The following is a 115,343-nucleotide window of genomic DNA, read 5'->3' as shown; positions in this document are numbered from 1 at the left end:
CGTCGCTGGTGCTCGACTCCTCCCTCTACTCGGGCGAGACCTGGCAGCCGAGCTGGAACCGCAAGGAGCAGGTCGACGGCTACATGCCCGAGATCACGGCGCTCCAGGTGGACGGCGATCGCGAGGACCCCACGGCCTCGACCTCCGAGCGCGGCACGGATCCGGTCGGCCGGGCCGGAGGGGCGTTCGCCGATGAGCTGGACGGCTCGCCCGTGGTCTCCACCGGGACGGCTCCCGCGGGCGCGGCGGTTCTCGGCACGGTGGAGTCGGCCCCGGTCGGCACGCTCGTGCAGCAGATGCTGCTCGTCTCCGACAATGCGATCGCCGAGATGCTCGCGCGACTCGTCGCGATCCGCACCGGCGCGGGCAGCGACTTCGCTGCCGAGCAGGCCGGTGTGCTGCAGGGGCTCGCCGGTTACGGCGTCGACACGTCCGGGATCGCGATTGTCGACGGCTCCGGCCTGAGCGACGACAACGCGGTCGCGCCGGCGTACTTCACCGAGCTGCTCCGGAAGGTGCAGGCCCGCGAGGGGCAGCTGGGGATCCTCCTGGACGGCCTGCCGGTGTCGGGCCGGACGGGCTCGCTCTCCTACTCCGACCGCTTCGCCGGCGACAACGCCGCGGCCGACGGCGCGGTGCGGGCGAAGACGGGCTGGATCGACACCGGCTACACCCTGGCCGGCGTGGTCACCGCGGCGGACGGCACCGAGCTGACCTTCGCGGTCTACGCTCTCGGCGACGTCTCCGACTCGGCGAAGACCGCGATCGACACTCTCGTGACGGGCGTCTACCGCTGCGGATCCTCGCTCTCCGACTCCTGACCCGGGCGGGTCGACCTCCCGCTCCTCCTCGCCACCTCCTCCCGGAAGGCCCACGATGACCACCGCACTCCTGATCGTCGACGTGCAGAACGACTTCACCGAGGGCGGCGCGCTCGCCGTCACAGGCGGCGCGGCCGTCGCCCGGGGAATCACCGAGCATCTGGCGGCGCACGCCGACCGCTACTCCGCGGTGCTGGCCTCCCGCGACTGGCACGAGGGCGATTCCGACAACGGCGGCCACTTCGCGGTGGAGCCGGACTTCGTCGACAGTTGGCCCGTCCACTGCGTCGCCGGCACGGACGGCGCGCGGTTCCACCCGGCCCTGGACACCGCTCTGATCGACGTGCAGATCCTCAAGGGGCAGGGCCGCCCCTCCTACTCGGCCTTCGAGGGCACGACGGAGGCGGGCGAGGAGCTCGGCGCCGTGCTCGCGGAGCGGGGCGTCACTGCGCTCGACGTCGTGGGACTCGCGACCGACCACTGCGTGCGCGCCTCGGCGCTCGACGCGCGACGGGCGGGGCTCGAGGTCCGCGTGCTCCAGGACCTTGTCGCAGGCGTCTCCGAGGAGGCGAGTGCCGCGGCGCTGCGCGAGCTGACGGAGGCGGGAGTCCGCGTCGAGCGGTCCGTCTGAGGGCTCGTCCCTCCACAGGGCTCACGGAGGCGCAGGTCCTCGCGGCTCCCGGCGACCCCGCCCCCGGAGCGATCGCCCGTCCTACACTGGGAGGACGAGAAGCTCCTCCCGGCGCGGTCTGCGCGCTCCGATCCGAAGAAGTGGTTCCCTCCTGTGACTGATTCCGTCGCGTCCCGCGCCGCCGAGACCGCTCTGCTCGCCCGCATCCCCACGCAGCTGCTGATCGGCGGTGAGTGGGTGGACGCCTCCGGCGGCGGCTCGATCGACGTCGAGGACCCGGCCACCGGAGCGGTCCTGGTCTCGATCGCCGACGCGACTCCGGAGGACGGGGTCCGGGCGCTCGACGCCGCCGTCGCCGCCGGTCCGTCGTGGGCCGCGACGGCGCCGCGGAAGCGGGGCGAGATCCTCCGGCGGGCGTTCGACCTCCTGCAGGAGCGCACCGAGGAGTTCGCGCTCCTGATGGCGCTCGAGATGGGCAAGCCGGTCGCGGAGGCGAGGGGCGAGGTCGTGTACGGCGGCGAATTCCTCCGCTGGTTCAGCGAGGAGGCGGTGCGCATCAGCGGACGCTACGGTGTCTCGCCCGAGGGCAGCGGCCGGATGATCGTCTCGCAGCACCCGGTGGGCCCCTGCTACCTGATCACCCCCTGGAACTTCCCGCTCGCGATGGCGACGCGGAAGATCGCTCCGGCGCTGGCGGCGGGCTGCACCGTCGTCGTGAAGCCGGCCGAGCTCACTCCGCTCACCACGCTCGCCTTCGCGGCACTGCTCGCCGAGGCGGGGCTCCCCGACGGCGTACTCAACGTGGTCACCACGTCCTCGGCGGGAGCCGTGTCGGCTCCGATCCTGTCGGATCCCCGCCTGCGGAAGGTGTCCTTCACCGGCTCCACTCCCGTCGGGCGCACGCTGCTGCAGCAGGCGTCCGAGAACGTGCTGCGGACCTCGATGGAGCTGGGCGGCAACGCGCCCTTCGTCGTGTTCGAGGACGCCGACCTCGACCGGGCGGTCGAGGGCGCGATGCTCGCGAAGTTCCGCAACATCGGCCAGGCCTGCACGGCCGCCAACCGCTTCTTCGTGCACGAGTCGATCGCCGAGGAGTTCGCCGCGCGGATCGTGGAGCGCGTGCGCGCTCTGCGCGTCGGCCGCGGCACCGAGGACGGGGTGACCATCGGCCCGCTGATCGACGAGCGCGCGGTCGAGAAGGCGTCCGCGCTGGTGGAGGACGCCGTCTCCCGCGGCGCGCGCCTGCTCACCGGCGGCGATCGGATCGAGGGGGCCGGCCACTTCTACCGGCCGACCGTGCTCGCGGGGGTCGACCGGGAGAGCGAGATCCTGCGCACGGAGATCTTCGGCCCGGTGCTCGCGATCGTGCCGTTCACCGACGAGGACGACGCCGTCGAGCTCGCCAACGACACCGAGTACGGACTGGTGTCCTACGTCTTCGTGCGCGACCTCGCCCGCGGTCAGCGGATGATCGAGCGGCTCGCCACCGGGATGATGGGCCTCAACGTCGGCGTGGTGTCGAACGCGGCGGCGCCCTTCGGCGGGGTGAAGCAGTCGGGCCTCGGCCGCGAGGGCGGACTCGAGGGGATCCACGAGTACCTCAGCACCAAGTACACGCTCACCCCCGACCCCTTCGCCTGATCCGGTGGAGCGGATCGAGGTCACCGCGCTCGACGACCCGAGGCTGCGCGACTACGCCCACGCCACGGACGTCGCGCTGAAGAACGCCCGCGGCCCGCACGGCCTGTACATCGCGGAGTCGGCGCTCGTGCTCGAGCGTGCGCTCGCCGCCGGGCACCGGCCGCGCTCGGTGCTCGCCCTCGGCGGATCGGCAGGCGAGGCCGAGCGCCTGGTCGGCTGCTTCGACGTCCCCGTCTTCACGGGCCCGGGTGAGCTCCTGGCCGAGCTCACCGGGTACACCCTGCACCGCGGCCTGATCGCGGCGATGGACCGGCCCGTGCTGCCCGACCCGGCCGGCCTGCTCGCGGGAGCGCGCCGCGTCGTCGTGCTCGAGGACGTAGTCGACCCGACGAACGTCGGCGCGATCTTCCGCTCCGTCGGGGCCATCGGAGCCGATGCGGTGCTGGTGACGCCGCGCTGCTCCGATCCGTACTACCGCCGCGCCATCCGCGTGAGCATGGGAACGGTCCTCCAGGTGCCCTGGACGCGCGTCGGCGACTGGCCGTCGACGCAGCGGCTCCTGCACGGAGCGGGCTTCACGATCGCGGCGATGGCTCTGACCCCGGAGGCGGTGCCCCTGCGGGACTTCGCCGCCCGCGCTCCGGAGCGCGTCGCCCTCGTGCTCGGCACCGAGGGGCAGGGTCTCACCGCCGAAGCGCTCGCCGCCGCCGATGTCGCCGTCCAGATCCCGATGCGGCACGGGATCGACTCGCTCAACGTCGCTGCGGCGTCGGCGGTCGCGATGTGGGCGCTCGCCGAGCCCTCCTGAGAGGCGCGCCTGTGCCCCGTTGGGGGTGCCACTGAGACGTGAGAGCGCGCCCAGCGCTCGCCGGAAGCATCGACTGCGCTACCGTGGCCGCACTCCTGCCCGCAGCCGTCACGAACGAGGTCGTCCATGCTCCTGCGCACGACGCTCCGCCCGCCCGTCGCGCTGCTCGTCGGAGTCGCACTCGCACTGAGCCTCACCGCCTGCTCCGGTCCCGCCGCGGAGGTGCCGGACGGGTCCGTGCGCGACTCGGGCTCCGTCGCGACCGCCGCCCCGGCGTCCACCGGCACAGCCGATGCCGAGAGCGGAGCGCGCATGACCCGCCTGATCAGCGACTGCCTCGCCCGCTACGGCCTGAGCGACCGGCCGCCGCTCGCGAGCCCGCTCGCGGAGGAGGAGGTCCGCCTGGCGGCGCAGCGCGCCCGTGACGCCTACGACGCCACCCTGACCGACTGCTCGGCGCAGGCGCTCGCGTCCGGAGAGCCGAGCAGTGATCCGACGGGCGAGCCCGGCAGCGAGCCGACCGACGATCCCGACGCCGACTCCACCCCCGCTCCAGCGGGCTGACCGTGCGACCCGAGGGGACGTCCGCGCTGATCGCGGGAGGAGCATCCGGACTGGGAGCCGCGACGGCGACGGCGCTCGACGCCGCAGGAGCGCACGTGGTCGTGCTCGATCTGCCGCACGCGGTGGAGGCCGCGCGTCTGCCCGCCTCCGTGCAGCTGATCGCCGGGGACGTCCTCGATCCGGACGCCGTCTCGCGCGCCGTGGCGGCGGCGGGGGAGCTGCGCGTCGCCGTGAGCTGTGCGGGCGTGGCCACACCCGGGCGGCTGCTCGGACGCGACGGGCCGCTGCCGCTCGAGCAGTTCGACCGGGTGCTGCGGATCAACACGACCGGGACGCTCAACGTGCTGCGCCTCGCCGCGGCGTCGATCGCCGAGCGGGAGCCGATCGATGGGGAGCGGGGAGTCCTGGTCACGACCGCCTCCGTCGCCGCCTTCGAGGGGCAGATCGGACAGGCGGCCTACGCCGCGTCGAAGGGAGCCGTGGCGGCGATGACCCTGCCGCTCGCGCGCGAGCTCGCGGCCCGGCTCGTGCGCGTGGTGTCGATCGCACCGGGCACGTTCGACACGCCCCTGCTCGCCGGGCTGCCGGACAAGGCCCGCGAGGCGCTCGGCTCGGCGACGCCGCATCCGGCCCGCCTCGGACGCCCCGAGGAGTTCGCGGCCCTGGTGCGGCACATCGTCGAGAACCCCATGATCAACGGCGAGACCATCCGGCTCGACGGGGCCCTGCGGCTGCCGCCGCGCTGAGGGACGAGCGGGCGCAGGCTGCTGGTCGAGACGTGCGGGCGTCTCGAGACGCCGCTGCGCGGCTGGTCGACCGGCATGAGGCGGCGGCGGTCGCGAGACGCCGCTGCGGCGCCCGTCAGACGAGCAGCTGGTGCTTGGCGAGGTCCCGGTAGAGCGGCGTCGACTCGACGAGCTCGGAGTGGGTGCCGACTCCCACGACCTCGCCCTTCTGCAGCACGACGATGCGGTCGGAGTCGACCACCGTCGACAGGCGGTGCGCGATCACCAGCAGGGTCCGGTTCTCGGCGACCGCGTCGATCGCCAGGCGCAGGCGCTGCTCGTTGAGGCCGTCGAGGCTCGACGTGGACTCGTCCAGCAGCAGGATCGGCGGGGCCGCCAGGAGCGCGCGGCCGATCGCGAGGCGCTGACGCTCGCCGCCCGAGAGCATCACTCCGCTCTCGCCCACCGGCGCGTGCAGGCCGAGCGGGTTGCGCTCGAGCACGTCGGTCAGGTTCACCGCCTCGAGCACCCGGAGGCAGTCGGCGTCGTCGGCGTCGGGGCGGCCGAGGACGAGGTTCTCGCGGATGGTGCCGGCCAGGACGGGGGCGTCCTGCTCGACGTAGCCGATCTGCGCGCGGAGCGCGTCGCGGTCGATGGCCGTGATGTCGACACCGCCGAGTCGGACGACGCCGGCCTCCGGGTCGTAGAACCGCTCGATGAGGGCGAGGATCGTGCTCTTGCCCGCTCCCGACGGCCCGACCAGGGCGGTGCGCTTGCCGCGCGGCACGGTGAAGGAGACGCCGCGCAGGACGGTGCGGTCGCGCTCGTCCGCCACGGCCGCCGCGTCGGGCACGGCGCCCTCCTCGTAGGAGAACACCACGTCCTCGAAGGAGATGGCCTCCTCCGCCACGCCGGCGCCGAGGCCGCCCGCGGAGGCGTCGCCGTCGCCCTCGATCGGTAGGTCGATGATCTCCTGGATGCGGCCGAGGGCGCCCAGCGCCGAGTTCACCGAGGTGATGGCGCCGATGAAGTTGCCGAGCGGCATCACCATCATGAAGAGGAAGAGGATGAACGAGACCAGCTGGGCGATGTCGATCGCGCCGGACGCGACGCGGTAGCCGCCGACGCCGAGGACGGCGAGGAAGGCGACCTGCATGGCGATCCCCGCCACCGGCACCACGAGGGCCGAGACGTGCGCGACGCGGATCCCGAGGCGGTACGCCTCCGTCGCGTGCTGGTCGACGACCGCGATCTCACGGTCGGTGGCTCCGGCGGCACGGATCGTCCGGACGGCGCTGATGGCGCGCTCGACGGCCGCGGCCAGATCGCCGACCTTCTCCTGCGCCTTGCGGCTGGCGGTGCGGATGCCGCGGCCGAGGGTCAGCGCGAGCCCGAGGGCCACCGCCACCACCGCCACGATGATCAGCAGCAGCACCCAGTCGATGACGGCCATCGCGATGATCGCGCCGACGAAGACGAGGGAGCCCGCGATCGAGTCGACGAGCCCCTGGGTCAGCACCGCGCGCAGGAGCGTGGAGTCGGAGCCGACGCGCGAGACGAGGTCGCCGGTGCGGCGCGCGTCGAACTCTCGGATGGGGAGGCGCAGCAGCCGTGCGACGAGGCGGCGGCGGCTCGAGAGCACGATTCCCTCGCCGGTGCGCTGGAGCAGGTAGTGCGCGAAGCCCGAGATGAGCCCGGAGGCCACGACCAGGCCGACGAGGGCCCACACCAGCGGGCCGAGATCGAGACCGGACTGGACCCGGGTGATGACCTGGCCGACGAGCAGGGGCTGGCCGAGGCTCGCCGCCGCTCCGAACAGGCTGAGGACCACGACGACCGAGAGGATGCCGCGGTGCTCGAGCAGGTAGGGCACGAGCTGCGAGAAGGAGGCGCGGGGTCCGTCGTCGCGGGAGGGTCGTCGTCCGCCGCGCCGGGAGGTGGTGGTGCTCATCGCGGTCCATTCTGCCCCGTCGTCGCTGCGAGCAGGCCGCCAGAGGGCGGGCCCGGTGCTCAGGGAGGCAGCGGAGACGCGGACGGCCCGCCGGGGGATCCCGTCGGGCCGTCCTCTGCAGGGAGTCCTACGAGACGTTGTCGTGGTACGACGCGTTCTTCGTCTCCTTGGAGAGCAGGAGCGCGATCAGCGTCAGCACGGCCGCGGCGCTGAGGTAGAGGCCGACCAGCACGGTGCTGCCGCCCGCCGCCCTCCAGAGCGCGACCGCGATGATCGGCGCGAGGGCCGCTCCGAGGATCGATGCGAGGTTGTACGCCATCGCCGAGCCGGTGTAGCGGACGTTGGTCGGGAACAGCTCGGGGAGGACGGCGCCCATCGGGCCGAAGGTCAGGCCCATCAGCGTGAAGCCGAGGATCAGGACGGCCATGACGCCCGCGAAGCCGGCGCTGAACAGGGGCACGAAGAGCAGGCCGAACACGAGGATCGCCGCGGTCACCACGAGCAGCGTCCGCCGGCGGCCGAAGCGCTCTGCGAGCGGGCCGGAGACGAGCGTGAAGATCCCGAAGAACACCACGCCGACGATCAGCATGACGAGGAAGTCGTTGCGCGTGTAGCCGAGGCCCGGAACCGCGCCGTCGACGGGTGAGGTGCCGTAGGTCAGCGTGAACGTGGTCATCAGGTAGAAGAGCACGTAGGTCGCCAGCATGATGAAGGTGCCCAGGATGAGCGGGCGCCAGCTGGTGACGAAGACGCGGGCGAGGGGCAGCTTGGCGACCTCGCCCTTCTCGACGACCTTCTGGAACGCGGGCGTCTCGACGAGCTTGAACCGCACGTAGAGCCCGATGATCACGAGCACGGCGCTCGCCAGGAACGGCACGCGCCAGCCCCAGGCCGCGAACGTCTCGTCGCTCATCGTGCTCGCGAGCACCAGGAACAGGACGTTGGCGACGATGAAGCCGATCGGTGCGCCCAGCTGCGGGAAGGTGCCGTAGATGGCGCGCTTGCCGGCCGGTGCGTTCTCGGTCGCGAGCAGCGCGGCTCCGGACCACTCGCCGCCGAGGCCGAGGCCCTGGCAGAAGCGCATCACCACGAGCAGGAACGGAGCGAGGAACTCCCAGCCGGGCGTGAGCGCGGTGGGCAGGCAGCCGATCAGGAAGGTCGCGACGCCCATGGTGAGCAGTGAGGCGACGAGGGTGCCCTTGCGGCCGACGCGGTCGCCGAAGTGGCCGAAGATGATCGACCCGATCGGGCGCGCGATGAACGCGACGCCGAAGACGGCGAAGGAGGCGAGGAGGGCCGTGGCCGGGTCCTCGTTGACGAAGAAGAGCGACGGGAAGACCAGGACGGCGGCGGTCGCGTAGGCGTAGAAGTCGTAGAACTCGATCGAGGTGCCGATGAGGCTGGCGAGGATGACGCGGCCGCGGGAGTTCTGCGGGGCGGCTGCTGGCGCGTCGGAGACGGCGGGAGAGGACATGAGGGAGGGGCTCCGTGTGGACGGCGACTCCCCCTGAGCCGGCGGGGCGGGGCGTCGATCGGGCGTCGCGGACCGCTGGGGCGAGGGGGAGGAGAGAGGGGTCGCTCGTGACGACCCGACCACTTTACTCCGTGTTCTCCCAGGTTCGTGTGCGGGCGGCCCCAGGACGGGGGCCGCCCGCAGTGGTTCAGCTGCGCAGCGAGCGGAGGAGCAGAGCGGTCGAGACCGCCGCCTCGGCCGCCTCGCGCCCCTTGTCCTCCTTCGAGCCGGGAAGGCCCGCGCGATCGATGCCCTGCTGCTCGGTGTCGAGGGTGAGCACGCCGAAGCCGACCGGCTTGCCCGTCAGGATCGAGACGGTGGTGAGCCCGGAGGTGGCGGCGTCCGAGACGTACTCGAAGTGCGGGGTGCCGCCGCGGATGATCACGCCGAGGGCGACGACCGCATCGGCCCCCGCCTCCAGGGCCGCCTTCGAGGCGACGGGCAGCTCGAACGAGCCGGGCACGCGCACGAGCGACCAGGATGCTCCGGCCTCGTCGAGGGCTCGGCCCGCTCCGGCGATCAGGCCGTCGCTGATCTGCTCGTGCCAGGTGCCCGCGATGACGACGACGCGCAGTCCCGCGCCGTCGAGAGGGGAGGTGGTGGGGGCGCCGCTACCGGCCATTGCTACTCCTTCGTGGTGGCGCCGGCGATCCCGGCGTCGAGGGCGAGGCCGGAGATCCCGGCGTCGAGGGGGTCGTGGTCGAGGACGCTGTCGAGGGTGTGGCCCATGCGGTCGCGCTTGGTCTCGAGGTAGCCCTCGTTGAAGGCGCCGACTCCGACGACGAGCGGCACGCGCTCGGCGACGACGATGCCGCGGTCGGTGAGCTGGCGGACCTTCTCGGGGTTGTTGGTGAGCAGGCGCACCTCGGTGAGGCCGAGGTCCTCGAGGATCCCGACCGCCGCTCCGTAGTCCCGCGCGTCGGCGGGGAGCCCGAGGGCGAGGTTCGCGTCGAGGGTGTCGAGGCCGTCCTCCTGCAGGCGGTAGGCGCGCAGCTTGTTGATCAGGCCGATGCCCCGGCCCTCGTGCCCGCGGAGGTAGACGACGACGCCGCCGTCCCGCTGGATCGTGTCGAGGGCGGCGTCGAGCTGGGGTCCGCACTCGCACTTCAGCGAGCCGAACGCCTCGCCGGTCAGGCACTCGGAGTGCACGCGCACCAGTGCGGGCCGCCCCGCGGCGACCTCTCCCGCGAGGATCGCGACGTGATCCGCTCCGGTCTGCCGGTCGCGGTAGGCGCGGATGCGGAACGGGCCGTGGGTGGTCGGCACCGTGGTCTCGACCTCGAAGCTCACCCGCGCGCTCTCCGGGACCGCGACCGTGACGGGCACCTCCGCGTCGCAGTGGAACTCCTGCAGGTACGCGATGAGGGCCGCGACCGTGGTCACCGGCACGCCCTCGCGCTCGCCGAGAGCGATCAGCCCGGGCAGCCGCATCATCTCGCCGTCCTCGGCGACGATCTCGGAGATCGCGCCCACGGGGTACAGGCCGGCGAGCTTCATCAGGTCGACCGCCGCCTCCGTGTGCCCGTCGCGCTCGCGCACGCCGCCGTCGACGGCGCGCAGCGGCAGGATGTGGCCGGGGCGGTTCAGGCGGGACGGGGTCGCCTCGGGGTCGGCCAGCACGCGGAGGGTGTGCGCGCGGTCGGAGGCGCTGATGCCGGTGGAGAGCCGGTCGGCCGCGTCGACGGACAGCGTGTAGGCGGTGCCGCGCGGGTCCTCGTTCTCGACCACCATCAGCGGCAGGGCGAGGCGGTCGGCGATCTCGTTGGTCATCGGCGCGCAGATGAACCCGGAGGAGTGGCGGACCATCCAGGCGATCGTCTCCTGGCTGGCGAGCTGGGCCGAGACGATGACGTCGCCCTCGTTCTCGCGGCCCTCGTCGTCCGCGACGATGATCGGGCGCCCGGCGCGCAGCGCCTCGACGGCCTCGGGGATGGTGGCGAGGCTCATGAGCGGGCCTCCGCGATCGAGCGCAGCGCGAGCATCCGCTCCACGTGGCGGGCCAGGACGTCGGTCTCGATGTTGACCCGATCGCCGTTCGCGCGCGCGCCCAGCGTGGTGACGGCGAGCGTCTCGGGGATCAGCGAGACCTCGAACCACTGCTCCGGCTCGGCGGCGGGGCTGATCGCCGAGACGGTCAGCGAGACGCCGTCCACCGCGATCGAGCCCTTGTCGACGACGAGCGGAGCGATGCCGGTCGGCAGCGAGAACCGCAGCACCCGCCAGGCCTCGCCCGGTGCGATCGCGAGCAGCGTCGCCGTGCCGTCGATGTGGCCCTGGACGATGTGGCCGCCGAGCCGGTCGCCCACCAGCGCGGCGCGCTCGAGGTTCACGGGGTCGCCGACGCCCACGGTGTCGAGGGTCGACATCCGCAGGGTCTGCGCCATGACGTCGGCGGTGAAGCCCTGGTCGGTGTGCTCGACCACGGTGAGGCAGACGCCCGAGACCGCGATCGAGTCGCCGTGCCGCACGCCCTCGACGGCGAGGGGCCCGCGGATGCTGAGGCGGATCGCGTCGGCGCCCGCCTCGACAGCGGTCACGACGCCCTTCTCCTCGATGATTCCGGTGAACATCAGTGGGTCTCCATCTGCAGGGCGTGGGGGAGGCGGGCCGGGGTGCCGGCACCGCCCGCGGGGAGGACGTCGGGGCGCGCGGTCACGAAGAGGTCGTCGCCGAGGATCTCGACCGAGCGGAGGGAGAGGCGCCGGGCCCCGCCGATGCTCTCCACGCCGAGGTCGCCGAGCGCGAGGCGGGGGCCGCCGAGGAGCGCGGGCGCGAGGAACACGAGGTACTCGTCGACCAGTCCGTCGGCGACGAGCGCGGAGGCGAGTGTCGGTCCGGCCTCGACGTAGACGCTGCGGATCTCGGCGGAGTAGAGGTGCGCGAGGACCGCGGCGAGGTCGCGGGTGCGCTCGACCACGACGGCGCGGGGGTGCTCGTGCAGGCGGGCGCCCGGCGGCACGGGGCGCGTGCCGACGACGACGGGCACCGGCTGGTGGGGGAGGAGATCGCCTCCGTCGCCGCGGGCGGTGAGCGCGGGATCGTCGGCGAGGACGGTCCCGGTGCCGACGAGGATCGCGTCGTGCGCGGCACGCTGCTCGTGCACGCGCTGCCGGGCCGCCGCTCCCGTGATCCAGCGGCTGCTGCCGTCCGCCGCCGCGGTGCGGCCGTCGAGGGTCGAGGCCCACTTGAGCGTGACGAAGGGGCGGTGCAGGCGGGTCGCGGTGAGCCACGGGTGGAGGAACTGCTCTCCCTCCTCGGCGAGCACGCCCTCGATCACCTCGACGCCGGCCTCGCGGAGGGTGCGACCGCCGCCGGCCGAGCGCTCGCCCGGGTCCGGCACGGCGTAGACGACGCGGGAGACGCCCGCCTCGATCAGGGCGCGGCTGCAGGGACCCGTGCGCCCTGTGTGGTCGCACGGCTCGAGCGAGACGACGGCCGTCGCGCCCTCGGCGGCGCCCGGCGCGACGTGCGACAGGGCGTCGACCTCGGCGTGCGCGGTGCCGGCTCCGTGGTGCCAGCCCTCGCCGAGGACGATGCCGTCGGGCGCGAGGATCACGCAGCCCACGCGCGGGTTGGGTCCGCGGGCGGGCCCGCGCTCGGCGAGCGCCAGCGCCCGGCGCATCGCGTGCTCGTAGTCGATCGTCATTCCCGGTTCTTCCGTTCGTCGCCGAACTCCGGGGTCTCGATCGACGGTGCGCGGGCACCGTCGCTCAGCATCGCGCGGTGATGCGCGACGCTCGTGCTGCCTCTCCTCCGGACTTTCACCGTCGGTCCTGGAGTTCCACCAGGTCAACCGCCGCCCCTCTCGAGGGGCTGCGGCTCGCGGACTGTGACCGCCGGTTCGGAATTCCCACCGACCCCGGAGCACGTGCTGTCCGGTCAGCCTACCCACCCGCCGCCCGGCGGGAGCCCCCGCGCGTCACACTCCCGGCGCACGGTCGGCTGGCGTGGGCGGGCGGCGCTCGGACGCAGGGGCCGGGTCGCTCTCGTCGAGTCCCGCGCGACGGAGGGCGCTCGGTTCAGTTCCGGTGCTCGTCCACCCAGCGCGGGAAGGGGTCCGCGTACTCCGCCCAGGCGGCGGGGCCGGCCAGCAGCTCCTCGGGGGTGAGCAGGCAGCTCTGCAGGACGGCGGTCAGCCTCCCGGTGTCCAGGCCCGTCCCGAAGAAGGCGAGCTCCTGGCCGAGAGGCGCGTCCTCGTCCCAGCTGAGCAGGCTGGTCGGGTCCAGCGTCAGCACGTCGCCGGCGACCGACCACGAGCCGACCCGGTCGGCGCGCGTCGCCAGGCGCACCAGGCCGCGGGAGCGGAGGATGCGGCCCACCTTCTCCGCCACCAGCTCCCCGTGGACCGCCGTGCTCAGGCGGCCGGGGTGGAAGGGCAGCGGATCGCGGAACACGAACTCCTCGACGGTCGTGCCCGAGGCGCGGCGCCGCGAGGTCCCGTTGAGGGCGCACTGCCAGCCCATCGAGGAGGCGATCGCGTGCGCGCGCCGGGGGTGGAGCCTCCGTGGCGCCGCCGGGAGCTCACCGGCGGGGAGGAGATCGGCGGTGGGGGCGAGTGCTCGCAGGAGGTCGCGGACGAGTGCGGTCCGCTCGGGGTCGCTCTCGGAGAGGGGCTCGGCGAGGGCGACGAGGCTCGAGAACTCCAGGCGGGCGGCGAGGCGCTCCGCCGAGTCGAAGGAGGGGCCCGCGCCGCCGCAGAGCTCGCGCAGGATCTCCTCCGTCGACGTCACGGCGACCACGTCGAGGATCGCGATGCGGGTGTCGGCGGGATGCCGCTGCGCGCAGAGGTGCTCGAGCACGAGTCCGATCTCGAGCGGGTCGGCCTGGCCATCGAGGGCGACGACCGTGTGACCGCGGTGGCCGTCGTCGGCGTCGGCCGCGAGGCGCCGGTGGAGCTCCTCGGCGAGAGCGGGACCGTCGGCGCCGGGCGGATCGACCTCGAAGGCGATCCGGGACTCGGGCCTGCCGGCGAGGAGCGCGGCGGTCCGCCCGGCGTCCTGGGGGTCGGTCGCGCTGACGAGGGTGACGGCGAGGACGGGGGCAGCGGGGTGGTGGGGCTCCATGGACCGCTACTCTATCGATAACAGTTCTCATTAACGACAGGAGCATCCGTGAAGGTCCGCAACTCCCTCAGGTCGATGAAGGCGCAGCCCGGCTCGCAGGTGGTCCGCCGCCGGGGCCGCGTCTTCGTGATCAACAAGCTGAACCCGCGCTTCAAGGCCCGTCAGGGCTGAGCGCCGACGGGAGGGTGCGAGCCCTCCCGTCGCGCACGGCCTCAGTGCTCGTCGTAGTGGCCGGCGTGAGCGGCGTGCTTGTGGCCGTCGTGGACGAAGTCCACGTGGTCGTCGTGCTGCACGGTCTCGTGGCCGCAGGCGTCGCCGTGCTCGTGGTCGGCGGTCGAGTGCTCGGCCTCCGACTCGTGCTCGTCGTAGTGGTCGCCGTGCAGGGCGTGGTGGTGCGTGCCGTGGACGTAGTCGACGTGGTCCTCGTGCTGCACGGCCGGGTGGCCGCAGCCCTCGCCGTGCCCGTGCTCGGTGACGGGGTGCTCGGCGTGGAGATCGGTGGTGCTCATGGTGCTGCCTTTCCGGATGCGGGGGCCGCGGACGCGACGGGCTCCAGTCGACCAGATCCATAAACGCATTGCAATGGATGCGCCTAATCGAGAGCGATCATCGGAGGTCACCCCTCCAGGGCGTGCCGGACAGCGTCGTCGACGATGTGCGTGACGTGGGTGTCGGCGACGGAGTAGTGCGCCTCGCGGCCCACGCGCTCGACCGCGACCAGCCCGGCGGTGCGGAGCATCCGCAGGTGCTGCGAGACCAGCGGCTGCGAGAGCCCGGTCACCTCGGCCAGCCGCCCGACCGTCGACGTCTCCTCGGCGAGGGCCCGGAGCAGGCGCAGCCGGGAGGAGGAGGACAGCACCTTGAAGAGCTCGGCGGCGGGTTCGAGGTCCTCGGTCATCTGCTCATGTAAGCAGAGGTGCATGCGCCGTGTCCGCGCGGCGCCCCGCGCGCCTCCGGCTACCCTCGGTGCGATGGACGAGGACAGGTACGGGCAGGACGTGCTCGCCGGCGACTGGCGCGCCCGCGGCAGGGTCGAGGTGGCGGTGGTCGAGGCCGAGCGCGATCTGGTGGTCGAGGAGGTCGCCTCCGGCTTCGTGGGTGCCGTGCTCGGCGTGGAGCTGCGGATGGTGCGGCTGGAGGACCGGTTCGGCAAGGTCCGCGTGTTCCCGCTGGGGCCCGGGTTCCTCCTCGAGGGGAAGCCCGTGTCGCTGAAGGCGCCCGGGCTGAAGCGCGACGCCGGCCTCGGTCGCGCGCGCTCCGCCTCCGGCTCCTTCCACGTCGCCGACGCGAAGGCGCGGGTCGCCCTGCCCAGCCGCATCTACGTCGAGGGACGGCACGACGCCGAGCTGGTCGAGAAGGTCTGGGGCCACGACCTGCGGGTCGAGGGCGTCGTCGTCGAGTACATCGAGGGCGTCGACAACCTCGACGAGCTGGTGCGCGAGTTCCGGCCCGGTCCGGGGCGCCGCATCGGCGTGCTCGTCGACCACCTGGTGCGCGGCTCGAAGGAGTCGCGGATCGCCGAGCAGGTCGCCGCCGGTCCGCACGGCGCCCACGTCCTCGTCGTCGGCCACCCCTACATCGACGTCTGGCAGGCCGTGAAGCCCGGCCGGATCGGCCTGGAGCGCTGGCCCGAGATCCCTCGCGGAACCGAGTGGAAGCACGGGATCTGCGAGGCGCTCGGCTGGCCGCACGAGGAGCAGGCCGACATCGCGCGCGCCTGGCAGCGCATCCTCGGCCGGGTGCGCACCTTCCAGGACCTGGAGCCGGCGCTGCTGGGCCGGGTCGAGCAGCTCATCGACTTCGTGACGGAGCCCGCATGACCCGGCACGCGGGCCTCGGCCTCGCCCTCGACGCCGTGCTCGTCCTGGTCTTCGTGCTGATCGGCCGCGGGAGCCACGACGAGGGGTCGGCGCTGATCGGCCTGCTCACCACGCTCTGGCCGTTCCTGGCGGCGCTCCTGCTCGGCTGGGTCGTCACGCGCTCGTGGCGCTCCCCGGACCGGATCGTGCCCGCCGGGCTCGTCGTCTGGGCGGTGACCGTCGCGGGCGGGATGCTCCTGCGGATCGCCTCCGGGCAGGGCGTGCAGTGGAGCTTCGTGATCGTGACGGCCGTCGTGCTGGCCGTGTTCCTCCTCGGCCGCCGCGCTCTGACGCGGCTGATCGCCCGCCGGCGCTAGGCGGACCGGCGGCTCAGCCCACCCGCACCCCGAAGTGCTCCGCGAACAGCGGCAGCAGCAGGCTGAGCTGCAGCTCGGAGAGGGTGGCGCCGCGGAGGCCGTCCAGCCCGGTGAGCACGTGCAGCTCGGCGCCGCGCAGATCGAGGTGCTCGATCCGGGCCCGGGAGAGATCGAGGGAGCGGACGTCGCAGTCGACCAGGCGCAGCCGCGTGCCGGTCGCACCCGCCAGGTCGAGCTCGTCGATCGTGCAGCGCTCGAGCAGCACGTCGCGCACCGCGGCTCCGCGGAGGTTCAGGTAGCCGAGCTTGCAGTCGGCCACGCGCACCTGCTCCCAGGTGCTCTCGTAGAGCTCGGCCGAGCCCAGCCGCGAGGCGAGCAGCTCGACGGATCGGAGCCGGCTCCGCGGCGCCGAGAGTCCGGGGACGTCCAGCCGCTCGAGCCGCGACTCCGCGATCGACGCGGCCCGCAGCTGGGCGCCGTCCAGGACCACTCCCTCCAGCACGCACTCGCTGAAGGAGGCCGCGGTGAGATCGGCGCCGGTGAGGTCGGTGCCGGCGAAGCGCAGTCCTTCGGCGTGCTCCCGGGCGCCCGTGTCCCCGGCGTACCCCTCGGCGAGGCCGTCGAGGAGGAGGGGGTCGAGCCGGGGAGGAGCGGTCGCGTCGCGCACGCGGCGAGCCTAGTGCTGGCACCATGGCGGCATGCCCCGCCTGCTCGCCGTGTGCCGCGTCGCCCGCCTCCTGCCCGACTCCGGCACGGTCGGCGTGACCGCGATCGACAAGCGGCCGGTCGAGGGTCCCGTCGGAGTGCGCGACTTAGGCCTCTACGGCGACGTGCAGGCCGATCGCGCGCACCACGGCGGCCTCGACAAGGCGCTCTACGCCTACTCCGACGAGGACGCGGTCTGGTGGGCGGAGCGCCTGGGGCGGCCGGTGGCCGCGGGGATGTTCGGCGAGAACCTGCGGATCGCGGGCCTCGACGTGAGCGGAGCCGTGATCGGCGAGCGCTGGCGGATCGGCGAGGCGGTCGAGGTCGAGGTGACGATGCCGCGGACGCCGTGCGCGACGTTCCAACGGGCCCTCGGAGAGCCCCAGTGGGTGAAGCGCTTCGCCGACGAGGGGCGCACCGGCGCGTACCTGCGGGTGCTGCACCGCGGATCGGTGGAGGCGGGCGACGCCGTCGAGGTGCTGAGCCGGCCCGGGCACGGCGTCCCGGTCGACCGCTGGTACCGCGAGCACAGCCCGGCGGACGCGCAGGCGCTCCTCGAAGCGGAGGAGGCGGGCGCGCTCCGGCCGGCTCCGGCGCTGCGGGCGTCGATCGAGCGGGCGCTCGCCTGACCCGGTCTACTCCCCGCGCGCCTCGCGCTTGAGGCGGCGCTTGACCGCTCGCTCCGTGAGCACCGTCAGGTAGTCCTGCACGGGCCGGTCCTGCAGGTCCGCGAGCTCCTCGCGCACGAGCGGCGCGACCTGCTCCTCGGAGTGGTCGGGGAACTTCTTGCGCACGTTCGCGGTCACGTCGCGCACCACCTGGTCGAGATCGAAGTCGGTCGTCATGCGGAGATCCTGGCCCCTCGAGGTGAACAGGAGGGGCGCGGAGCCCGCGGCCCCGCGCCCCTCCTCCGTGCCGATGGTCAGCTCGCGGCGACGGCGATCTCGTTCGGCGTGACGTCGAGCTCGCCCGTGGCGACGACCTCTCCCGTGGTGAGGTCGACGGCGTGGATGCTGTCGGCGGCCGGGTCGGTCACGTAGGCGATGTCCCCGGCGACCGTGATCGCGGGGTGCGGGTCCTGCCACTCGACCGGGCTCTCCCAGGCGTCGACGACGGGGTAGGAGGCGGTCAGCTCGCCGGTCTCGGGGTCGAGGACGTGGATCGCGCCGTCCGAGGCGATCATGTACGCCAGGTCGTCGGGGCCGCGGGCGACGCCGCGGAAGGTGTACTCGACGCCCTCGGGCAGGTCGACGACGTCGAGGGTCTTCGCCTCGGTGTCGATCAGCGCCACGCGGTGCAGGAGGTAGCCCTCGGCGTCGCGGTCGTCCTTGTAGTCGCCGACGATGATCGGGCTGGTCTCGCTGACCCAGGCGTTGCCCATGCGGCCGTACGGCTGGTCCGGAGCCTCGAGCTTCGTGATCTCGCCGCCGTCGTAGACCAGGGCGCCGTTCTCGCAGCCGAAGACGACGACCTCGTTCTCGGCCGTGCCCTCTCCGTGGACTCCGGGGCACTGGTCGTTCGTGGCCGTCACGGCGCCGGAGGCGTCGCGCACCTCGATGCCGTTGCGCCCGTCGGCATCACCGACCGTGGTGAGGAAGGTGCCGTCCTCGAGGACGATCGAGACGCCGTGGTGCGCCTCGACTCCCGGGATGGTCTCGGTCTCGGGCATCCCGTCCGAGGACGCCAGGTCGGCGGTCTCGAGGACGGTCGTGTCGCTCGTGCCGTCGGCGTAGAGGACGGTCTTCCCGGCGTGCCGGACGACGTGGCCCGGGGTGTCCGCGGGGAAGACGATGTCCGTCAGCTCCGGCTCGCCGCCGGTGCCGGCGGCGGTGTCGAGGAGCTGGAACCCCTCGCTCATGGTGACCATGACGTGGCGGTCGTCGCCGGCGGGGTTGAGGCGGGTGAACTCCTCGGAGTCCATGTCCGCGACGGTCTCGAGGGTCTCGCCGTCGAGGACGAGGATGCCGCCCTCGTAGGCGACGGCGACGCGGGCGCCGGCGGCCGCCGCGGCCTCGGTGGCCGGTGCGGTGGACGCCGAGGACTCGGCGGCCGGGGTCGAGCTCGACGAGCAGGCCGCGAGGACCGTGATCGAGCAGGCGGCGATCAGGCCGAGGCCCGCCCGCCGGACGTGCGGATTCTGCATGGGTGCTTCTTCTTCCTGGTGGTGGATCGGAGGGCTCACGGGGAGAGCCCGGTGGCGATGCGCTGCGTGTTGACGCGCATCATGGCGAGGTAGTCGGGAGCGCCGCCCTCGGGCCCCGTCAGGGACTCCGTGAACAGCTCGACCACCTCCACGCGGATGTCGGCCTCGCTCGCGAGCGCCTGGACCAGGCGGTCGGGAGACGAGGACTCCGCGAAGATCGTGGGGACGCCGGTCTGCTCGACCGCGTCGACGAGATCGGCGAGGTCGGAGGCGGACGGCGCCGCGAGGGTCGTGCCTCCCGGGATGACGGCGCCGACGACGTCGAAGTCGAAGCGGTCGGCGAGGTACCCGAAGACGTGGTGGTTGGTGACGAGGGCGCGGCGCTCGGCGGGGATCGCGGCGAACGCCGCGGCCATCTCGGAGTCGAGCCGCTCGAGCTCGGCGCGGTAGCCGGCCGTCCGGTCCCGGACGGCGGCCGGATCGACGCCGTCGAGCGCGGCGAGCACGGGCCCGAGGGAGTCGACGACGTCGATCATCCGGCCGGGGTCCGTCCAGAAGTGCGAGTCCGGGCTCCCCTCCGCGTCGCCCTCGCTGTAGTCGAGGACGTCGACGGCGTCGCCGGCGACGAACGCGGGGACGTCCTCACCGGAGGCCTCGTCGAGGTGCTGCTGCAGGCCCTCTTCGAGTCCGAGCCCGTTCGAGACGACGAGGTCGGCGGAGCGCAGGCGCGCCGCCTCCTGCGCCGAGATCTCGAAGGAGTGCGGGTCGGCGTCGGGCTTCATCAGCGTGACGACCTGCGCCTCGTCGCCGACGAGCTCGCCCACGACGTCGCCGAGGATGTTGGTGGAGACGATGACGAGGGGCCTCTCGTCCTCCTCCGCGGACGTGCAGCCCGACAGGAGCAGGACCGCCGCGGCGGACGCGAGGGCCCAGCGGCGCCTCATCGGCCCGTCTCCGCCGTGAAGGCCGGCTCGGTGGCGGTCTCGAAGGTGCGGGCGAGGCGCGCGCCGTCCGCGTAGTCGATCTCGTGCAGCTTCCGCTCGGCGGGCGCGCTGAGGTAGGCCCGCTGCTGGTCGGCGATCAGGACGGGCCGCGAGCCGTCCGCGGTCGTGTCCGCGACGAGGGGCGCGGTCTCGGAGAGGACCGCACCGTCGGAGCCGTCGAGAACCAGCACGCGGCCGTCGGCGGCGAGGGCGAGGACGGTCTCGTCCGCGTCGTCCACCGCGGTGACCTGCGCCAGCGGGGCGGGAGAGGGGAGGAGGCTCCAGGAGCGCTCCCGGGTGTCGAGGAGCCAGATGCCCGCGTCCCCGGCGAGGCCGGCGACCGTGGGGCGGCCCTCGCGGTTGTCGAAGGAGGCGGCGGGTGGCGCGGTGGTGCCGGCGGGGTAGGGGATCCGCTCGACGACGAGCTCCTCGTCCTCGATCGACGCCAGGAGTGCGCCGTCGGAGCAGCCGATGACGGCGCCGACGCGGGTGGTGATCGTCCCGGCGGGGTCGGGGCAGGCCTCGCGGAGGCCCGTCGGCTCGCCGTCCGAGTCGTAGCCGGCGACGGCCGCTCCGGATCCGGACCCCTCGGTCACCAGTGCGGACGAGCCGACGGGCACGACCATCCCGGGTCCGGGCTCGACGTCCTTCCGGAACCGCTCGACGATCGCCCCCTTCGACAGCGCCTCGGTGTCGAGGAGGACCGCCTCGCCGGAGTCGGGGAAGAAGAGTCCGGTTCCGCCGGTGGTCGAGAGGTTCGTCGTGGCGACGACGGCCGTCCCGGAGCCCTCGACCGTGCCGATCAGGCGGGGGTCCGCGCGGTAGTAGTGGAAGTGGTCCACGTGGTCCCAGGTCCACACGCCGCTGTCGACCATCTCGACGCCCGCATCGGTCTGGGCGAAGAGGTAGCGGCCGTCGGTCGTCATCGCGCTCGGTGCGCCGATGGTGCCGAGGCCGGTGACCGTCTCGTCGAGGAGGTCGAGGTGCGACACGGCGCCCGACGGGTCGATCGACGTCAGCCCCAGGCGCGGCTCGGCGAGCTCGGCGGCGTTCGCGACGGCGCCGTGGCCGGAGCCCGTGTCGTCCGCGGCCGGCGCGGAGGCATCGGTCGAGCAGGCGGCCAGGCCCAGCGCGAGAGCGCCCAGGAGGACGGTGGAGGCGGTGGTTCGGGAGTGCACGGAGTCCTTTCGAGGGTGAGCGGGGGGAGGAGCGGTGCCGGCAGGGCCTCATGCGGCGACCGGCTGAGGGCCCGACCGGGACGCGAGGGCCGACGCGGCCGAGCGGACCGCCCAGGACACCGCGGCGACCGCGATGGCCGTGCCGGCGACCGAGGCGCCCGCGGCCGTGGCCGCGTGCCAGGAGACGAGCAGGCCGACGAGCACGGAGGCCGCGCCGAGGATCGACGCGAGCAGCATCCGGGTCGGGATGCGGGTGGTCCAGTGCCCGGCGGCCACCGCGGGAGCCACAAGGAGCCCGACGACGAGGAGCGAGCCGACCGCCTGGTAGGAGGCGACGACGGCGAGGGTCACCAGGCCGACCAGCGCGGCCTGAGCCGAGCGCGGACCGAGCCCGAGCACCGCGGCGATGCGCGGATCCAGCGCCAGGGCGACGAGCGGGCGGTGGAAGGCCGCTGCGACGAGGAGGCCGGTTCCGGCGGCGGCGGCGAGCAGCCCGATGTCGACAAGGGTGATCGCGAGGATGTCGCCGAAGAGGATCGAGGTCGCGTCCGTGGCGAAGCTGCCCGAGTGCGAGATCACGATGACCCCCAGCGCCAGCATGGCGACGAAGAGCAGGCCGATGCTGGTGTCGTAGGACAGTCGTCCGCGCCGCTGCAGGGCCGCGATGCCGAGGCTCATCAGCACCGCGCTGGCTGCGCCGCCCACGAGGACGGGCGCGCCGAGCACCGTCGCGAGGGCGACGCCGGGGAGCATCCCGTGGGCGAGCGCCTCACCGAGGAAGGCCATCCCGCGGAGGACCACCCAGGTGCCGACGACGCCGCAGAGGACCGCGACGAGGACGCCGCCGAGGAGGGCGCGCTGGAGGAAGTCGAGAGCGAACGGCTCGAGGATTCCGGCGAGGAGGCTGGGCATGGTGCCCGACCGTACACGATAATGAGAACAGTTATCACTCCTGTACGCTCGTCGGGATGGACGTCTCACCCCTGCCCGAGCCCCCGGTCCGCCTCCGAGGCGCTCACGTCGACTTCGGCTCCCGCCGCGCTCTCGCGGGGGTCGATCTCGACGTCGCCGCGCGCTCGCTGACCGTGATCGCCGGGCCGAACGGCGCCGGCAAGTCGACGCTTCTGGAGGTGATCGCGGGAGTGCGTCCACTGACGTCCGGCACGCGGGACGTCACCGGAGCGATCGCCTTCGTGCCGCAGCGGGCGTCGATCCCGGACCGCCTCCCGGTGACGGTGCGCGACGTGGTCGCGGTGGGCACCTGGGGTCGGCTCGGCCGCCTCCGCCGCAGCGACGCGCGCGCGGCGGACGCGATCGCCACCGCGCTCGAGCGGATGGAGATCGCCGCGCTCGCCCGGGAGCCCTTCGCGGTGCTCTCCGGTGGTCAGCGGCAGCGGGCGCTCCTCGCCCAGGGGCTCGCCCGCGGGGCCGGCCTGCTGCTCCTGGACGAGCCCACCACCGGCCTCGACTCGGCGAGTGCGGAGCGGATCCGGTCGGTCCTGCGCGCGGAGGCGGACCGCGGCGCGACGGTGGTCTGCGTCTCGCACGACCCCGCCGTGCTGGCCGACGCCGACCGCGTCGTCGGACTCGTCGACGGGGCCCTCGCTCCGGCGGACCGATCCGTCACCCGGGGCCCGTGAGGCGGGGGCACACGGGCCGTCCGTGACGGATCGCACCCGAGCGACGGGCCGCGGGCTGGGAGGATGGGGGGATGACCTCGACGCTGCTCGACCGGATGCCGACGCCCGACGCGGACGGGCGCGTCGACGACGACGCGGTCTACCTGGCCTTCACCGAGTGGGCGGAGTCGCGCGGCCTCCCGCTCTACCCGGCGCAGGACGAGTCCATGCTCGAGATCGCCTCCGGCTCCAACCTGATCCTCTCGACGCCCACCGGCACCGGCAAGTCGCTCGTCGCGATCGGCGCGCACGCCGCGGCGCTCGCCTCCGGGCGCCGCAGCTTCTACACGGCGCCGATCAAGGCGCTCGTCTCCGAGAAGTTCTTCGCGCTGGTCGACGTCTTCGGCGCCTCCAACGTCGGGATGGTCACCGGCGACTCCTCGGTGAACGCCGACGCGCCGATCATCTGCTGCACGGCCGAGATCCTCGCGAACCTCGCGCTCCGGCACGGCGAGGACACCCCGGTCGACCAGGTCGTGATGGACGAGTTCCACTTCTACGCGGACCCGGCGCGCGGCTGGGCCTGGCAGGTGCCGCTGCTCACCCTCCCTCACGTGCAGTTCGTGCTGATGTCGGCCACCCTCGGCGACGTGACGGCGCTCGCCGCCGACCTCAGCCGCCGCACGGGCCGGGAGACCGCCCGGGTCACCGGCGTGGAGCGCCCGGTGCCGCTGCACTACTTCTACGAGATCGCTCCGATCCACGACTCCATCGAGGAGCTGCTCTCGACGAACCAGTCGCCGGTCTACGTCGTGCACTTCTCGCAGGCGGCCGCTCTCGAGCGCGCGCAGGCGCTCACCAGCGCGAACATCGCCACCCGCGAGCACCGCGACCGCATCGCCGAGGTGATCGGCGGCTTCCGCTTCACCACCGCGTTCGGCAAGACCCTCTCCCGGCTGCTCCGGCTGGGGATCGGCGTCCACCACGCGGGCATGCTGCCGAAGTACCGCCGCCTGGTCGAGCAGCTCGCCCAGCAGGGCATGCTGCGCGTGATCTGCGGCACGGACACCCTCGGCGTCGGCATCAACGTCCCGATCCGCACCGTGCTGCTCACCGCGCTGACCAAGTACGACGGCACCCGGACCCGCCAGCTCTCGGCCCGCGAGTTTCACCAGATCGCCGGCCGCGCCGGTCGCGCCGGGTACGACACCGCCGGGACCGTGGTCGTGCAGGCCCCCGAGCACGAGTCCGAGAACCGGAAGGCTCTCGACAAGATGGGCGACGACCCGAAGAAGCGGAGGAAGTGGGTCGCCAAGCGCGCGCCGCAGGGCTTCGTCAGCTGGGGGGAGCCGAGCTTCCGCAAGCTCGTCGACGCGGAGCCCGAGACGCTGACCTCGCACATGACGATCACCTCGGCGATGCTGCTGAACGTGATCGCCCGCGGCGGCGACGCCTACGCGAACGTGCACGCCCTGATCTTCGACAACCACGAGCCGTGGAAGCGGCAGCTGCAGCTGGCCCGCCGGGCGCTCGGCATCTACCGGACGCTGCGGGAGGCGGGAGTGGTCGAGCAGAGCGTCGGCGCCGACGGCGTGACCCGCATCCGCCTGACCGTCGACCTGCAGCCGAACTTCGCGCTCAACCAGCCGCTCTCGCCGTTCGCGCTGGCCGTGTTCGACGTTCTCGACCCGGAGTCGCCGAGCTTCGCGCTCGACGTGATCTCGGTGCTCGAGGCGACCCTCGACGACCCGCGCCCGATCCTGGGGGCCCAGCAGTTCCAGGCCCGCGGCGAGGCCGTCGCCGCGATGAAGGCCGAGGGGATCGAGTACGAGGAGCGGATGGAGCTGCTCGAGTCCGTCACGCACCCCAAGCCGCTCGAGGAGCTCCTCGAGGCGACCTTCGAGACCTACACCGCCGCGCAGCCGTGGGTGAAGGACTTCGAGCTCTCGCCGAAGTCGGTCGTGCGCGACATGTACGAGCGGGCGATGTCCTTCGGCGAGTACACCGCGTTCTACAAGCTCTCCCGCTCGGAGGGACTGGTGCTGCGCTACCTGTCCGACGCGTTCCGCGCGGCCCGGCAGACCATCCCCGACGAGCTGAAGAACGAGGAGCTGCACGACCTGATCGAGTGGCTGGGCGAGCTCGTGCGCCAGGTCGACTCCTCGCTGGTCGACGAGTGGGAGGAGCTGGTCAATCCGGCGCTCCACGCGGCCGACCAGGCGATCGTGCCGCCCGCTCCGCGCCGCCTCACCGCGAACCACCGCGCCTTCCGCGTGCTGGTGCGCAACGAGATGTTCCGCCGGGTGACCCTCGCCGCCCTCGACGACCACGAGGCGCTCGGCGAGCTCGACGCCGCCGCCGGCTTCGACGCCGACGCGTGGGGTGCCGCGCTGGACGACTACTACGACGAGCACGACAGCATCGGCATCGGGCCCGACGCCCGGGGGCCGAAGATGCTGCTCGTCACGGAGGAGCCGACGCAGTGGCTCGTGCGGCAGATCCTCGACGATCCGGCCGGCGACCACGACTGGGGGATCTCGGCGACCGTCGACCTCGCCGAGTCGGACGAGCAGGGTGCGGCCGTCGTCCGCGTCACCTCGGTCGGCCGCCTGGACTGATCAGCGGCCGCGCTTCTCCCGGCGCTGCATCTCGGCGGCGATGTCCGCCTCGGTGATCTCCTTGCGGGCGGGACCCCAGATCGACGCGGCCTGGCCGACGACGCCGATCCCGATCCCGATCATCGGCCAGATCGGCCAGAAGTAGCCGTCGGCCCCTGTGCCGACCCAGACGGCGGTCGTGATCGCCGAGACGCTCGCCCATCCGCCGACCGACCCCAGGAAGTCGCGGCGCCGCTTGACCTCGCGCACGGCGAGCGCGCGCTCGGCGTCCTCGACGCGGGCGGTCTCCACCTCCTCGCCGGAGGCGGCCGCCGGGACGACCTCCGCGGACCGGTCTCGCCGGGCGGACGGATCCGGAGTTCCCCACTCGTTCGTCATGCGGCCAGCCTACGCACGGGCCGTCGGCAGCGGTACGCGGGCTTCAGGCGGCGGTACGCGGGCTCAGGGGGCGGCCGCCTGCTCCGGCTGGCAGTGCGGGCACCACCAGGTGCGGCGCTGCTCGGGGTCGTCGCGGACCTCGTCGCGGACGAGCACCGTCGTGCCGCAGCGCAGGCACGGGCGCCCGGCGCGCCCCGCGACCCAGTGCCGCTCGCCGCGGCGGGTGTCACCGGTGGTGGTCTGGAACATCCCCGGGATCGTGACGGAGGCGCGGAGGCCTCTCGCCGCGGTCGCCACGAGGGCGCGGACGTCGAGGGAGCCGATCGGCCGCCAGGGCCAGACCCCGCGGAGGAAGCAGACCTCGTTGGCCCAGAGGTTGCCGAGACCCGCGAGGCAGCGCTGGTCGAGGAGTGCGGCGACGACGGGCCGGTCCGGGAGGCGGGAGAGGCGCCGGACGGCCTCGTCGGCGTCCCAGTCCGCGCGGAGCGGGTCGGGCCCGAGGTGCCCGACGGCGCGCGGCTCGTCGCGGGTGGCGAGGAGCTCGACGACCGGGAGGTCGATGCCCCACACGGTCGAGTCGTCGTCGAGGCGGAGGTGGACGCGGACGTCCTTCTGCACCGAGCGGGGGACCGCTCGGCCGGGAGCGGTCACGGTCCAGGAGCCCTGCATCCGCAGGTGGGTGTGCAGGGTCGTTCCGCCGGAGAAGCGGGTGAGGAGGTGCTTGCCGTGGGTGTCGTGCTCGAGGATCCTCAGCCCGGCGAGGGAGGTGCCGGCCGCGTCCCCGGAGCGCAGATGGCCCTCGAGGACGGTGCGACCGTCCGCCGCCCGCCTGAGGCGGGCGGCGAGACGGTGCACACTGTCTCCCTCGGGCATCCCCGAACTCTAGGAGCCGGAGCTCGTCGAGGTCAGGGGTCGCGCGGGATCAGGCGCCGCGGTACGCCTGCTTGTAGACGCGCTCGGTGCCGTCGGGCGCGGTGACCTCGATGGTCGCCGTGCCGGCCTTGATGGGCTTGAAGACGGTCACGGTCTTGACCGTGAACGACTGGCCGGGCTTGACCGTCTTCTTCGTCTTGCTGCCGTACGCCGTCGTGATCTCGATCGAGACCGTCTCGTCGCCGTTGTTCACCGCCGACACCGTCAGCGTCCGCACGACGGCGAGGCGCCTGGTGGAGGCGGTGGTCGCGACGTCGATGACCGTGACGGGCTCGGGCTCCGGGTCCGTCCGGGTCTCGGGCAGGTCGAGGCCGACGACGACCGGGTCGTGGTCGCTGGAGCGGTACGCCGAGGTGTCGTAGAAGATCGTCGCGTTGTAGTCGTAGCGGCTGTACTCCAGTGCCACGGACTCGCCGCTGTTGATGTTCCAGGTGTCGACACCGGTGACCGTCCTGTCGGCCGCGGGCGAGGCGAAGACGTGGTCCAGCGAGCCGACCGCGCCGTCGAACGAGTACGAGTACTTGCCGTCCTTCGCACCCTGGTCGATGTAGCCGGCGTCGGTGATCACCTTCACCGGGTCCTCCTTCGAGTAGGCGTTGAAGTCGCCCAGCAGGTAGACGAGCTCGGTGGCCTTCTCGGTGCGGAGGCGGTCGGCGAACGCGACGAGCGCGGTGGCCTGGTTGACGCGGGAGGCGTTCGAGGCGCCCTGGCCGTCGCCCTGATCCGCGTCGACTCCGGAGCCGGAGCCCTTCGACTTGAAGTGGTTCACGATCGCGACGAACTCGCTGGCGCTGTCGCCGATCAGGCGGAACTCCTGGGCGAGGGGCTTGCGGGCGTTGGAGAAGGCGACGCCGTCGTTCAGGATGACGGACTCGCCGACCGGCTCGATGACGGCCTTCTTGTAGATGAACGCGGTGCGGATGACGTCCTCGTTCGCGAGCGCGGGGAGGGCGGCGGGTGAGGGCACGTACGCCCACAGCTCCGAGCCGGCGGCGGTGTTCAGCGCGGCGGTCAGCGTGGCGAGGGCCTCGTCGCGCGGCTTGCCGAACTTGGCCGAGTTCTCGATCTCCTCGAGCGAGACGACGCCGGCGCCGAGGCTGTTGATCGCGGTGACGATCTTGGCCTGCTGGCGCTCGAGGTCGTCCGCGTTCGCGGCGCCGCGGGCGTCGCAGCCGCTGTTGACCGTGACGGGGTCGCCGTCGCGGTCGGTGTAGAAGGTGCAGCCGGTGATCGAGTCGCCCGTGGTGGAGAAGTAGTTCAGCACGTTGAAGGACGCGATCGAGAGGTCGCCGCCGACGGCCTCGGGGGCCGCCTCGCGGGTGTTCGCGAAGGTCGCGGGCTGGACGGTCGCGGCGTTCTCGACGGTCAGCTGCGTCGTCGGCTGGAAGGACCAGCCGCCGTTGCGGTAGTCGAGGACGACCGGGGTCGTGAAGGTCGCCGGGGCGCCCACGCGGATCGGCTCGGCCGGGGTGAGGTAGGGCAGCGGGATCGCCTTGTTCGCCGCGGCGCCGAGGAAGTTGATCGAGGCGCCGTCGTCGAGCACGATCGCGCGCGCGGCGTTGTCGGCGACGACCGCGGCCAGCTCCGGCGTTCCGGGGCGGGCGACCTCGGTCGGGGTCAGCAGCGGCGAGTCGCCGGCGGTGAGGCCGACGGAGCCGAAGCTGTTGAGGTCGAAGGTGTCGGTCACGGTGAACGCGCCCTGCGGGGCGATCAGCATGCTCTCGAGCGTCTCGCGCTCCTCGACGGTGCGGGGGAGGCCGACGGCGGCCGCGATCGGCGCGACGGCCGGGGTGCCGAGCTTCTCGACGGTCGCGGCCGAGGTCGGGGTGAGCTCGGTGAGGCCGTTGAACTCGCTGACGGCGCCGGTGATGCGCAGGTTGTCGCCGATCGCGACCGCGCCGACCGAGGCGGAGGAGTAGACGAAGACGGCGTCGGAGGCGGTGCGGCCGGTGGTCTGCGCGCCGGTGCCGGCGGTCTGGATCACGTAGCCGTTGTAGCCGCCGGTGGCGTAGCGCGCGGTGACGACGCCGGTGGTGGTGACGGTCTGCCCGACGAGCGGGGACGCGGCTCCGGTGCCCTGGATCTCGGCGATCGAGACGGTCGGCGCGGTGGTCGGCGGCGTCGTCGGCGGGGCGGTCGGGGTCGCCGTGGGGGTCGCCGTCCCGGTCGGCGCCGGCGTCGGCTCCGGGGTGCTGCCGCCGGCGGACTCGGGGGTCATCGCGCCGACGGTGAAGTCGGCGGCGTTGGAGTCGGTATCGCCGGTCGCGGAGTCGGCGCGCGCGATCGACTCGGTCAGCGTCGGCGCGGTGGCGGCCGCCGACTCGAAGGTGTTGGAGGTGCCGTAGCCGAGCAGGTCGAGGACCGCGTCGGGCTGCTCGGCGGTGCCGGTCGGCGGGGCGACGAGGGTCGCGGTGCCCTCGACCAGGAAGAGCGTGCCGCCGGCGGCCGCGATGTTGAGGCCGTTCGCGGTCTGGTCGGCGGCGGGGAGCGGCGCGCCGTTGCTGTCGTTGCTCGCACCGGCGATCAGGAAGTGGCCCTCGGCGGGGACGGTGCCGGTGAGCGCGACGGTCGTCGTCGGGTTCGCCGTGCCGGTGGCCGAGCGGTACTGCAGCGAGAGGCCCGAGAGCGCGACGTCGGCGCCGGTCGGGTTGTAGAGCTCGACGAAGCGGTTGCTGTAGGTCGCGCCGGCCGAGCCGCCGCGGGCGAAGATCTCGCTGATGACCAGCTCGTCACCGCTCGGAGCCGCGGTGGCGGGGGTCGCGACCAGCGGCGTGGCGACCAGGGCGAGACCGGCGAGGGCCGCGAGGGCGAGGCGCCTCCTCGGTGTGCGGGCGCGAGGCCTGTCCGCGAGGGGTGCGGGGGAGTCGGGCATGGTGGTCCTCTCGATCGCCGCTCCGGAGAGCGGTGGTGCGTCACCGCACGGCGACGGCGACCCTTCGCCCCTGAAAGGGGCACAGTGAGCCACGCTATGCAGTGCGGGTGCCCGGCCTGTGAACCGGACGTTTCATGAACGTAAACTCACCCACCGACATCGGGGCCGCGGTCCCGTCTTCGCGGCCTCCGTCCGGGAACGCGGGCCATGATCGGGAGATGATCTCCTTCGAATTGGCCAGGGCGCTGCGGACCGCGGGTCTGCGCTGGGCACCGGTCACCGGCGACCGCTTCCGCATCGAGCGCGAGGGGTTCGACGGCGACGTCTTCACCGTGAGCGACATGACGATCGAAGCGCACGAGTACGAGACCGGCACGGTGCTCGGCTTCAACGGCACGACCGAGTGGGCGCTCGACTCCGTGGCGCTCGACGACTCGCTCTGGCTGCCGCGCGAGGACCAGCTGCGCGAGCTGCTCCGCGGTACGTTCCGCTCGCTGCGCCGCGTCGCGGCCGGCGGGCCGGTGCGCTTCGCCGTGACCGTCGAGCTCGCCGGCGAGCAGCGCGACTTCGAGGACGAGATCGCCGAGAACGCCTACGCGGAGGCGCTGCTCGCGCTGGTCAGCTCGGTCGCGGTCGACCTCGACGACGTGGACGAGCTCGCCTGAGCCGACGGGCACCTCTGCCCGTGGGGAGACGTCCCCATTCTTCGCGGCCCGCCCGCTCTCCACGATCGGTCTCGTCGGAACAGACGCTTCCGAGTCGAGGAGAACCCCATGCGAGACCTGCAGCAGCGACCGTCGTCCGGCACCACCGGGCGGACCACCGGACTGATCGCCTCGGGCGGCGTCCCCGTCCCAGGGGCCGAGGAGGCCTACCGCCGCTTCCTCGAGCTGCGGCGCGAGATCTACGTCGACGAGGCCGGCTTCCTCTCCGCCGAGCACGGGAGCGACGGCCGGGAGACCGACGAGGACGATGCTCGCTCGCTCGCCTTCGCGGTCGTCGAGGAGTGTGCGGGCGAGCTGCGGATCCGCGCCGCTCTCCGCCTGATCGTCAAGGGTCGCGCGACCCGCGCGGTGACCGACGACCGCCTCCCCGTCGAGCGGTACTGGCCGGAGGTCTTCGGCTCGAGCCCCGCACCGGAGCCCTCCGTCGAGGTCTCGCGCCTCGTCGCGCGGCACGAGAACCGGGCCGCGCAGCACGCGTGCGTGCTGGAGCTGTACGCCGCAGTCCTCGCCTTCCTCGACGAGGCCGGGATGCGCTCCGCCTACGGGCTGATCGATCCGGTGCTCGAGCGGTTGCTGCGCCTCTCGCTCACCGCCACGAGGATCGGCGAGCGGCGGTGGATCGGCGCGTACCGGAGTCACAACGTCGCGATCGCGATCGAGGTGCCGCCGATCAGGCGGCTCAGCCGCTGGCTGCCCGGCCGCCTCCTCACGGCGCGCGACATCCTCGTCGGGATCGACGACGAGCAGGAGCTGGCGGCGTGAGCACGGACGTGACGGCCCCCCGGTTCGCCAGGAACCTCGGCTTCTGGAGCGAGGCGGAGCAGGAGGCGCTGTGCTCGGCGCGGATCGCGCTCGCGGGCGTCGGCGGGGACGGGTTCCAGCTCGGGCTTAAGCTCGCGCAGATGGGCGTGCGCTCGTTCGCGGTCGCCGACCCGGAGGTCTTCGAGCCGGAGAACGCGAACCGGGTGCCCGGGGCGACGCTGGCGGCGGTGGGCCGGAACAAGGCCGAGGTGTTCCGCGAGTCGGTGCTCGCGCTCGACGCCGACGCGACGGTCGACGTCTTCCCCGCGGGCGTGCTCCCGGAGACGGCGCTCGGCTTCGCGCGCGGCGCGGACCTGGTCGTCGACGAGACGGAGGTGACGACCCCGGAGGTGGGCGTGCTGCTGGCGCGGACCGCCCGCGCGCTCGATCTGCCGGTGCTGTGGGTGATGAACGTCGGCTGGGCCGCGCAGGCGACGTCGTTCCACCCGAGGTCGCGGCACACCGTGGAGCGCATGCTCGGCTTCACGGAGGATCTGCCGCTCGAGGAGATCGCGCGGCGCCCGGCGGTGCTGGGAAGGACGCTGCCCGTGATCCCGCCCTACACCGACCTCCGGGTGCTGCGGGCCGTCACGTCGGCCGCTCCGGCGCCGCTGCCCTCGATCGCCCCGGGGGTCGACGCGGCCTCGGCGCTCGGCTCCGCACAGGCGTTCCTGCATCTCACGGCCGCCGTCGGCAACCGCCGGCCCCGCCCGACCTGGGCGCCGGCGTTCGCGCACGTCGACGTCTACGGGCGCACCGCCGGCACGGTCCGCAGGCCCCGGTTCTCGGCGGCCCTCACCCTCGCGCGCGCGGCGGCCCGGGACGCGCTCGCGCTCAACCCGCGGGTGCAGTACTCGGACGAGGACCGCGAGCGGCGTGCCGCCTAGCGGACCTCGAGGTGCAGGCCCGGCTCGGTATCGGCGACGACGGTCGCGACCGCGCCCCGGCCGGGCGGCAGCAGCCTCACGGTGACGCGCCCGAAGCCGATCTGCTCGAAGGCGCGCGCGGCGGTCGCGGCCACGCGGTCGAGGGTGGACTCGTCGAGGTCGCCGTCGGAGTCGTCGAGGAGCACCACCTGGACCCCGCGCAGCCGCGCGGCGCGGACGCTCGCGACCAGCGGGTCGCGCACGAGGCCGAAGGCGCGGAGCCCGTCGCGGATGCCGGCCTCGACGTTGGCCGCGTCTCGTGCGAGGGCGGGGGAGTAGGGCTCGCCGGCGGCCGCTCGCGCGAGGAGCGGCTCCGCGAGGTCCGCGACCAGCCGCACGCGCTTCTCCCGCTCGGCGAAGCGGCCGTCGGCCTCCGCCGTCTCGGTGGCGAGGCGCTCGAGCTCGGCCCGCACCTCGCCCATCCGGCCGATGGCGTAGCGCAGGCCGAGGCGGAACAGGACGCCGCAGACGAGCAGGATCGCGTAGCGCGACATCGCCTCGAGGGCGAAGAGCGCGCTGTGGCCGCTGCCGAGGACGCAGGCGAGCGTCACGGCTCCGACCGCGAAGTGGCCCGCGACCGCCGCGAGGATCCGACCGCGGAGGCAGAGGGCGAAGAGCGGGAACGCGGTGCCGCCGAGGAACCAGGTGGCGAAGCTCCCCTCCCAGCCGGTGGGCTCGAGGGCCCACCAGCCCAGGGCCGCGGCGACCGGTGCGCCGGCCGCGACCAGGAGGGTGCCGGGGAGCGGGAGCGGATCGCGGGGGCGCCGGACGACCAGCGCGACGAGGAGGGCGACGATCAGCACCGCCGCCGCCGTGAGCGCGGGGCGGCGGGACCAGTCGAGGTTCAGCGTCGCGAGGAGGACGTTGGCGCCGACGAAGAGGAGCCCGATCACCCGGACGTGGCCGCCGCCGAAGCCGAGCAGGTCGGAGACGTCGGCGCTCTGCTCGAGACGGCGCGGGCGGGTCACCGGCGCCACTCCAACCGCACCACGGTGCCCGCCTCGGAGGCGATCTGCGCGGTCGCCCCGGCGATCTGGGTCACCCGGCCGAGGATGCTCGTGGTCAGTCCCATCCGGTTCTGCGGCACGGCGGCGGCGACGAACCCGCCGCCGTCGTCGCCGACCTCGATCGAGAGCCCGCGCTCGTCGACGGCGAGGGACGCGCGGACGGCGGCGGGGGCGCCGTCTGTCGAGCGGGCGTGCTGCACGGCGTTCCGCGCGGCCTGCACGGTCGCGTCGATGAGCGCGTCGGCGACGGGGGAGGGGACGGCCACGGCGCCCGCCGCGATCCGGGTGCTGAGGACGGCGAGCGGCGCGGCCTCGGTGATCCGGACGGAGGCGGCGCGCACGAACTCGCCCGCGGTCAGCATCGCCCGGCTCGGGGTCGGGCCCGTCGGATCCGTCCGCCGGAGCTCCGCGAGGTGCGCGAGGGCGATCCGCGCCGCGGCTCGGGAGCGCTCGGCGGAGTGGCTGATCTGCTCCACGTTGAGCAGGAAGGAGAGGATCTCGTCGTGCACGAGCGCGCCGACCCGGATGCGCTCGCTCCGCCGCCCCGCTCGGCCGGCGGCACGGGCGGCCGCGAGCACCGACTCGCGCGTCGCGCGCTCGAGCGACCGGCCGGCGCCGAGGACCGCCTGGGCGAGCCCCGCGAAGACCGTGCCGATCATCGCCATGTCGACCGCCTCCTCGATCGCCACGACGGGCGATCCCGAGGTGGCGGCGCGGACGGCGAAGAGCAGGAGGCAGACGCCGGCCACGGCGAGCGGCACGAGGCGCGCGGGGAAGGCGACGGCCGCGGCGGTCATCGCCACGGGCACGGCGTCGATCAGCCAGGAGGTGGCGGCGGGGCCGCTCCCGGGCGGCACGGCCGGGATCAGCGCGAGAGCGAGGACGGCGAACAGGACGACGTGCGCGCGGAGCACGGTCCGCACCGCGTCGAGGCTGCCGCGCATCGCGACGAGCAGGGTGACCAGCGGGGCGGGCAGCACCAGAACGGATGCGGCGACGGCCCAGAGCGGGGAGATCCCGAGAGCGGTGGCCGCGTAGCCGAGCGCCGCGACGGCGTGGAACGCGATGCCGCCGATGCTGAATGCGACGACGAAGATCCGCTCGAACCGGTCGCCGATGCCGAAGCTCGGCTCCTCCGCCGCCGCGGCTCCGGATCTCACATCGGGCCTTCGAGCAGGCCGTCCTCGATCGCGCGGATGTAGAGCTCGACCTTGGTCCCCGCATGGCGGCCGACCCGCGCGTACTTGGCGCGGATCCGCCCGACGTAGTGGGTGACGGTGTCGCGGGACAGACCGGTGAGGGAGGCGACGCGCTGCGCCTTCTCGCCCGCGGCGTAGAGTGCCAGCACCTCGCGCTCGCGGGCGCTGAGTCCGGCGTCGGCGAGCTCGACGTCCGCGTCGAGGGCCGCGGCCCAGTCGGTCGAGGCGACCGCGACGCCGTGCGCCGCCGAGCGGATCGTCTCGAGGAGCACGGAGTCCTCCTCGGACTTGCGCACCATGCCGAGCGCGCCGGCCCTGGCCGCAGCGCGGACGGAGTCGGGGTCGTCGCCGGCCGAGAAGATCAGGACGCGGGTGCCGCGGCGCATCAGCCGGGAGACGTTCTCGCCGGCGTCGCTGCCGTCGCCGAGTCGCAGATCGAGGATGACGAGGTCGAAGTCCGCGGCGTCCTCCTCGATCTCGGCGACGGTGGCGGCGACGGCGTCGGCACGCAGGTCGTCGGTCCCGCGCAGCAGCTCGGCGATGCCGGACCGGACGATGGCGTGGTCGTCGATCACGCAGATCGAGCGCACGGGGTCGACGGCGAGGGGAGCGGCCGGCTCGAGGGGAGCGAGGGGCTCGGGAGAAGCGAGGGGCTCGAGGGGAGGTGCTGACTCGAGGGGTCGGGAAAGGGTGCTCACGGCGGCGGGCATCGGCGTCCTGGATCGTCAGGGGAGAGGCGAGCCGTCGGGTGGTCGGCATCGATGGCTGAAGTGTGCGATGCGCGCCGGGACGTCGCAAGGCGAAGCGACACCGCGTCCCAATCCGTGGTCTCGCGGTCCTGGAGTGCTAAGGATCGGCGCGATTCCGCGGGACCCGGCCCGGCGGTGCCGTCGGCGGACGCTCGCCACCGGTCCTCGGCGGGCACCCGCCGTGACCCCCGGACGGGTGCCGCGACAACTGACGGCTGGTGGCCGGAGTGGCCGGCGGACACGATGAGCACGTTCCGCCGGACGGCCCGCCGCCGACCGGACGACCCCGCCCCCCACTCCCGAGAGGAACGGTCCGAGCGTGTTCTCACGGCTGTCCCGCCGCACCCGTTCCGCCGCCTCCGTCGCGTCGGTGACCGCCGCCGCGCTCGTCGTCTCGACGATGGCCGTGCTCTACCAGGGGGTGACCACCCAGGACGTGGATCTCAACGACGCCGGGGTCTGGGTGACCAAGCCGACCGCGCTGCTCGCGGGCCGGCTCAACTACCCCTCCGAGGTCCTCGACGCGGCCCTGCGCACCCAGGGGACGAGCTTCGACGTCGCGCAGGAGGCGGGCACCGTCGTCGTCCACGACCAGAGCAACGCGACCGTCTCGCTCGTGGACACCTCGTCGGTCGCACTCGGCGAGGCGGTCGCCGTGCCCGCCGACTCCTCGGTCGTGCTCGGCGGCGGCGTGCTGGCGATCCTCGACGCCGCCACCGGCGCGCTCTGGGTGCGGGCCGTCGACGCGCTCGCCTCGTTCAGCGTCGAGGCCGACGAGCCCACGGCCGAGCTCGGCGCGGATGCGGCGGCCACAGTCGCGGCCGACGGCACGGTCTTCGCCTACTCGCCCAGCGAGCAGGAGCTCGTCACGGTCCGCACCGGCGGCGCCCCCTCGACCTCCGCCGTCTCCGGCTTCGCCGAGGGAGCGACGCCGGCGATCACCGCCGTCGGCTCCACCCCGGTCCTCCTCGACGCGGGGAGCGGCGCGGTGTCGATCGACGGGGACGACCCGGTGCAGCTCGGAGTCGCGGACGAGCTGACGCTGCAGCAGCCGAGCACGGGCGGCGAGGACGTCGCGATCTCGACCGGTGCCGCCCTGCTCCTGCAGCCGCTGGACGGCTCGGCCGCACGGACGGTGGACTCCGGCGGGACCGGAACCGCCGTCGCGCCGGTCCGGGTCAACGGCTGCACCTACGCCGCCTGGTCCGGCTCGGGGCGGTACCTGCGCGACTGCGGCGGAACCGCGGACGACGTCGCGAAGGAGGTGCCGGACCTCGGCGCCGACCGGCAGGCGGTCTTCCGCGTCAATCGCAGCGCGGTCGTGCTGAACGAGCTGACCGTGGGCTCCGTCTGGCTGGTGAACCAGGACATGAAGGAGGTCTCCGACTGGGAGGACGTCACGCCGCCGGAGGACGACGCCACCAAGGACGACGACAACACCAGCACCCAGCAGCAGGTGCAGGACACGATCCCGGAGCGGTCGGAGGAGAACACTCCGCCGGTCGCCGTGGACGACGAGTTCGGCGTGCGCGCCGGGCGCAGCGTCATCCTGCCGGTGCTCGACAACGACAGCGACCCGGACGGGGACGTGCTCACCGCGTCCGTGACCGGGGCGCAGCCCGCACTGGGCGCGGTGTCGCCGATCTACGGCGGCAGCGCCCTGCAGATCACCCTGCCCCCGGAGGCGAGCGGGTCTGCGACGTTCGCGTACACCGCCGACGACGGACGCGGGCAGACCGCGGACGCCGTCGTCACGCTGACCGTGACGCCGGCGGGCAGCAACGCGCCTCCTGAGCAGAAGCGCGAGGGGCGGATCCTCCTGGAGCAGGGCGCCTCGGTCTCCTACAACGTGCTGCCGGACTGGATCGATCCGGACGGCGACGAGCTCTTCCTCCGCGCTGCGACATCGACCAGCGACGACCAGGTGCGCTCGACCGCCGACGGACTCGTCACCTTCGACGCGATCGGCGCCGAGCTCGGCCGGAAGGACGTCGACCTGCTCGTCTCGGACGGCACCGACGAGATCGCGGGGGTGCTGCACGTGGACGTCCGCGCGCCCGGCTCGACCGTCCCCGTGACCAATCCGGACCACGTGACGACCCTTGCGGATCAGACCGCGACGGTCGCGCCGCTCGGCAACGACCTCAGCCCGTCCGGCGCGCCCCTGCTGCTCGCCGAGGTCGAGCAGCCCGCCGGCGCGACCGTCACCCCCGACTACACGGCGGGGACCTTCACCTTCACGTCGCCGACACCCGGCAGCTACTACCTGCAGTACCGCGCGAGCGACGGACCGGACTCGACCCCGGGACTCGTCCGCGTCGACGTCCTCCCGGCGACCAGTGAGGCGAAGGACCCGGTCGCCGTGCGCGACGTCGCGCTCCTGCCCTCGGGCGGCACCGCGCTCGTCGACGTGCTGCAGAACGATTCCGACCCCAACGGCGGGCTGCTCGTCGTCTCCTCGGTGAAGGTGGACGCCGGCGCCGGTGTCGCGGTGGCGATCCTCGAGCACGAGGTGCTCCGCGTCACGGATCAGCCGGGGATCACCGAGCCGGTGACCTTCCGCTACGTCGTCTCGAACGGCACCGGGACCACGACCGGCGAGGTGCTGGTGGTGCCGACACCCGCTCCGGCGACCCTCGAGCCGCCGATCGCGACCGACGACTCGGCAGCCGTGCGCGTCGGCGACACCGTCACGATCGACGTGCTCGCCAACGACGTCTCGCCCGGCGGCCGGCTGCTGACGGTGGTGCCCGACCTCGTGGCACCGCTGCCCGACGCCGCCGACGGCGTCGCGTTCGTCTCGGAGGACCGGCTGCGGTTCCGGGCGGGCGACACCGCGAAGACGGTCTACGTCACCTACGAGGCGATCGACGCCTCGGGCCAGAAGGACGCAGGCTACGTCAGCATCCAGATCCTGCCGATGAACCGCGAGGCGAACTCGCCGCCGCGGCCCGAGAACCTCGAGGCGCGCACGCTCTCGGGGACGACCGTCTCGATCCCGATCCCGCTGGACGGCACCGATCCGGACGGCGACAGCGTGACGCTCGTCGGTCAGGCGAGCGCTCCCGGCAAGGGGCGGATCGACGAGGTCGGGGCGGATCACCTCACCTACACGGCCTTCGACGATTCCGTCGGCACCGACACCTTCCGCTACGAGGTGAGCGACGCTCTCGGCAAGCGGGGCACGGCGACGATCCAGGTCGGCATCGCGCCTGCGTCGACGGAGAACCAGGCGCCGGACGCCGTCAAGGACGTCGTGACCGCGCAGCCCGCGCGCAGCATCGCCGTCGACGTGCTCGCGAACGACACCGACCCCGACGGCGACACGCTCTCGCTGGTCGCGGACGGCCTCACCGCTCCGGAGGGAGTGACGGCACGGCTGTCGGCCGGCCGCGTGCTGGTGACGACTCCCGAGGCGGAGGGCGACTACGCCGTCCAGTACACGGTCGGCGATCCGCGCGGCGCGACCGCCGTCGGAAGCCTGCTCGTGACGGTGGCGGAGGAGGCGGCGCTGCTGCCGCCGATCGCCCGCGACGACACGGTCACGACCGCGCAGATCACGACGGCACAGACCGTCGAGGTGCCCGTGCTGAAGAACGACGAGGATCCGGACGGCGTCGCGAGCGAGCTCCGGGTGGCGCTGCTCGGCGAGCCGGCGGGAGCCGAGGTCGGGACCGGCGGAGTCGTGACCGTGACCCCCGGCGAGGAGGCGCAGCTCCTCACGTACACGGCGACCGATGCCGACTCGCAGGTGGCGACCGCCTTCATCCGGGTGCCGGCGCTCAGCTCGACCGGCCCTTCGCTCAAGCCCGGTGTCGAGCCGCTCGAGGTGAAGGCCGGCGAGCAGGCGACGATCCCGCTGACCGACTGGGTTGTGGCTCCCGAGGGGAAGACCGCTCGTCTCACGCAGGCCGACCGGGTGTCGGCGCTGCACTCGGCCGACGGGGTGCTCGTCCGGGACGAGTCGACCCTGCTCTACACCGCGGCCCCCGACTACTTCGGCTCGGACGCCCTGACCTTCGAGGTCACCGACGGCACCGGGCCCGACGACCCCGCCGGGGTGAAGGCGACGCTGAGCATCCCGATCACGGTGCTGCCGCCGGAGAACCAGCCGCCGACGTTCGCCGGGGGAGCGATGGAGGTCGCGGCCGGCGAGGACGCGTCGACGCTGGATCTGCGGGCGCTCTCGAGTGACCCGGACAAGGGCGACCTGGCGAAGCTGAGCTACAGCGTCACGGGCGCGCCCACCGGGATGACCGCCTCCGTGTCGGGCTCGGTGCTCTCCGTCGCAGCCGACGAGTCGGTCGCGAAGGGGACGCAGGAGACGCTGGCGATCACCGTGACCGACGGCACCACGCAGCCCGTGCAGGGCTCAGTGGTCGTGCGGGTGACCGCGTCGACCCGGCCGCTGACCGTCGCGAACGACGACGTCGTCGCGAAGGCGCCCCAGGGCCGGCCGACCACGGTCGACGTGCTCTCGAACGACGTGAATCCGTTCCCCGAGACGCCGCTGACGCTGGTCGGCGATCCGATCGTGGACTCCGGGGCCGACACCGGCACGGCGAGCGCCCAGGGCGGCTCCGTCGTCGTCACGCCGAACGCGGACTTCGTGGGCACCATGACGGTGCGCTACCAGGTGGCGGACGCCACCGGCGACGCCGAGCGCCGGGTGTTCGGCACTATCCGCGTCACGGTGCAGGGCAAGCCCGCCGCGCCGGGGACGCCGTCGGTCAGCTCGGTGCAGGACCGGACCGTAGTGCTCAGCTGGTCCGACGGCGCCAGCAACGGCGCCGAGATCACCAGCCACACGGTGAAGTGGTCGGGGGGCAGCCAGGACTGCGCGGCGACCACCTGCACGATCGCGAACCTCACCAACGACCGCGAGTACACCTTCACGGTCACCGCGACCAACGAGATCGGCGAGTCCGACGCGTCGCCCGCGTCGGCCGTGGCGCGGCCGGACGCCCGCCCGGGCGCCCCGACGATCACGAGCCTGGACTACGGCGACGGCTCGCTCACGGTGACGTGGGCGGACGGCGCGAACCCGGGGTCCGCGGTGACGGGGTACGAGGTGCAGCTCAGCGGGGCCGGCAACGACCTGTTCGAGGTGCCCGGCGGCACCCGGACCACGCAGCTCACCGGGCTGACGAACGGCTCGAACTACACGGTCGCCGTGCGGGCGTCGAACCGCTCGCCGGAGCCCTCCGACTGGTCGGGCCCGATGTCGATGAGCCCGGCGGGCTCGCCGAGCGCGCCGGCGGCGCCGCAGGTCGGCCCCTCGACGCAGTTGGGCACGCAGACGCAGCTCCCGGTGTCTTGGAGCCCGCCGGCGACACCGAATGCGGAGGCGCTGACCGGCTATGTGCTGCAGGTGAAGACGAACGGTGCCGTCGACCGGACCATCACTACCGGTGATCTCACCGTCAATGTCACCTTGGATAACTCTGAGTCGGGTTACACCTTCTCGGTCGCGGCCACGAACAAGTCGACGGACGCGAAGAAGACCGCGCCTCAGTTCAGTGTGGACTCGTCGAAGAGACGGGCTGTCGGCACGCCGGGCACTCCGACGATCACGGCAGCGGGTGAGGGCGACAACTCGATCACGGGCTTCGCCTGGAATACCGGCGGCGGCAACGGGGCCAGTGCCGGAGAGATCGTCTACTACTACGACTTGAACGGGGATGAAATCGACCGTCCGGCATCGCCGACGCTCACGCAGGGGATCTCGAACAACAATTCCTATCAGGTCCGAGTCCGCGCTATTGCGACAGTCGACGGCAATTCCTATCCGGGCGAGTGGAGCAGTCCTACCGCGAGGCTCGCGCCCTATGGTCTGCCCGGAATGCCGACCATCGTCGCGACTGTCAACGGGACGTCGATCGATTACGTCGTGACCCCTCCCTCGCCGAACGGACGCCGCATCACCGATCTCTGGATCGATACCGACGGAAAACAGCAATACAAGCGCTACGACCCGACCGTGCAGACGATCCGGCTCGGCGACGGTTACGACCAGTACCACGCGGTCGACGCGTACGTCGTCGACGAGAAGGGTCAACAGTCCGCCATCGAGCGACGAGGCGCTTACACCGCAGCGGCGCCGCCGCCGCCACCGCCGCCCGCGCAGACCAGCTGGGTCGTGAACGCCCCCGTCAACTCGTGCCTCGAGGACAGCGACAACAGCAAGTTGCACTACAGCCCGGACGGCCCGTCGTGCAGCAGCCGCTGGGTGAAGGGCGACCTGACCGTCTACTGCTATGCCGACTGGCGGAACAAGACGGCGGGCGGCGACAACCGCTGGTACCGGCTGGACGACGGCTGGTATGTCGCCCGCGGAACCGTCAACGGCAGCGAAGCAGGAATGGGACCGTGCTGACCCCGCGTCGGCACCGAGAAGAGGGATCGCACTGATGACCATGACACCCGACCAGGCCGGCTGGTTCGCCGCCACGTTCGAGAAGCTCGTGCAGAACGTCGGGCAGGCCGTGCTCGGCAAGTCCGAGGTGGTCTCGCTCGTGCTCACGGCGATGCTCGCCGAGGGGCACGTGCTGCTCGAGGACGCACCGGGGACCGGCAAGACCAGCCTCGCGAAGGCGATCGCGGCGACGGTGCAGGGCACCAGCAACCGGATCCAGTTCACGCCCGACCTGCTGCCCAGCGATGTCACCGGAGTGACCATCTACGACCAGAAGTCGAGCCGTTTCGACTTCCACCGCGGCCCGATCTTCGCGTCGATCGTGCTCGCCGACGAGATCAACCGCGCCTCGCCGAAGACGCAGTCGGCGCTGCTCGAGGTGATGGAGGAGTCGCGGGTCACGGTCGACGGCGTCGGCCACGAGGTCGGGCGGCCCTTCCTCGTCATCGCCACGCAGAACCCGATCGAGCAGGCCGGCACCTACCGCCTGCCCGAGGCGCAGCTGGACCGCTTCCTGATCAAGACCTCGATCGGCTACCCCGACGCGGCGTCCGCCGAGCGGATCCTGGCGGGTGCGGGGGAGCGCAACCCCTCCGCCGGGCTGCGCGCGATCATCACGACCCAGGCCGTCGCCGACATGGCCGACCTCGCGGCGACCGTGCACGTCGACGGCGCCGTGCTGCGCTACGTCGTGCAGCTCGCCGAGGCCACCCGCTCGGCGCCGGAGACGCGGATCGGCGTCTCGGTCCGCGGCTCGATGGCGCTGATCCGCGCCTGCAAGGTCTGGGCGGCGGCGAACGGCCGGCACTACGTGCTGCCGGACGACGTCAAGCAGCTGGTCGCCTCGGTCTGGCTGCACCGCTTCGTCCTCGATCCCGAGGCCGAGTTCGCCGGCGCCACGGCCGACGGCGTGCTCGGGCGCGTGCTCGCCGAGGTCGCCGCGCCGCAGGAGCGTCAAGCGGCATGACCGGGATCGGAGTGCTCCGGAGGGAGGGGCTCGCGCGACGCGCGGGCGCCGCCGTCGAGCGGTCGCGCCACGTGGTCGAGACGGCCGGCGTGCTGCTCGCGCCCGTCCGCGCCCGCGCCGTGCCCGTGGTCGCGGTGGCGACCTCGTTCGCCTGGGTCCTCCTCGCGCTGGCCGGCCTCGCCTGGATCGTCGGCGCGGTGCAGGGCTGGAGCGAGCTGGTCCTGCTCGCGGTCCTGGCGCTGGCGGTGCTGGTCGCCGCCGCTCCGTTCATGATCGGGCGCTCCGCCTACTCCGTCGACCTCGATCTCGCGGCCACCCGGGTGGTCGCGGGGGAGCGGGCGGTCGGCCGCGTCGAGGTGCGCAACGCCTCGGCCCGCTCGCTCCTGCCCGCGCGGGTCGAGCTGCCGGTCGGCGGCGGCCTGGCGGTGTTCCCGCTCCCGCGGCTGGAGGCGGCGGCCGTGCACGAGGAGCTGTTCACCATCCCGACGGCGCGGCGCGGCGTGATCCGCGTCGGACCCGTCCGCTCGGTCCGCGGCGACGGCCTCGGGCTCTTCCGCCGCGTCGTGCCGCACACCGTGCCCGGCGACCTCTTCGTGCACCCGCGCACCGTCGCCGTCGGCGGCTCGTCCTCGGGCTTCCTCAAGGACCTCGAGGGCCGGCCGGCCCCGGAGCTCTCCAACAACGACGTCTCCTTCCACGCCCTCCGCGCCTACGCGCCCGGCGACGACCGCCGCTACGTGCACTGGAAGACGACGGCGCGCACCGGCACGCTGATGGTGCGCCAGTTCGAGGAGACGCGCCGCTCGCACCTCGCGATCGGCCTCTCCCTCGATCCCGCCGACTACCGCGACGACGACCAGTTCGAGCTCGCTGTCTCCAGCTGCGCCTCCCTCGGCCTCCAGGCGCTGCGCGACGGGCAGCAGCTCAGCGTGCTCGTGCAGGGCCGGTCGCTGCACGCGGGCCTGGGCAAGCGTCTGCTCGACGACCTCTCCGGGGTGGAGCTCGGGCAAAGCAGGGGCGACCTCGTCGGCCTGTCGCGCTCGCTCGTCCGCTCGGTGCCGCAGGCGTCGGTCGTGATCCTCGTCGTCGGCTCGGAGGTGACGGCACCGCGGTTCCGCTCGGCGGCCCGGCAGCTGCCTCCCGACGCGCGCGTGATCGGCGTGAGCTGCGACGAGGATCGGCCCGCCGCCCGCCGCAGCATCGGGGAGCTCGCGCTGCTCAGCGTCCCGGCTCTCGAGGAGCTGCCGGCGGCCGTGCGGCGAGGTGCCGCGTGAGGGGCCGGGCACCGGCGGCCGTCGCCGTCGATCTGGTCGCCCTCGCGGTGCTGCTCGCCGTCGGCGCGGTCGGCTTCGGCCGGGTCTTCGCCGGCGCGGACCACCTCGTCGCGGGCGGCCTCGGGATCGTCGCCGGTCTCGCGGTCGGCGCCCTCGCGGCGCGAGCCCGCTGGGGCCTGCTGACGACGACCGCGGTGACCGCCGCCGCCTACTCCCTCGTCGGCACCGCGGCGGCGTTCCGCTCCGCGGGCCTCCTCGGCGTCATCCCGAGCCCGGAGAGCCTCCTGGGCCTCGCGACCGCGCTGGTCACCTCGTGGAAGAGCCTGCTCACCGTCGAGCCGCCGGCGAACGGCTTCCCGGAGCTGCTCGTCGTGCCGTTCTGCGCCGCGCTGGTCTGCGCCGTCGTCGCGGCGACGATCGCCCTGCGCGCCCCGCGCCCGGTCTGGGCGCTCGTGCCGGCCGCGGCTCTGGTGCTCGTCTCGATCCTCTTCGGCACCGCGGACGCCGTCGCGCCCCTCGCCCAGGCGATCGCCTTCGGCGTCGTCGGGCTGGCCTGGGCGGCCTGGCGCCGCCAGTCGGCGCAGACCTCCGCCGCCGGCGGCGACGGGGCGGTCGACCCCTCCGCGGTCCGTCAGCTGCGGCTGCGCCGGATCGGCTCCGGCGCCCTCGTCCTGGCGCTCGCGGCCGCAGTCGTCGGCGTCTCCGCCGGCGCCGTCGCCCCGGCCGGGTCGCGCTCGACTCTCCGCGAGGACATCGTGCCGCCGTTCGACCTCGACGACTACCCGACGCCGCTCGCCTCCTTCCGCAAGACCGTCCGCGATCAGAAGGACGCGACCCTGTTCACGGTGTCGGGCCTGCAGGAGGGCGTGCGGGTGCGCCTCGCGACCATGGACGCGTACACCGGGACCGTCTTCGACGTGACCGGCGGCGGGGGCGGCTCCGGCAGCTTCGCCCGCGTCGGCAGCACCATCGCCGGCGAGCACGAGGGCACGCCGGCCGTGCTCCGCTTCACCGCGGCGGACCTCGGCGGAGTCTGGCTGCCAGACGCGGGCTACCCGTCGTCGATCGAGTTCGCCGGGCCGCGGGCCGAGGCGCTGAGCGGATCGCTGCACTACAACGACGAGACCGGCGTCGCGGTCGTGACCTCGCGGCTCGCGGCCGGCGACTCCTACACGCTGACCACGACCCTCCCCCCGGTGCCGAGCGACGAGGAGCTCGCCGACGCCGTCGCGGCACCCGTCACCGTGCCGACGCCGGTCGACGTCCCGGAGGCGCTCACCGACGCGACGCTCGCCTCGGTGGGTGAGGCGACCACCGCGCTCAGCCAGGTGCGGGCGATCGCGACCACGCTCTCGACGCAGGGCTACTTCAGCCACGGCCTCGAGGGCGAGGCGGAGTCCCGCCCCGGTCACGGCTCGGAGCGGCTGCAGCTGCTGCTCACGGACGAGAGGGGGATGGTCGGCGACGACGAGCACTACGCGACCACGATGGCGCTGATGGTCGACGAGCTCGGTCTCCCGGCCCGCGTGGTGATGGGCTACTACCCGGCGGCCGGGTCGGATCTCTCCGGCGACGTCGCGATCACCGGCGACGACCTGCACGCGTGGGTCGAGGTCGCGTTCGCGGAGCACGGCTGGGTGGCCTTCGATCCCACGCCGCCGAAGGAGCAGATCCTGCAGGATCAGCAGCCCGAGCCGGCGGCCCAGCCGAAGGCCCAGGTCCTCCAGCCGCCGCCGCCCCCGCAGGAGCCGGCCGTCGTGCCGCCGGACGTGGTCCAGGAGGACGAGACCGAGGACGACCGGGGCCCGGACCTGGGCTGGATCGGCGTCGTGCTCGCGGTCGCCGGCGGAGCCGTCGGCCTGGCGGCGCTGCTCTTCGGCCCCGCGCTGCTCATCGCGGCCCTCAAGCGCCGACGCCGCCGGGCGCGGGTGGGCGCCGAGCATGCGGCCGACCGGATCAGCGGCGGCTGGGACGAGGTGCTCGACCGCGCCGCCGACCTGGGGACCGTCGTCCCGGCCGGAGCCACCCGCCTCGAGGACGCGGCTCTGCTGCACTCCGAGTACCCGAGCGCAGGGGTGGCGGTCCTGGCCCGGCGGGCCGATGCCGCGGTCTTCGGGCCGCTGGATCCGGTCGACGCCGAGGTCGCCGCCTTCTGGGAGCAGACCGACGCGCTCGTCGCGGAGCTGCACGCCACCGTCTCGCCCTGGCGGCGGCTCCGGGCGCGCCTGTCCCTGCGCTCCCTGCGGCCGGCCTGGCTGACTCGCGCCACCACCGCCGCCCGCGGCGCCCGGACGAACACGACGGGGCGACCCGCGAGGAACGAGGATCTCCATGACTGACACGACGACGTCCGGCTGGGTGTGCTCGCGCTGCTCGACGACGATGGACGCGAGCGCGGCGTTCTGCCGCGGCTGCGGGGCGGCGGCCCTCAGCGCCGGGACTCCGCGCCGGACGGCGGCCGTGCCGTTCGGCGTTCCGGCCGCGCTCGGCCCCCGGGTCGGGGCCTACCTGCTGGACAGTGTCATCGTCGGCGTCTGGTTCTTCCTCTCCTACGTGATCGTCTGGCTCCTCACCTGGGCGCTCTGGCAGACGGCCTCCACGACCGGCGCCTACAGCGCGATCGCGTACTTCGGAGCGTTCGGGCCGACCGTTCTGATCCTCGCCTTCGGCCTCTTCTACACGAAGGCGCAGGGCGGGCGGGGCACCCCGGGGATGCGGATGCTCGGTCTGCGCCTCGTGCGCTACGACAGCGGGGAACCGCTCGGATTCTGGAAGGCGGCCGGCCGGAACGTCGTCTTCAACCTCTGCGCCGCGATCATCGTCGGCTACTTCTCGCCGCTGTTCGACACCTCGGGGGAGAACCGCGGCTGGCACGACCAGGCCACGGGCACCTGGATGATCGACACCCGCTCGGCGGGCGCCCTGCGTCCCGTCTCGTCCGTGCGGGAGGCGCCGGTGCCGACCTCGTCGGTGGCCGTGGTGGCCGACCTCGACGAGCCGGTCGTTCCGCGTGCGACAGCGGAGTCGTCCGTCGCCGCTGCCACTCCCGCTGCGGACTCCGCGCCCCTCGCCTCCGCGCCCGCGACCGCCGCGCCCGCCGTGTACTCCGCGCCGGCCGCCGCGCCGGCGAGCTTCGCGGGACCGCCCGCAGGCGGCGTGATCTCCGCCGTGCCCGGCTCCGCCGCTTCGGCTCCGGCCCGTCCGAGCGCCCCCGCGCACGAGCCGGAGGACCTCGAGCTCACCCGGATGAGCGCCGTCGCCCCCGCGCAGCCGCGCCCGCGCGCGGTCCGGCTCCGCTTCGACGACGGGACCGTCGTTGTCGTCTCCGACTCCGCGCTCGTCGGGCGCAACCCCGCGCCGCGCACCGGCGAGGCCGCGGGCGAGCTGGTGGCGCTCGCCGACACGACCCGCTCGATCTCGAAGACGCACGCGAGGCTCGAGCTCCTCGGCGACGAGCTCTCGGTGATCGATCGGCACTCGACCAACGGGACCGGGGTCGTGATCGACGGCACGGCGACCCCGGTGCCGCCCGGCGGGCGCGCCGCGGTGCCCGTCGGCGCCACACTGACCTTCGGCGACCGCACGGCGGCGGTGGAGTGGGCATGAGCGCTGCGGGCAGCCCGATCGCCGTGCAGTGGGGCAGCGCCACCGACCGCGGGATGAAAAGGGCGATCAACGAGGACTCGCACGTCGCGGAACCCCCGGTCTTCGTCGTCGCCGACGGCATGGGCGGGCACGACGCCGGAGAGGTCGCCAGCGCGATCGCCGTCGACGCGTTCCGCAGTCTGGTCGGCCACGACACGGTCCGCGTCTCCGAGATCGAGGAGTGCTTCGCCGGCGCCCAGGTCCGCATTGCGGAGCTGGCCCTCAGCACCGAGCGCAGCGCCGGGACGACCGTCAGCGGACTGGCCATCGCCGAGATCGAGGACCTGGGCTACTGGCTCGTGTTCAACCTCGGCGACTCCCGCACCTACCGCATGGCGCACGGCGCCCTCGAGCAGGTCAGCGTCGACCACTCGGTGGTGCAGGAGCTCGTGGAGGCGGGCGAGCTCGACGCCTCCGGGATGCAGACCCACCCGCAGCGCAACGTGATCACCCGGGCGCTGGGTGCGGGCAGCGCCGGTGCGCCCGACTTCTGGCTGCTCCCCGCCGCGACTGGCGACCGGATGCTGGTCTGCTCCGACGGGCTCACCACCGAGCTCGACGACGCCCGCATCGCTCTCGTCCTCCGCGACGAGGCCGACCCGCAGGCCGCGGCCACCCGGCTGCTGCACGAGTCGCTCCTCCACGGCGGCCGCGACAACCTGACCGTGCTGGTCATCGACGCGACGGCCGTCAGCGCCGGCGACGACCTCGATCGCACCGTGCCGAGCGACCGGCTGCCGCTCGCCACCGCCGTCAGCGACGACACCGTGCCGCGCGCGATCGTCACGCGCGAGATCGTCGCGGCACCGTTCGTCGCCGGCACTCCCGACACCGAGGGGGCTCGCCCGTGACCGAGATCCGCTATCGACCCGGCCGCTGGTTCGGCGTCGTCTCCGACCGCGGGATGGCGCTGCTGCCCGACGTGCTGGGCGAGGAGGGCGTCAAGCAGGTCTCCGAGGCCTTCGCGGCGGGCCGCGGCCTCGCGGGCGTGCTCGAGTCGCTCACCGGAGTCTTCGGGGCCGGCCTGCTGGCGCTCCCGCCGTTCGCCGTCGTCTCCCTCGAGGACGACCTGTCGCGGGTCGCGGTCCGCGGCGATCTGCTCGTCGAGGTGATCGAGGAGCTCGGCGACGACGCGCCCGTCGTCGCACTCTCCGGCGAGGGGGTGACCACCTGGAACGAGCGGATGATCGCCGCTCCGGTCTCGATCAGCCTGCGCGTCAAGGCGGGCCGGCGCGGGGCGGCGCTGAGCCTGCCGATCGGCAGCGGGGTCGTGCTCTGCTCGCGGCTGACGGCGACGTTCCGGGGCGCGACCCTCGAAGCCCGGCCGGTCGGCGCGGAGGTGGGCGACGTGGCGGATCCGACCGAGGAGGAGCCGGTCGTCGAGGTCGTGCCGGTCGTCGACACGGCGATCGTCGAGCCGCAGGTCGTCGGGGTCGCTGCCGTCGAGGCTCCCGCCGCGCCGCCGCCGGCCGAGGAGGCCGTCCCGGTCGTGGTGGCGCCGGTGGTCGCGGTGCCGGTCACCGTCGAGCCGGTGCTCGTCGAGCCGGTCGTCGTCGATCCGGTGGTCGTCGAGCCGCAGGACGCGGACCCGGCGTCGGTCGGGCGGATCCCCGCCGCCGAGCCCGCGGCCGAGACCGGCGAGCTCGACGAGTGGGGCTACTCCGCCCCGCCCGCCGCCGCGCCCCCTGCGGCTCCGGCGCCGCCCGCCGTCTCCGCGCCGGCCGCCGCGCCCGAGCCCGCCGCCGCCCCCCTCGGCCACGACGAGACCCGCGTGCCCGTCTCCGACACGGTCCGCGCCGCCGACGACGAGTACGACCACCTCTTCGGCGAGACCGTCGCCCGGGTCGTCGAGGACGCCGCGATCCGCGAGCCGGAGGACGAGCACGGGCTGATCGACCTCGTCCCGGCCGCGTCGCCGTCTCCGGAGGTCGGAGACGGGGACCACGACGGGCACACGATCTCGATCGCCGAGCTGCGCGCCCTCGCGCCCGCCCCGGCGACGCCGACGCCGACGAGCGCGATCGCCCGCCTCGAGCTCTCCACCGGCGACGTCGTCGAGCTCGACCGTCCCGTCGTGATCGGCCGGCGCCCCTCCGCGGGCCGCGTGGCCGCGCACGAGCTGCCGCGGCTGATCACCGTGCCGAGCCCGCTCCAGGACATCTCGCGCAGCCACGTCGAGGTCCGCGCGGAGGGCCGGTTCGTCGTCGTCCGCGACCTGGCGTCGGTGAACGGCACGCTCCTGCTCCGCTCGGGGCAGGTGCCCGTGCGGCTCACCGGGTCGGAGTCGATGGTGCTCGCCGGCGGCGACGTCCTCGACCTCGGCGACGGCGTCACCGTGACGATCCGAGAGCAGGCATGAGCGCGCCGCGGTCGTCCCCGCCCCCCGCGATCCAGGGCTTCGAGTTCCAGCGGCCGCTGGGCTCCGGCGGCTTCGCCGACGTCTTCCTCTACGAGCAGGCCCGCCCCCGGCGCACCGTCGCGATCAAGGTGCTCCGCGCAGGCCTGACGACGGATCGCGAGCGCGACGCGTTCGAGGCCGAGGCGAACCTGATGGCCTCCCTCTCGACGCACCCGTCGATCGTCACCATCTACCAGGCCGACATCGCCGCCGACGGCCGGCCCTACCTGGCGATGGAGTACTGCCCGAACCCCAACCTCGCCGTCCGGCTGAAGAGCGGCCGGCTGGCCGTCGCCGACGCGCTGCGCATCGGCATCCAGGTGGCCGGCGCGGTCGAGACCGTGCACCGCGCGGGCATCCTGCACCGCGACATCAAGCCCGCCAACGTGCTCGTGACCGCCTACGACCGGCCGGCCCTCACCGACTTCGGCATCGCCGGAGCGCTCCTGGACGGCTCCGCCGACCTCGCAGGACTGTCGATCCCATGGTCGCCCCCCGAGGCGTTCGGCGCCGAGATCCCGAACGAGGTCGCCCTCGACGTCTACGCCCTCGGCGCGACCGTCTACTCCTTGCTGGCCGGGCGCTCGCCGTTCGAGCTGCCGGGGCGCTCGATCAATTCGCACGAGCTGATCGAGCGGATCCGCTCGGCGCCGCTGCCGCCGCTCGGGCGCGCCGACGCGCCGGCCTCGCTCGACCGGGTGCTCGCCATCAGCATGGCGAAGGCGCCGCAGGGCCGTTTCACCACCGCCCTCGAGTTCGGCCGCGCCCTGCAGCGGATCCAGGTCGAGCTCTCCCTCGCCGTCACCACGGCCGACGTGCTCGACGACGCCCTGCCGCAGGAGCGGGTGGAGGAGGAGGACGACGGCAACACCCGCATCCGCGGCATCGTCAGCATCGATCCGGTGCCGCGACCCGTCGCTCCTCGCGCGGCCGCGCCGGCGCTCGCCGAGATCTCCGGCGTCCCGGCGTTCGACCTGGAGCGGACGATGGCGCGCGGGTCCGCCGCCTCCTTCGTCGCCCCGGCTCCGCTGTCGGAGCCCCGCGCGCCGGTCCAGGAGCCGCCGCGGAGCGCACCGGCACCCGCGCGCCGTCGCCGGCCGCTCGTGATCACCGGGATCGCGGTGCTTGCCGCCGCCTCCGTCGCGGGCGGGGCCGCACTGGTCGCGGCGATGCCGACCTCGACCGCGGACCCCCGCCGCACCACGGCGCCCGAGGCTCCCGCCGATCCGGTCGGCCGGGTCGACGTCCCCGCCGTCACCGGACTCACCGGCGCGGTCGGTGCCGACGGCGTCGTCTTCACCTGGACCAACCCGCAGCCGGAGGACGGCGACCGCTTCCTCTGGGCTCCGGCCGGCACCGGCTCGATCCCCGATCCCCGTACGCAGGAGGAGAGCACCGTGACGGTCCCCGCCGATGCCTCAGGACAGACCTGCCTCGAGGTGACGCTGCTCCGCCAGAGCGGCCGCGCCTCGGCCCCGACGACGGCGTGCGCGCCGTGAGCGGGTCCGTGCCGATGCCGGTCGTCGCCGACGCCGAGCTGAGCGTCGAGTTCTGCGGCGAGTGGTTCCCGCTCGGCGACGAGCCCTTCGAGATCGGCCGGGAGGGCGCCCTCGACCTCGACGACAATCCGTTCCTGCACCGGCGGTTCCTGCAGGTCGTCCGCGCCGAGGGTCTCTGGTGGCTCTGCAACGTCGGGAGCCGGCTGTCGGCGACCGTCACCGACGGCTCGGGCGGCATCCAGGCCTGGCTCTCACCCGGCAGCCGCCTGCCGATCGTGTTCGGCACGACGATGGTGGTGTTCACGGCCGGTCCGACCACCTACGAGCTGACGCTGTACTCGAGCAGGCCGACCTTCGACTCCGTGCTCGCACCGCGCGCCCTCACCGGGGCGACGACGATCGGCGTGACCCCGTTCACGGCGTCGCAGCGGCTGCTGATCGTCGCCCTCTGCGAGCCGATGCTGCGCCGGGAGGGCACCGGCACGAGCGTGATCCCGAGCTCGGCCAAGGCGGCGGCGCGGCTCGGCTGGACGCAGGCCCGGTTCAACCGCAAGCTCGACAACGTCTGCGAGAAGCTCGCCCGCGTCGGCGTGCAGGGCGTGCGCGGCGAGACCGGCTCGCTGGCCACCCACCGCCGCACCCGCCTGGTCGAGTACGCGGTCACCAGCCGACTGGTCACCCGCGCCGATCTCGCGCTCCTGGACGCGCCGCAGGACGAGCCGGACGAGGACGGGACCGACTGATGCGCCTGAAGCTGACACTCCGACGCGCCTCCGGCTCGAGCACGGACGTCGTCGTCACCGTCGATGCGACCGTCTCGGTCGGCGCGGTGGCCGCGGCCCTGCTTGAGGCCGACCCGCTGCGGACCGACCGCGAGCACGCGGGATCCGGCGGCGGCGGACCGGTCACCCTCGACGTCCTCGGCGCGAGCGGCCTCGACCGCCCGCGCTCGATCCACCCCGATCTCGCGATCGTGGAGGCCGGCATCCGCTCCGGGGGGACCGTGCAGATCTCGCGGGCCGCCGCCGCGGACGGCGCCGACCGGGACCGCGGCCCGGCGGTCGCCGTGCTGCGCGTGCTCTCGGGCCCCGACGCCGGCCGGGAGTTCCCGCTCCCGGCCGGCACCAGCCGTCTCGGCCGGGAGCGCGGGGTCGACGTGCGGCTCTCCGATCCCCTGATCTCCAAGCGGCACGCGAGGGTGAGCATCGGCGAGACGGTGGAGATCATCGACACCAACTCCGCGAACGGCCTCAGCATGGGCGGGCGGCTCGTGCAGCGGGCGATGCTCACCCCGGCCGACGTCGTCGTGATCGGCGACAGCGCCATGAGCGTCGTTCCGCTCGCCCGCCTCGGCGGCGCCCCGCCCACCACTCCGGTGATCGACTTCACCCGCTCGCCGCGGGTCGTCGTGCGGTTCGAGGAGCGCGTGCTCCCCGCCCCGACGCCGCCGTCCCGGCCGACGCCCCAGCGGTTCCCGCTGCTCGCGCTCGTCGCCCCGCTGATCATGGGCGCCGTGCTCTACGTGCTCACGCAGCAGCTGCTGAGCGTGATCTTCGTCGCCCTCAGCCCGCTGCTCGCGATCGGCACCTGGATCGATCACACCGTCACCGCGCGGCGGACCCGGAAGGCGCAGGTCGCCGCGTTCTCCCGCTCGCTCGAGGCCCTCGAGGAGGACGTCCGGGCCGCGCAGGCCGTCGAGCGGGCCGTCCGCCTCGCCGAGCAGCCGTCGGCCGCCGACGCGGTCACCGCGATCGCCCAGCGCGGCGAGGACCTCTGGACCCACCGCCCCGAGCACCGCGGCTTCCTCGCGGTGCGGCTCGGCGTCGGCTCGCTCCCCTCCCGCTGCCGGATCGAGCAGACCGCGGGCAACGACACCGAGCCCGAGTTCCTCCGCGAGCTGGCCGCGACCGTCGAGCGTCACCGCCTCGTGCACGGCGTTCCCGTCGTCGCCGAGCTCCGCAGCAGCGGTGCGCTCGGGATCGCCGGGCCGGCCGCCGTCCGCGCCGATGTCGCCCGCGCGATCGCCGTGCAGCTGGTCGGCACGCACTCGCCGGCCGAGCTCGCCGTCGCGGCGCTCACCTCGCCCGCCTCGCGCCCGACCTGGTCGTGGCTGGAGTGGCTGCCGCACACCGGCTCGGTGCACTCGCCCCTCGCGGGGGAGCACCTCGCCGACAACCCCGGATCCGGCGCATCGCTGCTGTCCCGGCTCGAGGAGCTCGTCGAGGAGCGGCGCGAGGAGGGGCCCGCCCTGCGCGGCTCGGTCGGCCCCGAGGAGGCCGACCGCCTGCCAGATCCCGTGACGCCCGCGGTGATCGTGGTCGTCGAGGACGACGCTCCCGTCGACCGGGCCCGGCTGATCCGGCTGGCCGAGCGCGGGCCGGACGCGGGCGTCCACGTGCTGTGGTGCTCCGCGAGCATCGCCGAGCTCCCCGCCGCCGCCCGCAGCTTCCTGCTCGTCGCCGACCCGGGTTCGCCCGCGACGACCGGGCAGGTCCGGCTCGGCGAGCACTCGCATCCGGTGGTCTTCGAGACGGTCGACGCGAGCACGGCCCTCGCGCTCGCGCGCTCCCTCTCGCCCGTCGTCGACGGCGGAGTCCCGGTCGAGGACTCCTCCGACCTGCCGCGAGAGGTCGCCTACGCCGCACTGGCGGGTCCCGAGCTGATCGCCGCGTCCGGCGCGGTCATCGACCGCTGGCGCGAGAGCAAGTCGATCACCGTGCGCGACGGGTCCGCCCCCGTGCGGCGCCGCTCGGCCGGATCGCTGCGGGCGCTCGTCGGCTCGGCCGGCACCGAGCCGTTCTACCTCGACCTGCGCAGCCAGGGACCGCACGCTCTCGTCGGCGGGACCACGGGAGCCGGCAAGTCGGAGTTCCTGCAGTCCTGGGTGCTCGGCCTCGCGTCCGCCTACAGCCCCGACCGCGTCGCCCTCCTCTTCGTCGACTACAAGGGCGGCGCGGCCTTCGCCGACTGCGTGCAGCTGCCGCACACCGTCGGCCTGGTCACCGACCTCTCGCCGCACCTCGTCCGCCGGGCGCTGACCAGCCTCCGCGCCGAGCTGCGCTACCGGGAGCACCTGCTCAACCGCAAGAAGGCGAAGGACCTCGTCTCGCTCGAGAAGACCGGCGACCCGGAGACCCCGCCGAGCCTGCTGATCATCGTCGACGAGTTCGCCGCGCTGGTGAACGAGGTGCCGGAGTTCGTGGACGGCGTGGTCGACGTCGCCCAGCGCGGCCGCTCGCTCGGTCTGCACCTGATCCTCGCGACGCAGCGGCCGGCGGGCGTCATCAAGGACAACCTGCGCGCGAACACCAACCTCCGCATCGCCCTGCGGATGGCGGACGCCGACGACTCGACCGACATCCTGGGCACGCCGATGGCGGCCTCCTTCGACCCCGGCATCCCCGGGCGCGGGGCCGCCAAGACCGGGCCCGGCAGGATCGCCGGCTTCCAGACCGGCTACGCCGGCGGGCGGACCACCGGTGAGGCGCCGCCGCCCCGGATCGACATCGAGGAGATGGCCTTCGGCTCCGGCACCGCCTGGGAGCAGAGCGCGGTCGAGGCGGAGGAGACCGGGGACCCCGGTCCGACGGACATCGCCCGCATGGTGGCGACGATCGGCCGGGCGGCCGCCGACGCGCGCGTCCCCGCACCGCGGAAGCCCTGGCTCGACGAGCTCGCCCCCGCCTACGACTTCTCGAAGCTGCCGCACCCGCGCACCGACGACCGCCTGCTGCTGGGGGTCGTCGACAGCCCGGAGACGCAGAGCCAGCCGACCGTCTTCTACGAGCCCGACCGCGACGGCAACATGGCAGTCTTCGGCACCGGCGGCTCGGGGAAGTCGACGACCCTGCGCTCGATCGCGGTCGCGGCGGCCGTGACGCCGCGCGGAGGCCCCGTGCAGGTCTACGGCCTCGACTTCGGCGCCAACGGCCTGCAGATGCTCAACGACCTGCCGCACGTCGGCGCGATCGTCCGCGGCGACGACGACGAGCGGGTCGTGCGCCTGCTCCGGATGCTCCGCGACCTCGTCGCCGGCCGCGCCGAGCGCTTCGGCGCCGTCGACGCCTCGACGATCGGGGAGTACCGCCGGCTCGCGGATCGCCCAGACGAACCGCGGATCCTGCTGCTCGTCGACGGCATCGGCGCTTTCCGGGAGGCCTACGAGTACGCCGGCACCAGTGCCTGGTTCAGCGTCTTCACGCAGATCGCGACCGACGGGCGGCAGCTCGGGATCCACATCGTCGTCGCGGGCGACCGTCCCAACTCGGTGCCCACCTCGCTCAACTCGACCATCCAGCGCCGCGTCGTGCTCCGCCTCGCCGCCGAGGACGACTACCTGCTGCTAGGCGTGCCCAAGGACGTGCTCTCCGCCACCTCGCCGCCGGGACGCGGCGTGAGCGAGGGCAGCGAGGTGCAGATCGCCGTGCTCGGCGGCGAGTCGAACGTGGCCATCCAGGCCCGCAAGATCGCCAGCCTGGCCGACGCGATGCGCCGGCAGGGCGCTGTGGCGGCTTCGCCCGTCGAGCGCCTCCCGGAGGTCGTACCTCTTGCCGGCCTGCCGGCCGTCGCATCGTCCGGCGTCTGCATCGGACTCGCCGACGAGGATCTCGCCCCGATCGGAGTGGACGCCTCCGGTGCGTTCCTGGTCGCAGGGTCGCCGGGGGGAGGACGGACGACCGCGCTCGCCTCGCTCGCTGCGGCACTGCGGCGAGGCGGGCGCGGAGCGCGCGTCGTCCACCTCGCCTCTCGGCGGTCCGGTCTCGGGGCCAGGCCCGCCTGGAGTGCCAGCGTCGTCGGGGTCCCCGAGGTCGCGGCGGCGGCCGATTCGCTCACCAGCGAGATCGAGCTCGGACGCTTCGGGCCGGCGGGCAGCGCCCTCGTGATCGAGGGGCTCACCGACTTCACCGGGACCGAGGCCGAGATGGCGCTCGACCGGCTCGTGCGAGCCGGTGTCCGGGCCGGCGTCTTCGTGGTCGGCGAAGGGGAGTCGTCGACATGGAGCCAGTCCTACACGCTCGCGCAGCCCTTCAAGGCGGGCAGGCGAGGCCTCCTGGTCGTTCCCGGCGAGACGGACGGCGACACGCTTCTCGGCACTCCACTCGGCAGGATCCGCCGCGCGGATCTTCCGCCCGGCCGGGGGTTCCTCATCGGTCGCGGCCGGTCGGTGAAGCTGCAGATCGCCACGGACTCGGGCTGAAGCACCCGGGGGGAGGCATGGGCACCCGTGCCCATCGACCCCCCGTCCAGCCCTCGATAACTTCTCCACAGGTCGACCGGGAACCCGCCAGCGGGAGCCGGACGGCCGGAGAACCAAGCCTCCGGATGCTCCGGAGCAACGACGAAAGGACGAACACCATGGCCGTTTGGGGACTCGACGTCGAGCAGGTCCGCCAGCTCTCGAGCAAGCTCAACCAGGAGGCGAGCACGATCCAGCAGGTGCTCTCGACCCTCACGAACCAGCTCGGCAACACGCAGTGGACGGGACCGGACGCGGAGCAGTTCCGCAACGACTGGTCGAGCACGCACGTGGCGGCACTCAACCGCGTCATCAACGCGCTGCAGGACGCTTCGCAGCGCGCCTCGCAGAACGCGTCGGCGCAGGAGAGCGTCTCGAACGGATGACCCGACGGGGGCGGGTTCCGACAGGATCCCGCCCCTCCGGTCGTCCGAGAGCGTCGAGGAGGAGAAGTGATGAGCAGTGGAATGTACGGCGCCGATATGGCGCAGCTGCGCGACCTGGCGCGGCGGCTCCAGTCCGCCAGCGACCAGCTGAACGGCTCGCGCCAGCGCATCGGGAGCGGCATCCGCATCGCCGCCTGGATGGGCCCGGTGGCCGTGCGGTTCCGGATGCTGTGGGACAGCGAGTACAGCCGCCAGGTGCAGAGCGCCTCGGACGCCCTCGAGCGCATCTCGCGGGACGTCCTGAAGCAGGCTGAGCAGCAGGAACGCGCGAGCGCTCGCGACGGCGGTACTCGACTCGGTGGAGGCCGCCCGGACGGGACCACGGTCGGGCAGATCTCGCTGGAGGACTTCTCCGAGGCGATCAGGGCGCTCCTCGGAGTTCACGGACTCGCTTCGGACGGCGCCGCCTATCTCAAGGCCCTGCAGAAGATCGTCGACGCCGGCGGGACCGGGATGAACTCCATCGACGATGTGCTCAAGGAGTTCAAGTCGCTCGGCGGTGTCGCCAGTGCCATCGGATTCCTCTTCAACGGTTGGGACCTCTACTCCGCGGTACGAGACGGGGATACGGGGGGACAGGTGGAAGCGGCTCTGGACACCCTTGCGGGAGTCGCCGGACTCTTCATCCCGGGCGCGGGCCTCGCGTGGGAAGGCGGCAAGCTCATCGGCACCGGCATCTACCAGGGCGTGAACACCTTCTACGACAGCCCAGGAGGTGCCCTCGATCAGGGCGCACGGTTCATGTTCGGTGACAGCGCATCGTTCGACACTCTGACCCCTGAGCAGCACATCCGACTCGCCGAGCGCTACGAGGGCCTCGGCGGCTTCGGTCTGTCGATCGTCGACGGAGTAGCGGGCACGACGAACGACTTCTTCTACTGGATGGGGACGAAGCTGTGAAGACGATCAGCACCTTGTTCTCGGCTGAGCTGCTGTTCCTGGCTCAGGCCGAGGACCGTCGCGAGGTTCTCGCTTCGGCGCTCACGAGCGGGCTCTTCGGCGGCGATCTGCTCTCGGCGGACGCGGTCGCGGATGTGGGAGGGGCGACACTCGCTGCCCGCAGCGCGCTGGGCGCGACGGTGGAGGAGGCGGCGCTGGAGGAGGTGCGATCGGCGCTCCGACGGCTTCCCGAAAGCCCCGATCGGCTCCGGGTCGCCCGGGTGCTGATGAGGAGCGGGGAGCGGACGACCATCCTGGTCTGCCTCTCCTCGCGTGACGCGCCGGGCTGCCTCCTCCTCTTCTCTTTCCGGCCGGACGGCTCCGTCGACGTCGTGCTCCCTGAGCCAGGCGCGGTCATCGCCTGGTCGACGATCTTCAGTCGCGTCGAGGCCCCTGACATCGCCATGCTCGAGCGAGCTGCAGGTGGGAGCGCCGACGCGTTCGGATGGGCGAACGGCGTGGTCGGGCAGCGCCGAGCCGGCCGGCACTGGGAGGAGAAAGGGCGGGACGTCACTTTCGAGGCCTACGCGCAGAATGCGATGTCGCTGCTCGGGGAGACCCGTGCCTGAGCGGACGCGGCTCGCGCTGTCCGGCTCGACGGTCTGACATGGCCGGCCGCTCCGTCTCCGTCGCGGTCACCGCGACCGTCGCCGCGCTCGTCGTCGCCGCCGGCGCATGGGCGGCGCTCGCGACGCCGTGGGGGAGCGGCGTCGTCCGCGACGTCGCCTCCGGAGTCGTGCCCGCGAGCCCCGCCGCCCTCACCGGCGACGAGACGTACCTCGCGTCCGAGCTCGAGGCGCTCGTCGTCGGCGGGAGCGTCCTCGGCGAGCTGACCGGAGTGGACCCCGGCGACGGTGAGCTCGGCGTCGAGCGGGTCACCGACTTCCTCGGTGGAGGGATCGAGCCGGAGAGCTGCCGGGCGATCCTCGACGCCGACGCTCTCCACCCCGCCGGGTACCGCTCGCGCACGGGCGCCGGCTTCGAGAGCGAGCTGCTCCTGCTGCCCAGCGTGACTGCTGCCGCGGACCGCTACGGCGATCTGCTGCGTGCGTCGGGGCGCTGCCACCGCATCGAGGAGCGATCGCAGGACTACGACCTGCTCCGGACGACGACCTGGATCGAGAGCGGGACCGGGTCCGCGCCCTCGGACGGGCCCGACGATGCGGTGCACTGGTTCGCCGGCGTCCGCAGCGACGACGTCGGAGTCACGACGGCCGTGGTCACGGCGACCACGGGGAACGTGCTCCAGGTCTTCCGGCTCGTGCAGTCGCCGGACTCCTCCGGGCTCGGCAAGGCGGTCGCCGAGCGGCTCGCCCGATCCGCGTTGCTGGCTCTGCAGAACCGAGCGGACGGGGCGTCCGCGGTCGGCTACGCCTCCGGCACGCCCGTAACGCCGGACCCCGAGCCGACCGGCCTGTGGGCGCTCTCGCAGGACGGCCTGCCGGAGGCGCCGGCGACGGCGCTCTCGCCCGCCTTCTTCTCCTCCGCTCCTGTGCCGGCGCTCTGCGAGTTCGACGCGGGGACCCTCGTCGACGGCGTCCTGCCGACTCCCGCGGACGAGCCGGGCGGCGTGTACCTGCACGACGAGGGCGTCTCGACGGGGGCGCACCTCGCCGTCCTCGCAGCACCGACCACCGCGGACGCCGCTGGCGTCTCGGTGATCGGCTGCAGCCACGGCGGAGTCAACTGGCCCGACTCACTCGTCTTCTACGCTGCCGACGGACGCGTCCTCGATGCGATCGGACTTCCCGAGATCGTCCCTGGCGGCTATCGCGACCAGGTGCTCGACCTGACTGCCGACGCTGATGGAGGCTTCCGAGTCTCCTGGTACTGGGAGGACCTCGGCGGCTCGCAGCCCACCCGCCCGGTCACCGCGACGATGCGCTGGGACGGCACGCGTCTCGTGATCGCCGACGTGCTGATCGGCGAGCGCTCCACATGACGCCGACGTCTTCTTCTTCGCCACCCGCTCCGACTCCGAGGACGACACGATGACCCCACGCTCCTCCGGCTCCCCGCGCCCCGCAGGCAGCAGGGCCTGGATCCTGCCGACCGCCGCCGGCGCGCTCGTGCTGCTGACGCTCGTGACGGGCGCCGTGCTGACGGTGCCGACGCTCCTCGGTGGCGGCTCCGGCCTGCCCTTCCCCGGCGCTGCGGTGGAGCCCTCGACGAACGCCGCGGTCGACCCGGAGCCGGTCGACGCCGTCCCGAGCGCCGCCGGAATCCCGGCCGCCGACGCCCCCGCCGCGGCCCCGGACCCGGACCCGGGCGGCGTCCCGACGATGCTCATCCTCGACGCCTCCGGCTCGATGGTCCGCGACGTCCCGACGGGCGGCACCCGCATGGACGCCGCCCGGGCCGCCGCGACGACCCTCGTCCAGGGACTCGATCCGGCGAGCGAGCTCGGGCTGACGGTCTTCGGCACCGGCACCGGCAACTCGGACGCCGAGCGGGCGGCCGGCTGCTCCGACGTGACCGTCCTCCAGCCGGTCCAGCCCGTCGACACCGTCGGCTTCACGGCGGCGATCGCCGGCATCGTCGAGTCGGGCTTCACCCCGATCGGCCCGGCGCTGCGCTCGGCGGCGGAGCAGCTGCCCACCGACGAGCCGGCGACGATCGTCCTCGTCAGCGACGGCGTCGACACCTGCTCGCCGCCGTCCTCCTGCGAGGTCGCGGGCGAGGTGCTGAAGGCGCATCCGCTGCTCTCGATCGAGGTCATCGGCTTCGCGGTCGACGCCGACGAGCAGGCGCAGTCGCAGCTGCAGTGCATCGCGACCCTCGGCTCCGGCAGCTACGTCGACGCGGCCGACGCTGACCAGCTCGCAGCACGGCTGCGGGCGGCGACCGCGACCGGCGACCTCGTGACGGCCGAGGGCTACGGCAGGGCCCGCCTCGGGATGACCCTCGAGCAGGCGCGCTTCGCGCTCGACGGCTTCTCGGTGACGAGCGAGACCGTCGAGGTCGTCCTGGTCGAGTGCTCCTTCGCGACGCTCGAGTTCCGCGGTGGCGTGCTCACCGCCATCACCCCGAGGACCGGAGCATCGACCGCGGACGGGGTCGCGGTCGGCGCCGATGTCGCCGCCGCGCAGGCGATCTACGGCGCTCCGTCCGCGCCGGTCGCCGTCGACGACGGCTGGTCGGCCGACTTCGCCGCCGCCCCGGGCAGCGCGAGCGGCTACCGGATCGTCTACGACGGCTCCAGCGGCGGAGCGGTCGCGGGGACGATCCGCCGCATCGTCGTCTGCACCTGCGGACCCGACGCCTCGGCGGCCAGCCTCACGACGTCGCTCGTCTCGTCCTGGGAGGTGACGCTCGACGCCGTGGGGCCGATCGGGCTCGGCGAGTCGTTCGACGACGTGGAGGTCGACGTGCCGCTCGTCAGCGAGGGGCTGCCCGAGTACTGCACGTGGGCCCGGTACATCGACACCGGGAGCGACGCCGTCTCCGTGGACGTCGTGGCCCGGGCGGACAGCGACGAGCACCGGGTCCTGATGGTCGTGGTCCAGGGCTCGTCGGCCTTCGCGCCGGCCCCGCGGAGCTGGCGCGACATCGGCTTCGGCTCGTCCCTCGCGGAGCTGCTGGCCGCGCACCCCGATACGGCGGTGATGCGCGACGAGATGTACGGCGACTACGCCGTGGTCAGCGGGGCGTCCGGCAGCTCGCTCTTCTTCCACCTCGAGCGGGACTACGTGGACGGCATCACCCTCGCCGAGGGCTCGGTCCCGCCCTACGAGTGGTGCGCGTGAGTCGCGCGGCGGTCCGCCTCGGCTGAGGTCGAGGGGGAGCGGGGGCTCAGGAAGCCGCCTTCTCCTCCTCCGCTTCGGCCGTCGAGGCCGCCTTCTTCGCGGCGGGCTTCTTCTTCGGGGTGATCTTCTCCGGAGCGGCCTTCTCGTCGTCGGTCTTCGCGGCGCTCTTCTTCGCCGGCGGCTTCTTGGCGGCGGTCTTCCTCGGCGCCGAGTCCTCGTCGGCCGAGGCGTCCTCGTCGGCCTTCTTCCTCGTCGTCCGCTTCTTCGCCGGCGCCTTCTCCTCGGGGTCCGCCTTCGCCCCCGCCTTCGCCCCGCGGCTGCGCTCGACCGAGCGCTTCAGCGCCTCCATCAGGTCGAGCACCTCGCCGCCGCCCTCCTCCTCGGGCTTCTCGCCGAAGGTCGCGGAGGTGTCGAGGGCGTCGCCCTGCTCGATCTTCGCGTCGATGAGGGTGCGCAGCTCGGCCTGGTAGGAGTCCTGGAACTTCGACGCGTCGAAGTCCTCCGAGTAGGAGTCGACCAGGTGCGCCGACATCTCGAGCTCGCGCGCCGCGATCCGAGTGGTGCCCTCCAGCGACGGGAACTCGACCTCCCGCACCTCGTCCGCCCAGAGCAGGGTCTGCAGCATCAGGAGCTTGCCGCGCACGCGCAGCGCGGCGAGGCGGGTCTTCTGCCGCAGCGCGAACTCGACGATCGCGGTGCGGTCCGTCTGCTCGAGGGTGCGGCGCAGCAGGACGTAGGCCTTGGGGGAGGAGGAGTCGGGCTCCAGGATGTAGGCGCGGTCGAACATGATCGGGTCGACCTGCTCGCTGGGCACGAACTGCACGACGTCGATCTCGCGGTCGCGCTCCTCCGGCAGCGCCTTGAGCTCGTCCTTGGACAGGACCACGGTGCGCTCGCCGTCGTCGTAGGCCTTGTCGATGTGGTCGAAGGTGACGACCTCGCCGCAGATCTCGCACTTGCGCTGATACCGGATCCGTCCGCCGTCCTTGTCGTGGACCTGGTGCAGCGGGATGTCGTGGTCCTCGGTCGCGCTGTAGATCTTCACCGGCACGTTGACCAGGCCGAAGGTGATCGCGCCCTTCCAGATGGCTCGCATGCGCCCAGTGAACACCGTGTCCCCCGGCCGCCGGAAGCCCTGTCGGACGTGAGGGAGCCCCCGACCGTCGAAGGGACCCGCCGCAGCTCGACGGTCCGGGGTCCCCTCAGGGCGGAACGACGGAGCCGCCCGGTCGTCGCGGAGCGACGGCCGGACGGCTCCGGGGCGGTGGCGGCTAGCCGCGCTCGGCGCTCCGGCGGCGCAGCGCGGCGAGCAGGAGCCCGCCGACGCCGCCGGCGATCAGCAGTCCGCCGAGGCCCAGCGGCAGGCCGACGTCGGCTCCCGTCGAGGCCAGGGGCGGGCGGCCGCCGGGGTGCGGCGCCACGGCGGTCGGCGTGCTGCTCGGGGTGGGAGCGGCCGTCGGCGCGGTGGTGGGCGCGGTCGTCGGGGCGACGGTCGGCTGCGCGGTCGGAGCGACGGTCGGCTCGGCGGTCGGGGCCACGGTGGGCTCCGGCGTCGGGGTCGGCGTGGTCGGGTCCTTCTCGGCGTCGATCGCGGAGGTGTCCGCGGCGAACGAGGCGGTCACGAAGGCGATGGCCTTCGACGTGATGCCGAGCGCCTCCTGGTTGATGTTGTCGATGTCGTCGGCGGCGGAGTGGTAGTTCGGGTCGTGCGTGATGCCGGCGGTGCCGCCGAACAGCGCGACCTCCTCCTCCGTCTTGACGTCGTCAGCGCCGGTGAAGACGCCCGAGGACGGGATGCCGACCGAGATGAAGCCGTCGTAGTCGCTGCGGCCGTCGAACGCGGTGTCGATCCAGGGCTGGTCGATCGAGTCGAAGTAGTCGGTGAACGCCTTCTCGGTCGCGATCGAGCCGGCGGGCACGTCCACGGGGGCCTCGTAGGTGGACTGGTCCGCGTCGTAGACGGAGATCACGTAGTTCGGCGAGGCGACCATGTCGAAGTTCATGTAGGTCGCGATCTTCGAGGCGTCCTCCTCCGTCAGGGAGTCGACGTAGGTGTAGGAGCCGACCAGGCCCACCTCCTCGGCGCCCCACCAGGCGAAGCGGACCGCGTTGGTCGTGTCGCCCGCGGCGGCCAGCTGCACGGCCGTCTCGAGCAGCGTCGCGGATCCGGAGCCGTTGTCGTTGATGCCGGGGCCGGCGGGCACGCTGTCGAGGTGCGCGCCGAGCATGACCACGTTGTCGTGGTCGCCGCCCGGCGTCTCCGTGACGATGTTGAAGGTCTCCACCTCGGTCGTCGTCTGGTCGATGAGGACCGAGACGCTCGCGGGGAGCGACGCCAGCAGCGCCTGCCCCTCGGCCTGCGTGACGCCGACGCCGGGGACGGCGGCCGCGTCCTGTCCGCCGAACGTCCCGTTGAGGGCGTCGCTCGGCGCGTTGTCGTAGATGATGATCGCGGCGGCGCCGGCGGCACCGGCGGCGACCGACTTCTCGAGGAAGCTGCAGGAGCCGCGGCTGACGAGCGCGATCTTCCCGGTGGCGTCGAGGCCGGTCCAGGCGTCCGTGGTGCAGCCGAGCGGATCGACGGGGGCGATGAGCTCGCCGGTCACGCCGCCCTCGGGCGTCGACGGAGTGAACTCCATCGGCGTGCCGACGGCGCCGGTGCCGGTGGTCAGCGTGAACGCGTCGATCGTCTGCGTCGCGGTGGTGAAGTCCTGGCGCTGCGTCGTGTAGCCGGCGTCCGCGAGGACCTCCTCGACGTACGCGCCGCTCAGCTCGTAGCCCGGAGTGCCGATCGCGCGGGTGCCGCCGTTGGCGTCCGCGATCGACTGGAGCGCCTCCAGGTGGGTCATGATGCCGTCGACGGTGACGGTGTCGGCGAAGTCGACCGGCTCGACGGCGCTCGCCGTCGGCGCGAAGGCGAAGCCGGCGACGAGGGCGCCCGCTCCGATCATCGCGCTCGAGCCGATCAGCGAGCGGCGTCGGCGGCCACTCGGGGTGTTCGTGGTGGTTCGCGCCACTGGGGCTCCCTCTCCTCGAGAACGGGCCGCCGCGTCGGCGGCCCCGACGCGGGCCTCCCGAGACTGGGAGGGGATCGCGTCCTCTGCGAGGGTATTCACAGGAAACGGTGCGGCCCAGTCCCCCCTGCCAGATTTCATCCGGACGAAACACGGACCGGCCGGCGGGCCGGTCAGGCCGTCGCCGGGCTCTCGGCCCACTCGCGGAGCATCGCGAGCGTCTCCTCCGGACGGTCGCGGTGGGGGCTGTGACCTGCGCCCGCCACGACCGCGTACCGGATGCGCGGATTCGCGCGCAGCACCAGGGCGGCGAGGGAGGGAGGGAGCAGCGTCTCGACCTGCGGGTCGCCGGCCAGCACGAGGACCGGCGGGCGGAGGCCCGGCAGGTCCGCCAGCAGGTCCCACGGGTCGTTGTCGTCGATCGTCGCGGCGACCGCGGCCGGATCGGCGGCCCGCACCGCGGCGAGCTTCTCGGCCCGGTCCCGCTCGTCCCAGAGCGGCTGCGCGACAGCGAGCTCCTCGGCCGAGACCGCGAGACCGGCGAGCTCGCCCGCGCGGACGGCGGCCCGCTGCTCCGGGGCGAGCCGGAGCACCGGGTCCAGCAGCGCCAGGCGCCCCGCCCAGCCGGACTCGCGGGCGGCGGCGCGCACCGCGACCGCTCCGCCGAGCGAGTGCCCGACGACGAGGTCGAACGGTCCCCGCGCGAGGGCGTCGTCGGCGTAGGCGTCGTGGCGGGCGGAGCCGCCGCGCGGCCCGTCGCCGTGTCCGCGCAGGTCGGGAGCGGAGACGCTCCAGCCCGCCGCGGTCAGCTCGCGGCTCAGCCGCCACCAGGTGCGGCCCGAGCCGCCCAGGCCGTGCAGGAGCAGGACCCTGCCCGCCGTCATCGCCGGAGCCTCAGTCGAAGCGCGGGTCGCGGCCGGTGCGCTCACCGGTCGCGAGCCCGGCGATCGCGGCGAGGTCCTCGTCGTCCAGGGCGAAGCCGAAGACGTCCAGGTTCTCGCGGATCCGCTCCGGCGTCACCGACTTCGGGATCACGACGACGCCGAGCTGCACGTGCCAGCGCAGCACCGCCTGCGCCGGCGAGACGCCGTGCTTCGCGGCGACGCGGGCCAGGGCCGGCTCGTCGAGGAGGCGCCCGCGGGCCAGCGGCGACCACGCCTCGGTGACGATCCCGTGGGCGGCGTCGAAGGTGCGCAGCTCCTCCTGGGGCAGCCGCGGGTGCAGCTCGACCTGGTTGATCGCCGGCACCACTCCCGTCTCGTCGAGCAGGCGCTGCACGTGCTCCTCGGCGAAATTCGAGACGCCGATCGAGCGGGCCCGCCCCTCGCTCTGCAGGCGCTCGAGGGCGCGGTAGGTGTCGACGTAGCGGTCGCGCGAGGGGATCGGCCAGTGCACGAGGTAGAGGTCGACGTAGTCGGTGCCGAGCAGCTCGAGGCTCCGGTCGAAGGCGGCGAGCGTCTCGTCGAAGCCGTGGTCGTCGTTCCAGACCTTGGTCGTCACGAAGACCTGCTCGCGGGGGAGGCCGCTCGCGCGGATCCCCTCGCCGACTCCGCGCTCGTTGCCGTAGAGGGTGGCGGTGTCGACGTGCCGGTAGCCGGCCTCCAGGGCGACGGCGACCGTGCGGGCCGCCTCCCCGTCGCCGATCTTGTAGACGCCGAGCCCGAGCTGGGGGATCGCGCGGCCGTCGTTGAGGGGGATCAGGGGGACGCTCATGCCTCCCATGCTGGCACGCGCCTCAGACGCTCCAGTCGAGCTCGCCGTGCGGTCCCACGTGCACGTCGTCCTCGATCAGCGCCGCGAGACCGGCCACCCCGAAGAGGAGGCGCCGCTCGGCGCGCTCCGCGTCACTGCGCTCGTCGATGCCGCGCGCGGCGAAGTGCACGTCGTGGCCCGCCTGCAGGCCCTCGACGCCGAGCCGGCCGCGGAGCGCGCGCACGGGGCGCCGGCCGATGCCGAGTCCGCGCCAGAGGGAGCCCGTCTCGAGGACCACCGCCGTCTCGGAGGCGACGACCCCGTGCTGCTCGCGGTGCGCGGTGAGCTGCCACCCGTAGCCGAGGTGGTGCAGGCGGGTCGAGTGCGGGCCGCGCCAGGCGTGAGAGGACTCCTCGCGGCGGAAGTAGACGGGACTCGGGCGGAAGGACCCCTGCCAGAGCGCGGCGGCGAGCTCCGTGCACCACTCCGGGGTCTCCGGATCGGACCAGGGGTCGAGGAGGTCGGTCCGGGCGGCGGCGCGCCGGTGCTCGCGCACCAGCTCCTCCGCGTCCTCCCGCAGTCCCATGCCGTCCCCTCGTCGTCGTGGGCCTTCACCCTAGGGTGTCCGACAGGCGCCGGACAACCGGGGTGGCGGCCTAGGAGGGCAGCGTGACCGGCTCGGTGTCGGGCAGCGGGCTGGCGTCGCGCCCGCGGAGATCCGGGTGGTACCGGCGGCCGAGCAGGGGCACCAGGAAGCCGACCAGGGCGAAGGCAGCGGCGACGACGATGGCGGCGGTCGGCCCGGCCTGGTCGATCTGCACGCCGGCGATCGCGGAGCCCAGCGCCGCGCCGATCAGCTGACCGGTGCCGACCCAGCCGTAGGCCTCCGCCGTGTCCGAGAAGCGCACGCTCGAGGCGGTGATCGCGAACAGCGCCGCGAGAGCGGGGGCGATGCCGATGCCGGCGAGGAACAGCGTGACGCACAGCCACCAGAAGTCGGTCGAGACCGCCGCCAGGCCCATGCCGACCGTGACGATCAGCATCCGCCGCGCGGTCGCCCACCGGCTGATCGGGATGTGGCCGAGGGCGAGGCCGCCGACCAGGGAGCCCGCCGCGAACACGGCGAGCACGACACCCGACTCGACTCCGCCCTCGCCGAACACCGCGACCACGCCCGCCTCGACCGCCGAGCAGGCGCCGATCAGGAGGAAGCCGACGACCGTGGCCAGCAGCACCGGGGGCTTCGTGAGCACCACGCCGAGGCGGCGCTTCGAGCGCGGGATGCGGACGCGGCCCACCTCGGGCGAGGCGATGAACCAGATCCCGCCGCCGATCAGGAACGCGGCGGCGGTCAGGATGCCCGCGACCGTCGACACCTGGATCGACACGAGCGTCGCCAGCACCGGGCCGAGCACCCAGATGATCTCCTGCGCGGAGGCGTCGAGCGAGAAGAGCGGGGTCAGCTGCGAGCTGGTGACCATCTTGGGGTAGATGGTCCGCACGGCCGGCTGCACCGGCGGCATGCTCAGGCCGGCGACGAACCCGATCACGACGAACTGCCACACCTCGAGCGGGAGCACGGCCATCGCGATGATCGCGCCCGCGCAGACCACGAGGGTGATCGTCAGCACGCGGCGCATCCCGAGCCGCCCCATCAGGCGGCTGGTCAGCGGCCCGGCGATGGCCTGCCCGATCGACATCGAGCCGAGCACCAGGCCGGCGGCGGCGTAGGAGTGGTGCACCCGCTCCACGTGCAGGAGGAACGCCAGCGAGAGCATCCCGAACGGGAAGCGCGCGGTCAGCTGCGCGAGGATGATGCGCCCCACCCCGGGGGTCTTCAGGAGATCGGTGTAGCTGCCCACCGGACGACACTAGCGCTCCGGAGGGGACTGCGGTTCGTCGAGGGAGACCGCTGCCCGAGGGTCCCTCGACGGGTCGCGGTTCCCTCGGCGGAGGGGCGCGTCAGCCGGCCAGCACCTTGCGGATCCGCTGCAGCGACACGCTCTCGGCGGTGCCGAGCGACTGCGCGAAGAAGCTCACCCGCAGCTCCTCGATCATCCAGCGGGCGCGCGCGATCCGCTCCGGGGCGTGCGCGGGCAGCGGCACGACGCCGCCTGCCGAGCGGTAGAGCTCCTGGGCCGCCTGCACCTCGTTCAGCCAGACGCGGTCGCGCCCGACGTTCTCGGCGATCTTGCCGAAGCGCTCGGTGATCCCGCCGAGGTAGCGCGGGAGATGCCGCAGTTGCTCCACTCCGGTCGCCGAGACGAAGCCCGGGTAGACCAGGCCCGAGAGCTGCTCCCGGGCATCCGTGAGAGCGGGCAGGAGCGCCATGCTCGTCGAGGCCTTGAGCGCCTTCTCGACGCCCCGGGCGGTGGTGAGGATCGTCGTGACCGTCTTCACGGTCTCGAACATCGCGTCCATGACGCTCGCCGAGACCCGGTCGCGCACGGCGTCGAACTCGGCGCGGAGGAAGAGCATCCCGTCGGGCTTCATCCGCCAGAGGACCGCGTCGACGCAGGCGAGCAGGCAGTCGGTGAAGAGCGCGGTCGTGTTCTGGTACGGGCTCTGCGCGAGCACGAGCTTCTCGTTCGAGGTGAGGTGCTGCTGCACGTAGGCGACGGGGCTCGGCGTCGCGAGCAGGAGGAGGCGGCGCACGCCGCGCGGGTGCTCGCGCGCCTGGTCCTCGGCCGTGGCGAGCAGGCGGATCGAGACCGAGTCGCCGTCGTCGATCAGGGCGGGGTAGGCGCGGATGGTGTTCCCGCCCTGCCGGGTGTCGGTGACGCGGGGCAGCTCCGGCATGTCCCAGGTCTTCAGGCCCCGGCGCTCGAGCGCGTCGGGGACCCGGGCCTCGACCACGCGGGCGACCTCGTCGCGGACCCGACCGCGCAGGCGCTCGGCCAGCGGGGCGAGCTCCTTGCCGGCGGCGACCGTGCGCCCCCGCTCGTCGGCGACGGCGAAGGTGACCCGCAGGTGCGAGGGGATGCGCTCGAGGTCGAAGTCCTCGGGCTGCACCACCACGCCGGCCTCGCGGCGGATCGCTCCGGCCAGGGTCGCCGCGAACGACTCCGTCGGCGGGTTCGGCACGTCGTGCGGCAGGGACGCGGTGAGCTTGCGCGCCCAGTCGTTCGCGGGCACCACGTTCCGGCGCAGGTGCTTGGGCAGCGCCTTGATCATCGCGGTGACCAGCTCGGCCCGGAGTCCCGGCACCAGCCAGTCGAAGCCGAGGGGCGTCACGCGGGGCAGGAGCGCGAGCGGCACGTGCACCGTTACTCCGTCCTCCTCCGTCCCCGGCTCGAACCGGTACGAGAGGCGGAAGCGCTGGTCGGCCTGGCGCCACTGCGTGGGGAACGCGGTCTCGTCGATCTGCTCCGCGTCCTCGGGGAGGAGCGTCTCCTGCGTCATCGTCAGCAGGTCGGGCTCGTCGTGCTGGGTCGTCCGCCACCAGGAGTCGAACGAGCGCACCGAGGTGATGTCGCGCGGGAGTCGGCGGTCGTAGAAGTCGAACACGGCCTCGTCGTCGACGAGCAGGTCGCGGCGGCGCGTGCGCTCCTCCAGCCGCTCGAGCTCGGCCCGCAGGGCCCGGTTCTTGCGGTCGAAGGCGTGGCGCGACTCCCACTCGCCCTCGACGAGGGCGTGACGGATGAACAGCTCGCGGGCGTACGAGGCGTCGATCCGCGAGAACTGCACGCGGCGGCGGGCGATGATCGGCACGCCGTAGAGCGTGACCTTCTCGTAGGCGACGGCCGCGCCCTGCGCCTTCTCCCAGTGCGGCTCGCTGAACTGCCGCTTGACGAGGTCGCCCGCGATCGCCTCGGCCCAGGCCGGATCGATCGCGGCGTTCGAGCGGGCGAAGAGGCGGCTGGTCTCGACCAGCTCGGCGCTCATCACCGCGTCGGGGAGCTTCTTCGCCAGGGCGCTGCCGGGGAAGATCGAGAACTTCGCGTTGCGGGCGCCGATGTACTGCACGTTCTGGCGCTCGCGGCTCTTCGCCGCGCGCTGCGCCTGCTGCGAGGTGGTGTCCTTGATGCCCAGGTGCGAGAGCAGGCCGGCCAGGAGGCTCCGGTGGATCCCGTCGGGGTCGACCTTCGGCTCGCCCAGCTCGAGCTTGAGGGGGCGCGCGAGCTGGCGCAGCTGGCGGAACACGTCCTGCCACTCGCGCACGCGCAGGTAGTTGAGGTACTCGGACTTGCACAGGCGCCGGAAGGCGCTCGAGGAGAGCTCCTCCTGCTTCTCCTCCACGTAGTTCCAGAGGTTCAGCAGGGTGAGGAAGTCGCTGGTGGGATCGACGAAGCGCGCGTGCTGCTGGTCGGCCTGCGCGCGGCGCTCGAGAGGGCGCTCGCGGACGTCCTGGATCGTGAGGCCCGCGACGATCGCCATCACCTCGCGGCTGACGCCGTGGCGGCGCGACTCGATCACCATCCGGCCGAAGCGCGGATCGATGGGGAGCCGCGCGAGGTCGCGCCCGATGCGCGTGAGCTGCGGTGCGGCCTCCGCCCCCTTGCGCGGGACGCCGCTCGAGTGCGCGCTCGGCGGCGTGCCGCGCACCGGAGCGGCGTCTCGCGGCGCGGCGGAGGCGGAGCCGGGGACGCGGAGGGCGCCGAGCTCCGTGAGCAGGTCGAGGCCGTCCTTGATGCCGCGGGAGTCGGGCGGAGTGAGGAACGGGAACGAGGCGATGTCGCCCAGTCCGAGCGAGATCATCTGCAGGATGACCGCGGCCAGGCCCGTGCGCAGGATCTCGGGATCGGTGTACTCGGGGCGGCGGAGGTAGTCCTCCTCGGAGTAGAGGCGGATCGCGATGCCCGCGCTGGTGCGGCCCGAGCGGCCGGAGCGCTGGTTCGCGGAGGCCTGCGACACCGCCTCGATCGGCAGCCGCTGCACCTTCGAGCGCGCGCTGTAGCGCGAGATGCGGGCCGTGCCGCCGTCGATCACGTAGCGGATCCCGGGGACGGTGAGGCTCGTCTCCGCCACGTTGGTCGCGAGCACGACGCGGCGGCGGACGCCGGGGGTGCGCCCCTTCTCGAAGACGCGGTGCTGATCGGCCGCCGACAAGCGCCCGTAGAGGGGGAGCACCTCGGTGCCCGGCAGGTTCCGACCGCGGATGGCGTCCTCGGCGTCGCGGATCTCGTTCTCGCCCGAGAGGAACACCAGGACGTCGCCCGGATCCTCGCGCGCCAGCTCGGCCAGGGCGTCGGCGATGCCGGTCATCAGGTCGCGGCTGCCGCTCGTCGCGTCGGGGACGTCGGTGTCGTCGTCCTCCTCCGGCTCCTCGGCGACCAGCGGGCGGTAGCGGATCTCGACCGGGTAGGTGCGGCCGGAGACCTCGATGATCGGCGCGGGCTCGCCGGCGGCGTCGGCGAAGTGGGCCGCGAAGCTCTGCGGGTCGATCGTCGCCGAGGTGATGATCACCTTCAGGTCGGGGCGCTGCGGCAGCAGGCGGTGCAGGTAGCCCAGGAGGAAGTCGATGTTGAGGCTGCGCTCGTGCGCCTCGTCGATGATGATCGTGTCGTACCGGCTGAGCATCCGGTCGTGGTTCATCTCGTTGAGCAGGATGCCGTCGGTCATCAGCTTGATCCGCGTCGAGGCGGACGCCTTGTCGGTGAACCGGACCTGGTAGCCGACCAGCCCGCCGACCTCGTCGTCGAGCTCCTCCGCGATGCGCTCGGCGATGGTGCGCGCGGCGATGCGCCGGGGCTGCGTGTGCGCGATGCTCTCGCGGCCGAGCTCCAGGCAGATCTTCGGCAGCTGGGTCGTCTTGCCCGATCCGGTCGCGCCGGCGACGATGACCACCTGGTGGTCGCGGATCGCGGCGGCGATGTCCTCGCGCCGCGCCGACACGGGGAGTTCGGGCGGGTAGCGGATGCTGAGCACGTCTGACATGAGCCCTCCATCCTACGCCGCGTGCGACAATGCCCTGTCTCGTGAAACATCGCGGGCCACCCTGCCCGGTCGGGCGCTCCGGCGCCGGTCGACCGCGGCGCACGATCCCGTGGAGCACCCCGATGAATCCGCAGTCCCTGCTGGTCGTGCTGAACATCGTGCTGCTGCTCTTCGCAATCCGGGGCGTGCTGTCGAACCCGAGGCTCTCGAAGGTCGCGAAGGTCTCCTGGGTGGCGTTCATCGTGATCGCGCCGTTCATCGGCAGCCTCGCCTACCTGGCGGTGGGCCGTCGCGGCGGGAGCGGCGGAAGCGGCACGGTCGTGCGCGGCACGGAGCGGCCGTCGGGCTGGTTCTTCGAGCGCTGAGCGGTCGGGTGGCCCTACGGCGGGGGAGACCCGCGGACGTCGGCGCCCCGCGGACCTCCTGACCCTCCGTCCCGCGGCAACCCCCTGACCGCAGGCTCCGCCCGCGTCTAGCGTGGAGCGCATGGCCGATCGTCTGCGCTCCAGTGTCAGCCCCTACCTCCGCTCGCACGCGGACAATCCGGTCGACTGGTTCCCCTGGGGCGAGGAGGCGTTCGCCGAGGCGGTGCGCCGCGACGTCCCGGTGATGGTGTCGATCGGCTACTCCACCTGCCACTGGTGCCACGTGATGGCGCGGGAGTCGTTCTCGGATCCGGTGCTCGCCGCTCGGATGAACGCGGACTTCGTCGCGGTGAAGGTCGACCGCGAGGAGCACCCGGACGTCGACACGGCCTACCTGACGGCCGCGAGCGCGTTCACCCGGCAGCTCGGCTGGCCGCTGACGGCCTTCGCCACCCCCGCCGGCGAGACCTTCTTCGCCGGCACCTACTTCCCGCCGCGCGCCGTCGGTGGCGTGCCCGCCTTCTCCGACGTCCTCGACGCGGTCTCGGAGGCGTGGCGGCTGCGGCGCGACGAGGTGCAGGCGACGGCGGGCGGCCTCGCCGCGGCCCTGCGCGAGGCGACCGCGGCGCTGCCCGCCGATGCCGCACTGCCCGGCGACGCCGAGCTCGACGGCGCCGTCCGCGCACTCGCGGACGAGGAGGACCGGGTGCACGGCGGCTTCGGCGGCGCCCCGAAGTTCCCGGTGGCCCCCGTGCTCGGGTTCCTGGCCTCGCGGCCCTCGGGAGCGGCGCTCGCCGAGCGCACGCTGCTCGCGCTGGCCGCGTCCCCTCTCCGCGACCGCGACGGGGGCTTCTTCCGCTACGCGACGCAGGCCGACTGGAGCGATCCGCACTACGAGCGGATGCTGTACGACAACGCGCAGCTGCTGGACGTCGCGGCCGTCCTGCTCGGGCACGACGGCGCCCGGGTGGAGGAGCTGACCGGGATCGCGGAGGGCGTCGCCGCGTTCCTCCTGACCACTCTCGAGCGGCCGGGCGGCGGCTTCGCGTCGGCGCAGGACTCGGAGAGCATCGTCGACGGTCAGCGCTCGGAGGGCGGCTACTACCTCGCCGAGGACCGGTCCCGCCTCGCGCCACCCGCTCTCGACGAGAAGGTCGTCACCGGCTGGAACGGCCTGGCGATCCGCGCGCTCGCCCGCGCCGGACGCGTGCTCGGACGGGAGGAGTGGATCGACGCCGCCCGGCGCGCGGCGGACGCGGTGCTGCAGCGGCACCTCGTCGACGGCTGCGTCGCGGTGCGCGCCTCCCTCGACGGTGCCGTCTCCGCGGCCCGCCCGGCGCTGGAGGACCTCGGGATGCTGGCCGGCGGGCTCCTCGAGCTCGCCCTGGCGGAGGGCCGCCCGCGCTACGCGGTCGCGGCGCGCACCCTGATCGACGGCGCGCTCGACGCGGCCGACGGCCCGCTGCCGTTCGCGCTGCCCGGGGGAGGGGACCCGGCGCTGACCGCGCGGGGACTCCTGCTCGCGGCCGACCCCTCCGAGGGCGCCTACCCCTCGGGCCTGTCGGCGACGGCGGACGCGGCGCACGAGCTGTACCTGCTCACCGGATCGCAGCGCTACCGGGAGGCGGCCGAGGCGGTCGTCGCCTCGATCGCTCCGGGCGCGATCCGGCAGCCGATGGGCTTCGGCGCCGTGCTCGGGCTCGCCTCGCGGCTGGCTCGCCCGGTGCGGCAGCTGGTCGTCGTGGGCCCCGGAGCGGCGGAGGCGGTGCAGGGCGCGCGGTCCGCCGGGATCGGCGTGCTGGTCGGCGTCTCCGACCAGGGCGCCCGGGACTGGGCGGACGCGGGCTTCGAGCTGTTCGAGGGGCGGATCTCGCGGGAGGGGCTGCCGACCGCCTACTCCTGCGAGGCCTTCGTCTGCGCCCTGCCGACGACCCGCCTCCCGGAGGAGCTGCTCACGCGGCCGTGACCACCAGCGGCGCCTCGGGGTCGGCGGCCCACTCGTTGAGCGAGCCGTCGTAGACGACCGCCGTGTCGACTCCGAGCACCGCCAGTGCGAGCGCATCGGCCGTCGCGGCGATCCCGCCGCCGCAGTAGAGGACGATTCGCTCGGCCTGGAGAGCGTCTCCGAACAGAGACCGCAGCCGCTCCGGCGGCAGGAGCGTGTTGTCGGCCCGGTCGACGAGCCGCCCGGCGGGGACGCTCCGCGAGCCCGGCAGGTGTCCGAGGCGGGGTCGGCGCCCCTCCTCCCCGGTGAACTCCTTCGGCGGGACCGCGCAGACCAGCGCCCCGGGAGCCTCGCCGCGCACGACGCTCTCGACGCCGGCCTTGTCGATCCAGAGCGGCCGCTCCTCGCGCACGCTGATGCCGCCGCTCACGGCGGGCTCGACGTGCCCCGTCTCGATCGGGCGCTCCTCCCGCCGCCAGGCCGGGAGCCCGCCGTCGAGCACCGCGACGGCGTCGTGCCCGGCCGAGCGCAGCAGCCACCACAGGCGCGAGGCCCACTGGCCGACCGCGGAGTCGTACACGACGACCACCGAGTCGTCGTCGATGCCGAGCGCGGCCGTCGCGGCGGCGAAGCGCTCCGGGTCGAGCCGGGTGAAGGGCAGGGGAGCCGCCGGATCGGACAGCTGCTCGAGCAGGTCGCCGAACACGGCGCCGGGGACATGCCCCTCGAGGAGGTACTGCTCGTCGCCGCTCAGGTAGCCGGGCCGCCCGTCGAAGCCGGGCACGAGCAGCACGCTGGCGTCGACGACGACGAGGTGCTCGCGGCCGAGCTGGTCGGCGAGCCACTGGGTCGAGACGATCGGCCGGGCGAGGTACGGGACGGAGGAGGTGCTCACCCGCCCCACGCTAGGCGCGACCGCCGACATGTGCGCCCCCGTGCGTCACGCACGGTCACGGACGCCACGGGCGCTCAGCACTCGATGACGTTGACCGCGAGGCCGCCCTCGCTCGTCTCCTTGTACTTCGACGACATGTCGATGCCGGTCTGGCGCATCGTCTCGATGACCGCGTCGAGCGAGACGCGGTGGTCGCCGTCGCCGTGCAGCGCGAGGCGGGCTGCGCTCACCGCGGTGGAGGAGGCGATCGCGTTCCGCTCGATGCACGGGATCTGCACGAGGCCGCCGACCGGGTCGCAGGTCAGTCCGAGGTGGTGCTCCATCGCGATCTCGGCCGCGTTCTCGACCTGGCGCGGAGTGCCGCCGAGCACCGCGCAGAGCGCTCCGGCGGCCATCGCGCAGGCCGAGCCGACCTCGCCCTGGCAGCCCGCCTCCGCACCGGAGATCGAGGCGTTCGTCTTGCAGAGCGAGCCGATCGCGGTGGCGGTGAGGAGGAAGCGGCGCAGCCCCGCGCGGTCGGCGCCCGGGACGAAGCGGAGGTAGTAGTGCCCGACGGCGGGGATGATGCCCGCCGCTCCGTTCGTCGGAGCCGTCACGACGCGCCCGCCCGCGGCGTTCTCCTCGTTCACCGCGAGGGCGAAGGCGTGGAGCCACTCCACCGAGGTCGCGCGGGCGCGGTCGAGAGGGTCCTCCTCGAAGGCCTCGAGGCGCTCGCGCAGCACCGAGGCGCGGCGGCGGACGCCCAGGCCGCCCGGCAGCACGCCGTCGGTCGCCAGGCCGTGCTCGACGCAGGCGGCCATGGCGTCCCAGATCGCGTCGAGGCGGGCGTCGATGTCGACCCCGGGGTGCAGAGCGCGCTCGTTCGCGGCGGCGATCTCGGCGATGCCGGAGCGGGTCCGGTCGCAGGTCGCCAGCAGGTCGAGCCCGGAGACGAAGGGGTAGGGGTGCGGGGCCAGCGCAGCCAGCTCGGCGCGCTCGCCCGCGCGCCGGATGAAGCCGCCGCCGATCGAGTAGTAGGTCTCCTCCCACACCGGCAGCGGGTCGTCTCCGACCCAGACGCTGAAGGTGAGGGCGTTCGGGTGCTCCGGCAGCCTCGTGCGCGGCTCGAAGACGACGTCGTCGCGCGTCATCGCGAGGCGCTGCTCGCCGGCCAGGAGGATCGTCCCCTCCGCGTCGAGGCGCTGCCAGGCCCCGCGCACCAGCGCCGGGTCGCACGTCTCGGGGTCCAGGCCGGCGAGACCGGCGACCACCGCGTCGGGGGTGCCGTGGCCGATCCCGGTGGAGCCGAGCGAGCCGTAGAGGGTGCAGCCCACCCGGCTCAAGCGGCCGAGGAGCCCGGCGTCGCGGATCCGCTCGGCGAGGGCGAGGGCGGCGCGCATCGGTCCGACGGTGTGCGAGCTGGACGGGCCGATCCCCACGCTGAACAGGTCGAGGACGGAGACGTAGGCGCTCATCCACCGAGACTACGCCGGGGCCGGCGGAGTGCGCCGCCCGAGCCGCGCCCGCGACGAAGAGCCACGGAGATCCGGCGTCGACGAGGGTCGGCGGCGGATCAGCGCAGCGTCTTGCGCGCCGAGATCTGGCCGGTGTCGAAGCCGAGCAGGTGCAGGCCGCCGTGGAAGCGGGCGTGCTCGACCTTGATGCAGCGGTCCATCACGACGGTCAGGCCCTTCGACTCGCCGTACTCGGCCGCCTCCTGGTTCCAGATCCCCAGCTGCACCCAGACCGTGGGCGCGCCGACGGCGAGGACGTCGTCGATCACGGCGGGGATGTCGCTCGCCTTGCGGAACACGTCCACGATGTCGGGCACGACCGGGAGCTCGGCGAGGCTGCGGTAGACCGGCTGCCCCAGGATCTCGGTGGCGTTCGGGTTCACGAAGTAGAGCTCGTAGTCGCTCGACTGCTGCAGGTAGGTGGCGACGAAGTAGGAGGAGCGGGCCGGGTTCGGCGAGGCGCCGACGATCGCCACGGTCCTCGCGCGGCGGAGGATGTCGAGTCGCCTGCGGGCGTCGGGGCCCACCCAGGTGCGCTGCGAGCGCAGCATCCTCGCCAGCGGCGAGTTCGCCGGGACCGAGCAGCTCAGCCCGTTGGACAGCTGGACGACCGTGTCGGCGGTGTCGGTGGTGCTCATGCTCAGACCTCCACGGCCGGGGTGTGCAGGGTGGTGGTCGTGTCCTCGGGGAGCTCGGTCGGAGCGTCGGGGGTGCCGTGCTCCTCGACCGCGCGGGCGAGCGCCTGGTCGAGATCGTAGATGATGTCGTCCGCGTCCTCGATGCCGACGGAGAGGCGGACGAGTCCGGGGAGGACGCCCGCGTGGAGGAGCTGGTCCTCGGTGAGCTGGGCGTGGGTGGTCGAGGCGGGGTGGATCACCAGCGTCTTGGCGTCGCCGATGTTGGCGAGGTGGCTGGCGAGGTCGACCGATTCGATGAAGGTCTGGCCGACGGCGCGGCCGCCCTTGACCACGAAGCTGAAGACCGACCCCGGTCCCTTCGGCAGGTACTTCTGCGCGCGGTCGTGGTGCGGGTGCGCGGGCAGCCCGGCCCAGTAGACCGCCTCGATGCGGGGGTCGGCGTCGAGCCACTCGGCGACGCGGCGCGCGTTGTCGACGTGCGCCTGGATCCGGTACGGCAGCGTCTCGACGCCCTGGGCGAGCAGGAACGCGGAGTGCGGAGCGAGGACCGGCCCGATGTCGCGCAGCTGCTCCGCGCGCAGGCGCGTGAGGAAGCCGTACTCCCCGAAGTTGCCGTCCCACGACAGGTCTCCGTAGGAGGCGACCGGGTCGTGCAGCAGCGGGAACTTCTCGGGGGAGTAGTGGAAGCGCCCCGACTCGACGACGACGCCGCCGAGCGTGGTGCCGTGTCCGCCGAGGAACTTGGTGGCCGAGTGGATGACGATGTCGGCGCCCCACTCGATCGGGCGGACGAGGTAGGGCGTGGCGACCGTGGAGTCGATGATCAGCGGGATGCCGGCGGCGTGCGCGACCGCGGCGAGGCCCTCGATGTCGGCGATCTCGCCGGAGGGGTTCGCGATCGTCTCGGCGTAGAGCACCTTGGTCTTCTCGGTGATCGCCGCCGCGTAGTCGGCCGGGTCGCTCGAGCGGACGAAGGCGGTGTCCACTCCGAAACGGCGGAGCGTGACGTCGAGCTGGGTGATCGATCCGCCGTAGAGGTTGGCGGAGGACACCACGTGGTCGCCCGCGCCGACGAGCGCCGCGAAGGTGATGAACTGCGCCGAGAGCCCGGAGGCCGTGGCGACGGCGCCGAGGCCGCCCTCGAGGCTCGCGACGCGCTCCTCGAAGGAGGCGACCGTGGGGTTCGACAGGCGCGAGTAGACGTTGCCGTACTTCTGCAGCGCGAAGCGGGCCGCGGCGTCGGAGGTGTCGTCGAAGACGAAGGCGCTGGTCTGGTAGATCGGCAGAGCGCGGGCGCCCGTCACCGCGTCGGGGATGTTGCCCGCGTGGATCGCACGCGTCTTGAAGCCGTACTCACGATCTGCCATGCGATCGACGCTAGCGGGAGCCGCCGACACAGCCGCGCCGGAGCGACGCATCGCGTAACAGAGCGGCCCCGCAGTGCAGAGCGACCGTGCGCGACAGAGCGGTCGAGCGGATCGGAGCGCCGATCAGAGCGCCAGCTGCACCGCGGCCAGTCCCATCGCCGCGATCGCCGCCCACGACACCAGGGCGACGAGGAGAGCACGCCACCCCGTCGTCACGAGCGCGCGCACCCGGACGGCGCTGCCGAGCGCGAAGAGGGCCGCGGCGAGGAGCCAGGTCTGCGCGGTGTCGGCGGCGGCGAGCAGTCCCTCCGGCAGGGGGAGGAGCGTGCGCAGCAGCACCGCGGCGAGGAACCCGACCACGAACAGCGGCACGATCGCCGGGCGCGTCCCGCCGGTCCCGCCTCGGCGCCTCGTGACCGCCGCCGCCACCGCGACCATCGGCGCCAGCATGACCACTCGGGTGAGCTTCACCACGACCGCGACGGCCAGCGCCGACGCTCCCGCCACCTGGGCCGTCGCCACGACCTGGCCCACGTCGTGGACCGAGGCACCGACCCAGTGCCCGAACTGCACGTCGGAGAGCCCGAGCGGCTGCTGCAGTGCGGGGAGCACTGCGATCGCGAGCGTGCCGCAGAGCGTCACCAGCGCGACCGGCGTCGCCTGCTCCTGCTCCTTCGCCCGGGTCGCTCCGGCCATCGCGCCGATCGCCGAGGCCCCGCAGATCGAGAAGCCCGCCGCGAGCAGCAGCGGCTCCTGCCCGGGCAGCCGGAGCGCCCGGCCCAGCGCCCAGGTCAGGCCGAAGGTGGCCAGGACGATCCCGACGACGACCAGGATCGCGCCCCAGCCCAGCGCAGCGATGTCGATCAGAGAGAGCTTCAGCCCGAGCAGGACGATGCCGGCGCGCATCAGCGAGCGGGACGAGAACTTCAGGCCCGGCGCCAGCGCCCCGCTCAGCAGGGGGCGCGCCGCGGGCAGCTGCGCCACGAGGATCCCGAGCGCGACCGCCGCGGTCAGCATCGGCACTGCCGGCACCGTCGCGTGCAGCAGGGCCGCGATCACCGCCGCGACGGCGCAGGCCGCGACTCCCGGGCCCAGCCGCCGGATCATACCCACGAGGGCAGCCACATGTGGGCCTGCCAGAAGGTGAAGGACGTCTGCGCGCCGATCCAGAGCGGCAGGAAGTAGGCCGTCAGCGCGGCCGCCGCCACCGCGAAGACGAGCACCACGAGGACGCCGCGGGTGCGCCGCCTCCGCTCGTCGCCCGGACTCCCGATCACGATCCCGGCCGTCAGCGCCAGTGCCAGCATCATGTAGGGCTCGAAGACGACGCAGTAGAACTGGAACACCGTGCGGTCGAGGTAGAGCAGCCACGGCAGGTAGCCCGCGACGATCCCCATCAGCACGTAGCCGGCGCGCCACTCCCGGTACCGCGCGAGCCGGTAGAGGAGGTACACCAGCGCCAGGACCCCGGCGTACCAGATGAGCGGATTGGCGACCGAGGTGATCGCCTCGTCGCAGCGTGCGGCGGTGCAGCCGTCGACGCCCGTCGCCTGGTCGACGAAGTACATGCTGGTCGGTCGGAGCATGAGCAGCCAGGTGAGCGGGTTCGCCTCGTAGGGGTGCGAGGCCCGCAGGTTGATCGAGTAGTCGTACATCTGCACGTGGTAGTGCCAGAGGCTCTGCGCCCAGTCCGGCACCCACGCCAGAGCCCCGGTCCAGGCGTTGCCGGGGGCCTCCGACGCCCACTGCCGGGCCCATCCGCCGGAGGTGCGCAGCCAGCCCGTCCAGGTGACGAGGTAGGCGATCAGGGCGATCGGCACGACCAGGAGGAAGGTGACCGGACCCTGCGTGAGGATCGCGCCGCTGCCCCAGAACGGCACGCCCGCGCGGCGCCGCATCAGCGCGTCGACGACCACCGCGTACACGCCGTACGCCGCGAGGAAGTAGACGCCCGTCCACTTCACGCCCGCGGCCAGGCCGAAGAGCACGCCGGCCGCGAGCAGCCAGGGCCGCCACCACAGGACCGGCCCCCAGCTCGGCAGCGCTCCCGCCGCCACCTTCCGCGCCAGCTGCAGCTCGGCCCAGCGCCGGTCCAGCAGCACCGCCGCGACCCCGCAGAGCGCGACGAACATCAGGATCCCGTCCAGGAGCGACACCCGCGACATCACGATCGCGTGGCCGTCGAGCGCGAGCATCAGCCCCGCGAAGGAGGAGAGGAGGGTGGAGCGGAACAGGAGGCGGCCGATCACGATCACCAGCGCGACGGCGAGGATCCCCACGACGGCGGTCGCGACGCGCCAGCCGACGCTGTCGTCCGCGCCGAACACGCCCATCCCGAGCCCGATGATCCACTTGCCCAGCGGCGGATGCACCACGAAGGACGGCGCCCCCGTGAAGGTGTCCACGTCGCCGGCCGCGAAGCCGGGGTCCGGGTTCTCGGGCCAGGCGCCCTCGAACCCGAGGTTCCAGAGGGTCCAGGCGTCCTTCACGTAGAAGGTCTCGTCGAACACGAGCGAGCGCGGGTGGCCGAGGTTCCACAGCCGCAGCACCGCGGCCAGGGCGACCACCAGCAGCGGCAGTCCGAGCTCGTACAGCCGGCGGCGCGCGGGGGAGGCGACGAGCCGGGTGTGCAGGTCGTCGAACCAGGAGCCGCGCGGCACGTCCGGGAGCGGGGTGCGCTCCCGCGGTGCGGACGCCTCGGCGGGCTCCACCGGGACCGAGCGCGCCGATCCCGCCGCGTCCAGTAGCAGGTCGTCGAAGTCGCGCTGCGGTCGGTCCGTCACCCGGCCATGCTAACGGGGCGCCTCCTCCCGGGACGGCGGCGATCCGCGGCGGGAGGCCCCGGACCCGGCCTGGGAGACTGGCGGCATGATCATCCTCGCCGGCACTCCCATCGGAAACCTCGGCGACGCCTCCCGCCGGCTCGTGGAGGCGCTGGGCTCCGCCCGCCACGTCGCCGCTGAGGACACGCGCGTGACCATCCAGCTGATGCGCGCCCTGGGCGTCGAGAACCGGCCCGCCCTGTACGCCCTGCACGACCACAACGAGCGCGAGCGCGCCGCCGAGCTGGTGGAGCTGGCCCGCGAGGAGGACCTGCTCGTGCTGAGCGACGCGGGCATGCCCACGGTCTCGGACCCGGGCTACCACCTGGTCGAGGCGGCGGTGGCGGCGGGAGTCGCGGTCACCGCGCTGCCCGGTCCCTCGGCGGTGCTCATGGCGCTCGCCGTGTCCGGGCTCCCGACGGACCGCTTCAGCTTCGAGGGGTTCCTGCCCCGCCGGCACGGCGAGCGGGTCTCGACCTTCCGGGCGCTCGTCGACGAGCGCCGCACCATGGTCTTCTTCGAGTCCCCGCACCGGATCGGCGACGCGCTCGCCGACCTGGTCGAGGCGATGGGCCCGGAGCGGCGCGTCGTCGTCTGCCGCGAGCTCACCAAGATGTTCGAGGAGGTCCGGCGCGGCACGGCGGCCGAGCTGGCCGAGTGGGCGGCCGACGGCCTGCGCGGCGAGATCTGCCTGGTCGTCGAGGGAGCCCCCGCGCGGGAGGCGTCGCTGGAGGACGCGCTGGCCGACGTGCTGGCCCGCGTCGAGGCCGGATCGCGGCTCAAGGAGGCGTCGGGCGAGGTCGCCGAGATCACCGGGCTCTCGCGCCGCGCGCTCTACGAGGCGGCGCTCGCCTCCCGCCGCGGCTGAGGGCTCCCTCCCCGGCGGCGATCGCGGCGGGTCGTCCACGGCCTCCATCACACGCCGGGAGCGGTGCCGCGCGGTGAATAGGATGGTCGCCATGTCCGACGGCGCCTCCTTCTACCTCACGACCCCGATCTTCTACGTGAACGACGTCCCGCACATCGGGCACGCGTACACCGAGGTCGCCGCCGACGTGCTCACCCGCTGGCACCGCCAGGCGGGCGACGACACCTGGCTGCTGACCGGCACCGACGAGCACGGCCAGAAGATCCTCCGCACCGCCACCGCCAACGGCACGACCCCCCAGGAGTGGGCCGACCGCCTCGTGAGGACCGCCTGGCAGCCGCTGCTCGAGACCATCGACATCGCCAACGACGACTTCATCCGCACCACGGACGCGCGGCACGAGGTCAACGTCCAGAAGTTCCTGCAGAAGCTGTACGACGAGGACGCCATCTACACCGGCGAGTACGAGGGCTACTACTGCGTGGGCTGCGAGGAGTACAAGCAGCTGTCCGACCTCGAGGAGGGCACCGGCGACTACGACGGCCAGTACGTCTGCAAGATCCACTCGAAGCCGGTCGAGCTGCTGAAGGAGAAGAACTACTTCTTCAAGATGAGCGAGTACACCGAGCGGCTGCTCGCGCTCTACGAGGAGCGGCCCGACTTCGTCCAGCCCGAGTCGGCGCGCAACGAGGTCGTGAGCTTCGTCCGCCAGGGCCTGGCCGACCTGTCGATCTCCCGCTCCAGCTTCGACTGGGGCGTGAAGGTCCCGTGGGACGACTCGCACGTGGTCTACGTCTGGTTCGACGCGCTGCTCAACTACATCACCGCGGTCGGCTACGGCCAGGACGAGGCGGAGTTCGAGCGCCGCTGGCCGGCGACCCACATCGTCGGCAAGGACATCCTGCGGTTCCACGCGGTGATCTGGCCCGCCATGCTCATGGCCGCGGGCCTCGAGGTCCCCCGGCAGGTGTTCGGCCACGGCTGGCTGCTGGTCGGCGGCGAGAAGATGTCGAAGTCGAAGCTCACCGGCATCGCGCCCGAGCAGATCACCGACACCTTCGGCTCCGACGCCTTCCGCTACTACTTCCTCCGGGCCATCACCTTCGGCCAGGACGGCTCGTTCTCGTGGGAGGACCTGTCGGCGCGCTACCAGTCCGAGCTCGCGAACGGCTTCGGCAACCTCGCCTCGCGGGTCGTCGCGATGCTGCACCGCTACTACGACGGCGTCGTGCCCGCGCCGGGCGAGCCGACCGAGGCGGAGGAGCGCGTGCAGCGCACCGTCGCCGAGGCCGCAGCGTCGGCCGACCGGTCCATCGACGCGCTCGCGATCCACGACGCGATCACCGCCGTGTGGAGCATCGTCGAGGAGCTCAACGGCTACATCACCGAGCAGGAGCCGTGGGCACTCGCCAAGCGCGAGGAGCGCGAGCGCCTCGGCACGGTGCTCTACACCGCGACGGAGGGGCTCCGCGCCCTGGCCGTGCTGCTCTCGCCGGTCGTGCCGCGCGCGACGGAGTCCCTCTGGGAGGCGCTCGGCGTGACGGAGTCGCTCGGCGCCCTCACCGCGCAGCCGATCCGCGAGGCGGGCCGGTGGGGGGTCCTCCCCGTCGGCACGACCGTCGGGACGCTCGCCGCGCTCTTCCCGCGCATCGAGGCTCCCGCGTCCTGACGGCCGCGCCTCGACCCGTGGACGGAGCAGCCGAGCGGCGCGGAGTCGCCGGCGGAGGATCCGCAGGAGAGTGCCCGATGACTGCGATCCGAACGCGAGGGGCCGGGTGCGAGCGGCCCTCCGCTCCGTTGGTGCGCTGATGACGCGCGAGGTCCTCGACGCTCTCGAGCAGGCGGCCGAGCTCACCCGGCGCCACGTCGGGCACCCCGAGCGTGCCGCCGCGCTCGCCCTGCGCCTGCACCGGGTGACCGCTCCGACCGAGCTCGTCTACACCCGGTTCCCGCCGACCCTCAGCCTGGTGCTGGCCGGCCGGAAGCGCTCGGTGGTCGGCGACTCCGACGAGCGGTGGGGCGCCGGCCGCTTCCTGATCACCCCCGTCGATCTGCCTGTGGTCGCGGCCGTCGTGGAGACCGGCGACCGCGGCGACTTCCTGTCGGCCAACTGGCATCTCGACCCGCTCGTGGTGGCCGAGATCGCGGCGCTCGCCCCCCGGACGGCCCCGCGGGCTCCCGCCCCGCGGATCGGCACGGTCACGGAGGAGATGGCCGACTCGCTGCGCCGACTCTTCCGTCTGCTCGACGCCCCCGCCGACATCCCGGTGCTCGCCCCCGCGATCACGCGCGAGCTCGTGCTGCGGCTGCTGCAGACGGACCAGGCGCCCCGGCTGCTGGCCGCGTCCAGCACCGTCCGCTCGGAGGCCGTCTCCCGCGCGGTCGAGGCGATGAGCGCGTCGCTGTCGCGCGGATGGACCCTCGGCGCGCTCGCCGCGGAGGCGGGCACCAGCGTGCCCACACTCACCCGCCGCTTCCGCGAGCTGACCGGGATGTCGCCGCTGGGCTACCTGCGGCGGCTCCGCCTCGGGGAGGCCAGGAGGCTGCTCCTGGTCCGGGGCGACACCGCCGCGCAGGCCGCGGCCGCGGTCGGCTACGCGAGCGCGTCGCACTTCGGGCGCGACTACCGCCGCGCCTACGAGACGACCCCCGCGGCCGACGCCGCGCTCCACCCCGGGCCGCTCGTCCAGATCCACTGAGCGGCGGGCGCTGTCGCGGGGACTCCGAGCGGCGCGTGCCGCGGCGTCAGACGCGGGCGCCGACGATGCCTCCGTCGACGTCGAGCGTCGTGCCGTGGACGTACGAGGCCTCGTCCGAGACGAGCCAGCGCACGGCCAGGGCGATCTCGTCCGGACGTCCGGGCCGGCCGGCGGGGGCGGACGCGGTCATCTGCTCCAGGATCGCCGCGGCGTGCTCGTTGCCGGGCGTGAGAGTCGCGCCGGGCGCGACGGCGACCACGCGCACGCCGCTCGGGCCGTACTCAGCCGCCCACGCCCGCGTGAGGTGCTCCAGCGCCGCCTTGGTCGCGGGGTAGAGCGCGGTCCCCGGCGTTCCCACCCGTCCCATCCACGAGGTGATGTTGACGACCACTCCGCTCCCGCGCTCGGCCATGGCCGGGGCAATCGCCGCGACGAGCTGGTGCGGCACGCGGATGTTCGTGGTGAGGAGGGACTCGACATCGGCGTCGCTGAGGTCGGCGGTCGGCCCCACCGGGAACACTCCGGCGTTGTTGACGAGGACGTCGATCCGCCCGTCGAGGAGGGTCAGCGCCCGCTCGGCGACGGCGCGGGTCTCCTCCGGCGTGCCCGCGAGGTCGGCGACGAGCGCGGAGGCGGTGCCCCCGTCGGCGCGGATGCCGCGGACGACGGACCCGACCCGCTCGGGGTCGCGTCCGTGCACGAGGACGTGAGCGCCGGCCCCGGCGAGCCGGCGGGCGATGGCTGCGCCGATCCCGCTCGAGGATCCGGTGACGAGGGCGTGGCGCCCGGCGAGGGAGCCGGGTGCGGAGTGGGCGAGGAGCTCGGTGTCTGTCATGGCTCCAGCCTCCCGGCGGCGCGGGAGGCGGGCTGTCCCGATCCGATCGGGTGCTGACCCGATCCGCTCAGGGCGCCTCAGCGGCCGCCTCTCGGCCCTCGTCCACCCGGGACTCCGGTCCGCGCGAGCCCTCCCGGTAGCCTGGAGCGCATGACCGACAGCCAGCACGTCCGCTCCCGCGAGGCCTCGTCCGGCCGCGACCTGACGTACCCGCCGCTGCCCGAGGCGCTCGTCGTCCCCGTCTACGACAACCACACGCACCTCGAGATCGCCGACGGCCTCGAGCCGCTCGACCACCGCGAGCAGCTCGACCGGGCCTCCACCGTCGGGGTCCGCGGCGTCGTCCAGGTCGGCACGGACGTCGAGACGAGCCGCTGGTCGGCCGAGCAGGCGGCGAGCGAGCCGCGCATGCTGGCCGCCGTCGCGATCCACCCCAACGAGGCGCCCGAGCTGGAGCAGCGCGGCGAGCTCGACGCCGCCCTCGCCGTGATCGCCGAGCTGGCGGAGCAGCCGCGGGTGCGCGCCATCGGCGAGACCGGGCTCGACTTCTTCCGCACCGGCGAGAGCGGCCGCGCCGCGCAGTTCCGCTCCTTCGAGGAGCACATCCGCATCGCGAAGGAGCACGACCTCGCGCTTCAGATCCACGACCGCGACGCGCACCGCGAGGTCATCGAGACCCTGCGCCGCGTCGGCGCCCCCGAGCGCACCGTCTTCCACTGCTTCTCCGGGGACGCGGAGATGGCGCGGATGTGCACGGACGAGGGCTGGTACCTCTCCTTCGCCGGCACCGTGACGTTCAAGAACGCCGAGCCGCTGCGGGAGGCGCTCGTCGCGACCCCGCGGCACCTCATCCTGGTCGAGACCGACGCGCCGTACCTCACTCCGTCGCCCTTCCGCGGCCGCCCGAACGCGCCCTACCTCCTCCCGCACACCCTGCGCTCGATGGCCGCGACCCTCGAGACCGACGTCGGCCACCTGGCCGCGACGATCGCCTCGAACACGGAGGCCGTGTACGGCGAGTGGGGCGGCGAGGTCGGCTCCGAGCCGACGGAGCCGGTCGGACCCCTCGCATGAGCGGCCGCCACGCCGCCGAGCCGACGGCCGCCGCGATCCCGCGCCTGCTGGGCCCGGCCGAGATCCGCGACCTCGCCGGCCTCCTCGACGTCACGCCGACCAAGAAGCTCGGCCAGAACTTCGTGCACGACGCCAACACGGTCCGCCGCATCGTCAAGCTCGCTCGGGTGCGCCCGGGGGAGACCGTCGTCGAGATCGGCCCCGGCCTCGGATCGCTGACCCTCGGCCTGCTCGAGGCGGGCGCACAGGTCGTGGCCGTCGAGATCGACGGGCGCCTCGCCGAGCAGCTGCCGCGCACCGTCGAGCTGATGGCGCCAGGCGCCGATCTCGCGGTCGTGCACGCCGACGCGATGAAGGTGCTCGACCTGCCGGGGGAGCCGGTCCGGCTCGTCGCCAACCTCCCGTACAACATCTCGGTGCCGGTGCTCCTGCACTTCCTCGAGCACTTCGCCAGCATCCGGTCCGGAGTGGTGATGGTGCAGTCCGAGGTCGGGCACCGGCTCGCCGCCGGTCCCGGCTCCAAGGTCTACGGCGGCCCGAGCGTCAAGGCGGCGTGGTTCGGCTCCTGGACGACGGGCGGCGCGGTCTCGCGTCAGATCTTCTGGCCGGTGCCGAACGTCGACAGCGTGCTCGTCGCGTTCGACCGCGGCGAGGAGCCGGGCGACGAGACCCTGCGCCGCGCCGTCTTCGCGGTCGTCGACGCGGCGTTCGCGCAGCGGAGGAAGATGCTCCGCCAGTCGCTCGCGACCCTCTTCGGCGACAGCGCCGCGGCGATCGTCGCGCTCGAGCGGGCCGGCGTCCCGCAGACCGCGCGCGGCGAGGAGCTGGACGTCGCCGCCTTCGTCCGCCTGGGCCGCGAGCTCGATCCGGCGCGGGTCCCCGTGCGCGGCGCGGCGGTGCCCGACGGGTCGCTGGCGGAGACCGACGGGGACGACGCGGACGGGGACGGGGAGCCCGCCCCGGGTGCGGACGAGGGCGCCTCCGCCACCCTGTAGCGTGGATGCATGGCCCACCGCGCGACGTCGAACCGGGTCCACGCGCGGGCGCCAGGCAAGATCAACGTGTTCCTCAAGGTCGGCGCCGTGCGCGACGACGGGTACCACGAGCTGGCCACCGCGTTCCAGTCGCTCTCCCTCTACGAGGACGTGTTCGCGGAGGAGGCGGCCGACTTCTCGGTCTCCTTCTCGGGCTCGATCGACACCTCCCGCCTGGCCGTCGACGGCTCCAACCTCGCGATCAAGGCGGCTCGGGCGCTCGCTCGGGCGACCGGCTACCGCGGCGGCGTGCACCTCGAGATCGAGAAGAACGTCCCCATCGCCGGCGGCATGGGCGGCGGCTCGGCCGACGCGGCCGCGACCCTCCTCGCCTGCGACGCGCTCTGGGGCACGGCCTGCACGAGGGAGCAGCTGCTCGGCATCGCCGCGAGCCTCGGCGCCGACGTCCCCTTCTCCTTCACCGGCGGCACCGCGATCGGAGTCGGCCGCGGCGACGAGCTGAGTCCGGCGCTCGCCAAGGGCCGCTTCGAGTGGGTGCTGGTCCTCTCGGAGGAGGGCCTGTCGACCCCCGAGGTCTACAGCGAGCTCGACCGGCACCGCGAGCGCCACCTGCACGACTTCCGCCCGATCTCGGCGACCCCCGCCATCGATCCCAACGTGCTGCAGGCCCTCCGCGCCGGCGACGCCGCCATGCTCGCCGACGCGATGCACAACGACCTCCAGGCGCCGGCGCTGCACCTGCAGCCCGGGCTCGCCCGCATCCTCGAGCTCGGCGAGGGCCGCGGGGCGCTCGGCGGCCTCGTCTCGGGGTCCGGCCCGACCGTCGCGTTCCTCGCTCCGGACGCCGATGCGGCGGCCGACCTGCAGCGCGAGCTGAGCTCCGCGCGGCTGAGCGCCGTGCGGGTGTCCGGCCCGGTCCACGGGGCTCGCCTGCTGTCGACCTAGTCGCGGAGGCGGTGCCTCCGGAGCGGGGCCCGCGAGCCTCGCGCCCGGCGCCCTCCACAGACGGTCCGCAGAGAAGTTCCGACCTCGTGGCTTAGAGTGCCGCTCATGTCCCGCCGAGCCACCCTCTTCGCGATCCTCTCCGGGATCGTGGCCGCCGTCGTCGCCCTCGCGGCCGCCGAGGTCGTCGCGGTCTTCACCGGAGCGGGCGGCAGTCCGCTGGTCGCGGTCGGCGGCTTCGTCATCGACATCGTGCCCCCGGGCGTGAAGGACACGGTCATCGCGCTCTTCGGCACCGGCGACAAGCTCGTGCTGCTGGTCTCGATCGGCCTCGCGATCGCGCTGCTGGCCGTCGGCGCGGGAGTCCTCGAGTACCGCCGCCCGCCGTTCGGCGTGCTGCTGCTGGCCGTCGTCGCGGGCGCCGGTGCGCTCGCCGCCGTCAGCCGCGAGGGCGCCTCCGGGATCGACGCGGCGCCGAGCATCGTGGGCATGGTGGCCGGTGCCGCGGTGCTCCGCTCGGCCTCCGTCCGCCTCCGCGGCTGGCAGGAGGAGCGCGAGAGCGACTCCCCGGACCGCCGGTCGTTCCTCCGCCTGGTCGGGATCGCCGGAGTCGCCGCGGTCGCCGCCGGCATCGGCGCCCGCTTCCTCACGTCCGCCTCCGCCGCCGTCACCGCCGTGCGCGAGGCCGTGTCCCTGCCGGCTCCCGCCTCGGCCGCCGCGCCCGTCGCGGCCGGCGCCGTGCTCGACGACATCGACGGCATCAGCTCCTACGTCACTCCCAACTCCTCGTTCTACCGGATCGACACCGCGCTCTCGGTGCCGTCGGTCGAGCCCGCCGACTGGTCGCTGAAGATCACCGGCATGGTGGAGGAGGAGATCGAGATCACCTGGGACGAGCTGCTCGCGCTGCCGCTCGAGGAGCATCTGGTCACCCTGTCCTGCGTGTCCAACGAGGTCGGCGGCGACCTGATCGGCACCGCCCTCTGGCTGGGCTACCCGATCCGAGAGCTGCTGGCCCGGGCCCGGCCGACCGCCGGCGCCGACATGGTGCTCTCGCGGAGCATCGACGGCTTCACCGCCTCCAGCCCGCTCGACGTGCTGCAGGACGAGGACCGCGCGAGCCTGCTCGCCGTCGGGATGAACGGCGAGCCGCTCCCGGTCGAGCACGGCTTCCCCGTCCGGATGGTCGTCCCCGGCCTGTACGGCTACGTCTCGGCGACGAAGTGGGTCGTCGAGCTGAAGGTCACGACCTTCGCGGAGGACCTGGCGTACTGGTCGACGCGCGGCTGGACCGAGCGCGGTCCGATCAAGATCGAGTCGCGGATCGACGTGCCGCGCCAGGGCCAGCCCGTCGAGGCGGGGACGGTCGCCGTGGCGGGAGTCGCCTGGGCGCCGCACACCGGCATCGCGAAGGTGGAGGTGCAGATCGACGGCGGCGCCTGGCAGGAGGCGCGCCTCGCCGAGCAGGTCACCGCGGACACGTGGATCCAGTGGGTCCTCGAGTGGGACGCGACGGTCGGCGACCACGTCGTGACCGTGCGCGCCACCGACGCGGACGGCACGGTGCAGACCACGGTCGAGCGCCCGCCCGCTCCCGACGGTGCCACGGGACTGCACCGCCGCTCGGTGTCCGTCTCGGAGCCGGCAGCCGCGGGCTGAGGTCCGGGGGCCGCGACCCGGCCGCACTGTGATCGACCCGCGGCGGACCGCTCAGGCGGCACCGCCTAGGCTGGATCCCTATGGCACATCTGCTGGGCGCCGAGGCGCTGCGACTCGAGTACCCCACACGCGTGATCTTCGACGACGTCTCCCTGGGGATCGAGGAGGGCGACCGCATCGGGATCGTCGGACGCAACGGCGACGGCAAGTCGACCCTCCTGCGCCTGCTCGCGCAGCGCATCGAGCCGGACAGCGGCCGCGTCACGCACCGCCGCGGCGTCACGCTCGGGATGCTCGACCAGGCCGACACGGTCGATGAGGACCTCACCGTCGCCCAGGCCGTCGTCGGCGGGCTCCAGGAGCACGAGTGGGCGGGCGACGCGCGCACCCGAGACGTGATCGCGGGCCTGCTGCGCGACGTCCCCTGGGACGGAGTGGTCGGCTCCCTCTCGGGCGGGCAGCGGCGCCGGGTCGCCCTCGCGAAGCTGCTCGTCGGCGACTGGGACGTCGTCTTCCTCGACGAGCCCACCAACCACCTCGACGTCGAGGGCATCGCCTGGCTCGCCGAGCACCTCAAGCGCCGCTGGGCGGCGTCGTCGGGCGGGCTCGCGGTCGTCACCCACGACCGGTGGTTCCTCGACGAGATCTGCACCGCCACCTGGGAGGTGCACGACCGTCTCGTCGAGCCGTTCGAGGGCGGGTACGCGGCGTACATCCTGCAGCGCGTCGAGCGCGACCGGATGGCCTCGACCATGGAGGCCAAGCGCCAGAACCTGATGAAGAAGGAGCTCGCCTGGCTCCGCCGCGGCGCCCCCGCCCGCACGGCGAAGCCCAAGTTCCGGATCGACGCCGCGAACCAGCTGATCGAGGACGAGCCCCCGGTGCGCGACTCGGTCTCGCTCTCGCAGCTCGCCGTCTCGCGCCTGGGCAAGGACGTCGTCGACCTGCTCGACGTCACCGTCCGCTACGGCGAGCGGACCGTCCTCAACCGCATCGAGTGGCGGATCGCGCCCGGCGAGCGCACCGGCATCCTGGGCGTGAACGGCGCCGGCAAGTCGACCCTCCTCGGCCTGGTCGCGGGCAGCGTGGAGCCGACGAGCGGCCGGGTGAAGCGCGGCACCACCGTGCGCGTCGCGATCCTCGACCAGCAGCTGCGCGAGCTGACCGGGGTCCAGCACCGGCCCGTCCGCGAGATCATCGCGGAGCAGCGCACCAGCTACTCCATCGGCGGCAAGGAGATGACTCCGGGCCAGCTGCTCGAGCGCCTCGGCTTCTCGAGCGCGCAGCTCTCGACGCCGGTGAAGGACCTCTCGGGCGGTCAGCGCCGGAGGCTCCAGCTCCTGCTCATCCTGCTCAGCGAGCCCAACGTGCTGATCCTCGACGAGCCGACCAACGACCTCGACACCGACATGCTCGCCGCGATCGAGGACCTGCTCGACTCCTGGCCGGGCACCCTCCTCGTCGTCTCGCACGACCGGTACCTGCTCGAGCGCGTCACCGACCAGCAGTACGCCGTGATGGACGGCGCGTTCCGCCACCTGCCCGGCGGCGTCGAGCAGTACCTCGACCTGCGCCGCGCGCTCGAGAAGGGTGCGCCCGCGGCGGCGTCGTCGGGCTCCTCCTCCGCCGCGCCGGCGTCGAGCGGACTCGCGGGGGCCGAGCGCCGCACCGCGGAGAAGGAGGTGTCGGCGATCGACCGGCGCCTGCACAAGCTCACGCAGCTGACGAAGACCGTGCACGAGAAGATGGCGACGCACGACCAGGACGACTACGACGGCATCCTGGCGCTCAACGCCTCGCTCCGAGCCTACGAGGACGAGGCGGCCGAGCTCGAGCTGCGCTGGCTGGAGCTCTCGGAGCAGCTCGAGGGCTGACGCAGCTCTCCTCCGCGGCACCGGCAGCTGTCCCGTACCGCGTGGGCGGGCCGCCGTCGCGGGCCCGGGGCGACCGGCTCAGCCGAAGTCGAGGGAGAGCTTTCTGAGGAGCTGCGCCAGCCGCTCCTGCTGCGCGTGGGTGAGCGCGCCGAGCAGCTCCTGCTCCGCGTCGACCAGGCGGGTGATCGCCGCGTCGACCCGGGCGAGCCCCGACGGCGTCATCTGCACCAGCACGCCGCGCCCGTCGTTCGGGTCGTCGAGGCGCTCGACCAGGTCGCGCTCGACCAGCCGGTCGATGCGGTTGGTCATGGTGCCGCTGGTGACCATGGTCGCCTGGAGGAGCTGCTTGGGGCTCATCCGGTACGGCGCGCCCGCGCGCCGCAGGGCCGAGAGCACGTCGAACTCCCACGTCTCGAGCTCCGACCGGCCGAAGGCGCTGCCGCGCGCGCGCTCGAGCTGCTTGGCCAGCCGGCGCATCCGCGAGAAGACCTGGAGCGGCGTGAAATCGAGATCGGGCCGCTCCCGGACCCAGGCGTCGACGATCCCGTCGACCTCGTCATTCGCACTCACCCGTCCATTGTGGCGGCTGCGCGGCTCGGGCGACGCCGGGAGGCGGACGGGCCCGGGAGGCGGACGGGCCGGGAGGCGGACGGCCGGGAGGCGGGGGCCTCCCGGGCCGCCGTCGCCCGCCCGAGCGGCGGCCGCCCGCGCCCGAGGCGGGGCCGGGGGCGCGGGGATGGCAGGATGGACGGCGCGCGATCGCGCGGTCCGCCATGGTGTAACGGCAGCACGGCAGCCTTTGGAGCTGTCCGGTCCAGGTTCGAATCCTGGTGGCGGAGCGGCACCAGGACGGTGCGCTCACGGAGGAGAACGCGAAGAACATGGCAGACAGCACGCTCGCCGTCGTGATCCTGGCGGCAGGCCAGGGCACCCGCATGAAGTCCCGCACCCCGAAGGTCCTGCACCGCCTCGCCGGGAGGCCGCTGCTCGGGCACGTGCTCGACACGGCCGCCTCGCTCGACGCGGCGCACGTCGTCACCGTGGTGCGCCACGAGCGCGACCGGGTCGCCGAGGCCGTCCTCGAGCACACGCCCTCCGCGCTGGTGGTGGACCAGGACGAGACGCCCGGCACCGGCCGCGCGGTCGAGCAGGGCCTCGCGGCGCTCCCGGAGTCCTTCGCCGGCACGGTCGTCGTGCTGAGCGCCGACGTCCCGCTGCTGGACGCGCCGACCCTCCGCCGCCTGCTCGACGAGCACCTCGCCGCGGCGAACGCGCTCACCATGCTCTCCTGCGTGCTCGAGGACCCGACCGGCTTCGGCCGGATCGTCCGCGGCGCCGACGGAGCCTTCGCCTCCATCGTGGAGCAGAAGGACGCCAGCCCCGACGAGCTCGACCTCACCGAGATCAACGCCGGCGTCTACGCCTTCGACGCCGCCGCGCTCCGCTCGGTCATCGGCGCGATCGGCACCGAGAACGCTCAGCGGGAGAAGTACCTCACCGACGCCGCCGCCGCGCTCAAGGCCGCCGGCCGCGCGATCGAGGCCGTCCCTGTGCAGGACCGCTGGCTCGTGGCCGGGATCAACGACCGCGCCCAGCTCGCCGACGCGGCGCTCGAGCTCAACGCGCGCATCGTGCGCCGCTGGCAGCTCGAGGGCGTCACGATCCAGGACCCGGCGACGACCTGGATCGACGTGGACGCGGTCCTCGCCCCGGACGTCGAGATCCTCCCGGGCACGCAGATCAAGGGCCCGACCGTCATCGCCACCGGTGCGGTCATCGGCCCGGACACCACGCTCGACTCCTGCGAGGTCGGCGAGGACGCGGTCGTGAAGCGCTCCGACGCGACGCTCGCCGTCATCGGCGCGAAGGCCCAGGTCGGCCCGTTCTCGTTCCTCCGCCCCGGCACCGTGCTCGGCGCCCGCGGCAAGATCGGCACCTACGTCGAGACCAAGAACGCCGTCATCGGCGAGGGATCGAAGGTCCCGCACCTCTCCTACGTCGGCGACGCGGTCATCGGCGAGGAGTCGAACATCGGCGCCGGCTCGATCTTCGCCAACTACGACGGGGTGAGCAAGGCGTCCTCCGTGGTGGGCTCGCACGTGCGTGCGGGGTCGCACAACGTCTTCGTCGCCCCCGTTAGAATCGGTGACGGAGCGTACACGGGCGCCGGCACGGTCATCCGCAAGGACATCCCCGCCGGAGCCCTCGGGATCACCGTCGCTCCGCAGCGCAACATGGCCGGGTGGGTGCAGACCCACCGTCCGGGCACCGCAGCGGCCGACGCCGCCGAGGCGGCCCTGGCGTCGGATCCCACCGGATCCGACCAGGCGCCCACCGGAGGAAGCGGAGCACAGTGACCGGCATCACCGCCAGCAACAAGAAGAGCCTGGTCCTCGTCTCGGGGAGGGCGCATCCGGCACTGGCGGAGGCGGTCGCCGCCGAGCTCGGGACCGAGCTCGTCACGACCGAGGGGCGCACCTTCGCCAACGGCGAGCTCTACGTCCGCTACGGCGAGTCGGTCCGCGGAGGCGACGTGTTCGTCCTCCAGTCGCACACGTCCCCGATCAACGAGTGGCTGATGGAGCAGCTGATCATGGTCGACGCGCTCAAGCGCGCCTCCGCCAAGCGGATCACCGTGGTCGCCCCCTTCTACCCCTACGCGCGCCAGGACAAGAAGGGCCGCGGCCGCGAGCCGATCTCGGCCCGCCTCGTCGCCGACCTCTTCAAGGCGGCGGGAGCCGACCGGATCATGTCGGTCGACCTCCACGCGGCGCAGATCCAGGGCTTCTTCGACGGCCCCGTCGACCACCTCTTCGCGATGCCGGTGCTGCTCGAGCACTTCCGCGAGAAGCTCGACCCCTCGACCCTCACCATCGTCTCGCCCGACATGGGCCGCGTCCGCGTCGCCGACATCTGGAGCGACAAGCTCGGCGTCCCGCTGGCGATCATCCACAAGCGCCGCGACCCGAAGGTCGCCAACCAGGTCTCCGTCCACGAGATCGTCGGCGAGGTGAAGGGCCGCGTCTGCCTCCTCGTCGACGACCTCATCGACACCGGGCGCACCATCGCGAAGGCGGCCGAGGCGCTGAAGAAGGCGGGCGCGATCGGCGTGGTCGTCGCGGCCACCCACGCCGTCTTCTCGGACCCGGCGGTCGAGCTCCTGAGCTCGGAATTCATCGACTCGGTCGTCGTCACCGACACCCTGCCGCTGCCGCCGGAGAAGACCTGGGACCGCCTGACGATCCTGCCCATCGCTCCGCTGCTGGCCCGCGCCATCCACGAGGTCTTCGACGACGGCTCCGTGACGTCGATGTTCGACGGCGACGCGTAGGACCCCGCGCCCCGGGTGCGCCCTGCAGAGCGCACCCGGGTCCCGCCCCGGCTCCACCGCCTAGGGCGAGGCCGTGCCCCAGCGTTCGGATGCACCCTCGCCCTGGCGGCGGTCTTCCTGGTCTGGTCGCCGGCCGCCGCCGCGGCGGGCTGGTGGCTGCTCCTCGGGCTCGCCGTCGCTGCGGCCGCCGCGGCCCTGAGCGCCGTCGCCGATGCCGGGCGCACCGTCCACGACGGCCCCTCCTCCGAGTGGCTCGGGATCGTCGGGCGCGCCTTCGCCTCGGCCGCGCTGGCCCTGACCGCGGCCCAGTCGGTCCTCGGGGGAGCGGCCCGGCCCCTGGCCGTCCTGCTGCTCGTGGCCGTCGCGCTCTTCGGCCTGCGCGGCGGGCGCCTCCCCGCTCGCCCGGTCCTGCTCCTCGTCGGCGCGGTCGTCGTCCTGCTGGCCGCCGCCGCCGTGCTCGTGCTGGCGTCCCCTCCGGACCCCGCGCCGCTCGACCCGCTGCGCGACGGAGGGCCGCTGGGAGCCGGCACCGCCGCGGCGCTGCTCCTGATCCTCCTGCCGACCTCCCGCTCCGGCGCGGTGACGGCTCTCCGCCCCGCCCTGCTGCGCATCGGGATCGCCACGGCGGCCGCCGCCGCGCTCGCTACCGGTCTGCTCCTGGCGGCCGGTCCCGAGGTCCTCGCGTCCTCGGAGACCCCCCTGAGCGCTGTCACCCGGGGCACGCCCGCGTCCGGGCTCGTCGGGGCCGCCGCGGTGATCGCGGTCCTGCTCGCGCTCCTCGACCTCGGGAGGAGGGATGCGCGCGCCCTCGTCCGTCTCGCCGGCGCGGGGGAGATCCCGGCAGTGCTCGCTACCAGGAACCGCAGGACCGGCGTGCCGGCGGCGGCCCAGCTCGTCCTCTGCCTGGTCGCCGTGCTCGCGGTCGTGATCCTCGACGCCGACGCGCTGCTCGCCTTCGCCGTGGCCGCTCTGCTGGTGGCGACCATCGTGCGGCGCCTCGACCACGGAGCGGCCGGGGCGAGCGGCCCGGCCCTCGCGTCGGCCGCGGTCTCGCTGCTGCTCCTGCTCGCCCTCCCGGCTGCCACGGCGGCCGCCGCAGCGGTGCTCCTGGCGGCGCTCCTGATCGCGCGGGCGTTCCGGAGCTGAGGGGTCAGCCGGCCCGGGCGTCGAGCGCCCGCTCGGGGAGCCGGACGCCACCGCCCGGCTCCGCTGACGACGGGGGAGCTCCCTCCGCGACGAGCAAGGCGCCCCCGCCCGAGGATCCGAGGATCCTGCAGGCGGGGGCGCCTTCCCGTGCGACGCGGGTCAGTGCGTGGAGGGGTCCTGCTCGACCTCGGTGCGATCGCCCGACCACAGTGTGTGGAAGGTGCCCTCCTTGTCGACGCGCTTGTAGGTGTGCGCTCCGAAGAAATCGCGCTGGCCCTGCACGAGAGCGGCCGGGAGGCGCTTGGAGGCGAGCGAGTCGTAGTACGACAGCGCGGCGCCGAAGCCGGGGATCGGCACGCCCGAGAGCGCGGCGGTCGAGACGATGCGGCGCCAGGCGGCCTCGCCGTTGGCGACGGCCTCGGCGAAGTACGGGTCCTCGAGGAGGGTCGTGATGCCGGCGTTCTCGTCGTAGGCGTCGACGATGCGGTTGAGGAACTGGGCGCGGATGATGCAGCCCGCGCGCCAGATCTTGGCGACCGCTCCCTTGTCGATCTCCCAGCCGTACTTCTCGGCCCCGGCGATGATCGCGTCGAAGCCCTGCGAGTAGGCGACGACCTTGGAGGCGTAGAGCGCGGCGCGCACGTCGTCCTCGAAGCCCTCGTACTTCTCGACCGGGGTCGGGCGCGAGGTGACGCGGGCCTGCACGGCCTCGCGCTGCTCGGGGTGGGAGGACACGGCACGGGCGAAGACGGCCTCGGCGATGCCGCCGACGGGGACGCCGAGGTCGAGCGCGTTCTGCACGGTCCAGACGCCGGTGCCCTTCGAGCCGGCCTGGTCGAGGACGACGTCGATGAAGGGCTTGCCGGTGTCGGCGTCGACCTGGCGGAGCACCTCGGCGGTGATCTCGATGAGGTACGACTCGAGGTCGCCCTTGTTCCAGGCGTCGAAGACCTCGGCGATGGCGGCGGGCTCGTGTCCGCCGACGGTGCGGAGCAGGTCGTACGCCTCGGCGATGAGCTGCATGTCGGCGTACTCGATGCCGTTGTGGATCATCTTGACGAAGTGGCCGGCGCCGTCGGTGCCGATGTGGGTGACGCAGGGCTCGCCCTCGGCGACCGCGGCGATCGACGAGAGGATCGGGCCGAGCGTCCTGTAGGACTCGACCGAGCCGCCGGGCATGATCGACGGGCCCTTGAGCGCGCCCTCCTCGCCGCCGGAGATGCCGGTGCCGACGAAGTGGATGCCGGTCTCGCGGACGGCCTTCTCGCGGCGGATGGTGTCGGTGAAGAGCGCGTTGCCGCCGTCGACGATGATGTCGCCGGGCTCGAAGACCTTCGTCAGCTGCTCGATCACGGCGTCGGTGCCGCGGCCGGCCTGGACCATGATGATCGCGGTGCGCGGGGTGGCGAGCGAGGCGGCGAAGTCCTCGATGGTCTCGGACGCGACGAAGCCCGCCTCCGGGTGCTCCGTGATGAGGGTCTCGGTGCGGCCGTAGGAGCGGTTGAACACCGCGACCGTGTTGCCCTCGCGGCTGGCGAGGTTGCGGGCGAGGTTCGAGCCCATCACCGCCAGACCGACGACTCCGATGTTGGCTGTGGCGGTGGGCTTGTCAGACACGGTTCTCCTCGACGTTCGCGTTCAGGGGCGAGCCCAGGCTAGCCCCGGGTCGCTCCGGGGAGCCCGGGTCCGAGCCGTCTCCCGGCTGCACATCGGTCGTGCGGCGCGCGCACGGTCTTGCGCGCGCCGCGACGACCGCGACCGGAGCCGGTCAGGCGCCGTGGCCGAGGGGGACGCGCTCCGACGGGATCGGCGGCGGCGGGGGAGTGCCGTCGCCGAACGGGCGGCCGCCGAGCTCCTCGCGGCGCGAGGGGACGAGCCAGCCGGAGAGGTCCGGGCCCTTGGGGACGACGCCGGTCGGATTGATGTCCCGCTGCACCTCGTAGTAGTGCGACTTGATGTGGGTGAAGTCGATCGTGTCGCCGAACCCCGGAGTGGCGAAGAGGTCGCGTGCGTAGCCCCAGAGCGCGGGCATCGCCGACAGCAGGTTCCGGTTGGCCTTGAAGTGGCTGTAGTAGACGGCGTCGAAGCGGGCGAGCGTCGTGAAGAGCCGCACGTCCGCCTCGGTGATGGTGTCGCCGACCAGGTAGCGGCGGGTGCTCAGCCGCTCCTCCAGCCAGTCCAGCCGCGCCCAGAGGCGGTCGTAGGCCCGCTCGTAGGAGCGCTGCGACCCGGCGAAGCCGCACTTGTAGACGCCGTTGTTCACGTCGTGGAAGACCAGCTCGGCGATCTCGTCGATCTCCTCGCGGTGCTCCTCGGGGTAGAGGTCGGGGGCGCCGTCGCGGTGGAACGCGGTCCACTCGGTGGAGAAGTCGAGCGTCATCACCGGGTAGTCGTTGGTGACGACCTGGCCGCTCGGGATGTCCACGAGGGCCGGGACGGTGATCCCGCGCGGGTAGTCGGGGAAGCGGGCGAAGAACGCGTCCTGGAGGCGGGGGATGCCCAGCACCGGGTCGACCCCGCCCGGATCGAGGTCGAAGGTCCAGCTGCGCTTGTCGTGCGTGGGCCCGCAGATGCCCATCGAGAGGGCGTCCTCGAGACCGAGCAGGCGCCGCACGATCACGGCGCGGTTCGCCCACGGGCAGGCGCGGGAGACCACGAGGCGGTAGCGCCCGGCCTCCACCGGGTACCCGTCGCGGCCGTCGGCGGTGATCCGCGTCGGGATGTAGTTCGTGTCGCGGTGGAAGCCGTTCTTCTCGACGTAGGAGCCGAAGTCGTCGCTCGTCATACCCGCACGGTAGGCGGTCCGCCTGGACGTCCGGCTCCGAGTCCGGCGGCGACCGCCTGCTGGCGGGCGGCCGCGATGCCGGGTAGGATCGGCAGCTGAACTTCGGCGAGGGATGCACGTGCATCCGTGATCGACGCGGTGGAAGCAGGCGAGGCCCCCACGGGGCGCCACGGACTTCTCCTCACGCTGACATGCGTTCGAGTCGACAAACCGTCCGTGGCCGCAGGCCACGACCCGATCCGGTGGCGTGCGCGCCGCCCAAGGAGAACATCATGGCTGAACTGACCAACAAGGTCGTCGTCGAGGTCCGCACCTCGTTCGGCAAGGGCGCCGCCCGCAAGATCCGCGCGCAGGACAAGATCCCCGCGGTCCTCTACGGTCACGGCACCGAGCCCCAGCACCTCACCCTCCCGGGCCACCAGGTGCTCCTGCTCACCCGCAAGGCGAACGCGATCCTCGAGCTCGACATCGAGGGCGCCGCGCAGACGACGCTGGTGAAGGACATCCAGCGCGACCCGGTGCGCCAGATCATCGAGCACATCGACCTCGTCGTCATCAACAAGGGCGAGAAGGTCGAGGTGGACATCCCCGTGCACGTCGAGGGCGACGCCGCTCCCGGCACCCTCGTCTCGATCGAGTCGAACACCCTCTCGCTCGAGGTCGACGCCACGCGCATCCCGCAGAACATCGTCGTCTCCGTCGAGGGCCTCGAGGCCGGCACGCAGATCACCGCCGCCGACGTCACGCTCCCCGAGGGCGCCACGCTGGTCACCGACGCCGAGGTGCTCATCGTCAACGTCACCGCCGAGGTCGAGCAGGACCTGGGCGAGGACGACGAGACCCCGGCCTCGGGCGACGTCGTCGCCGAGACCGCGGAGTAGTCCGCACCACCCCGGGAACGGGCCCGCTCGCAGCCGCGGCGGGCCCGTTCCGCGTCCGGCGGGGCCCCCCCCCGCCGCCCCCGAGGAAGAGGAACGACATGGGTGACACCTGGCTGGTCGTCGGACTGGGCAACCCGGGCGCGCAGTACGCGCGCAACCGGCACAACGTCGGCCAGATGGTGCTCGACGAGCTCGCGACGCGGATCGGCGGCTCGTTCCGCCGGCACAACCGCGCCAACGCCGTGGTCGCCGAGGGCTTCCTCCGCCCGGGCGGACCGAAGCTCGTGCTGGGCAAGCCCAACAGCTTCATGAACCTCTCCGGCGGGCCGACGGCGCAGCTGCTCGACTTCTACTCGGTCGACCCGGCGCACCTGATCGTCGTGCACGACGAGCTCGACATCTCCTTCGACACCCTGCGCCTCAAGCAGGGCGGCGGTCACGGAGGGCACAACGGCATCCGCGACATCCTCGCGGCGACCGGAGGAGCCGAGTTCCTGCGCGTGCGGGTCGGCATCGGCCGCCCGCCGGGCCGCCAGCAGGCCGCCGACTTCGTGCTGAAGGACTTCGCCGGCCCGGAGCGCGAGGCGCTCCCGATCCTGGTCTCGGACGCCGCCGACGCCGTCGAGCTCATCGCCGACTCCGGCCTCTCCGCCGCCCAGCTGAAGTTCCACACCAGCGCCTGACCCGCCCTCCACCGAGGGGACCCCGGACGGCGAGGGAGACCGCAGCGCCGGGCTCCCTCGACGGTTCGGGGTTCCCTCGGCGGTCGGCCCGCGGGGCGGCCGTAAACTGGACCCGTGCCCCTCAACGAGATCATCTCGGCGCTGTCGCGCGCCTCCACGTTCGACGATGCTCTCGCGTACGCGGTGCGGGACGCCGACTTCTCGGTGGCTGACGGCCTCCGGGTCCCCCTGCTCGCGGGCCTGATCGAGAGGCGCGCGGAGGCGGGACGCCCGCAGGCGGCGCTGGTGGTCACGGCCACGGGCCGCGACTCCGAGAACGTGCGCGCCTCCCTCGGCTGCATGCTGCCGGATGCGGACGTCGTCGAGTTCCCGGCCTGGGAGACGCTGCCGCACGAGCGCCTCAGCCCGAGCGCCGAGATCGTGGGGCGGCGCCTGGACGCGCTGCGGCGGATGAAGCAGTGGTCGGGCGAGCGGCCCCTCGTAGTGGTCGCCTCCGTGCGCGCGGCGCTGCAGCCGGTCGCCGACAACCTCGCCGACATCGAGCCGATCCGACTCGTGAAGGGCGCCCGCGGTTACGACCTCGGCCGCATCTCCTCCGAGCTGGTCGACCTGGCCTACGCCCGGGTCGACATGGTCACGCGCCGCGGCGAGTTCGCCGTGCGCGGCGGCATCCTCGACGTCTTCCCGGCGGTGGCCGAGCATCCGAGCCGAGTGGACTTCTTCGGCGACGAGGTCGACTCCATCCGCGGCTTCTCCGTGGCCGATCAGCGCTCGCTCCCGGGCGAGGCCGACTCGGTGGTCCTCCCGCCGAGCCGCGAGCTGCTGCTGGTGCCCGCGGTGCGGCAGCGGGCCCGCGAGATGCTGCACGAGTTCCCGAGCCTGTCGGCGATGCTCGCCAAGATCGCCGAGGGCATCCCGGTCGAGGGGATGGAGTCGCTCGCCCCCGCGTTGCTGGAGCGGCTGGTCCCGATCTCGCACTACCTCCCCGAGGGGGCGGCCGTCGCGGTCCTCGCCCCCGAGCGCGTGGCGACGCGGGCGATCAGCCTCGCCGAGACGAACCGCGAGTTCCTGCAGGCGGCCTGGAGCGCGGCGACCGCCGGCGCCGAGGCTCCCATCGACCTCGCCTCGGGCGAGTTCATCTCGCTCGGCGCGCTCCGCGACTCCGTGAAGCTCAGCGCCCCGGGCGCCGACGCTCCCGACCACCCGTGGTGGACGATGAGCACGTTCCGCCAGGGCCCCGCCGCGGGCGAGGCCGAGGTGCTGCCGGAGGAGCTCGGGATCGACGAGATCCTCGCCGTCCGCGTCGAGGGCGAGCCGGTCCCCGGATTCGGAGCGAGCGTCGAGGGCGCCCTCGCCCACGTCCGCGCGCGCCTGGCCGACGGCTGGACCGTGGTCCTGACCGCGCCCGGCACCGGCACGGTCGAGCGCACCGACCAGGTCCTCGCCGAGCACGAGGTCGCCGCCCGCATCGTCGCCGACCTCCCCGCCGGGCTCGAGACGGGCCTGGCCTACGTGGTCCAGGCCTCCGTCGACCACGGCTTCGAGGTGGAGGAGGCAAAGCTCGCCCTGCTCACCGACACGGAGTTCTACGGCCGCACCGTCGGCTACGACTCCCGCGCGGTGAAGAAGCTCGCGTCGCGCCGCAAGAACGTCGTCGACCCGCTGCAGCTCACGCCCGGCGACTTCGTGGTGCACGCCACGCACGGCATCGGCCGGTTCGTGGAGCTCTCTCAGCGCGAGGTCTCCAGCGGGGGCCGCAACGCGATCAAGACCCGCCGCGAGTACCTGGTGCTCGAGTACGCCCCCAGCAAGCGCGGCTTCCCGGGCGACAAGCTGCTCGTCCCCACGGACCAGCTCGACCTGCTCTCCCGCTACGTCGGCGGCGAGGCTCCGGCGCTGAGCAAGATGGGCGGGAGCGACTGGGCGCAGGCCAAGAGCAAGGCCCGCCGCGCGGTCCGCGACATCGCGGTCGAGCTCGTGAAGCTCTACTCCGCCCGGATGGCCTCCCGCGGGCACGCGTTCCCGCCGGACACCCCCTGGCAGCGCGAGCTGGAGGAGGCGTTCCCGTTCGCCGAGACCCCCGACCAGCTCACCGTCATCGACGAGGTCAAGGCCGACATGGAGCGGCCGATCCCGATGGACCGCCTGCTCTCGGGCGACGTCGGCTTCGGCAAGACCGAGGTCGCCGTGCGCGCCGCGTTCAAGGCGATCCAGGACGGGAAGCAGGTCGCGATGCTCGTGCCGACCACGCTGCTCGTCCGCCAGCACCTCGAGACGTTCCAGGAGCGCTTCGCCGGCTTCCCCGTCCACCTGCGGGCGCTCAGCCGGTTCCAGAGCGCGAAGGAGTCGAAGGAGACGATCGAGGGCCTGGCCGACGGCACCGTCGACATGGTCATCGCGACCCACCGGCTCCTCAGCGACAACATCGTCTTCAAGGACCTCGGCCTGCTCGTGATCGACGAGGAGCAGCGCTTCGGCGTCGAGCACAAGGACAAGCTCAAGGCGCTGAAGAAGAACGTCGACATCCTCTCGATGAGCGCCACGCCCATCCCGCGGACGCTCGAGATGGCGGTGACCGGCATCCGCGAGATGTCGACCCTCGCGACCCCGCCGGAGGAGCGCCACCCGATCCTCACCTTCGTCGGCCCTTACTCCGAGAAGCAGGTGTCGGCCGCGATCCGCCGGGAGCTCCTGCGCGAGGGCCAGGTGTTCTTCGTGCACAACCGCGTCTCGACGATCAACCGCGTCGCCTCGCAGCTCGCCGAGCTGGTGCCCGAGGCGCGGATCGCGGTCGCGCACGGCAAGCTCAGCGAGTCGCAGCTCGAGCGGATCATCGTCGACTTCTGGGAGCGCAAGTTCGACGTCCTGGTGTCGACGACGATCGTCGAGACCGGCCTCGACATCCCGAACGCGAACACGCTGATCGTCGACCGCGCCGACAAGTACGGTCTCTCGCAGCTGCACCAGCTGCGCGGGCGGGTCGGCCGCGGCCGCGAGCGCGCCTACGCCTACCTCCTCTACGACGAGACGAAGCCGCTGAGCGAGACCGCGCACGACCGGCTGCAGACCCTGGCCGCCAACTCGGACCTCGGCGGCGGCATGCAGATCGCGCTGAAGGACCTCGAGATCCGCGGTGCGGGCAACCTCCTCGGCGGCGAGCAGTCCGGGCACATCCAGGGCGTGGGATTCGACCTCTACCTGCGGATGATCGGCGAGGCCGTCGACACCTTCCGCGGCGAGGTCGCCGAGGGGCAGACGGAGCTGCGGCTCGAGCTGCCCGTCGACGCGCGCATCCCGGAGGAGTACGTCGACAGCGAGCGGCTGCGCCTGGAGGCGTACCAGAAGCTGTCGGCCGCGTCGTCGCCGACGGCGAAGGAGGGGAGCATCGACCTCGTGGTCGAGGAGCTGACCGACCGCTACGGTGAGCTGCCCGAGGCGGTCGAGAACCTCATCCTGGTGTCGAGGCTGCGGATGCGCGCGCAGAAGGCGGGCCTCAGCGACGTGGTCGCGATGGGCTCGAACGTCCGCGTGGCTCCCGCTCACCTGCCCGACTCGATCCAGGTGCGCCTGCGCCGGATGTACCCGACCGCGAAGTACCTGCAGCAGGCCGACGCGGTCGTCGTGCCGATGCCCGTGCTCGACGGCGTCCCGCTCGGCGACCGGGCGCTCATCCAGTGGGTGGCGTCGCTCCTGGACGCGCTGTTCCCGGAGCCGGTCACCGTCTGAGGTCCTCGGGGCGGCGCTCCCCGGTGGAGCGCCGCTCCGCTCCGGCGGCCGTCGCCGCTGCGGGAGGGCCCGCTGGCAGGATGGAGGGCATGCCGCTCCTCGCCGCCCGACGTCCCCGTGAGCCGGAGCCGCTCGCCGGCCCGCTGGTCGCCGTCCGCGGGGTCGCGGTGCGCGCCTCGGGGGTCGAGCTGCTCGCCCCGTGCTCGCTCGAGGTGGAGGCGGGGGAGGGCGTCGCGGTGACGGGCCGCAACGGCACCGGCAAGACCACGCTCCTGCGGGTGATCGCCGGCCTCACCGCTCCGAGCGAGGGAGTCGTGGCGGTGGCCGGGCGCGCCCCGGAGGAGCGCTCCGCCGCCCACCGCCGCGCCGTCGCCGCCCTGATCGGCACCCCGCCCTTCGAGCGGGACCTGACCCTCGAGGAGCACCTCGCAATGGTGGCCGTCTCGTGGGGGGCGCCGGTCGCCGACGCCCGCCGCGAGGCCGCAGCTGGTCTCGACGCGCTCGCGCTCGCTCCGCTCGCCCGCCGCTTCCCGCACGAGCTCTCCTCCGGGCAGACGCAGCTGTTCTCCCTCGCGCTCGTGCTGGCCCGTCCCTCCGCGGTGCTGCTGCTCGACGAGCCGGAGCAGCGGCTCGACGTCGAGCGGGTGCCGCTGGTCGCGGAGGTCCTGCGGCGCGAAGCCGCGTCCCGGGCACTCGTCGTCGCGACCCACAGCCCTGTGCTGATCGAGGGTCTGGGCGCGCGGGTCGTCGAGCTGGAGCGGGCGTGACGCGCGCGGAGGGGGCCCGCGTCGCCGAGGTGCGGGCTCTGCACCGGCACCGCGCCGCGGCTCCGCCGAGTCCGCGCGCCTACGCGGGCTACCTCGCCGCGATGACCGTCCTCGTCGTCGTCCTCCCCGTCGCCCGGGCCCTCGCGCTCCTCGCCGCCGAGGCGGGAGCCGCGCCGGAGCCGCTGATCGCCCTCGCCGCGGGTCTCGCCCTGCCCGCCGCCGTGCTCCTGGGCCGGGTGCGCGGACCCGCGGTGGGCGAGCCGCACACCACGGCCGTGCTGCTCGCGACCGATCTGCGCCGCTGGTCGGTGCTCCGCCGACCCGTGGTCCGGGCGTCGGCCGGTCTCGTGGCGTGCTGCTCCGCCGTCGCGTCGCTCCTCGCCCTCGCCGCCTCCGCGCCGCTCCTCGCGGCCGTCGCCGGCGGCGCCGCGTTCGCCGGCCTTCTCGCCGTCGCCTGGCTCGCCGGTCAGTGCCTCCCCTCGCGCCTCCCCGCGCTCGCGGCGGGCCTCCTCGCCTCCCTCGCGGTCCTCGGGGCCCTCCTGCCCGGTGCGCCCACGCCGGGCGGCCTCCTCGCCTCAGCCGTGAGCGGAGCGGAGGAGGTGCGCGCCGCGACCGTGCTGCTCGCGTCGGCCGCGGTCCTCCTGGCCGCGGCGCCCCGGCTGCTCGACGCCGCGCGCGGGCCTCGCCTCCTCGCCCAGGCCCGGCAGTGGTCGGCGACCACCCGGCTCGGAGCGACGGGCGACCTCGCCGAGTCGCTCGACGGGTACCGCGCCCTCCCGGCGATCGGGCGGGGGCTCCGAGCGGTCCGCCTCTCCCCGTTCGCCCTCGCGGTGCCGGTGCGCGACGCGATCGGCGCGCTGCGCACTCCCGGCCGCTCAGCGGTCGCGGTCGTCGCCCTGGCCGTTGCCGGCGCCGCCGCCGTGCTCGCCGCGGTCGTGCCGTCCTTCCTCCTCGCACTCCCGGCCGCCGCGGCGGGCGTGCTCGCCTACCTCGGCGCCGGCGTCTGGAGCGACGGCTTCCGCCACGCCGCCGCGACCGCGGGGCAGCCGGCGCTCCTCGCCCCCGGTCCGTTCGAGCTGCTCCTCCTGCACGCCGTGCTCCCTCTGGTGCTCGCGGTCGGAGTCGCGGTGCTCGGCGCCCTCGCCGCCTCGCTGCTGCTCCCGGGCGCGGCGGTGCCGGTGGCCGCCGCGACCGCCGTCGCCGCCGTCGCCGCGCGGGCGATGGACGCGACCCGGGGTCCGCTGCCGCCGCAGCTGCTCAGCCCGGTGCCGCTCCCGATCGGGGACGGCGCGGGAGTCGCGGTGGTCCTCTGGAACCTGGCGGGTGCACTGGTCAGCGCCTCGACCGCGGTGTCCGTCGCGGCGTCGCCCGGGCTCCTCGCCGCGGTGCCGCTCGTCGCCGGCGGCTGCCTCCTCGTCGCGCGGCGGCGTCTCGCGCGGGCCTGAGGCTCCCGGGCGCCCGCGCCGCCCGGATGTCCGCGGAGGCGGCCGGACCGGATGCGAGGATGGCGGGGTGACCGCGCATCCCCGGCTCGACGAGCTCATCCGCACCGTCCACGTCCTCCGCGCCCCGGGCGGCTGCCCGTGGGACGCCGAGCAGACCCACGAGTCGCTCGTGCGCTACCTGATCGAGGAGTCGCACGAGCTCGTCGACGCCATCGAGGCGGGGGACCGGGCCGACCTGATCGAGGAGCTCGGCGACGTCCTCTACCAGGTGCTCTTCCACGCCGACCTGGCGGCCGAGAGCGCCGAGCCCTTCACCATCGAGGACGTCGCGGCGCACATGAACGCCAAGATGATCGGCCGCCACCCGCACGTCTTCGGCGACGCCACGGCCGAGACGGCCGACGACGTCATCGCGGTGTGGGACGAGCTCAAGCGCACCGAGAAGCCGCACCGCACCAGCGTGCTCGACGGGATCCCGCAGGGCATGCCCGCCCTCGCGCTCGCCGACAAGGTGATCGGCAAGGCGACCTCGCTGGGCGTCGTGGACGCCGGCCAGGGCCCTCTGCCCATCGAGTCGGAGGAGGACCTCGGCCCGCTCCTGCTGGCCATCGTCGCCTCCGCCCGCGCCCAGGGGCTCGACGCCGAGCGTGCGCTCCGCACGGCGACGCGCGACCTGCAGGACGAGATCCGCGCGGTGGAGCAGGAGCGGCGCGCGGACTGAGGCGTCCGCCGGCCCGCCCCGGCCGATCTGGGAGAATCGCCGTCATGGCCTCCCCGATCACCCCGCCCCGCGGCATGCGCGACTTCCTCCCCGCCGACAAGGCGAAGCGCGAGCACGCGCTCGGCGTCATCCGCCGCGTGTACGCCTCCCACGGGTTCGACGAGATCGAGACACCGGTGGTCGAGGACTTCGACCGCCTCCACTCCGGGCTCGGCGGCGACAACGAGAAGCTCGCCTTCAGCGTCCTGCGCCGCGGGCTCACCCGCGACGACCTGGCGGCGGTCGACGACGCGTCCGCCCTCGCCGACCTCGGCCTGCGCTTCGACCTCACGGTGCCGCTCGCCCGCTTCTACGCCTCGCACCGCGCCGAGCTGCCGGCCGTCTTCCGCTCGGTGCAGATCGCGCCGGTGTGGCGCGCCGAGCGCCCGCAGAAGGGGCGGTACCGCCAGTTCGTGCAGTGCGACATCGACATCATCGGCGAGCCCGGGCAGCTGGCCGAGGTCGAGCTCATCACGGCGACCGCGGCGGCACTCGACGCGCTGGGCCTCCAGGACTGCACCATCCGCATCAACGACCGCCGCATCCTCACCGGAATCCTCGAGCACTGCGGCTTCGCCCCCGAGCGCTTCGGCCCGGCGCTGATCTCGATCGACAAGCTCGACAAGATCGGCGCCGCCGGAGTCGTCGCCGAGCTGGAGGCCGACGGGCCGGACGCGGCCGCGGTCCTCGGGGGCTACCTCGCGCGGATCGAGCAGGCGGTCGCCGCCGGGGGAGTGGCGCTCGAGCAGTCCGCGATCCTCGACGTGCTGCCCGAGGGCATCGACCCGGAGGCGGTGCTCGCGCTCGAGACCCTGGCCCGGTCGCTGCGCTCGCTGCCCGCCGGCGTCTCGCTCCGCTTCGACCCGACGCTCGTGCGGGGCATGGGCTACTACACCGGCACGATCTTCGAGATCGCGCACCCGTCCTCGGGCTCCTCGGTCGGCGGAGGCGGGCGGTACGACGGGATGATCGGCCGCTTCCTCGGTCAGGACGTGCCGGCCTGCGGCTTCTCGATCGGCTTCGAGCGGATCGTCGAGCTGATCGGCGGTGCCGTCGTCGAGCGCCCCGACGCCGTCGTCCTCGTCCACGAGCGCGACGCGGCGCCCGAGCTGCTGCTCGCGCTCAAGCAGGAGCTGATCGCCCGGGGCTCGCGCGTGCGCCTCGAGCGCCGGGCGAAGAACCTCACCCCGTTGCTGGACCGCGCGGCCGCCGCGGGCTTCACCCGCTTCGCTCTCGTCCCGCGGGACGCCGCCTCCGCCGCCGACCTCTCCTTCAAGGACCTCGGCTGATCCGCGCCGGCGGCGCCGGGTGAGCGTCGCCGGCTGCCTGCGCTGAGCCGCGCCCGCGGGAGGGGCCGGGGCCGTCCTGTCGGGCCTGAACTGGGTCTCAGCCGATCCGTCAGGGGATCATGTCGATCTGGTCGGATCCTTGTCGGATCCGTGAGAGCCTTAATACCCGCGAAATCTGCGGACACACCCGAGAAATCTCCCCCGGATAGCGTCGAGGCACCCGATCGGCGCGGCTTGGCGCGCCTGCACGGGCACCCCGTCGCGACCCCGCGCACCGCACCGCAGCAGCCCTGACGATCCCCACCCGAGGAGTCCCCTTGACCCTGTCGCCCCTCCGCTCCCTCCCGGCCTTCGACCGCCGCAGCCTCCTCCGCCTGGCGGGTGTCGCCGGCCTCGCGATCGGCGGCGCCTCCGTCCTCGCCTCCTGCGCCTCCGACTCCTCCGGCGCGTCCGCCGCGGACGGCGGCGACCTCGGCACCCTCAAGGTCCAGCTCTCCTGGATCAAGAACGAGGAGTTCGCGGGCGAGTTCTTCGCCGACTCGAAGGGCTACTTCACCGAGGCCGGCCTGGCGGGAGTGACGCTCACCCCCGGCCCCTCGACGGGCGTGGCCGAGCTCCTCTCGGGCAGCGCGGACGTCGCGCTCAGCGACGCCGTCTCGATCGGCACCGCGATCGCCCAGCAGGAGGCCCCGCTCAAGATCATCGGCGCGACCTACCAGAAGAATCCCTTCACGGTCCTCTCGATCAAGACCGCCGGGAACATCGCCACTCCGGCCGACCTCGCCGGGAAGAAGATCGGCGTCCAGGCGTCGAACACCTCCCTGTTCCAGGCGCTGCTCGCCGCGAACGGCCTCTCCGAGTCCGACCTCACGGTCGTCCCCGTCGAGTACGACCCCTCCGTCCTCGTCAACGGCACCGTCGACGGCTTCATCGCCTACCTGACGAACGAGGCCATCACGGTCGCGGCCGAGGGCTACGAGGTCGTCAACCTGCCCTTCGCCGACAACGGCCTCCCCTTCGTCGCCGAGACCTTCTCCGTGTCGGAGCAGGCGATCGCCGAGAAGCGCGACGCGCTGAAGGCGTTCCTCGTCGCCGAGATCAAGGGCTGGACCGACGCGGTCAACGACCCGGAGGCGGGCGCGATGCTCGCCGTCGAGAACTACGGCAAGGACCTCGGCCTCAACGAGGAGTCCTCCAAGAAGGGCGCCACCATCCAGGCCGAGGAGCTGGTCGTCTCGGACGAGACGGTCTCGAACGGCCTCTTCACCATCTCCGAGACGCTGCAGTCCGAGACCATCGCGTCCCTCGCGGGCGCCGGGATCGACGTCACGGCCGAGGACCTCTTCGATCTGAGCCTCCTCGACGAGGTCTACGAGGAGAACCCCGAGCTGATGAAGTACGCGGCCTGATCCTGATCCACGAAGGGCACCACTCGTGACCGACACGACCGACGCCGGCACCCTGCGCGACCAGGGTGTCGGCGGCACCGGCATCCAGATCCACGGCCTGTCGAAGACGTTCCGGATGGGCTCGCGCAGCGTCGCGGCGCTGCAGGACACCGATCTCCACACCGACCAGGGCAGCTTCCTCGCCCTGCTCGGCCCGTCGGGGTGCGGCAAGTCGACCATCCTGCGCATCCTCGCGGGACTGGAGGAGCCGACGTCCGGCTCCATCCGGGTCGACGGCCGCACTCCCCAGGAGCTGCGCCGCGACAACAAGCTCGGCATCGCCTTCCAGGACCACGCGCTCCTGCCGTGGCGCAGCGTCATGGCGAACATCCGCCTGCCGTTCGAGATTGCGGGCAAGAGCGTCGACCAGTCCTACATCGACGAGCTGATCGACCTCGTCGGCCTCCGCGGGTTCGAGAAGGCCAAGCCGGCCCAGCTCTCGGGCGGCATGCGCCAGCGCGTGTCGATCGCCCGGTGCCTGATCCTCAAGCCCGAGGTCCTGCTGCTCGACGAGCCGTTCGGCGCCCTCGACGACATGACGCGGCAGAAGCTCAACCTCGAGCTGCTGCGGATCTGGACCGAGAAGCCCGCCACGACGCTCCTCGTCACGCACGGCATCTCGGAGGCGATCTTCCTCTCGGACCGCGTCGCAGTGATGAGCCCGCGCCCGGGACGGGTGAAGGAGATCATCGACATCGACCTCCCCCGCCCGCGCACCCCCGAGATGCAGCGCACCCCCGAGTTCCACGCCTACGTCGACCAGGCCTCCGAGCTGCTGTTCGGCGACGGCGGCGCAGCCGCGGACGACCGCGTCTAGGAGGCACCGTGGCCACCACGCTCCCCACGGCCCCGCGCCGCACCCTGTCCCTGCCTCCGTGGCTCACCGGGCTGATCGGCGTCGCCGCGATCGTCGCCGTCTGGTGGATCGTGGCGCTCGTCACCGCGCCCACCGGCGCCGCGACCTACGCGCCCGTCCCCACTCCCGTGCAGGTCGTGCAGACCGCGATGGAGGACGGCGCGGGCTTCTACTGGCGCAACTTCTCCGTCACGATCGGCGAGGCGGCCGTCGGCTACTTCTGGGGCAACCTCCTCGCGCTCGTGCTCTCGGCGCTCGTGCTGGTCCTGCCCTGGCTGGAGGGGGTCGTCTCGCAGCTCGCGGTCATCACCTACTGCGTGCCGATCGTCGCCATCGGAGCGATCGTGCTGCTGATCCTCGGCGGTGCGGACGCTCCCGGGAAGGCGAGCGCGACGGCGATCTTCCTGGCCGGCCTCTCGGTGTTCTTCACCACGGTCGTCGGCAGCCTGCTCGGGCTGAAGGCGGCCGACAAGGCGGCGCTCGACGTCGTCACGGTCTACGGGGGCTCGCGGTTCACCCAGCTGCGCAAGGTCCGTCTGATCGCGGCGCTGCCCAACATCCTGTCGGCGCTGCAGATCGCGGTGCCCGCGGCCTTCCTCGGCGCGATCCTCGGCGAGTACTTCGGCAAGATCGAGACGGGCGTGGGCCCGATCCTGGTCGCGGCGCAGGTCTCGCTGAACTCGCCCCGCGTCTGGGCGCTCTTCCTCCTCTGCGCGGGCGTCGCGCTCCTCGGCTACGGCATCGTCGGACTGATCGGGCGCCTCATCGCGCCCTGGTCCTCCGGAAAGCGGGCATGACCATGACGACCACCGTCCCCGACCGCACGGAGCAGTCCACGGCCACGTCGATCCTCGCGGTCGACGAGCTGCGGCGTCAGCTGCGCACGGCCGCCCTCGGCGCGACTCTCAAGAGCCTGCGCAAGAGCCTGCTCGTCGCCCTGTCGACGATCGTGATCGTGCTGGCGATCTGGATCGGCGTGGTCCTCTTCAGCGGGGTCTCGCCCTACGTGGTCAAGGGCCCGTGGGACGTCTGGCAGCACCTGGTGACCGATGCGAAGGCCGCGGAGCACCGCGCCGAGCTGGGCGGCCTCTTCGCCGTGACCATGGGCGACGCGCTGATCGGCTTCGCGGCCGGCCTGGTCGTGGCGATCCTCGGCGCGATCCTGTTCCGCCTGTCGAAGGGCATCGAGCACGCGCTGATGCCGTTCGCGATGCTGCTGCGCTCGGTGCCGCTAATCGCGATGGCGCCGCTGATCATCCTCGTCTTCGGGACCGGCTCGATCGCCTCGGTCGCGGTCATCGGCGGGATCGTCGTCCTCTTCCCCGCGCTGGTGACGATCGCCTTCGGCCTCAACAACGCCTCCCCGCAGATGCTCGACGTGGTCGCGGTCTACGGAGGCAGCACTCTCACCGCGATCCGCAAGGTGGCCATCCCCGGCTCGCTGCCCTCGCTCTTCGCCGCGATCCGCATCTCGGTGCCCGGAGCGATCACGGGCGCGCTGCTCGCGGAGTGGCTCTCCACCGGTGCGGGCATCGGCGGGGCGATCAACGCCTGGTCCGCCCAGGCCCGGTTCGCGGACGTCTGGTCGGCGGTCGTGCTCGTGACCGGCGTCTCGCTCGTGCTCTACATGCTCGTGCAGGTGCTCGAGACCTTCGTCCTCTCCCGGATGTCCCTCTCCCTCACCTGACCCTGTCCCTTTCCCCGCGAAGTGCCACTCGACGAGGGCTCGCCCGGTGGGTCGCATAGCCGGGTGGCGTCTCGCGGGAAGGGGGAGGGCAGGGGAGCGGAGCGACGGGGCCGGGTCAGACGGTGACGATCGCGTCGACGCGGTGGCCGGCCAGCACCTCGCGGCCGCCGAGCCCGTCGAGCTCCATGACCACCGCGATCCCCTCGAGGCTCCACCCTGCGCGCTCGATCAGGCGGCGGCTCGCGTCGAGCGTGCCCCCGGTCGCCAGCACGTCGTCGACCAGCAGCAGCCGCGAGCCGCGGGGCGCCGCGTCCTCGTGCACCTCCAGCATCGTCTCGCCGTACTCGAGGGTCGCCTGCTCGCGCAGCACGGCCCGCGGGAGCTTGCCGGGCTTGCGGATGGTGACGACGCCGAGACCCGCCGAGTAGGCGGCCGCTGCGGCGAGCAGGAAGCCGCGCGCCTCCACGCCCGCGATCGCGTCGATCCGGCCGCGGTAGGGCTCGATCAGCGCGTCGGCCACCGCCCGCAGGGCCTCGCCGTCGCCGAAGACCGGCGTGAGGTCGCGGAACAGGATGCCCGGGCTCGGGAAGTCCGGGACGACGGCGGTGAGACGGTCGACGTGGTCGGCGGCGGTCGTGGTCACGGGGAACCTCCGGGTCGGCGGGTGCGCCCGGGCCGTCCGGCGATCGGGCCCTGGGAGTCTACGACCGGCCGCGGTCTCCTGCGCTTCGGAGGCGGTCAGTAGACTCCTTCCCGACCGCTCCCGTCTCCGGGAGCCCACCCGTCAAGAGGAGATAGTTGTGGCCCTTATCGAGGCAGTCGTCGCCCGAGAAATTCTGGACTCCCGTGGCAACCCCACGGTCGAGGTCGAGGTCCTGCTCGAGGACGGCGCGTCCTCGCGAGCGGCCGTCCCGTCCGGCGCCTCCACGGGCGCGTTCGAGGCGTACGAGCTCCGCGACGGCGACTCCGACCGCTACCTCGGCAAGGGCGTGCAGAAGGCCGTCGACGCCGTCATCGACGAGATCGGCCCGGCCATCGAGGGCTTCGACGCCACCGACCAGCGCCTCGTCGACGCCGAGCTGATCGAGCTCGACGGCACCGAGAACAAGTCCCGCCTGGGCGCGAACGCGATCCTCGGCGTCAGCCTCGCCGTGGCCAAGGCCGCCGCGCAGTCGTCGGACCTCGACCTGTTCCGCTACGTCGGCGGCCCGAACGCGCACACCCTGCCCGTGCCGCTGATGAACATCATCAACGGAGGCGCGCACGCCGACACCGGCGTCGACATCCAGGAGTTCATGGCCGTCCCGCTGGGCGCCGAGTCCTTCTCCGAGGGCCTGCGCTGGGGCGTCGAGATCTACCACGCGCTCAAGGCGCAGCTGAAGAAGGCCGGCTTCGCCACCGGCCTCGGCGACGAGGGCGGCTTCGCCCCCGACCTGCCCACCAACCGCGAGGCGCTCGACTTCATCCTCAAGGCCGTCGAGGCCGCCGGCTTCACCCCCGGCAAGGACATCGGGCTCGCGCTCGACGTCGCCTCCTCGGAGTTCTACGAGGACGGCGCCTACACGTTCGAGGGCAAGAAGCTCTCGGCCGAGGAGCTCTCCTCCTACTACGCCGACCTCGTCGCCAACTACCCGCTGGTCTCGATCGAGGACCCGCTGGACGAGGACGACTGGGCCGGCTGGACCCACCTCACCGCGGCCATCGGCGACAAGGTGCAGCTCGTCGGAGACGACCTGTACGTCACCAACCCGGTGCGCCTCGCCCGCGGCATCGCCGAGAAGGCCGGCAACTCGATCCTGGTCAAGGTGAACCAGATCGGCACGCTCACCGAGACGCTCGACGCCGTGGCCCTGGCCCAGCGCAACGGCATGACCGCGATCCTCTCGCACCGCTCCGGCGAGACCGAGGACACCACCATCGCCGACCTCGCGGTCGCGGTGGACGGCGGCCAGATCAAGACCGGCGCCCCGGCCCGCTCGGACCGCGTCGCGAAGTACAACCAGCTGCTGCGCATCGAGGAGATCCTGGGAGGTGCGGCGACCTACGCGGGTCGCTCCGCCTTCCCGCGCTTCTCCGCGTAGTCTCGGCACGCCGGAGCGGCCCCGGAGCCCAGCACCTCGGTGCGGGCGCCGGGGCCGCTCCACTTCCCCCGCCGCGATCGAGGAGGCACCCGCCCATGGCCCGTCCGCCC

At 73.4% G+C, this 115,343-nt stretch carries 94 protein-coding genes, 1 tRNA gene and 1 riboswitch (1 of these 96 running past the window's edge); of the genes, 56 read left to right on the top strand and 39 right to left on the bottom strand.

Going from position 1 to position 115,343, the window contains the following annotated elements:
* From dacB to C5C35_RS07750, 6 genes are all read left to right on the top strand, one after another.
* A protein-coding gene (gene dacB, locus C5C35_RS07775) for a D-alanyl-D-alanine carboxypeptidase/D-alanyl-D-alanine-endopeptidase (protein WP_104262889.1) crosses the window boundary here: on the top strand, positions 1–821 show its 3' portion. It extends 601 nt beyond the left edge of the window; only the last 821 of its 1,422 coding nucleotides appear in the window; its start codon lies beyond the left edge, outside the window; it ends in the stop codon at positions 819–821.
* Positions 822–876: 55 nt separating this feature from the next.
* Positions 877–1,452, top strand: a complete 576-nt coding sequence (locus C5C35_RS07770) for an isochorismatase family protein (protein WP_104262888.1) — start codon at positions 877–879, stop codon at positions 1,450–1,452.
* Positions 1,453–1,605: 153 nt separating this feature from the next.
* Positions 1,606–3,093, top strand: coding sequence for an NAD-dependent succinate-semialdehyde dehydrogenase (locus C5C35_RS07765; protein ID WP_104262887.1), 1,488 nt, complete (start codon positions 1,606–1,608; stop codon positions 3,091–3,093).
* Positions 3,094–3,097: 4 nt separating this feature from the next.
* Entirely contained in the window at positions 3,098–3,901 is an 804-nt protein-coding gene (locus C5C35_RS07760; protein WP_104262886.1) for an RNA methyltransferase, read from the top strand.
* A gap of 126 nt (positions 3,902–4,027) precedes the next feature.
* On the top strand, positions 4,028–4,465 hold the full coding sequence (locus C5C35_RS07755) for a hypothetical protein (RefSeq protein WP_104262885.1): 438 nt from the start codon (positions 4,028–4,030) through the stop codon (positions 4,463–4,465).
* 2 nt (positions 4,466–4,467) lie between these two features.
* Positions 4,468–5,211 carry an SDR family oxidoreductase gene (locus tag C5C35_RS07750; RefSeq protein ID WP_104262884.1) on the top strand — a complete coding sequence of 248 codons (744 nt, stop codon included), beginning with the start codon at positions 4,468–4,470 and terminating at the stop codon, positions 5,209–5,211.
* Between the two features lie 115 nt (positions 5,212–5,326).
* On the opposite strand, the gene C5C35_RS07745 is transcribed toward C5C35_RS07750, so the two are convergent.
* The 7 genes from C5C35_RS07745 to C5C35_RS07715 form a co-directional block, all read right to left on the bottom strand.
* On the bottom strand, positions 5,327–7,141 hold the full coding sequence (locus tag C5C35_RS07745; protein WP_104233721.1) for an ABC transporter ATP-binding protein: 1,815 nt from the start codon (positions 7,139–7,141) through the stop codon (positions 5,327–5,329).
* Between the two features lie 127 nt (positions 7,142–7,268).
* Positions 7,269–8,615, bottom strand: a complete 1,347-nt coding sequence (locus C5C35_RS07740; protein WP_104222221.1) for an MFS transporter — start codon at positions 8,613–8,615, stop codon at positions 7,269–7,271.
* 187 nt (positions 8,616–8,802) lie between these two features.
* Positions 8,803–9,276, bottom strand: coding sequence for a 6,7-dimethyl-8-ribityllumazine synthase (gene ribH / locus C5C35_RS07735; RefSeq protein ID WP_104222223.1), 474 nt, complete (start codon positions 9,274–9,276; stop codon positions 8,803–8,805).
* A gap of 2 nt (positions 9,277–9,278) precedes the next feature.
* A complete protein-coding gene (ribA, locus tag C5C35_RS07730; protein ID WP_104222225.1) occupies positions 9,279–10,601 on the bottom strand; it encodes a GTP cyclohydrolase II in 1,323 nt (440 codons plus the stop codon).
* Positions 10,598–11,224, bottom strand: coding sequence for a riboflavin synthase (locus C5C35_RS07725; RefSeq protein WP_104262883.1), 627 nt, complete (start codon positions 11,222–11,224; stop codon positions 10,598–10,600). The genes ribA and C5C35_RS07725 overlap by 4 nt, the downstream gene beginning before the upstream one ends.
* Entirely contained in the window at positions 11,224–12,300 is a 1,077-nt protein-coding gene (gene ribD / locus C5C35_RS07720) for a bifunctional diaminohydroxyphosphoribosylaminopyrimidine deaminase/5-amino-6-(5-phosphoribosylamino)uracil reductase RibD (RefSeq protein WP_258066328.1), read from the bottom strand. Before ribD ends, C5C35_RS07725 begins: the two co-directional genes overlap by 1 nt.
* A 91-nt stretch (positions 12,301–12,391) precedes the next feature.
* A riboswitch (FMN riboswitch) is annotated at positions 12,392–12,524 on the bottom strand.
* Positions 12,525–12,673: 149 nt separating this feature from the next.
* A complete protein-coding gene (locus C5C35_RS07715) occupies positions 12,674–13,717 on the bottom strand; it encodes a GTP-binding protein (RefSeq protein WP_104262882.1) in 1,044 nt (347 codons plus the stop codon).
* Positions 13,718–13,765: 48 nt separating this feature from the next.
* Here C5C35_RS07715 and ykgO point away from each other — a divergent pair, with 48 nt between their 5' ends.
* Positions 13,766–13,888 carry a type B 50S ribosomal protein L36 gene (gene ykgO, locus C5C35_RS07710; RefSeq protein ID WP_104226896.1) on the top strand — a complete coding sequence of 41 codons (123 nt, stop codon included), beginning with the start codon at positions 13,766–13,768 and terminating at the stop codon, positions 13,886–13,888.
* Positions 13,889–13,929: 41 nt separating this feature from the next.
* Here the strand turns inward: ykgO and C5C35_RS17230 are convergent, their stop codons facing one another.
* Both C5C35_RS17230 and C5C35_RS07700 read right to left on the bottom strand, forming a co-directional pair.
* Positions 13,930–14,226, bottom strand: coding sequence for a hypothetical protein (locus C5C35_RS17230; protein ID WP_104247339.1), 297 nt, complete (start codon positions 14,224–14,226; stop codon positions 13,930–13,932).
* A gap of 107 nt (positions 14,227–14,333) precedes the next feature.
* Positions 14,334–14,615: a helix-turn-helix transcriptional regulator gene (locus C5C35_RS07700; RefSeq protein ID WP_104222235.1), complete on the bottom strand. Its 282-nt coding sequence runs from the start codon at positions 14,613–14,615 to the stop codon at positions 14,334–14,336.
* Positions 14,616–14,688: 73 nt separating this feature from the next.
* On the opposite strand from C5C35_RS07700, the gene C5C35_RS07695 reads away from it, so the two are divergent.
* A complete protein-coding gene (locus C5C35_RS07695; protein ID WP_104226898.1) occupies positions 14,689–15,537 on the top strand; it encodes a DUF3097 domain-containing protein in 849 nt (282 codons plus the stop codon).
* Entirely contained in the window at positions 15,534–15,893 is a 360-nt protein-coding gene (locus C5C35_RS07690; protein WP_104233715.1) for a DUF3054 domain-containing protein, read from the top strand. The genes C5C35_RS07695 and C5C35_RS07690 overlap by 4 nt, the downstream gene beginning before the upstream one ends.
* A gap of 13 nt (positions 15,894–15,906) precedes the next feature.
* On the opposite strand, the gene C5C35_RS07685 is transcribed toward C5C35_RS07690, so the two are convergent.
* Complete coding sequence (locus tag C5C35_RS07685; protein WP_104233714.1) at positions 15,907–16,560, bottom strand: pentapeptide repeat-containing protein; 654 nt, start codon at positions 16,558–16,560, stop codon at positions 15,907–15,909.
* A 31-nt stretch (positions 16,561–16,591) separates the two neighbouring features.
* Between C5C35_RS07685 and C5C35_RS07680 the strand changes: the two genes are divergently transcribed.
* On the top strand, positions 16,592–17,227 hold the full coding sequence (locus tag C5C35_RS07680; protein ID WP_104255826.1) for an MOSC domain-containing protein: 636 nt from the start codon (positions 16,592–16,594) through the stop codon (positions 17,225–17,227).
* A gap of 6 nt (positions 17,228–17,233) precedes the next feature.
* Here the strand turns inward: C5C35_RS07680 and C5C35_RS07675 are convergent, their stop codons facing one another.
* The 5 genes from C5C35_RS07675 to aztB form a co-directional block, all read right to left on the bottom strand.
* Positions 17,234–17,443, bottom strand: a complete 210-nt coding sequence (locus C5C35_RS07675) for a three-helix bundle dimerization domain-containing protein (protein ID WP_104262881.1) — start codon at positions 17,441–17,443, stop codon at positions 17,234–17,236.
* 77 nt (positions 17,444–17,520) lie between these two features.
* A complete protein-coding gene (aztD, locus tag C5C35_RS07670) occupies positions 17,521–18,741 on the bottom strand; it encodes a zinc metallochaperone AztD (RefSeq protein WP_104262880.1) in 1,221 nt (406 codons plus the stop codon).
* A 35-nt stretch (positions 18,742–18,776) separates the two neighbouring features.
* A complete protein-coding gene (aztC, locus tag C5C35_RS07665) occupies positions 18,777–19,685 on the bottom strand; it encodes a zinc ABC transporter substrate-binding protein AztC (RefSeq protein ID WP_104250617.1) in 909 nt (302 codons plus the stop codon).
* A complete protein-coding gene (locus C5C35_RS07660; RefSeq protein ID WP_104262879.1) occupies positions 19,682–20,902 on the bottom strand; it encodes an ABC transporter in 1,221 nt (406 codons plus the stop codon). The genes aztC and C5C35_RS07660 overlap by 4 nt, the downstream gene beginning before the upstream one ends.
* 48 nt (positions 20,903–20,950) lie before the next feature.
* Positions 20,951–21,814, bottom strand: coding sequence for a zinc ABC transporter permease AztB (aztB, locus tag C5C35_RS07655; RefSeq protein WP_104262878.1), 864 nt, complete (start codon positions 21,812–21,814; stop codon positions 20,951–20,953).
* Positions 21,815–21,870: 56 nt separating this feature from the next.
* Between aztB and aztA the strand changes: the two genes are divergently transcribed.
* Positions 21,871–22,542, top strand: coding sequence for a zinc ABC transporter ATP-binding protein AztA (gene aztA / locus C5C35_RS07650; protein ID WP_104262877.1), 672 nt, complete (start codon positions 21,871–21,873; stop codon positions 22,540–22,542).
* 71 nt (positions 22,543–22,613) lie between these two features.
* Positions 22,614–25,139, top strand: coding sequence for an RNA helicase (locus C5C35_RS07645; protein ID WP_104247346.1), 2,526 nt, complete (start codon positions 22,614–22,616; stop codon positions 25,137–25,139).
* Here C5C35_RS07645 and C5C35_RS07640 read toward each other — a convergent pair whose 3' ends face one another.
* From C5C35_RS07640 to C5C35_RS07630, 3 genes are all read right to left on the bottom strand, one after another.
* Entirely contained in the window at positions 25,140–25,517 is a 378-nt protein-coding gene (locus tag C5C35_RS07640) for a 2TM domain-containing protein (protein WP_104222259.1), read from the bottom strand.
* 63 nt (positions 25,518–25,580) lie between these two features.
* On the bottom strand, positions 25,581–26,390 hold the full coding sequence (locus C5C35_RS07635) for a DNA-formamidopyrimidine glycosylase family protein (RefSeq protein WP_104262876.1): 810 nt from the start codon (positions 26,388–26,390) through the stop codon (positions 25,581–25,583).
* 49 nt (positions 26,391–26,439) lie between these two features.
* Positions 26,440–29,322 carry an ExeM/NucH family extracellular endonuclease gene (locus tag C5C35_RS07630; RefSeq protein WP_104262875.1) on the bottom strand — a complete coding sequence of 961 codons (2,883 nt, stop codon included), beginning with the start codon at positions 29,320–29,322 and terminating at the stop codon, positions 26,440–26,442.
* A 218-nt stretch (positions 29,323–29,540) separates the two neighbouring features.
* Between C5C35_RS07630 and C5C35_RS07625 the strand changes: the two genes are divergently transcribed.
* From C5C35_RS07625 to C5C35_RS07615, 3 genes are all read left to right on the top strand, one after another.
* Positions 29,541–29,987: a hypothetical protein gene (locus tag C5C35_RS07625; protein WP_104222265.1), complete on the top strand. Its 447-nt coding sequence runs from the start codon at positions 29,541–29,543 to the stop codon at positions 29,985–29,987.
* Positions 29,988–30,095: 108 nt separating this feature from the next.
* A complete protein-coding gene (locus C5C35_RS07620) occupies positions 30,096–30,809 on the top strand; it encodes a hypothetical protein (RefSeq protein WP_104262874.1) in 714 nt (237 codons plus the stop codon).
* Complete coding sequence (locus tag C5C35_RS07615) at positions 30,806–31,735, top strand: ThiF family adenylyltransferase (RefSeq protein ID WP_104222269.1); 930 nt, start codon at positions 30,806–30,808, stop codon at positions 31,733–31,735. Before C5C35_RS07620 ends, C5C35_RS07615 begins: the two co-directional genes overlap by 4 nt.
* Here C5C35_RS07615 and C5C35_RS16955 read toward each other — a convergent pair.
* The 3 genes from C5C35_RS16955 to C5C35_RS07600 are packed head-to-tail and all read right to left on the bottom strand — an operon-like array spanning position 31,732 to position 34,690.
* Complete coding sequence (locus C5C35_RS16955; RefSeq protein WP_146082206.1) at positions 31,732–32,742, bottom strand: hypothetical protein; 1,011 nt, start codon at positions 32,740–32,742, stop codon at positions 31,732–31,734. The genes C5C35_RS07615 and C5C35_RS16955 overlap by 4 nt on opposite strands.
* Positions 32,739–33,941 carry a hypothetical protein gene (locus C5C35_RS07605; RefSeq protein ID WP_104262873.1) on the bottom strand — a complete coding sequence of 401 codons (1,203 nt, stop codon included), beginning with the start codon at positions 33,939–33,941 and terminating at the stop codon, positions 32,739–32,741. The genes C5C35_RS16955 and C5C35_RS07605 overlap by 4 nt, the downstream gene beginning before the upstream one ends.
* A complete protein-coding gene (locus C5C35_RS07600) occupies positions 33,938–34,690 on the bottom strand; it encodes a response regulator transcription factor (RefSeq protein WP_104222275.1) in 753 nt (250 codons plus the stop codon). The genes C5C35_RS07605 and C5C35_RS07600 overlap by 4 nt, the downstream gene beginning before the upstream one ends.
* A 358-nt stretch (positions 34,691–35,048) precedes the next feature.
* On the opposite strand from C5C35_RS07600, the gene C5C35_RS07590 reads away from it, so the two are divergent.
* The 15 genes from C5C35_RS07590 to C5C35_RS07520 all read left to right on the top strand — a co-directional run bounded on the left by C5C35_RS07590 (position 35,049) and on the right by C5C35_RS07520 (position 61,294).
* Positions 35,049–41,105 carry an Ig-like domain-containing protein gene (locus C5C35_RS07590; RefSeq protein ID WP_104346659.1) on the top strand — a complete coding sequence of 2,019 codons (6,057 nt, stop codon included), beginning with the start codon at positions 35,049–35,051 and terminating at the stop codon, positions 41,103–41,105.
* 34 nt (positions 41,106–41,139) lie between these two features.
* The gene (locus C5C35_RS07585; RefSeq protein ID WP_181074885.1) at positions 41,140–42,111 is read left to right on the top strand and encodes a MoxR family ATPase; all 972 of its coding nucleotides are present in this window, start codon (positions 41,140–41,142) and stop codon (positions 42,109–42,111) included.
* Entirely contained in the window at positions 42,108–43,385 is a 1,278-nt protein-coding gene (locus tag C5C35_RS07580) for a DUF58 domain-containing protein (protein WP_104262871.1), read from the top strand. Before C5C35_RS07585 ends, C5C35_RS07580 begins: the two co-directional genes overlap by 4 nt.
* Complete coding sequence (locus tag C5C35_RS07575; RefSeq protein ID WP_104262870.1) at positions 43,382–45,724, top strand: transglutaminase-like domain-containing protein; 2,343 nt, start codon at positions 43,382–43,384, stop codon at positions 45,722–45,724. The genes C5C35_RS07580 and C5C35_RS07575 overlap by 4 nt, the downstream gene beginning before the upstream one ends.
* Positions 45,717–46,991, top strand: a complete 1,275-nt coding sequence (locus tag C5C35_RS07570) for an RDD family protein (protein WP_104262869.1) — start codon at positions 45,717–45,719, stop codon at positions 46,989–46,991. Before C5C35_RS07575 ends, C5C35_RS07570 begins: the two co-directional genes overlap by 8 nt.
* Complete coding sequence (locus tag C5C35_RS07565) at positions 46,988–47,881, top strand: PP2C family serine/threonine-protein phosphatase (protein WP_104262868.1); 894 nt, start codon at positions 46,988–46,990, stop codon at positions 47,879–47,881. The genes C5C35_RS07570 and C5C35_RS07565 overlap by 4 nt, the downstream gene beginning before the upstream one ends.
* Complete coding sequence (locus C5C35_RS07560; RefSeq protein WP_104222287.1) at positions 47,878–49,389, top strand: FHA domain-containing protein; 1,512 nt, start codon at positions 47,878–47,880, stop codon at positions 49,387–49,389. The genes C5C35_RS07565 and C5C35_RS07560 overlap by 4 nt, the downstream gene beginning before the upstream one ends.
* Positions 49,386–50,927, top strand: a complete 1,542-nt coding sequence (locus C5C35_RS07555; RefSeq protein ID WP_104222289.1) for a serine/threonine-protein kinase — start codon at positions 49,386–49,388, stop codon at positions 50,925–50,927. The genes C5C35_RS07560 and C5C35_RS07555 overlap by 4 nt, the downstream gene beginning before the upstream one ends.
* A gap of 14 nt (positions 50,928–50,941) precedes the next feature.
* Entirely contained in the window at positions 50,942–51,670 is a 729-nt protein-coding gene (locus C5C35_RS07550) for a hypothetical protein (RefSeq protein ID WP_104262901.1), read from the top strand.
* A complete protein-coding gene (locus C5C35_RS07545; RefSeq protein ID WP_104222291.1) occupies positions 51,670–56,124 on the top strand; it encodes an FtsK/SpoIIIE domain-containing protein in 4,455 nt (1,484 codons plus the stop codon). Before C5C35_RS07550 ends, C5C35_RS07545 begins: the two co-directional genes overlap by 1 nt.
* A 158-nt stretch (positions 56,125–56,282) precedes the next feature.
* A complete protein-coding gene (locus C5C35_RS07540) occupies positions 56,283–56,549 on the top strand; it encodes a WXG100 family type VII secretion target (protein WP_104222293.1) in 267 nt (88 codons plus the stop codon).
* 69 nt (positions 56,550–56,618) lie between these two features.
* Positions 56,619–57,509, top strand: a complete 891-nt coding sequence (locus tag C5C35_RS07535) for a WXG100 family type VII secretion target (protein WP_146084577.1) — start codon at positions 56,619–56,621, stop codon at positions 57,507–57,509.
* Entirely contained in the window at positions 57,506–58,117 is a 612-nt protein-coding gene (locus tag C5C35_RS07530) for a hypothetical protein (protein WP_104222297.1), read from the top strand. The genes C5C35_RS07535 and C5C35_RS07530 overlap by 4 nt, the downstream gene beginning before the upstream one ends.
* Positions 58,118–58,155: 38 nt before the next feature.
* Positions 58,156–59,490, top strand: coding sequence for a hypothetical protein (locus tag C5C35_RS07525; RefSeq protein ID WP_104222299.1), 1,335 nt, complete (start codon positions 58,156–58,158; stop codon positions 59,488–59,490).
* A gap of 49 nt (positions 59,491–59,539) precedes the next feature.
* Positions 59,540–61,294 (top strand): VWA domain-containing protein, encoded by a 1,755-nt coding sequence (locus C5C35_RS07520; RefSeq protein WP_104222301.1) that lies wholly within the window; start codon positions 59,540–59,542, stop codon positions 61,292–61,294.
* 46 nt (positions 61,295–61,340) lie between these two features.
* Here the strand turns inward: C5C35_RS07520 and C5C35_RS07515 are convergent, their stop codons facing one another.
* The 7 genes from C5C35_RS07515 to hrpA form a co-directional block, all read right to left on the bottom strand.
* On the bottom strand, positions 61,341–62,390 hold the full coding sequence (locus tag C5C35_RS07515; protein ID WP_104262866.1) for a Ku protein: 1,050 nt from the start codon (positions 62,388–62,390) through the stop codon (positions 61,341–61,343).
* Between the two features lie 175 nt (positions 62,391–62,565).
* Positions 62,566–64,311, bottom strand: coding sequence for a M28 family peptidase (locus C5C35_RS07510; RefSeq protein WP_104262865.1), 1,746 nt, complete (start codon positions 64,309–64,311; stop codon positions 62,566–62,568).
* 170 nt (positions 64,312–64,481) lie between these two features.
* Positions 64,482–65,192 (bottom strand): alpha/beta fold hydrolase, encoded by a 711-nt coding sequence (locus tag C5C35_RS07505; protein ID WP_146084575.1) that lies wholly within the window; start codon positions 65,190–65,192, stop codon positions 64,482–64,484.
* A gap of 10 nt (positions 65,193–65,202) precedes the next feature.
* Positions 65,203–66,021 carry an aldo/keto reductase gene (locus C5C35_RS07500; RefSeq protein ID WP_104262863.1) on the bottom strand — a complete coding sequence of 273 codons (819 nt, stop codon included), beginning with the start codon at positions 66,019–66,021 and terminating at the stop codon, positions 65,203–65,205.
* 22 nt (positions 66,022–66,043) lie between these two features.
* The gene (locus C5C35_RS07495; protein ID WP_104233702.1) at positions 66,044–66,586 is read right to left on the bottom strand and encodes a hypothetical protein; all 543 of its coding nucleotides are present in this window, start codon (positions 66,584–66,586) and stop codon (positions 66,044–66,046) included.
* Positions 66,587–66,656: 70 nt separating this feature from the next.
* Complete coding sequence (locus tag C5C35_RS07490) at positions 66,657–67,862, bottom strand: MFS transporter (protein ID WP_104222308.1); 1,206 nt, start codon at positions 67,860–67,862, stop codon at positions 66,657–66,659.
* A gap of 100 nt (positions 67,863–67,962) precedes the next feature.
* Positions 67,963–71,877 carry an ATP-dependent RNA helicase HrpA gene (gene hrpA / locus C5C35_RS07485; RefSeq protein ID WP_104262862.1) on the bottom strand — a complete coding sequence of 1,305 codons (3,915 nt, stop codon included), beginning with the start codon at positions 71,875–71,877 and terminating at the stop codon, positions 67,963–67,965.
* Between the two features lie 122 nt (positions 71,878–71,999).
* Here hrpA and C5C35_RS07480 point away from each other — a divergent pair, with 122 nt between their 5' ends.
* Positions 72,000–72,242: a PLDc N-terminal domain-containing protein gene (locus C5C35_RS07480; RefSeq protein ID WP_159939582.1), complete on the top strand. Its 243-nt coding sequence runs from the start codon at positions 72,000–72,002 to the stop codon at positions 72,240–72,242.
* 121 nt (positions 72,243–72,363) lie between these two features.
* Positions 72,364–74,208, top strand: coding sequence for a thioredoxin domain-containing protein (locus tag C5C35_RS07475; protein ID WP_104262861.1), 1,845 nt, complete (start codon positions 72,364–72,366; stop codon positions 74,206–74,208).
* Here the strand turns inward: C5C35_RS07475 and C5C35_RS07470 are convergent.
* The 6 genes from C5C35_RS07470 to C5C35_RS07445 form a co-directional block, all read right to left on the bottom strand.
* Positions 74,195–75,082, bottom strand: a complete 888-nt coding sequence (locus C5C35_RS07470) for a sulfurtransferase (protein ID WP_181133801.1) — start codon at positions 75,080–75,082, stop codon at positions 74,195–74,197. The genes C5C35_RS07475 and C5C35_RS07470 overlap by 14 nt on opposite strands.
* Before the next feature lie 74 nt (positions 75,083–75,156).
* Positions 75,157–76,536 (bottom strand): L-serine ammonia-lyase, encoded by a 1,380-nt coding sequence (locus C5C35_RS07465; protein WP_104262859.1) that lies wholly within the window; start codon positions 76,534–76,536, stop codon positions 75,157–75,159.
* A gap of 98 nt (positions 76,537–76,634) precedes the next feature.
* Positions 76,635–77,213: a CoA-binding protein gene (locus C5C35_RS07460; RefSeq protein ID WP_104222320.1), complete on the bottom strand. Its 579-nt coding sequence runs from the start codon at positions 77,211–77,213 to the stop codon at positions 76,635–76,637.
* 2 nt (positions 77,214–77,215) lie between these two features.
* Positions 77,216–78,580: an O-acetylhomoserine aminocarboxypropyltransferase/cysteine synthase family protein gene (locus tag C5C35_RS07455; protein ID WP_104262858.1), complete on the bottom strand. Its 1,365-nt coding sequence runs from the start codon at positions 78,578–78,580 to the stop codon at positions 77,216–77,218.
* Positions 78,581–78,703: 123 nt separating this feature from the next.
* On the bottom strand, positions 78,704–79,687 hold the full coding sequence (locus C5C35_RS07450; RefSeq protein ID WP_104226922.1) for a YeiH family protein: 984 nt from the start codon (positions 79,685–79,687) through the stop codon (positions 78,704–78,706).
* Positions 79,684–81,363, bottom strand: coding sequence for a dolichyl-phosphate-mannose--protein mannosyltransferase (locus C5C35_RS07445; RefSeq protein ID WP_258066329.1), 1,680 nt, complete (start codon positions 81,361–81,363; stop codon positions 79,684–79,686). The genes C5C35_RS07450 and C5C35_RS07445 overlap by 4 nt, the downstream gene beginning before the upstream one ends.
* An 85-nt stretch (positions 81,364–81,448) precedes the next feature.
* On the opposite strand from C5C35_RS07445, the gene rsmI reads away from it, so the two are divergent.
* The 3 genes from rsmI to C5C35_RS07430 all read left to right on the top strand — a co-directional run bounded on the left by rsmI (position 81,449) and on the right by C5C35_RS07430 (position 84,969).
* The gene (rsmI, locus tag C5C35_RS07440; RefSeq protein ID WP_104262857.1) at positions 81,449–82,270 is read left to right on the top strand and encodes a 16S rRNA (cytidine(1402)-2'-O)-methyltransferase; all 822 of its coding nucleotides are present in this window, start codon (positions 81,449–81,451) and stop codon (positions 82,268–82,270) included.
* Between the two features lie 91 nt (positions 82,271–82,361).
* Positions 82,362–83,939 (top strand): methionine--tRNA ligase, encoded by a 1,578-nt coding sequence (metG, locus tag C5C35_RS07435; protein ID WP_104247356.1) that lies wholly within the window; start codon positions 82,362–82,364, stop codon positions 83,937–83,939.
* A gap of 139 nt (positions 83,940–84,078) precedes the next feature.
* Complete coding sequence (locus C5C35_RS07430; RefSeq protein WP_104237731.1) at positions 84,079–84,969, top strand: AraC family transcriptional regulator; 891 nt, start codon at positions 84,079–84,081, stop codon at positions 84,967–84,969.
* Positions 84,970–85,015: 46 nt separating this feature from the next.
* On the opposite strand, the gene C5C35_RS07425 is transcribed toward C5C35_RS07430, so the two are convergent.
* Positions 85,016–85,804 (bottom strand): SDR family NAD(P)-dependent oxidoreductase, encoded by a 789-nt coding sequence (locus tag C5C35_RS07425; RefSeq protein WP_104222330.1) that lies wholly within the window; start codon positions 85,802–85,804, stop codon positions 85,016–85,018.
* Between the two features lie 150 nt (positions 85,805–85,954).
* Here C5C35_RS07425 and C5C35_RS07420 point away from each other — a divergent pair, with 150 nt between their 5' ends.
* The 5 genes from C5C35_RS07420 (at position 85,955) to C5C35_RS07400 (ending at position 92,348) form a co-directional block, all read left to right on the top strand.
* Positions 85,955–86,878 carry a TatD family hydrolase gene (locus tag C5C35_RS07420; RefSeq protein WP_104222332.1) on the top strand — a complete coding sequence of 308 codons (924 nt, stop codon included), beginning with the start codon at positions 85,955–85,957 and terminating at the stop codon, positions 86,876–86,878.
* The gene (gene rsmA / locus C5C35_RS07415) at positions 86,875–87,873 is read left to right on the top strand and encodes a 16S rRNA (adenine(1518)-N(6)/adenine(1519)-N(6))-dimethyltransferase RsmA (RefSeq protein WP_181073461.1); all 999 of its coding nucleotides are present in this window, start codon (positions 86,875–86,877) and stop codon (positions 87,871–87,873) included. Before C5C35_RS07420 ends, rsmA begins: the two co-directional genes overlap by 4 nt.
* 9 nt (positions 87,874–87,882) lie before the next feature.
* Positions 87,883–88,818: a 4-(cytidine 5'-diphospho)-2-C-methyl-D-erythritol kinase gene (locus tag C5C35_RS07410; RefSeq protein ID WP_104222334.1), complete on the top strand. Its 936-nt coding sequence runs from the start codon at positions 87,883–87,885 to the stop codon at positions 88,816–88,818.
* 105 nt (positions 88,819–88,923) lie between these two features.
* The gene (locus C5C35_RS07405) at positions 88,924–90,474 is read left to right on the top strand and encodes a molybdopterin-dependent oxidoreductase (RefSeq protein ID WP_104262856.1); all 1,551 of its coding nucleotides are present in this window, start codon (positions 88,924–88,926) and stop codon (positions 90,472–90,474) included.
* Positions 90,475–90,554: 80 nt separating this feature from the next.
* Positions 90,555–92,348 carry an ABC-F family ATP-binding cassette domain-containing protein gene (locus C5C35_RS07400; RefSeq protein ID WP_104222338.1) on the top strand — a complete coding sequence of 598 codons (1,794 nt, stop codon included), beginning with the start codon at positions 90,555–90,557 and terminating at the stop codon, positions 92,346–92,348.
* A 78-nt stretch (positions 92,349–92,426) separates the two neighbouring features.
* Here the strand turns inward: C5C35_RS07400 and C5C35_RS07395 are convergent, their stop codons facing one another.
* Positions 92,427–92,918 carry a MarR family winged helix-turn-helix transcriptional regulator gene (locus C5C35_RS07395; RefSeq protein ID WP_104222340.1) on the bottom strand — a complete coding sequence of 164 codons (492 nt, stop codon included), beginning with the start codon at positions 92,916–92,918 and terminating at the stop codon, positions 92,427–92,429.
* A gap of 197 nt (positions 92,919–93,115) precedes the next feature.
* Here C5C35_RS07395 and C5C35_RS07390 point away from each other — a divergent pair.
* From C5C35_RS07390 to C5C35_RS07375, 4 genes are all read left to right on the top strand, one after another.
* A tRNA-Gln gene (locus tag C5C35_RS07390) sits at positions 93,116–93,187 on the top strand.
* Between the two features lie 42 nt (positions 93,188–93,229).
* Positions 93,230–94,705 (top strand): bifunctional UDP-N-acetylglucosamine diphosphorylase/glucosamine-1-phosphate N-acetyltransferase GlmU, encoded by a 1,476-nt coding sequence (glmU, locus tag C5C35_RS07385; protein ID WP_104222372.1) that lies wholly within the window; start codon positions 93,230–93,232, stop codon positions 94,703–94,705.
* Positions 94,702–95,679, top strand: coding sequence for a ribose-phosphate diphosphokinase (locus tag C5C35_RS07380; RefSeq protein WP_104222342.1), 978 nt, complete (start codon positions 94,702–94,704; stop codon positions 95,677–95,679). Before glmU ends, C5C35_RS07380 begins: the two co-directional genes overlap by 4 nt.
* Before the next feature lie 15 nt (positions 95,680–95,694).
* Entirely contained in the window at positions 95,695–96,825 is a 1,131-nt protein-coding gene (locus tag C5C35_RS07375; RefSeq protein ID WP_104262855.1) for a hypothetical protein, read from the top strand.
* Positions 96,826–96,984: 159 nt separating this feature from the next.
* Here the strand turns inward: C5C35_RS07375 and gndA are convergent, their stop codons facing one another.
* Positions 96,985–98,442 (bottom strand): NADP-dependent phosphogluconate dehydrogenase, encoded by a 1,458-nt coding sequence (gene gndA, locus C5C35_RS07370; protein ID WP_104262854.1) that lies wholly within the window; start codon positions 98,440–98,442, stop codon positions 96,985–96,987.
* 151 nt (positions 98,443–98,593) lie between these two features.
* Positions 98,594–99,610, bottom strand: coding sequence for a glutathione S-transferase family protein (locus C5C35_RS07365; RefSeq protein WP_104233683.1), 1,017 nt, complete (start codon positions 99,608–99,610; stop codon positions 98,594–98,596).
* A gap of 272 nt (positions 99,611–99,882) precedes the next feature.
* On the opposite strand from C5C35_RS07365, the gene C5C35_RS07360 reads away from it, so the two are divergent.
* The 11 genes from C5C35_RS07360 (at position 99,883) to C5C35_RS07310 (ending at position 113,152) form a co-directional block, all read left to right on the top strand.
* Positions 99,883–100,491: a 50S ribosomal protein L25/general stress protein Ctc gene (locus C5C35_RS07360; RefSeq protein ID WP_104238997.1), complete on the top strand. Its 609-nt coding sequence runs from the start codon at positions 99,883–99,885 to the stop codon at positions 100,489–100,491.
* A 98-nt stretch (positions 100,492–100,589) separates the two neighbouring features.
* Positions 100,590–101,174, top strand: coding sequence for an aminoacyl-tRNA hydrolase (gene pth, locus C5C35_RS07355; protein ID WP_104262853.1), 585 nt, complete (start codon positions 100,590–100,592; stop codon positions 101,172–101,174).
* Positions 101,175–101,288: 114 nt separating this feature from the next.
* Entirely contained in the window at positions 101,289–104,900 is a 3,612-nt protein-coding gene (mfd, locus tag C5C35_RS07350) for a transcription-repair coupling factor (RefSeq protein WP_104262852.1), read from the top strand.
* Between the two features lie 89 nt (positions 104,901–104,989).
* Positions 104,990–105,667, top strand: a complete 678-nt coding sequence (locus C5C35_RS07345) for an ATP-binding cassette domain-containing protein (protein ID WP_104262851.1) — start codon at positions 104,990–104,992, stop codon at positions 105,665–105,667.
* Positions 105,664–107,112: a hypothetical protein gene (locus C5C35_RS07340; protein ID WP_104262850.1), complete on the top strand. Its 1,449-nt coding sequence runs from the start codon at positions 105,664–105,666 to the stop codon at positions 107,110–107,112. Before C5C35_RS07345 ends, C5C35_RS07340 begins: the two co-directional genes overlap by 4 nt.
* A 67-nt stretch (positions 107,113–107,179) precedes the next feature.
* A complete protein-coding gene (locus tag C5C35_RS07335) occupies positions 107,180–107,833 on the top strand; it encodes a MazG family protein (RefSeq protein ID WP_104222356.1) in 654 nt (217 codons plus the stop codon).
* Positions 107,834–107,877: 44 nt separating this feature from the next.
* Positions 107,878–109,161, top strand: coding sequence for a histidine--tRNA ligase (hisS, locus tag C5C35_RS07330; RefSeq protein WP_104262849.1), 1,284 nt, complete (start codon positions 107,878–107,880; stop codon positions 109,159–109,161).
* 317 nt (positions 109,162–109,478) lie between these two features.
* Positions 109,479–110,570, top strand: coding sequence for an ABC transporter substrate-binding protein (locus C5C35_RS07325; RefSeq protein ID WP_258066330.1), 1,092 nt, complete (start codon positions 109,479–109,481; stop codon positions 110,568–110,570).
* 115 nt (positions 110,571–110,685) lie between these two features.
* The gene (locus C5C35_RS07320) at positions 110,686–111,426 is read left to right on the top strand and encodes an ABC transporter ATP-binding protein (RefSeq protein ID WP_104222373.1); all 741 of its coding nucleotides are present in this window, start codon (positions 110,686–110,688) and stop codon (positions 111,424–111,426) included.
* A gap of 8 nt (positions 111,427–111,434) precedes the next feature.
* Positions 111,435–112,262 (top strand): ABC transporter permease, encoded by an 828-nt coding sequence (locus tag C5C35_RS07315; RefSeq protein ID WP_258069013.1) that lies wholly within the window; start codon positions 111,435–111,437, stop codon positions 112,260–112,262.
* A complete protein-coding gene (locus tag C5C35_RS07310; protein ID WP_104222359.1) occupies positions 112,259–113,152 on the top strand; it encodes an ABC transporter permease in 894 nt (297 codons plus the stop codon). The genes C5C35_RS07315 and C5C35_RS07310 overlap by 4 nt, the downstream gene beginning before the upstream one ends.
* Positions 113,153–113,267: 115 nt before the next feature.
* Here C5C35_RS07310 and C5C35_RS07305 read toward each other — a convergent pair whose 3' ends face one another.
* Positions 113,268–113,795, bottom strand: coding sequence for an adenine phosphoribosyltransferase (locus C5C35_RS07305; RefSeq protein WP_104222360.1), 528 nt, complete (start codon positions 113,793–113,795; stop codon positions 113,268–113,270).
* A gap of 157 nt (positions 113,796–113,952) precedes the next feature.
* On the opposite strand from C5C35_RS07305, the gene eno reads away from it, so the two are divergent.
* Positions 113,953–115,233, top strand: coding sequence for a phosphopyruvate hydratase (gene eno, locus C5C35_RS07300; protein WP_104222361.1), 1,281 nt, complete (start codon positions 113,953–113,955; stop codon positions 115,231–115,233).
* Positions 115,234–115,343: the final 110 nt, after the last annotated feature.

It is taken from the genome of Rathayibacter sp. AY1F8 (assembly GCF_002932165.1).
In the GTDB taxonomy this organism is placed as follows: domain Bacteria; phylum Actinomycetota; class Actinomycetes; order Actinomycetales; family Microbacteriaceae; genus Rathayibacter.
This window is presented reverse-complemented; position numbering and strand designations above follow the sequence as displayed.

Bases quoted from the DNA above. Each gene is read 5' to 3' on its own strand.
- C5C35_RS07600 (WP_104222275.1), bottom strand. From the start codon at position 34,690: ATGCCCGCCGCCGTGAGCACCCTTTCCCGACCCCTCGAGTCAGCACCT.
- C5C35_RS07645 (WP_104247346.1), top strand. From the start codon at position 22,614: ATGACCTCGACGCTGCTCGACCGGATGCCGACGCCCGACGCGGACGGG.
- C5C35_RS07535 (WP_146084577.1), top strand. From the start codon at position 56,619: ATGAGCAGTGGAATGTACGGCGCCGATATGGCGCAGCTGCGCGACCTG.
- C5C35_RS07700 (WP_104222235.1), bottom strand. From the start codon at position 14,615: ATGACCGAGGACCTCGAACCCGCCGCCGAGCTCTTCAAGGTGCTGTCC.
- rsmI (WP_104262857.1), top strand. From the start codon at position 81,449: ATGATCATCCTCGCCGGCACTCCCATCGGAAACCTCGGCGACGCCTCC.
- C5C35_RS07745 (WP_104233721.1), bottom strand. From the start codon at position 7,141: ATGAGCACCACCACCTCCCGGCGCGGCGGACGACGACCCTCCCGCGAC.
- C5C35_RS07620 (WP_104262874.1), top strand. From the start codon at position 30,096: ATGCGAGACCTGCAGCAGCGACCGTCGTCCGGCACCACCGGGCGGACC.
- C5C35_RS07475 (WP_104262861.1), top strand. From the start codon at position 72,364: ATGGCCGATCGTCTGCGCTCCAGTGTCAGCCCCTACCTCCGCTCGCAC.
- C5C35_RS07565 (WP_104262868.1), top strand. From the start codon at position 46,988: ATGAGCGCTGCGGGCAGCCCGATCGCCGTGCAGTGGGGCAGCGCCACC.
- pth (WP_104262853.1), top strand. From the start codon at position 100,590: ATGGGTGACACCTGGCTGGTCGTCGGACTGGGCAACCCGGGCGCGCAG.
- C5C35_RS07755 (WP_104262885.1), top strand. From the start codon at position 4,028: ATGCTCCTGCGCACGACGCTCCGCCCGCCCGTCGCGCTGCTCGTCGGA.
- C5C35_RS07410 (WP_104222334.1), top strand. From the start codon at position 87,883: ATGGCCCACCGCGCGACGTCGAACCGGGTCCACGCGCGGGCGCCAGGC.
- ribH (WP_104222223.1), bottom strand. From the start codon at position 9,276: ATGGCCGGTAGCGGCGCCCCCACCACCTCCCCTCTCGACGGCGCGGGA.
- hrpA (WP_104262862.1), bottom strand. From the start codon at position 71,877: ATGTCAGACGTGCTCAGCATCCGCTACCCGCCCGAACTCCCCGTGTCG.
- glmU (WP_104222372.1), top strand. From the start codon at position 93,230: ATGGCAGACAGCACGCTCGCCGTCGTGATCCTGGCGGCAGGCCAGGGC.
- C5C35_RS07400 (WP_104222338.1), top strand. From the start codon at position 90,555: ATGGCACATCTGCTGGGCGCCGAGGCGCTGCGACTCGAGTACCCCACA.
- C5C35_RS07770 (WP_104262888.1), top strand. From the start codon at position 877: ATGACCACCGCACTCCTGATCGTCGACGTGCAGAACGACTTCACCGAG.
- C5C35_RS07540 (WP_104222293.1), top strand. From the start codon at position 56,283: ATGGCCGTTTGGGGACTCGACGTCGAGCAGGTCCGCCAGCTCTCGAGC.
- C5C35_RS07365 (WP_104233683.1), bottom strand. From the start codon at position 99,610: ATGACGAGCGACGACTTCGGCTCCTACGTCGAGAAGAACGGCTTCCAC.
- C5C35_RS07515 (WP_104262866.1), bottom strand. From the start codon at position 62,390: ATGCGAGCCATCTGGAAGGGCGCGATCACCTTCGGCCTGGTCAACGTG.
- C5C35_RS07320 (WP_104222373.1), top strand. From the start codon at position 110,686: ATGGGCTCGCGCAGCGTCGCGGCGCTGCAGGACACCGATCTCCACACC.
- C5C35_RS07345 (WP_104262851.1), top strand. From the start codon at position 104,990: ATGCCGCTCCTCGCCGCCCGACGTCCCCGTGAGCCGGAGCCGCTCGCC.
- aztB (WP_104262878.1), bottom strand. From the start codon at position 21,814: ATGCCCAGCCTCCTCGCCGGAATCCTCGAGCCGTTCGCTCTCGACTTC.
- aztD (WP_104262880.1), bottom strand. From the start codon at position 18,741: ATGCAGAATCCGCACGTCCGGCGGGCGGGCCTCGGCCTGATCGCCGCC.
- C5C35_RS07545 (WP_104222291.1), top strand. From the start codon at position 51,670: ATGCGCCTGAAGCTGACACTCCGACGCGCCTCCGGCTCGAGCACGGAC.
- C5C35_RS07715 (WP_104262882.1), bottom strand. From the start codon at position 13,717: ATGGAGCCCCACCACCCCGCTGCCCCCGTCCTCGCCGTCACCCTCGTC.
- C5C35_RS07480 (WP_159939582.1), top strand. From the start codon at position 72,000: ATGAATCCGCAGTCCCTGCTGGTCGTGCTGAACATCGTGCTGCTGCTC.
- C5C35_RS07505 (WP_146084575.1), bottom strand. From the start codon at position 65,192: ATGACGGCGGGCAGGGTCCTGCTCCTGCACGGCCTGGGCGGCTCGGGC.
- C5C35_RS07520 (WP_104222301.1), top strand. From the start codon at position 59,540: ATGACCCCACGCTCCTCCGGCTCCCCGCGCCCCGCAGGCAGCAGGGCC.
- C5C35_RS07695 (WP_104226898.1), top strand. From the start codon at position 14,689: ATGGACGAGGACAGGTACGGGCAGGACGTGCTCGCCGGCGACTGGCGC.
- ribA (WP_104222225.1), bottom strand. From the start codon at position 10,601: ATGAGCCTCGCCACCATCCCCGAGGCCGTCGAGGCGCTGCGCGCCGGG.
- C5C35_RS17230 (WP_104247339.1), bottom strand. From the start codon at position 14,226: ATGAGCACCACCGATCTCCACGCCGAGCACCCCGTCACCGAGCACGGG.
- C5C35_RS07690 (WP_104233715.1), top strand. From the start codon at position 15,534: ATGACCCGGCACGCGGGCCTCGGCCTCGCCCTCGACGCCGTGCTCGTC.
- C5C35_RS07455 (WP_104262858.1), bottom strand. From the start codon at position 78,580: ATGGCAGATCGTGAGTACGGCTTCAAGACGCGTGCGATCCACGCGGGC.
- C5C35_RS07460 (WP_104222320.1), bottom strand. From the start codon at position 77,213: ATGAGCACCACCGACACCGCCGACACGGTCGTCCAGCTGTCCAACGGG.
- C5C35_RS07465 (WP_104262859.1), bottom strand. From the start codon at position 76,536: ATGAGCGCCTACGTCTCCGTCCTCGACCTGTTCAGCGTGGGGATCGGC.
- C5C35_RS07525 (WP_104222299.1), top strand. From the start codon at position 58,156: ATGGCCGGCCGCTCCGTCTCCGTCGCGGTCACCGCGACCGTCGCCGCG.
- C5C35_RS07640 (WP_104222259.1), bottom strand. From the start codon at position 25,517: ATGACGAACGAGTGGGGAACTCCGGATCCGTCCGCCCGGCGAGACCGG.
- C5C35_RS07550 (WP_104262901.1), top strand. From the start codon at position 50,942: ATGCCGGTCGTCGCCGACGCCGAGCTGAGCGTCGAGTTCTGCGGCGAG.
- C5C35_RS07585 (WP_181074885.1), top strand. From the start codon at position 41,140: ATGACCATGACACCCGACCAGGCCGGCTGGTTCGCCGCCACGTTCGAG.
- C5C35_RS07495 (WP_104233702.1), bottom strand. From the start codon at position 66,586: ATGGGACTGCGGGAGGACGCGGAGGAGCTGGTGCGCGAGCACCGGCGC.
- C5C35_RS07500 (WP_104262863.1), bottom strand. From the start codon at position 66,021: ATGAGCGTCCCCCTGATCCCCCTCAACGACGGCCGCGCGATCCCCCAG.
- aztA (WP_104262877.1), top strand. From the start codon at position 21,871: ATGGACGTCTCACCCCTGCCCGAGCCCCCGGTCCGCCTCCGAGGCGCT.
- C5C35_RS07555 (WP_104222289.1), top strand. From the start codon at position 49,386: ATGAGCGCGCCGCGGTCGTCCCCGCCCCCCGCGATCCAGGGCTTCGAG.
- C5C35_RS07425 (WP_104222330.1), bottom strand. From the start codon at position 85,804: ATGACAGACACCGAGCTCCTCGCCCACTCCGCACCCGGCTCCCTCGCC.
- C5C35_RS07405 (WP_104262856.1), top strand. From the start codon at position 88,924: ATGTCCCGCCGAGCCACCCTCTTCGCGATCCTCTCCGGGATCGTGGCC.
- C5C35_RS07630 (WP_104262875.1), bottom strand. From the start codon at position 29,322: ATGCCCGACTCCCCCGCACCCCTCGCGGACAGGCCTCGCGCCCGCACA.
- C5C35_RS07725 (WP_104262883.1), bottom strand. From the start codon at position 11,224: ATGTTCACCGGAATCATCGAGGAGAAGGGCGTCGTGACCGCTGTCGAG.
- C5C35_RS07740 (WP_104222221.1), bottom strand. From the start codon at position 8,615: ATGTCCTCTCCCGCCGTCTCCGACGCGCCAGCAGCCGCCCCGCAGAAC.
- rsmA (WP_181073461.1), top strand. From the start codon at position 86,875: ATGAGCGGCCGCCACGCCGCCGAGCCGACGGCCGCCGCGATCCCGCGC.
- C5C35_RS07420 (WP_104222332.1), top strand. From the start codon at position 85,955: ATGACCGACAGCCAGCACGTCCGCTCCCGCGAGGCCTCGTCCGGCCGC.
- C5C35_RS07430 (WP_104237731.1), top strand. From the start codon at position 84,079: ATGACGCGCGAGGTCCTCGACGCTCTCGAGCAGGCGGCCGAGCTCACC.
- ribD (WP_258066328.1), bottom strand. From the start codon at position 12,300: ATGACGATCGACTACGAGCACGCGATGCGCCGGGCGCTGGCGCTCGCC.
- C5C35_RS07310 (WP_104222359.1), top strand. From the start codon at position 112,259: ATGACCATGACGACCACCGTCCCCGACCGCACGGAGCAGTCCACGGCC.
- hisS (WP_104262849.1), top strand. From the start codon at position 107,878: ATGGCCTCCCCGATCACCCCGCCCCGCGGCATGCGCGACTTCCTCCCC.
- metG (WP_104247356.1), top strand. From the start codon at position 82,362: ATGTCCGACGGCGCCTCCTTCTACCTCACGACCCCGATCTTCTACGTG.
- C5C35_RS07635 (WP_104262876.1), bottom strand. From the start codon at position 26,390: ATGCCCGAGGGAGACAGTGTGCACCGTCTCGCCGCCCGCCTCAGGCGG.
- aztC (WP_104250617.1), bottom strand. From the start codon at position 19,685: ATGAGGCGCCGCTGGGCCCTCGCGTCCGCCGCGGCGGTCCTGCTCCTG.
- C5C35_RS07360 (WP_104238997.1), top strand. From the start codon at position 99,883: ATGGCTGAACTGACCAACAAGGTCGTCGTCGAGGTCCGCACCTCGTTC.
- C5C35_RS07625 (WP_104222265.1), top strand. From the start codon at position 29,541: ATGATCTCCTTCGAATTGGCCAGGGCGCTGCGGACCGCGGGTCTGCGC.
- C5C35_RS07580 (WP_104262871.1), top strand. From the start codon at position 42,108: ATGACCGGGATCGGAGTGCTCCGGAGGGAGGGGCTCGCGCGACGCGCG.
- C5C35_RS07570 (WP_104262869.1), top strand. From the start codon at position 45,717: ATGACTGACACGACGACGTCCGGCTGGGTGTGCTCGCGCTGCTCGACG.
- C5C35_RS07680 (WP_104255826.1), top strand. From the start codon at position 16,592: ATGCCCCGCCTGCTCGCCGTGTGCCGCGTCGCCCGCCTCCTGCCCGAC.
- C5C35_RS07675 (WP_104262881.1), bottom strand. From the start codon at position 17,443: ATGACGACCGACTTCGATCTCGACCAGGTGGTGCGCGACGTGACCGCG.
- C5C35_RS07450 (WP_104226922.1), bottom strand. From the start codon at position 79,687: ATGATCCGGCGGCTGGGCCCGGGAGTCGCGGCCTGCGCCGTCGCGGCG.